This window comes from Bifidobacterium mizhiense, assembly GCF_020884755.1.
Classification (GTDB): Bacteria; Actinomycetota; Actinomycetes; order Actinomycetales; family Bifidobacteriaceae; genus Bombiscardovia; species Bombiscardovia mizhiensis.
Map to the genome: position 1 here is coordinate 57,672 of NZ_BPWE01000002.1, position 115,343 is coordinate 173,014.

A 115,343-nucleotide genomic window follows, 5' to 3' on the forward strand; every position below is an offset into this window, starting at 1 on the left:
AACCAAGGGTTCCTAATCGTGGATTCAAACGGGCAGACCCGCTACCTGGCCGATGGCAAGACCGGCATGACCATGGTCAGTCTGCCAGACGGCGGGAATGCCAACCGGATCACCGCCAACAAGGACCAAGCCATCATCACCGACACGGACGGCCATGTATGGTCCTGGGAGCCTGGCAATAGGCCCGTGCGCGCAGACAACGGGAACCAGCCCTACACGCAGGCCACCGAAACCGGCAACAGAATCACCGCCATAGACAAGCAGGGCAGCATATTCACGTGGAGCCTGAACGCTCAAGGCAATCCCAGCAAGCCAGCCAGACTCAACACCACCTCCACCCCCATACTTGAATCATCCAGCATGGACGGCCAGCCGCTCAAAATCAGCAAGAAAGACGATTCCTGGCAGACGGAGGCTCCCGCCCACAAGCCGGGACAAGCCACCATCACTATCATCGGCAAACAGGACGGCCAGCCCTTCAACAGAAGCCTCAGCTACACAGTCGACCAGAAGCTGACCAGAGACACACAGACAGGCACCACATACACGGTCAGCTTCGACACAACAGGAGAAAGCCAGGCGCCGGACCAGCAACAGGTCCCCTACCCGTACGGTAGAGTGCAAAGACCTTCGCCCGACCCGACGCGCAAAGACTACCGGTTCGACGGATGGTTCATCGACGAAGTCGCCTACGACTTCAGCAAACCCGTCACAGAAAACCTCACCCTCACCGCCAAATGGACACGCCAAGACCCCGACAACACGTGGAGAATCAACCCCGACAAGGGCAGCCAGCTAGGCAAGGAAACCACCACCATCACCCCACCGAGCGGCACCAGCGGTGCCAAATTCAACCAAGTCAGCGGCTCAGGCACCAATTATTTTTCCTTGGCTGTGGGCAGTGATGGGAACGCCTACGCCTGGGGATACAACAAAGATGGCGAGCTCGGCGACGGGACACGCACCAATCGGAATACGCCGGTCATGGTAATGAAGCCTGATTCCAAGACGTACCCGGACGTGCCTGCTGATTTCACCTACGTGCAGGTCAGCGCCGGGACAGATCATTCGCTGGCCTTGGGCAGCGACGGATACGTGTACGCCTGGGGAGACGACACCGATGGTGAGCTCGGCAACAAAGCCAGAGGCAGCTTTTCGTCTGTTCCTGTGCGCGTGCGCGACCCTGCCAGCCCCAACGACACGAGCAAAGGGCTGAAAGCCATACAGGTGAGCGCTGGAAGGGATCATTCGCTGGCCGTCGACAAGGACGGAAACGCCTGGGCATGGGGCAGCAACGGCTATGGCCGGCTCGGCAACAACAGAAGCAATAGCTATTCGACTCTCCCCGTGCGCGTGCGCGACCCTGGTGATCCCTCCAATTCGAACAAAGGGCTGAACGTCATGCAGGTCAGCGCTGGAGACTGGCATTCGCTGGCCGTCGACAAGGACGGAAGCACCTGGGCATGGGGACGTAACGACTATGGTCAGCTCGGCAACGGGCAGATCAGTAGCAGCTGGGACGCGTACCCTGTACCGCAAAAGGTGCTGCTTGATCCCAATGATGCCAGCAAGGGGCTGAAAACTGTGCAGGTAAGTGCCGGAGGCTCTCTCTCGCTGGCAATCGACCAGGACGGAAGCACCTGGGCATGGGGACACAACAATTCCGGTCAGCTCGGCAATGGCACCAGCAACGGCAAAAACCAAAATCCTATTCCTAGCCCAGTGCTGCTTAATCCCAAGAATGCGAGCACCAGGCTGAAAGCTGTGCAAGTGAGTGCCGGATGGGGTCATTCGCTGGCAATCGACAAAGATGGAAACACCTGGGCATGGGGAGACAACAGCTCTGGTCAGCTCGGCAACAACGGCTCGAGCTATCAGTATTACTCTCCTGTAAAGGTGCTCGCCACCAAACAGTCTACGAATTCGGCTGGCCCCTGGCTGGACGCTACACAAATCAGCGCCGGTAGTTCTCATTCACTGGCAATCTGCAAAGACGGAAGCGCCAGAGCATGGGGAAATAACAGCTATACCCAGCTCGGCAATACCGACGCAGGAAGCCGGAGTTTGGCCCCGGTACCGGTGATGTTCAACCTGCAACCGGCGATAACTGGCGTCAAGTTCGACCAGACCACGGTATCGATCCTTACGCACAACAAAGACGACAATAGCGTCAGCGTGACCACGCCGGCGCATGAGCCTGGCCAGATCTTGGTCAGTGTCAACTACACGCTGGGCGGCATAGTCCAGAAGCCGGTCTCACTTACATACACGTACATACCCCTAGGCGTGCTTCCCCAGGCCGGAGGGGAAGGCATCCTACTTGCCTTAGCCACTGGAACCATGAGCATAGGCGGGGTACTGGCATCCCGCCGCCATCGAACGGAACGACTACAGCTGCTACACGCTTTGCACGAGTAAGACGGGCCGGGGTGGATCAATCCCCCCACCCCGGCCTCACCGGGGCGCATAGAGGCAAGTGTCACTTAAGGCTCAACCCCAAGTGAGCCGACACTCCTCCCGCGCCCCCACCACACATATACCAGTCGACCGCCCAAGCGCAACAGAGAAGGCAACTCCTCTTGCCGCGCTCGGACGGTCGACTGCAACTGTTCTACTGCTGGTCAGCAGTGGTGGCGTAGATGGTCTTCTTGCAGGCCAAATACACGACCAGGCCCAGCAGGGACACCGCAGCCCCGATCAGCAGCAGGTTGCTGTAGTTGGCGGCCGGACCGGTGGCGCCCATGATGCTGAAGCCCTCCAGGCTGGGCTTGCCCATCAGACCGCCGATGATGGCGATGCCAATGGAGCCGGTCACGTTCATGACCAGATCGTTCATGCCCACGCCGCGGCCCGACTGGTCCTGAGGCAGGGTGTCAAGCACGGTGGAGACGATGGGCGAATACATCAGGCCGACGCCGGCATAGTAGACGCAGGCAGTCAGCGTCAAGGCCAGCAGGCCGAAGTTGACCACCAGAGCCGTCCCTGCGAAGCCCAGGATCATCAGGCAGGCGGCGATGATGATGGCAGGCTTGCGGCCGATCCTGTCCACGATGGCGCCCGAGGTGGTGCCCAGCACGGCGGCCACCAGGAAGGCCCAGACCACATGCAGGGAGACCGTGGTGGTCGACACCTTGTAGACGTCACGCCCGATGGCGTTGAAGATGGGCGACATGCAGTAGTTCATGAAGTAGAAGATCAGGATCAGCCCGATGCCCATCAGCCAGCGCTTGTTGCGGAAGAAGTCCGGGGTGATGAAGGGGCTCTTGGCCCGGCTGATGTACACGGCGAAGATCAGGTAGCAGACAGCGGAGGCCGCCAGCAGCCACCAGGCCGTGTAAGAGAAGAAGAGGGTCAGCAGGGCCGTGGCCAGTCCGAAGATGACGAAGCCCAGCCAGTCCACCTTCTCGCCGTTGCCGCCGCCGGTGGGCAGGCTCTTGAGCAGGATGGGCAGGAAGACGATGGTGACCGCGGGAATCAGGAAGAGGTACTGCCAGGCTATGGAGCTGAGCAGGCCGGCGGCGAAGATGCCGATGGCTGCAGACACCTGGTATCCGGCCGTGAAGATGCCGAAGAAGATTACCTTCAGGGAGGGCTTGAGATACTTGGTGGCCACGACCAGGTAGGCCGAGCCAGCCACCTGCTCGCCGGCGGTCTGCAGCAGCCGGGCCGCGATCACATTCCAGATGTTGGGGGCCATGATCGTGTTGGCCACGTATCCGTACACGGACCCGACGAACAGTATGCACAGGCCGAAGGTGACCAGCTTGCGCAGGGATACGAAATCGCCCAGGGACCCGTAGATGAAGCAGACGATGCCCAGGACGATGCTGGGCAGGGCCGTGATCAGCGAGGCCTGGTCGGGGGCGCCGGCGTCCTTGCCGACCTGCTGGAAGACCAGGTTGAAGCCCTGCAGGCACAGGGTGCCCAGGACGAAGGTGATCAGCAGCAGGATCAGCGATCGTACTGCTGTCGAATCCTCGGTGGATTGCTTTTCGGACATGATGTCTTCAGTTCTCTTTCTCTTGCGTGAACTTGCCGGGGATGGCGGACCTCAGTCAGCCTGGGAGGCCAGCCGGGTGATGCGGGTCATGAACTCGTCCAGGAAGCGGGGCACGTCCACGCCGACGGCCACGCGCATGGTCTTGTTGGGGTCGTTGAGCCGCTGCTCGTCCCCGATGGTGCGCCCGCGAGTGGCGCCTTCGGTCTCCACCTTCATGTTCATGGGCAGGGTGGTGACCAGGGTCGGGTCCACGGCCACGGCCACGGCCAGCGGATCGTGCAGGCCGCAGCCACCCAGGTGGGGCGAGGTGGTCTCGTAGGCCTTGATGTAGAAGTCGGTCATGTCCGCCAGGAAGTTGCCTGCCGCGGTGCCCAGCTGCCGCCAGCGGGCGGTCTCCTTGTAGGTCAGCAGGGTCTGCAGGGTCACGTCCAGGCCGACCATGGTCACGGGCGCGCCGGAGCGGAAGAGCACGTCGGCCGCGTCCGGATCCTGGGAGATGTTGGCCTCCTGCCAGGCGTCCACATTGCCCGGCACGGTCAGGGCCCCGCCCATGAGCACGATGGAACCGATGCGTTGGGCAATGTCAGGCTCCTTGGCCAGGGCGGCGGCGATATTGGTCATGGGGCCGGTGGGCACGTAGACCAGATCCTTGCCATAGGTGTTGACCGCATCGATGATGAAGTCCACGGCCGACTCCGTCTCCGCCTTGCGATCCGAGTCGGGGATGGCCACGTCGCCGATGCCGTTCTCTCCGTGGATGAAGGCGGAGACAGGCAGCACCTGGAAAGAGTCCGCCTTGGAGGCGTGGGACAGACCCGGGTAGACCTTGACCTCGGGGTGGCCCAGCAGGTCGGTGATGGCCAGATCGTTGCGGATGCCCTGCTCCAGCAGCACGTTGCCATAGGTGCCGGTTATGCCAATCAGCTCAACTTCGGGGCTGCCCAAGGCATAGGAGATAGCCAGAGTGTCGTCGACACCAGTGTCCAGATCCAGAATCAGCTTGCGCATACAATGTTTCCTTTCATTGCCATGGCTGTATGGAACCATGGCCGTATGCATCCACGATGTCCTTGTGGTGAATGCTTGCTTATCATATGCGAAATTGAGCAGTTTCGCTGCCCATGACATGCGCAAGTCGTGGACAATATCCTCAAATGTTCATACAGCCGGCGACCAGTGCCCGGATGACGAATCCAGATAGCGAATCCAACAGCTGGTTTTCCGGCCGATTGCCCTGTCCACAATGGCGAGCCGGATCGACGGACCGCTCCCCCAGGAGCATATGATTGCTTTAATTATGCCCGGATGATCCGGCGAAAGGGGAGCCCATGGCTGCAATCCAAGGACGGCGGCGCAATCTGCAACTGATGACCGCCCTGGGCGTACTGGCAGGCGGCCTCTACGGCTATACATTGACCGTCATCTCCGGAGCGCTGGTCAATATGAACCTGGGCTCCGGCTCGGGCGGACACCTGACGGCCGGAGAACAGGGCATGGTCACCTCAGCCCTGCTGATAGGCGCCGCACTGGGATCCTACCTGGCAGGCAAGTTCAACGACCGTTTCGGCCCCAAGCACATTATCCTGACCGGCGCCTTGCTGGCCATCCCGGGAGCCCTGCTGAGCGCCCTGGCTCCCAGCCTGGCCCTGCTGGGACTGGGAAGACTGATCATCGGAGCCGGCATCGGCATGACCTCCACCATCGTGCCCATTTACCTGGCCGACATGGTCGGCACGGCGGAACGCGGACGGGTGGTTTCGGTCAACTCGGTCATGATCGTGGTCTGGCAGTTGCTGGCGGTCAGCGTCAATGCCATCCTGGACCGGATGGGTGCCGACTGGCGGACCATGCTCTGGGCCCTCGTGCCGCCGGCCATCCTGCTGGCCCTGCTGGCCTGCTTCCTGCATGACAGCCCGGCCCACCTGATCCGCCGAGGCCAGCCGGACCAGGCAGCAGCCTTCCTTCAGTCCACCCGCGACCAGGCAGAGGCCCGGGTGACCATGCAGGAGCTGTCGCAGCCAGCGAGCGCGAAGACCCCCAGCTTCAAGGCCCCCTGGCTGCGGCGGGTGCTGATCGTGGGCATCGGCGTGGCCATGATCAACCAGCTGACCGGACTGAACATCGTCAACTATTACGCGCCGACCATCTTCACCGACACCCTGGGCTTCGACCCCTCACTATCAATGATCGCCACCGTGCCCGTCATCCTGGTCTCCGCCGTAGCGGCCACCATCGGAGGGCTGGGACTGATCGACCGTTTCGACCGTCGCGCCATTCTGGCTGTAGGACTTGCAGGCACTATCGTCTTCCTGGCCGCTATCGGGGTCTGCTACCGATTCGTCGGCGCCCCGGGCTCCGGGTCACGGACGGCCGCCTGGATCATGATCGGCATGATGATGATCTATGTGGTCTTCGTCCAGGGCCTGGTGGCCCCGGTCACCTGGCTGCTCCTGTCCGAGATCTTCCCCCAGCAGATCAAGAGCCGCGGCATGGGCTACGCCAACGTGGCCATGAACCTGACCAACTTCGGGCTCTCCCTGGTCTTCCCCACCCTGCTGGCCCGTCTGGGCGGCACCGGCACCTACCTGCTCTTCGCCCTGATCAATGTGTGCGCCCTGGTGTTCGCCTGGATCATGGTGCCCGAGACCCGAGGCAAGAGCCTGGCCCAGATCGAGCAGGAGGCCCGGGACCAGGCATGAAATCGGGCATAAAAAGAGGGCGGAACCGAACACCAGCCCGCCCTTATGGAATCTGATACTTCAGATTCTGATGCCTCAGATGTTGAAGGCCTTCTTGGCCAGCTTGGCGATGGTGTCGCCGCCCAGCTGTGCGACATCATTCTTGCACTGGTTAATCCTGCCGAAGAGCTGGTCCGCGTCGTTGTACGACAGCGGCTGGCCGATCTCCTTGGACAGGTCAACCAGCTGGTCGATGGTCTCCAGGTTGCTCAGCTTCTCTACCAAGGTCTTCTCGTCCATGAATCACTCCTCTGTAAGCGGCGGTGCAGACACCGGGGGCCTTGCGCCATCGATGCCCACCTTTCTCCTCCCATCATAGCCAGCGACCGGATGAACCGGGCGCGCATAGAGGCTCAAATCAGGTCGTAGGAGAAATCGTGGATCTGATCCAGGGTCTGCCGACTCTCCTCCAGCCAGGTCATGGCCACCGGATAGACGTGTCCCAGGGTCTGCAGACGGTTGGGCCGCAGGTCATGCAACTCGAAGTCGCGGCCCTTCCTGCACAGAATCTCGGCCATCTTGAGCGCGTCGCCCTGCAGGAAGTCGTCGGCGCTGGTGTTCAGGAATACCGGCGGCATGTGGACCATGTCGACCATGGTCGTCAGGTCGGCCACCTGGTCGCCCCCAGCCTGCACGAAGCTCCTGAAGAAGGATGGAGCGACCCTTGTCAGGTCATCGGTGGGGGAACCGGTTGGATGGAAGTCTTCCAGATCCACCGATAAGTAAGGAGTTAGATCGAGCAGACCTGATACCAAGGCCGCGCCCCGAGGCTGCAGACCAGCAGGTTTCAGACCCAGCCGTTGCGCAAATTGGTCATCGGACTCGACAGCCAGCGTATAGAGTGCCAGGGTGCCTCCGGCCGAGTCTCCCGTCAAAAAGATTCTGTCGGGCGAAACCGGATACTCGTCCAAGTGGTTCTTGATCCAAGTGAGGGCCGTCAGCACGTCACTCAACTGGCCCATGAAATCGGTGCTGGGGATCAGCCGGTAGTTGACCGAGAAGACCGCAAAGCCTCGCTGGGCCAGATGGGTGCAGAAGTTTCGGTTGAGCTCCTTGTAGCCATACATGAACCCGCCGCCGTGGATGTCGATGTAGACAGGAGTCACCCTACCGTTGCGCAACAGGGCATCATGAGGCAGGTAAAGATCCAGCTTGTGGGCGCGCAGACCGTCGTCCACATAGGCGATGTCGTTGAGGCAGTCCACCCCCTCGGGCACCTGCCAGTGACGGGAGCGTGGAGCATCCATGCGCCCGAAGGTCAGCCGGGAGCCCAGAACGGTCTTGGCTATATCGGCCCTGCAATCACCTAGGTCCCTATCGACCTCAGTCCAACCCTCCAGGAGTTCACGTTCCTCGTCGGTTACGGTCATGTCTGTATCTTTGCTCATCATTCAGCCTTCATATCTTCCAGCTCTACGCCGTTGGTCTCTGGCAGAACCTTCAGAACAAACAGCAGGCTCAACGCCGCGAAGACGGTGTACAGCAAATATACGTTGCCAGTGCCGATCACATCCCTCAGCCAGGGGAAGGAGGTGGACACCAAAAAATTCCCGATCCAGTTGAAGGCGGTTGCTACGGCCACGCCCATGGCACGGATATTGTTGGGGAAAATTTCACCAATGACCACCCACATAGCCGGCCCCCAGGTGCCACAGAATGTGAAGTAGAAGAGGTAGACCGCTACCAGAGTGAGCGGCGCCCACACACCCTTCAAGGACAGGCCCGCAGCAGTGACCTGGGCATGGTAGAAACCGAAAGTAGCGATAAGGAGGAAAATGGCCATACCGGCGGAACCGAAGGCCAGAAGCTTTCTCCGGCCGATCCTGTCAATCAGGGCCATGGAAACGATCATGGGGATGAACGCGACAAACGCACGGATAACCGAGATGTTCAATGCCTGCTGCTCAGAGAAACCAAGGGATCGCCAAAGGCTGGAATCATAGTAAAGAATGATGTTGACCCCGTTGAACTGCTGGAACAGCGCCACAGCAATGGCTATCCAGACCACCTTTTTGAGGCCGCAGGTGCGTCCTCGCAGGTCGGACAGGCGGGGGGTGGTCTCGCTGCCGACCGAGAGCCTTATCTGAGCCACCTTTGCCTGCGGATCCCGGGTGCCGTTGAGTTGCCTGAGCAGGTCGGCAGCCTCCTGATCGCGTCCTTTCATGACCAGGTACCGGGGCGATTCGGGCAACTTGAAGCAGACAACCAACATGATCAGAGCAGGGACCAGCATCATCAGCAGCATCCACCGCCATGTGGGCACGGAAAACCACAGAGCCTGGTCAGCTCCGCCCGAACTCTTGGCCAGCACATTGTTGACTATGACGGAAGCAAACATACCGATTCCCACCGCGAACTGCTGGAAGCTGGTCAGGAATCCACGCATTTTGGTGGGAGAAACCTCGGCGATATAGGCTGGGCCGACCACCGAAGCAAAGCCCACACCAATGCCGCCGATGATTCGGAAGAGCAAGAAACTCCATATCTCCGGAGCGAATGCCGACCCTATTGAACTGACCACGAAGAGCAAAGCAGCCGAAAGCATGATCTTTACTCGACCAAATCGGTCAGCCAATTTGCCGGCGAACCAGGCACCGATTACGCAGCCCAAGAGGGCAGCCGATACGGACATACCGCTCATGAAGCTGTTCAGGCCAAAACCTGATTTTGTGCCGGCGATGGAATCCACGGCCCCGTTGATCACTGCGGTGTCGTAACCGAACAGCAATCCCCCTGTTGCCCCTGCCAGACAGACCAAGATGATGCGGCGTCGCACAGACGGATCAAGCACTTCCGTCATATCACCAGACGATGATGATTGATTGTTATTTTGTGACACGGTCACTCCTTTGTAGCATGACACATCGTTACCACAAAGATATACGTATCTTAGGGTCTGAGAGCGTCAATCGGTGACCCGAATAAGACATTTTGTGACCTATCTGCCAGGTGAAATGAAATAATGTACAGACTGCTTTCCACGGAAAGGAGATGTACTATGCCACAGCGTCCACAAAGCGCCCATCAGTACAACACGGTGATCAGCCCTGACTTCTTGGAAGAGGACATTTATCCAGAGGGCTATCCGGGACTGGTCATCGTTCATCACGACAACGACGAATTGGTCAGCGCCCATTGGCATCAGGGTCTGGAAGCAATCCATATCATCCGTGGGGGCGGCACCTTCCAGGTCGAAGACCAGCACTACATGCTCAGCGACAATGACAGCCTGCTGATCAGCCCCTATCAGATGCATCAGGGTCGCACGGTGGATCATAGCCAAGGTATGGTCAAAATCATCTCAGTCACCTTCAACAATGAAGTCGTCGGACGGATGTACCCCTTTGCCGATAGGTTTCTTTTCTCGCTCTCCGCTCCCCACGCCAACGCAGAAGACCGGAAGAATCTGGACCAGCTGATGCTCGAGATCGGCAGCCTGTATGAGCAGCAGGACACGGCTTCGGCCTTTCTGCTGAATGCCACACTTTTTCAGTTGCTGCACCTGCTGTACACCAGGTTCACCATCGGTGTGCGACCGCCGGAATCAATCAGGTCAGGGCGCAATGTCACCAGACAGATCCTTGGCTATCTAGCCAACCACCACACGGAGAATCTGACGGAGCGGACCGTGGCAGCCTACTTCGGCTACAGCAGGGAGCACTTCAGCCGTCTATTCCGAAAGACCACTGGCTCCACCTTCAAGTCCTATCTGACCAAATTGAGACTGGACGACGCCAAAGCCAACATGGATCGATCCAATGGCCCCATAACAGACATCGCCGCGGATGCCGGATTCCCCAGTCTGACCAGTTTCACTCGAGCCTTCACTCGTGAGTACGGGATTACACCCCGACAATATCGAAGGGAGCATCTCCATATCGATCAAACAGCATTACCGACGAACGGCGACAATCTACGGGACAAGCAACAATCCTCATAAAATATTTGCTCGATGGGTAATAAGCCAAACTCCGGCAAACGGACACTCTTGCCCTTGATCGCGCTCCCGCCGGTAGAATGACGGAAACAGCGACAGAAAGGCCAAGGATGACAATCGCAAGCTACGAAGGTGTGTCCGCGCTCTCCCTGGGCCTGCCGCCCACCACCGCCATTCCGGCAGCCAAAGGGGAACTGCCCATAAGAGCTTTCACCACGCGACCGCCCGTCTCTTCACGGCTGCGTCAGCACTTCTCCACCAGCGTTGACAGGATCGTCATGCTGGCCCTGCTGCGGCCCGGTACCGTCCCTGTAACGGATGGCGCGCACTGCCATGAGGTGCTGGTCATGGCCATCGGGTTGAAGACCCCCGATGTGCCGGAGGATGTGCTGGAACATATCGCTGCCATGCGCTCCTCAGGCATGGTCTTCATCACCATTCACCAGGGCGAAGAGGGTCTCGTCTGCACGCCGGCCGTCCGCCGAGCCCTGCCCACTAAAGCCGGTCATGAGACCAGGCACACACTCCACCTGGGCAGACCCCGCCCTGCCAATGAGACCAATCTGACCCTAGCCGGCGACGATATGGACCAGCTCTGGGACAGCTTGTGCGCCCAAGTGACCCTGGATCAGACCGACGGTACGGATCTTGACAACCGACTCGCCGTCCGCGAGCGCATCGAACTGCTCAAGGCCCAGGAGGCCAAGCTGTCAGGAGACCATAGCCGGGCCAAAACCACCCAGGACCGCAACACAGCCTTCGCCAAACTCCAAAAGGTCCGTGCCGAGCTGAAGCAGCTTTCCGCCGATGACCAGGCGGCGGAGGTTTAGGCGGCAGAGTACAGGATCGCAGAGACGAGCCAGGCCTAGTCTGACCTGGTCAAACTTGCCCAGGCGGATCGTAAACCTCATCCACGCCATGGCCGTGCCCGAACCCATGCTGTCACCCACCGTCGGCATCCTGAACAGCAGCTCTTTCACCAAGTCCATCAACATGACCCTGGTGGCCATGCTGGTCTATCTGGTCTTCTGAAACGACGGGTCAGGAAAGGTCACAACCATGAAAATCATCATTGCACCCGACTCCTTCAAAGGCAGCCTGACCGCCAAGGAGGCTGCAGAGGCCATCGAACGCGGATTGCGACGCAGCCCCCTCAAGGCCGAAACGGTCCTGGTGCCCATGGCCGACGGCGGCGAGGGCACGGTCCAGTCCCTAGTCGATGCCACAGGAGGCCATATGATCCAGACCCAGGTCACCGGACCTCTGGGCCAGACTGTCACTGCCAGATACGGCATCCTGGGCGACGGACGGACAGCCGTCATCGAGATGGCCGCAGCCAGCGGCATCCAGTTCGTCAACGAACAAACCCGCGATCCGCTGGTCACCACCACCTACGGCACTGGCGAGCTGATCAGCAAAGCCCTGGACCAGGGCGCGCAGGAGATCATCGTCGGCCTGGGCGGCTCGGCCACCAACGACGGCGGCGCCGGTATGGCCCAGGCCCTGGGAGCCCGGCTCCTGGACGCTGAAGGACATGAGCTGACCCAGGGAGGAGCAGCACTGGCCCGGCTGGACCGGATTGATATCTCCGGGCTGGATCCCCGTTTGGCCCGCACCCGCATTCGTCTGGCCTCGGACGTAACCAACCCCCTGACCGGCCCCGAAGGTGCCTCGGCCGTCTTCGGCCCGCAAAAGGGGGCGGACCCATCCATGGTGGCCACCCTGGATGCGGCCCTGGCCCACTATGCAGCCGTCATTCGCAAAGATCTGCACCGGGAGGTGGAGACCAGACCGGGCGCAGGAGCCGCCGGAGGTCTGGGCGCAGGCTTCCTGGCCTTCACTCCGGCCGTCATGGCCTCGGGCGTCAATATTGTCGTAGAGACCACCCATCTCAAGGAGCTGGCCCGCGACGCCGACCTCTGCTTCACCGGCGAGGGCGGCATCGACTTCCAGACCGGTTTCGGTAAGACTCCCATGGGCACAGCCCAGGCCGTCAAGGAGTCCTCCCTCGGCTGCAAGGTCATCGCCCTGGCAGGCAACGTGGGCGCAGGAACCGAAGAGCTCTACAAGGTGGGCATTGACGCCATCTTCAGCATCAGCCCCGGGGCTGTCAGCCTTGAGGATGCCATGGCCAAGGCCGCCGACAACCTCGCCGCAGTGGCTGAGAACATCGGCAGGCTCCTGTCCTGATCCGGCTCTTGGATTAACAGAACAACTAAAGGGGCTCCGGATGCCTTGCGCACCCGGAGCCCCCTGTAATCTGTTCGGCATAACCTTCAGCAGCCATGCCGAACAGTTGGAAGTGATCAGTCGAATTCGGTGATAACCGAACGAATGACCTCGCCGTTGACCAGCTGCTTGTAGGCCTCGTCGATCTGGCTCAGCTTGATGTGCTGGCTGACAATGTCATGCATGTTCAGCCGTCCGTCCACAGCAAAGTCGGCATACATGGGGATGTCGTGCTTGATGTTGGTGGAGCCCATCCACACGCCCTTGAAGCCGCGCTGGTGGACCAGCAGGTCAGCCGGGTTGATCTCCAGCGAGACCGTGGCATCCGGCTTGGTCAGGCCGATCGGGTAGGCGGTGCCGCCCACGCCCAGCATGTCCCAGGCCTGCTTCATGGTGACGGGCAGACCGATGGCCTCGAAGGCCTGATCTACGCCTCCGTCAGTCAGCTCGCGCACCTTGGCCACAGGGTCCTCGTTCTTGGAGTTGATCACGTCGGTGGCGCCGAACTTGCGGGCGAACTCTAGCTTGTTGTCCAGCAGGTCGATGGCAATGATCCGCTTGGCGCCGCAAATCCGGGCTCCTGAAATGATGTTCAGGCCGATGCCGCCGGTACCGATAACGGCCACGGTGTCGCCGGGGCGCACATGGGCGGTGTTGATGGCCGCTCCTGCTCCGGTGATGGTGGCGCAGCCGATGCAGGCGGCTTCATCCCACTTGACCTCGTTGTTGACCACGGCCAGCTGGTTCTCGTGAATCAGGGCCTTCTCGGCGAAACCGCCGGTGCCGAAGGCCTGAGTGATGGGTCGACCGTCAGGGAAGGACAGGCGGGGCTTCTCGCCCGCGCCGCGCACGCACTCCTGCTGCTGAGTGCAGGACTGGGGCTGGCCCTTGAGGCAGTTGGCGCAGTGTCCGCAGACCTGCTCCAGGGAGGCCACCACGTGGTCGCCCACCTTGATGCCGGACACCTCGGGGCCCACGGCCTCGACGATGCCCGAGATCTCATGGCCGATCACGGCCGGGAAGGGGAAGAATTTGTCGTCATCTTCGACCAGATGCAGATCCGAATGGCACAGACCCGAGGCCTGCACATCCACCAGGACCTCCGCGCCAATAGGGTCGTCAATGATGATTTCCTCGGGCTGGGCAAAGCCCTTGCCGATGCCATAGGCAATCGACGCCTTGATCTTCTGAGGCATAAAGCATCTCCTAATCACCATGCCGCTACCGGCCTCATGCCAGGCAGGGCAAAACAATGTTGAACACTGCGCTGTGGCCACGGTCATCCTCAATGTATGCACCGCTGCCGCAGACCACTTTCATGCTAGCAGGAAAGAGGGGTCAATCAGCATTTAGACTGGCCCGGTAAGAGGCCTCCGGCGTTTCCTCGACGGGGGCTCCAAGCATCCATAGAATGGGCTTCATGTGTGGACGATTCGCGGCTGACCTGGACTACTCCAGTCTGGCCCAAGACTATGGTGCCCGGCAGGCTCCGGGACTGCCCAAGCCCTCATGGAACATCAGCCCCGGGTCGGTCATCGCCCTGGTGGCCCAGGACCGACATGGGCAACGGCACCTGCATACGGCCCGCTGGAACCTGGTCCCCTCCTGGTCGGACACCGATCAGATGTCTTATCCCACCCACAATGCCCGGGTGGAGAGCGCCCTGACCAAGCGGACCTACGCGGACTCGGCCAAAAGTCAAAGGGCCATCATTCCGGCCAGCGGCTACTACGAGTGGACACCAGACCACCAGCCCTACTACTTCCAGACTCCCGACGGCCACACCCTGAGCATCGCAGGCCTCTACTCCTGGTGGCGTGCCAGACCTGGCCAGCCCTGGCTGCTGACGGCCACCATCCTGACGACACAAGCCACGCCAGATGCCGCCCGGGTACACGATCGGATGCCCCTGCTGATCACTGAGGAAAATCTGGATTCCTGGCTGGATCCGAGCATAGAAGGCAAGGAGATCCTGCCCAAGGCCGTGGAGCCTGGCCGCCATGCCTCTGAGACACTGACCATGCACCCGGTGGCACCCCTGAAGGGTGACGGACCGGAACTGACTGAGGATATAGCCCTGGATCAGAGGGTCAAGAAAATTTAAAGGATTCGCAGAATTCAGAGGGTGAAGCCCAGCTCCCGCGCCGCCTCGGTGGGTACCGGGTCGTAGGCCCAGTACTCGCTCAGGTTATCGTCGGAGGACAGGCTGCGGATCTCGGCCTTGTCAATGTAAACCTCGCCTGACAGATGGTCGGTCTCATGCTGGAAGATGCGGGCCGGCCAGCCGTGCATGTGTTGGCGGTGCTTGCGCCCGGAACGATCCTCCCAGCTGGCAGTAATGTCCAACCAGCGCCGCCGGACCGCTTGGAATCCTTCCAGTGACAGGCATCCCTCGTAGAAGGCCGCGGTCTCCTGCCCTATAGGCTCATAGGAGGGGTTGATGATGACCCTGAAGGGCAGCTCGTCGATCTGACGCGGATCATCCTCGTCGTCGCGGACATGGTCCTCGATGACCGCGATGGCCAGACCCAGGCCCACCTGGGGTGCTGCCAGCCCTACGCCTGGCGCCTCAAGCATGGTGGCGCGCATAGCCTTAAGCAGCCTGTTCAGAGTCTTGGCTGCCAGCTGACCCTGGTAGGGCTGAGCCTGCTGGCGCAAGACGGGCTCGCCCATCTGCACAATAGGCAAGAGCTCTTCTTTGCCGGCCTCGGCCAGCATTGATTCCACCCGGTGGTTGAGATCGGCGTCGAAGGCCGCCTTTCTGCCGAACATGGATGATTCCGCCTTTCCTGGGTCGTCGGTTCAGATGGCCAGCTCGTCGGCCACGACTGAGGCCAGCCGCTGGCAGACCTGGTCGGCCTGCTCCTGGGTGGCCGCCTCGACCATGACCCTGACCAGGGGCTCAGTGCCCGAGGGTCGCAACAGGACCCGGCCGGTACTGCCCAGCATCCGCTCCTCAGCCTCGACCGCATCCTGAACCTTGGCGTTGGTACGGGCCGCGTTCTTGTCCACACCGGGCACGTTGATCAGCTGCTGGGGCAGCTGGGGGAAGTCGGCGGCCAGTTCCTTGAGGCTCTTGCCCGAGCGCACGACCTCCTTGGCCAGGGTCAGGGCCGTCAGGGTCCCGTCACCTGTGGTTGCGAACTCCCGGTTGATGACGTGCCCGGACTGCTCGCCGCCCAGGGTGTAGCCTCCGCGCAGCATCTCCTCCAGGACGTAGCGGTCGCCCACAGCCGTCTGCACGGTGACGATTCCCATCTCTTTCAGGGCCAGCTTGAGCCCCAGGTTGCTCATGACCGTGACCACCAGGGTGTCGTTGGCCAGCTTGCCCTCGCGCTGCTTGGCGCGGGCCAGGATGCCCATGATCTGATCGCCGTTGACCATGTGACCCTCTTCGTCCACGGCCAGACAGCGGTCGGCATCCCCGTCGAAGGCCACGCCCATGACCGCATCCGAGGCCTGGACCATGGCCTGCAACTGCTCGGGGTGGGTGGATCCGGCGTGCTTGTTGATGTTGTAGCCATCGGGAGAGGCGTTGATGACCACCACGTCCGCACCGGCCCGGCGCAGGGCCTCGGGGGCTACCACCGAGGTGGCCCCGTTGGCGCAGTCGGCCACGATCCGCAGACCGTCCAAGGGCTTGGGCTGGGTTTTGTCGGGGGCGACAGGGGCAACTGCTTCAACAAGGTGGTCAATGTACATGTTGGTGGCGGTCACCGTGTCATGGGAGACGCGGCCCACGCCCTCGCCCACCGGGCGCTCCCAGTCCTGGCCCAGGACCGATTCGATGTCGTCCTCCTTGGAATCCTGGAGTTTGAACCCGCCCCGGGCGAAGAACTTGATGCCGTTGTCGGGCATGGGGTTGTGTGAGGCGGAGATGACCGCCCCCATCTCCACGTTTAGCACGCTGGTCAGATAGGCGATGCCGGGAGTAGGGATGATGCCCACATCGATCACGTCAAAGCCGCCCGATGACATACCGGCAGCCAGGGCCGAGGCCAGAAAGTCCCCGGAGACCCGGGTGTCGCGACCGATCAGGGCCCGTCGGCGACCTGCGGACCGATCCGCGCCACGGCCCAGGACCCGGACTGCTGCATCGCCCAGATCCAAGGCCAGCTGTGCAGTCAGGTCTCTATTGGCTAAACCGCGTACACCATCGGTACCGAATAATCTGGGCATTTGCTCTCCTCCGAACGTACCATCCTGCATGCAGGCAACAGATTCATTATGGCCCCGCCCCTGACCCGTCGCCACCCGGGCCAGGGCGGGCAGAATACTCAGCGCAAGCGCTCGTTGTATTCGCGGACCTTGAGGATGCGCCTGGAGGACTCCGTGTTCTGGATGATCATCCCTCGCAGGGCCTTGGGGGCCTCGGCGTGGTCGGCCAGCCAGGCGTCACCCGCCTTGACCAGGGCGGCCGGGTCGGCCTTGGTCGGGTAGAGCCCGCCTGCCGACAGGGGGTTGAGCAGGGTCTCTGCGATGTGGAAGGTCTTCTGTGCCCAGACCTCGTCCACGGCTGCAAAGAAGCGGTCCACGTAGGGCTCGAAGAGCTCCTGGTCACCCGAGCCGGAGAAGCCGTCGGCCAGGGCCTCGATCTGCGAGTTGGTCAGATCCTCGTTGTGCAGGGCCTGATCCCAGGCCCAGGCCTTGGCCTCAGCCGTCGGACGGGCAGCCCGGGCGCCCATGGCGAACTCGCGGTTCTCCGTGGTGTCTTTCGCGGCCAGCTCGCGGTCGATCTCACCGTCAGCCAGCAGGTCGTGGGCAGACAGGGCGTGGATGATCAGCCAACGGGTGTTGTTGTCGATGGTCAGTCCCTCCAGCTTCAGGTCGCCGCTCAGCAGGCCGCGGGCGTGATCCTCGAAGTCGGCGTCGTCCCCGTAGCCCAAGTAGGCACGGACCAGCTGGAACTGCTCATCGGAGCCGGGCTGGGCCTTCATAGCCAGATCCCAGAGCGTGCTGGCCACCAGTTGCAGTATGGGCTGGCGGCGACGGGAGGCGGTGAAGTGGTGGGCGGCCGTGGAAATCTGAGACAAGGCATAGCGGAAGGTGGTGGACTGGTGCTCGGTGGCCAGGGCCTTCAGGCTCAAGCTGATGAAGCGCTCAGCCGGGAACTGCACATCCCGGGTCATGTCCCAAAGGCTGAGCCAGACCACGGCCCGGGCCAGGCGGTCCTCAATCCGGTAGAGGTTCTGCGTGGCATACTCCAGGGAATCCTGGTCCAGACGCAGCTTGGCATAGGTCAGGTCGTCGTCGTTGATCAGGATCAGGGCCGGACGCTTCTTGCCAACGACTTGTGGCACCTCGGCTCCCTGGCCGTCCAGATCCAGTTCGAAGCGGTCTGTACGCACCACCTTGCCGGACTGGTCCTCGTCATAGAAGCCCACAGCCAGGCGATGCGGACGTAGGACCGGATGCTCCTCGGGGGCGGTCTGGTCGATCCGCATGGCGGTGATGGTCCCCTGCTCGTCGGTCTGCACCTGGCTGGTCAGCGTGGTGATGCCGGCCTCCTCAAGCCAGAGCCGGGACCAGTTGCCCAGGTCGCGGCCGCTGGTCTTCTCCAGCTCGGTCAGCAGGTCCTTCAGGGTGGCGTTGCCGTGGGCATGAGCCGTCAGATAGTTGTGGATGCCCTGGAAGAAGCGCTCACGGCCCACGTAGGCGACCAGCTGCTTCAAGACAGAGCCGCCCTTGGCGTAGGTGATGCCGTCGAAGTTGACCTCGGTATCATGCAGGTCGCGGATGGGGGCCACCACCGGGTGAGTGGTAGGCAGCTGATCCTCGGTCAGGGCCCAGCTCTTCTCGCCGGAGCAGAAGGTGGCCCAGTCGTCGGTCCACTCGGTGGCCTCGGCGGTGGCCAGGGTCGACATGAACTCGGCGAAGGACTCGTTCAGCCACAGGTCGTTCCACCACTTCATGGTCACCAGGTCGCCGAACCACATGTGGGCCAGCTCGTGCAGGACGGTCTCCACACGGCGGTTGATCTGGGCCCCGGTGGCCTTGGACTCGAAAACGTAGGAGTCGCGGAAGGTGACCAGGCCGATGTTCTCCATGGCGCCCGCGTTGTATTCGGGCACGAAGATCTGGTCATACTTGGCCCAGGGGAAGGGCAGGTCCCAGGTCTTGGCGTAGAAGGCGAAGCCCTTCTTGGTCACGTCGAAGAGGTATTCGGCGTCCCCGTCCAGGGAGTCCTTGAGCGCCTGCCGGCAGTACAGGCCCATGGGGATGGTCCGTCCGTCCTCGTTCTGGTACTCGCTGGTCCACTGTGCGTAGGGTCCGGCGGCGAAGGCGGTCAAGTAGGAGCTCATGACCGGGGTGGTCTGGAAGACCCAGCGGGTCACACCCTCAGTGCGTCCACCCTCCAGGGTTCCCTCGGCGGTGCGGCTGTCCAGGTCCTGATGGGAGGCGGGAGGCATGTTGGACAGAACCGTCCAGGATGCCGGGGCATCCACGGTGAAGTCGAAGACGGCCTTGATGTCCGGCTGGTCGAAGACCGCGTAGACCCTGCGAGCGTCGGGCACCTCGAACTGGGAGTAGAGGTAGACGTTGCCATCCGAGGGGTCCACACTGCGATGCAGACCCTCGCCTGTGCGCGAATAACGGCAGAGGGCCTCCACCCGCAGCTGGTTGTGCTCGCGCAGGTCCTTAAGCTCAATCCGGTCATCCCGGAAGGCCAGGGCCGGGTCCAGACGCTGGCCGTTGAGCTCGATCAGGCTGACCTGGTCGGCGATTAGATCCACAAAGGTGGACTCCCCCGGTCGGGCATCAAAGTCGATCAGGGCTGTGGAGGGGAAGGTTACAGGCCCCTTGGTCAGGTCCAGGTTGACCTTGTAGCTGACATTGGATACGACGACGGCTCGCTCTTCGGCTTCCACACGAGTCAGATTGGCTCCGGGCATGAATTTCCTTTCGCGCATGGATGTCGGTGCCCCCACCGGCATCGGCATAGGTTCTGTATGGATATGGCAAGTCAAGTCTAATGCGGTCACCAGCCGACGGGCCAGCGGGACGGTTTCCCTCTTTTCTGACGGCGCAGTCTGGACGGGAATAGTCGGGCCTTCAGGCGGTTGGTCATGGTCGATGCCTCACGAATCTGGCAGAAAGGGAACGCCATGCAGGTCCGGACCGGGTTTACCACACAGCAGCTCAACATGCTCTGCCAGTATTCCTACGGGATCGGTCGAGGAGATGTCAAGACCCGGCCGGGCCTGCACTGGTTCGAGGATCCGGCTCTAGGCAGCTACTGGGTGCTTCGCTCTCGCTACTGCCCTGAAAACGGCTTCGAGGGGATGATCGCCGCCCAAGGCCTGGCGGATGGTCCGGACTATGCCCATTTGGTTGTGGTCTATGCAGGCACCAACCTGCGCGACGACCCCCGCCACGACATCCATGCCGCGCTGACCTGCTTCCTGCCGCCGCTGAACGGGGAACCGGGGCAGACGCAGCAGGCAGGCATCCTGGCCAGGCAGGCACTTGACCTGGCACGACGCAAGGCGGGAACCGAACGCGGGGTGCTCTTTACCGGGCATAGTCTGGGCGGAGGCCTGGCCCTGATCCAGGCAGCAGAGCATGACCTGCCTGCCAGAGTCTTCTGCGCTGTCGACCCCTGGCGGGTGCTTGACCAGGAGCAGCGTCAGCGGATGGCCCGCCACTACGGGGACGGCAAGTTCCTGGACTATCGTCTTGGCAACGACCGGGTGACCGGAACCGCCAACCGTCTGCTGAGCGGACAGGCTGACCGCAGTGCCTGTGTGGTCTGGTGCGGCAAGGGACCCAGCAGGTTCGGACACTGGCTGGGCGACTTTGACTTCGACCAGGGTGGCGAGGTCCTGGCCAAAACTCCTGTTACCGTGACCGCATATCCGCGGTAATATGGGAATTAGGCGGTCTCCAATGAGGGAGCGTCACCCGCCCGCAGGGATGTCATGTTGGGAATTCAACTTCGTCCGTGCAGGATCTACACGCATATCAGAGAGGATATACGATATGAAAGCATTGATGTACTACGGCAAGGAAGATGTACGTCTGGAGGATGTGCCCGAGCCTGAGCTCAAACCGGGAACCATCAAGATCCACCCCGCCTTTACCGGCATCTGCGGTTCCGACCTTCACCTTTACTATGACGGCGAGCAAAACGGCGGCAACTCCAAAGATACCCCGCACCCTCTTTCCGGGGAGACCCTGCCGGTAGTCTTCGGCCATGAGATCTCGGGCACCATCGAGGCCATTGCCGATGATGTGCACACCGACATGAAGGTGGGCGATTCCGTGGTAGTCGAGGCCGAGATGGCCTGCGGAGAATGCCCAGCCTGCAAGGCCGGCAACTACAACGACTGCTCCAAGCTGGGCTTCATCGGCATCAACGGCTGGGGCGGCGGCATGAGCGAGCACATGGTGGTGGCCGCCGAGCGCGTCTTCCCTGTGGGCGACCTGCCCCTGGATCAGGCAGCCCTGATCGAACCCTTCTCAGTGGCCTACCACGCCGTTCGTCTGATCCACACCGAGCCCGGGCAGACCGCCCTGGTCGGCGGAGCAGGACCTGTCGGCCTGCTGCTGGGAACCGTGCTCAAGGCCAAGGGGCTCAAGGTCATCATGTCCGAGCTCTCCCAGGCCCGCAAGGACAAGGCCCTGCAGTCCGGTGCCGCTGACCTGGTCATCGACCCCAGCAAGGAGGATCTGCTGGAGCGGGTCAAGACCGAGACTGATGGCCGTGGCGCCGATGTGGCTTTCGACGCGGCTGGCGCCGGACCAGTGGTCCACCAGCTTCTGTCGGCACTCAAGGCCCAGGGCAGCCTGGTCGTCGTGGCCATCCACGTCAAGCCCATCAGCCTAGACCTGACCATGGAGATGGGCTTCGGCGAGAAGCTGATGTCGGGGTCCATGGGATACGCCAACGATCATGCCGATGCCATCAAGCTCATCCATGACCGGAACATCGACCTGTCCACCTTCATCACCGATAGGATCAAGATCGAGGACATCGTGGACAAGGGCTTCCGGCCGCTGCGTGAGGATGCGGAAAACCACGTCAAGATCATCGTGAGCATGTAAGCGCTCCCTTTTACTGATAACACTGAAGGCTCCGGCCGTCCATCTGGGCGACCGGAGCCTTCCGTATCAGTATGCAGGCAGTGGCGTCAGTCCTGCTGCTGCACGTCGGTGGCGATGTCGGCCACCACGGGCACGATCATGGGCCTGCGGTGCAGCTTGCGGGAGATCCAGCCGCCCAGGGTGCGGCGCATCATCTGCTGGAGCTGGTAGGTGCCGGTGGTGCCCTTGGCCATGGCATCCTCAAGCTGATCGACTATCTGGGCGTTGATGGACTTGAACTCGCTCTCGTCCTCGGCCACGGCATTCAGGTAGAGCTTGGGGCCGGAGACAACCTTGCTGGTCTCGGTGTCGACCACGGCGAAGGCGGAAACGAAGCCTTCGGTGCCCAGAATCCGGCGCTGCTCCAGCTCGTCGTCGGTCAGCTGACCCACGGAGTCGCCGTCCACATAGACGTACCCACAGGGCACTGATCCGACCACGGCAGCCTGGCCATGGTAGAGGTCCACCACGTCGCCGTCCTCGGCCAGAACCACGTTCTGTGGATCCACGCCGGTCTTGACGGCAATCAGACCGTTGGCCACCAGGTGCCGGTTCTCACCGTGGATGGGCATGGCGCACTTGGGCTGCACGATGTTGTAGAAGTGCAGCAGCTCGCCCTCGTCGGAGTGGCCGGAGACATGGATGGCCGCGTTGTCGCGGTTGACCACCTTGGCGCCTAGGCGCACCAGCTTGTTGATGACCTTATAGACCTCATGCTCGTTGCCGGGAATGAGCGAGCTGGCCAGAATGACCGTGTCGAACTCGTTGATGGTGATGTCACGGTGGGTCCCGTCGGCGATGCGGCCCAAAGCCGCCATGGGCTCGCCCTGGGATCCGGTGCACATGTAGACGATCTTCTCGTCCGGGATGCTGTGGGCATCCTTAAGGTCGACCACAGTGTCCTCGGGCAGGTGCAGGTAGCCCAGGTCGGAGGCGATGGACATGTTGCGGACCATGGACCGGCCGGCGAAGACCACCTTGCGACCGAACTTGTGGGCGGCATCGACCACCTGCTGCACCCGGTGGACGTGGCTGGAGAAGGAGGCCACGATGATCTTGCGCTGGGCCTCGGCAAAAGCCTTGTCCAAGGCAGGAGCGATGGAGATCTCGGGCTTGACGAAGCCGGGGACCTCGGCGTTGGTGGAATCGACCATGAGCAGATCCACACCGGACTCGCCCAGCTTGGCGAACTCCCGCAGGTCGGTCAGCCTGTGATCCAAAGGCAGCGGGTCGATCTTCATATCGCCGGTGTCGATGATATGACCCGCAGGAGTGCGCACCGAGACAGCCAGGGCGTCAGGAATGGAGTGGGTGACAGCCACAAACTCCAGGTTGAAGGGGCCCACCTTAAGCTTGTCGCGGCCCTTGACCTCAACCTCGGTGGGCTTGAGATGATGCTCCTCACACTTGGCGTCAACGAACCCTAGGGTCAGCTTGGAGCCGATCAGAGGGATATCCGGACGCAGCTTGAGCAGGTAAGGCACGCCGCCGATATGATCCTCATGCCCATGGGTCAGCACCAGAGCATCCACCTGATCCAGCTTGTCCTTGATATAGCTGAAGTCAGGCAGGATCAGGTCCACGCCCGGCTGCTCCTCCTCCGGGAAGAGCACGCCACAGTCAATCAGCAGAATGTGACCGTTATACTCGATCACATTCATGTTCCGACCGATCTCACCCAGACCACCCAGGGGGACGATGCGCATGGAACCCTTACGGTACTTGGGGGGCGTCACCAGACGCTGCTCGGCCTGAGTACCCTTGCCGCGGGCGATGGCGCCGTTGCGGCGGTTGCGGGACTCGCCCCGGGACCTGCCTGACCCCTGCTTGCCGTTCTTGGAGGAGGACCGACGATTTCTACTCTTGCCGGTCGTATTTGATTCTTCTTGTTTTCTTGCCATTCTCACTTGTGTTTCTATTATCTGTACCCCCGTCTGATACAGGGGCGACGCTTGGTTGCTTGTCAGGAACGCATCAGCCCTGCGGCCTTCATGCCTTTCTCGGCTTGGATCAGCTGGTCCTTGCCAGGCCCAAGATTAGGGAGCCTCATCGTCGTGCTGTCCAAGACGCCGGCCACTTTCAAAGCAGCCTTGGCCATTACCGCCTGCTGCCCTTGGCCGTTCAGAGCCTGGACCAGCGGCGCCAAGGCAATCGACAACCTCTGTGCCCCTTTCAGGTCGCCTTGATCGAACCGAGTCGCCAGGTCCTGCATAGGACCACTGGCCACATGGGCCATGACCGATATGATGCCGACGGCACCCAAGGCCAGGAAGGGCAGGTACAGCCCGTCATCGCCGGAATACCAGATCAGCCCCGTCTCCTTGCGCTTGATGGGAACGGCGGCCAGATCACCAGTGGCATCCTTGACCGCCTCGACATGCGGCAATTCGGCAAGACGACGGTAGGTATCCACAGTCACGTGCAACCCGGTGCGGCCAGGTACATCGTAGAGCACAATGGGACGATCCACAGACTGGCAGACGGACCTGAAATGCGCTACAACCCCATCCTGGGAAGGTCTGGAGTAGTAAGGCATGACCACCAGGAGCGCATCCGCCCCGGCTTCCTGGGTCATCTCGGCCATGCGGACCGTATGAGCCGTATCATTGGAGCCTGCACCAGAGATGACCGGCACGTCCACCGAATCCTTTACGGCTCGCACCAAATCGACTTTTTCTTCCATGTGGGTGGCCGGAGATTCGCCAGTGGTGCCGTTGACCAGCAACCCATCCGCCCCATCAGCGACAAGCCTGCGGGCCAGTTTGCCAGCGGCCTCAAAATCCACGGACCCGTCATGGTTCATAGGGGTGACCATGGCCGGCACGACCCGCCCAAACGGGGCCTTGTCCAACAGATGGGTTTGAAGCTCAGACATACTTCAACGCTACTTGCAGATGGGGACTCATCACCCTCACGACACCCCTCCCCCTCACACTGTCAGTCACGGTCCCTGCCCAAATCAACAGGAGGGGAAAGAGGCGGTTCCCAGTAGCATAAGCCAGAAGGCGGGCAAGCCAGGCCACCCTGCCGCCTCCCACGTTGTGCGTTCGATCCGCGTCTATCCATCACCTGGCACTACTCAGCCGGGCAGAGAGCAGCATCCCCCCGGGGCAAGCTCATTGCTGATCCTGTCCGGCGGTGCTGCCGCGTGCCAGAGCGGCCACCAGGGTCATCAGGTCGAAGATGAGCGCCCAGGCCGCCAGCCACTCGAAGGAGGCGTCACGATTGTCGCCCGCGCAATAGTCGATCGCCCACAGGTCCTGCAGAAACCACAAGGCTCCCGTTGCGCCCACCGCCACGCACCAAGGCAGGCACGACAGGGGGGAACCCCCGAACAACAGACACAGCATCCACGACGGCACCACGCACGACACAGCCGAAGCCGCCCAGGCCGCCACACGGCTATGCACCCGATCCGACACGAACCGCAGCCAGGTCACCCCGGCCACCACCAGCACAGCCACCGACACCAGCACCCAGCGCATCACCCCCGGATTCTCGCCGGTCATCGCGCCGAACACCAGCCCCCAGCAGGGCATCATCGGCATCGTCAGCGCCAGGCACCAGAACCCCGGACGCCCCCCACGGCTCTCGAACCGGCCCAAAAACCATATCATCGCAAAACCCGAAAACAGGCCCACCAGAAGAAACTGTATAAAACGGTCGCGCATCCACTGCTCATCCCCGTACAGGAAGGCCCAGCCCGGCACAAACCCCGCCAGAAAGGCCGCCCCGTACACCGCCAGCTTGCGCACCACGCCGGCACGGGAAAAGGCACGCTCCCCGGCAGGCGCATGACGCGCGCACCCCGCCACGCGCGACATGATCGAAGACGTGCTCCGTAGCCAGGAGCCCCCCGCAGGAAGCCGCAAGGAGCCGGAAACACCACCAGCCATCACACACCATCCTCCCGCTGAAAGCATCGAATCCGCCACTTGGCCCACCCGGTCAAGAACCGGCGCAACCGGGGCAAGCTCATTGCCCTTGTGCGGCGGTGCCGCCGCGTGCCAAGGCGGCCACCAAGGTTATTAGGTCGAAAATCAGCGCCCAGGCCGCCAGCCACTCGAAGGAGGCGTCACGGTCGTCGCCAGCGCAATAATCGATAGCCCACAGGTCCTGAAGAAACCACAAGGCGCCCGTTGCGCCCACCGCCACGCACCAGGGCAGGCACGACAGGGGGGAACCCCCGAACAACAGACACACCAACCACGACGGCACCACACACGAAGCAGCCGAAGCAGCCCAGGCCGCCACACGGACACGCACCAGATCCGACACAAACCGCAACCAGGTCACCGCAGCTGACACCAGCACAGCCACCGACACCAGCACCCAGCGCATCACCCCCGGATTCGCGCCGGTCATCGCGCCGAACGCCACACCCCAGCAGGGCATCGTCGGCATCGTCAGCGCCAGGCACCAGAACCCAGGACGCCCCCCATGGCTCTCGAACCGGCTCAAAAACCACCACATCACAAAAATGGAGAACAGGCCCACCAGAAGAAACTGGATGCAACGGCCGCGCACCCACTGCTCCTCCTGGTCGTACAGGAACGCCCAGCCCGGCACAAACCCCGCCAGGAAGGTCGCCCCGTACACCGCCAGCTTGCGCACCACGCCGGCACGGGAAAAGGCACGCTCCCCCGCGGGCGCATGACGCGCGCACCCCGCCACCCGCGACATGACCGAAGACGCGCTCTGCAGCCAGGATCTCCCCGTAGGAAGCCGCAAGGAACCAGAAACACCATCAGCCATCACACACCACCCTTCTGCTCAAAGCATCGAATCCGCCACTCGACCCGCCAGAGCGTCGATACCGGTCCTGCATCAGTGCCGTTCATGCAGGCCTCTTCCCATCCCGCATCGCCGGAGTTCGCCCCACACCTGCACCTGCGCAAGCACGGACCCCATAGTCATCAGACAATGATATCTTCGGCATACCTTCCCGGAAGCACGATCACGTCTGACCCTGCACTTCGTCCCAAGCCATCCTTATCCTCGACAGCTGCTCCCGGGCAAAGCCAAGGAAACCTTCCGAACCCGCCATGGCATACTTCATCAGGCGATCGAACTGGTCATCATCCATACCGCCCTGGCAGTTCACCACGAATAACGTGTGGAAGACCAGGCCTTTCTCGGAACTCTGCAAATAGGCACCCGGTCCCTCATAGTACCGGTTCCAGGCATTGCAGACATCCTCAAGCAAATCATGCTGGCCATTCGGATGACTGCCCTGCTCAGTCCCATGAACCACCAGATACTTATCATGCTCGCCACGTACACTGAAATCGAGCGCGATATTCCCCCATAAACCAATCCAGGCCTGCTCATGATATTCGACACGGTATCCTTGGGCATCCAGCCACTGCTGTATTCTCTTCCCGTCAACCACGGATTTTATCGGCTGTTCCATTTGTTCATGCCCCTCTTCCGTATGGCGCATTCGGTATGCGTATGGGATCCGGGCATTGCTCATTCACCCAAGCATAAAGATTCTGTATCAGATAGATGGAATCATCGAGACGCTGTCCCAGTACCTCATCCCGCTCGTCATACATAATCTGCCCGACTCCCGCTATCCTGACGGCCTGGTTCTGCTCTAAGGAAGGTTCGGTGGCATAGGCCTTGAGATATCCAACTGATCGGTTCCATTCAGTACAGACATTCACCGCATCCCGATACCTGGCGGAGCTGAATCCCCGGCTCCACAGACTTTTGAAACCAATGGAATCCAGACTTTTGCTCATTACAAAAGTAATGCCGCAATCGACCAGCGGCACCAGTACAGGACCACCGCTGACATTGACGTACGAGGGTATCCCCCGCTGAGCGAGCAGTCGTATTATGCGGGCAATGGGAATTGGAAGGCCTTGCAATAATTGCTCATCCACACTCGTCCCAGCGGTTCCTTGACCTCCCACATCCGCAGCAGTATTAGTCATCCCAGTCTCCTTATATAAATCCACCCGTGCAAGCTAGTCAGTCAAGGTCGGGTCGTACCCGACTGGTTCACTCCCGCCCCTATTGTCCCGTTGTCGATTACTCCGTTGTCGATTACTCCGTTGTCAAAGGACAGACGGCGATGACGGGAAGGCGTGCACATGATGACCAGCTGAATCACTATCGCCGCGAGCAGCGGGATGACAGCCAAGAGCAAAGGACCGCCACCTATGGTCAACATTCGAGATTTCACCAGACCAATCGTGGCTATAACCATAAGACCGTACGGAATCAAAGTCAGCCATCCCGACAGCAATAAATCATGCAGACGCCGAACCTCCAGAGCATACTCTGGCACCACCATGATCAGGTCGAAGACCAGGGGGATGAGAGCCCAGGATCCCCCGCCGCATACCTTACTCAGGCCCTGCTCTACAATTGATAGAACGATGAAGAACACCCATATCTCCTTGCGGCACGATCTCCCCCGCCCCCGGGCAAACAGGTAGAACGGCCGCTGCAGACATTCTCGAAATGTAGCGTCATACATGGGTTCGAAACCCTTCATCTCTGCCACACGAGGCGGTCTATTTTCAAACAAGGCAACAGCCATGGTCCCTTTCCTTCCATGCAACTCGAGCGGCCAGCCAGAACAGATTCCGCCGCGACCAACTTCATTGTCGACAACCAGCGTAGATTGCATTACGGCTGTAGATATCGTTCACGTAAGGCCTGAGGCCCAGTAAAAACCTGGACGATTCCTTATACTACAGCACTACAGGACTCCACTTGCCGCCGCGCAGTAGCAAACAAAACAGTCTGCATCCAACCCGACTGCGGCCAAGCAGACCACATGCGTGACAGGTACGTCAACCTTCCTTCCCTTACCAGCAACCCCCTCATTGATCCTGTGTGGCGGTGCTGCCGCGTGCCAGGGCCGCCACCAGGGTCATCAGGTCGATGATCAGCGCCCAGGCCGCCAGCCACTCGAAGGAGGCATCGCGATCGTCGCCCGCGCAATAATCGATCGCCCACAGGTCCTGCAGAAACCACAAGGCTCCCGTTGCGCCCACCGCCACGCACCAAGGCAGGCACGACCATGGGGAACCCCCGAACAGCAGGCACAGCATCCACGATGGCACCACGCATGACACGGCCGAAGCCGCCCACGCCGCCACACGGCCACGCACCAGATCCGACACAAACCGCAACCAGGTCACCGCAGCTGACACCAGCACAGCCACCGACACCAGCACCCAGCGCATCACCCCCGGATACGCGCCGGTCATCGCGCCGAACATCACCCCCCAGCAGGGCATCAGCGGCATCGTCAGCGCCAGGCACCAGAACCCAGGACGTCCCCCATGGCTCTCGAACCGACTCAAAAACCACGCCATCGCAAAACCCGAAAACAAGCCCGCCAGGCCGAACTGTATACAACGGTCGCGCACCCACTGCTCCTCCTGGTCGTACAAGAAGGCCCAGCCCGGCACAAACCCCGCCAGAAAGGCCGTCCCGTACACCGCCAGCTTGCGCACCACGCCGGCACGCGAAAAGACACGCTCCCCCGCGGGCGCATGACGCGCGCACCCCGCCACCCGCGACATGATCGAAGACGCGCTCTGCAGCCAGGACTTCCCTGCAGGAAGCCGCAAGGAACCGGAAACACCATCAGCCATCACACACCATCCTCCTGCTCAAGGCCTCGAATCCGCCACTTCGCCCACCCGGCCAAGAACCGGCACAGCCGGAGCAAGCTCATTGCTGATCCTGCACGGCGGTGCTGCCGCGTGCCAGAGCGGCCACCAGGGTCATCAGGTCGAAGATCAGCGCCCAGGCCGCCAGCCACTCGAAGGAGGCGTCGCGATCGTCGCCCGCGCAATAGTCAATCGCCCACAGATCCTGCAGAAACCACAAGGCTCCCGCCGCGCCCACCGCCACGCACCAAGGCAGGCACGACAAGGGGGAGCCCCCGAACAACAGGCACAGCATCCACGACGGCACCACGCACGACGCCGCCGAAGCAGCCCAGGCCGCCACACGGCTGCGCACCCAATCCGACACAAACCGCAGCCAGGTCACCCCAGCAACCACCAGCACAGCCACCGACACGAACACCCAACGCATCACCCCCGGACGCTCGCCGGTCATCGCGCCGAACATCACCCCCCAGCAGGGCATCATCGGCATCGTCAGCGCCAGGCACCAGAACCCCGGACGCCCCCCACGGCTCTCGAACCGGCCCAAAAACCACCACATCGCAAAAACCGAGAACAGGCCCACCAGTCCGAACTGTATAAAACGGTCGCGCATCCACTGCTCATCCCCGTACAGGAACGCCCAGCCCGGCACAAACCCCGCCAGGAAAGCCGCCCCGTACACCGCCAGCTTGCGCACCACGCCAGCACGCGAAAAGACACGCTCACCCGCAGGCGCATGACGCGCACACCCCGCCACCCGCGACATGACCGAAGACGCGCTCCGCAGCCAGGATCTCCCCGTAGGAAGCCGCAAGGAACCAGAAACACCACCAGCCATCACACACCACCCTCCTGTTCAAAGCATCGAATCCGCCACTCGGCCCGCCAAGCCGTCGATACCGGTCCTGCATCAGTGCCGTTCATGCAGGTCTCTTTCCATCCCGCATCGCCGGGGTTCACCCTTCCCTGTTACAGGATAGGGGTCACTGTCCGTTCGGGTCCCCTGGATACTGTGCCGTGCCAGTCTGACTCGCACCGAGGCTTCCGTTATCGACAACTGGATGACGGCGACGCGAGGGAACGCACATGATGACCAGCCGGACTACCACAGCCAGAAGGAGAATGATGACCCCCACGGGCGAAGGGGCGGACGGGTCCAGCCCTTTCAAGGTATCCGACACCATTGGACCGACAATCAGACCCACGCCCACCACCTCCAGCACATAGGGGACGAGCGCCAACCACCCCGACAAGGCCAGATCATGCAGACGCCGCACCATCAGGGCATACATAGGCACCAGCACTGACAGGGAGAACAGCCCCGGTATAACGGCCAAGAGACCTGAAGAGAACAAGCGGGTCAGGAAGGTGTCCAAGACCCAGATGAACGCGGCGAAAACCCATATCTCCTTGCGGCAGGAACGCCCCTTCCCCCTTGCATACAGGTAGAAAGGCCGTTGCATGCACTCCTGCATGGTCGCATCGTACATGGGCTCGTACCCCTTCATCACATCCACACGAGGCGGCCTCTTCGATAACAAGGAACTGGCCATAATCCTCACCTTCACTTTCTTCATAAACCCGTCCCGACGGATTTTCGGAACAGAACATCCAATATCGACATCAACGCAAGCACACCCATGGCGCAGCCCACCGTCCGGCATCATCGGCCGGCATCGTCGTTATCATTGGAGGCTCCCAGAAGGGAGGCGATCAGCAGGATCAGATCGCATACCAGCGCCCAGGCCGCCAGCCACTCGAAGGCCGCGTCACGATGCGTGCTCGCGCACTTCCCGATCGCCCACATGTCCAGCACGAACCACAAGGCGCCGACGACACCCACCACGCAGCACCAGAACAAGGACGCGCCAGCCGACCCTGTCACCCTGGCCAGCATCCAGGACGGCACCACACACAACACCACCATCGCCGCCCACGACAAGAACCCGTTGCGCACCAGCCGCATCACCACCGGAAACACCAACACCCCAACAACCACCAACACAGCCACCGACACCAGAACCCACCGGAACACGCCACCCGAATTGCGACCGGCAGCCCCGGATACGACACCAAACCCCGGAGCAAACGGAAGAGACAACACCACAAACCAAGGCCCCTGACGCCCCTTCCCATCCTCATACCGCCCCAACAGGATCAGAACAGCAAACCCGGAAAACAAACCAAGCAAACCAGAGTAAGCTATCAAGGCGCGCACCCGATCCTGACTGTCGTCGGTTAGGACGAGCCAGCCGCAGGCGACCCCGGCCACATAGGCCATCCCGTACAGCACCGTCTTCCACAGCACCCCGCCCAAGGAGAACTCACGGGCGCCAGGCCGCGCATGCGGGATACTCCCGACCACACGCGACATGATCGACGACAGGACAAACGCATCAACCCGATCCTCAGCGCCATCCGACACCCCGCTGGACACAGACATCACCACCACTCACCCTTCGCCCTGCATCTGCGCAAGCACGGAACCCAAGAACCTTGCTAACAGCAAGAAAGGCTTCAATTAACCAAGGGCCTCAGACAACAACGTCTTCCACCCGACACCACCTTTATTCTGATTATAGACCTAACGCTTCAAGGCATCGACCTCGGCTTTGACCACAGATCGGATTCTGCGGGAAACGAATTTCAACCTCTTCGAAACCGGCAGAATGCCGTTCTATTTACCCAGCATCATCGAAAAGTGGGAACCATATAACCACCTTGTTACATAAGGTCACCCAAAAGCCTCAGCTTTGGAATAATTCAAGCCCTATTGAAAGACTCTTACCCACAACCTTCAAGCCAAACACTGCTGAACCTCCCCCGGCACAGACCCCCCCCCTTGTCTTAACAGCCGGCGGGAGCGGCCAACAACCAGCAACGGTTTGCTCCCACCTGCTGTACCCGGTGGACGTGGCTGGAGAAGGAGACCACGATGATCTGTCCCAAAGCAGGGCAATAGCGCTATTGCTTTTAGGAGTAATTCAGATCAGTCCAGCAGCCTTCATGCCCTTACGGGCAAGAGCCACCTGATCCTCATCGGGACCCAGATTGGGCAGCCTCATGGCGGTCTGATCCAGTCTCCCGGCCGCCTTCAGGGCAGCCTTGGCCATGACGGCCTGCTGACCCTGGCCATTCAGAGCCTGGACCAGCGGGTCCAGACGTGCGGCCAAATCCCTTGCCCCATCCAGGTCACCGGCATCGAATTCATCGGCCAGGCACTTCATAGCTCCGGAGGCCACATGGGCGATCACCGAAATGACACCTACCGCGCCCAAGGCCAGGAAGGGCAGATAGAGGCCATCGTCACCTGAATACCAGGTCAGGCCGGTCTCCTGGCGCTTGCGGGGCATGGAGGCCAGGTCACCCGTGGCATCCTTGACGGCCGTAATCCCGTCCAGCTCGGCCAGCCGCCGGTAGGTGTCAAGCTCGACGTGCAGTCCGGTCCGTCCAGGCACATCGTAGAGAATAATCGGCCGCTGAGCCGACTGGCAGACCGAACGGAAGTGCGCCACCACCCCATCCTGGGAGGGCCGCGAGTAGTAGGGCATGACCACCAGCAGGGCATCGGCCCCAGCCTCCTGGGTCATCTCTACCATCCGTACCGTGTGCGCCGTGTCGTTGGATCCCGCTCCGGAGATGACAGGCACATCGACGGCATCCTTGACGGCCCTGACCAGGTTGACCTTCTCCTCCATATGGGTGACGGGAGACTCACCTGTTGTGCCGTTGACTAGGATGCCGTCGGCCCCATCGGCCACCAGGGTCCGGGCCAGATTGGCGGCAGCCTCGTAATCAACGGATCCGTCTTTATTCATAGGCGTGATCATGGCGGGGATCACCCGGCCAAATGGGGCAGGAGGAAGCAGATGGGCACCAGTCTCAGTCATATCTTCACGCTACTTGCAGAAGGGGACGCTCTTGCGGATATCAGAACAGATAGTGGTCCAGGCCCACGGTCAGCCCGGGAATGCTCCCGGCACGGCGCACGGCCAGGAGGACTCCGGGCATGAAGGAGACACGCTCGAAGCTGTCCGCGCGGATGGTCAGCTGCTCGCCGGGGTTGCCCATGAGGATCTCCTCGTGGGCGTTCAGGCCCCGCAGCCGGACGGCATGGACATGGACACCGTCAACCACCCGGCCTCTAGAAGCATCAGCCTGCTGGGTCGCGTCGGGCATGGGACCCATGCCAGCCTGGCGGCGGGCTTCGGCGATGGCGGCAGCGGTCCCCAGAGCCGTGCCGGAGGGGGCGTCGACCTTGTCAGGATGGTGCATCTCGACCACCTCGGCCGACTCGAAGTAACGGGCAGCCATGGCTGCGAACCGGTCGGCCAGCACTGCGGAGATGGCGAAGTTGGGAGCGATGAAGACACTGAGCCCGGGATGCCCGTCCAGGGCCTGCTTGACCTGGTCCAGACGCTCCTTGGTCCACCCGGTGGTGCCGATGACCGAGTGGACCCCCTGCTCTATCAGAGTCAGGGTATTGCCCAGGACGGCATCGGGGCTGGTGAAGTCGACCGCCACATCCGTGTTGCTCGGATTAATGGCAGCCGGATCATCATCCGGACCCAACAGCAGGGCCGTCTGCATATCCTGCGCGTCATTCAGAGCACGCACCACCTCGGTTCCCATGCGTCCGCCCGCACCCAGCACCGATACGCGGATCATCGGCTGCCTCCTTCTCGATTGTTTATTTCATTTCACTGTGTATTTTCGGTCTTTTTCTCGACCATACCCCTCCTGCGGCTCCTGGCCCAGCCCAGCAGGGCCAGAGGGACAGCGCAGCAGGTGACCACCGCCGGTATGGTCATACCGCCGTGGGGCCCGAACTGATCCAGGGCGACCCCAGCCAGGGTGGATCCCAGAGAGGTGCCGATGGATCCGCCGGTGGACAGCCAGGAGAGCCCCTCGGTCAGGGCCCGGGCATCCACGTTCTCGCGCACAATCAGGTTGCCGGTGGCGAAGATGGGCGAGACGCACAGGCCGGTCAACACCTCGGCCAGACCCAGCAGGACCAGGTTGTCCATGACCAGGCGGAAGACCACGTAGCCCACGGTCAGCAGCACCAGGAAGGTCGTCAGATAGCGCCAGCGGGATCCTTTGAGCCTGACCGAGCCGAAGATCAGCGCCCCACACAGGGACCCTAGGGCGAACAGGGCCAGCTGCAGACCCACAGCACCCTCGCGACCCATGGACTTGGTCAGGGCGGTCACCGATACGTCCACCGCAGAAAAACTCATGTTGAAGACGACGAAGATCACGACCAACAGGAGGATGCCCGGGTAGACCAGGGCCGAGCGCGATCCCTGGTGGCCGTCAGTATCACTCGGCAGAACGGTTCCGTGGGCATCCACCGGGGAGTGATCCGCTGCCGACTGATCGACGGCTTCCATGCGAACGACGGCCGGTGGCTCGGTGGAACGCATGGCGAAGAAGGTCAGTCCGCCGACCAACAAGGCCAGGGCAGGCAGGTAGAGCTGGGAGACCGGGCTGACCGAGGTGGCCAGGTAGGCGGAGAGGATGGGTCCCAGGATGAAGACGCACTCGTCCAGTCCCGACTCCAGGGCGTAGGCAGTGTTGAGCAGATTGGTCTTGTCCTCGCGCAGCACCCAGGCCCAGCGGGTACGCACCAGGGCTCCGAAGGCGAACTGGGTCAGGCCCATCAGGGCCGCCAGCACGAAGAGCACTCCCAGGGGAACCCGGCGCATGGCCCCCACAGCGAATCCCAAGATGGCCAGAGCCTGTACGATCAAGGCGGTCACCCCGACCCGACGCTGGCCGAACCGGTCGAACAAGCGGGCGTAGAAGGGGGTGACCAGGGCCGCGCAGAGCGTGTAGACGGCGCTCATCAGACCGGCCGAGGTCCAGTTGTCATAGATATTGTTCAGGGCCAGCACGATGCCCAGACCCATCATGCCCAGGGGCAGACGGGCCAGAACGGCCGACAGACAGAAGCCGGCGGCGCCTGGGTAGGTGAACAGGCGCAGGAAGGGTGATTTAGCGGCCGCCACGGTCACCGTCCTTGCCCAGCTGGTCGCTCACACGGCCGCCGTAGATGAAGATGTCGTCGATCCCCTCGAAGAACTGCGGGTCGTCGGAGGGGTCACGCCCGGCAAAGGCCGCATGGTCCCGCCCCTTGAGCTCAGCCAGCCGCTCCATGCCCTTGTGGTCGTAGAAGCCCACGTCGCAGGAGGAGTCCGTGTGTAGGTAGAAACGCTCGATGCCCGCCTGGTCTAAATGTTCCAAGGTGTCACGCCACAGGGCGCCGCCCACGCCGCGTCCCCGGGCACGGCTGGAGACCAGGAAGAGCCTCAGCTCAGCCTGGGGCGGGACCGCCAAACCGCACTTCTCCTCCAGCTTGACCTCGGTCAGCTGCCACTGGCGGGCCCGATCCAGGGTTTGGGCACCCAAGGTTGTTGCAGACAGCTGCTGGTCCACTCGCTCCAGCTCCTCTTGGGCCTGGGGGAAGCACAGTTCGCCAACCCCCTCGGCCAGTAGGGTCACCCCCAGAAAATCCTGCCCATCGACAGCTATCCGGGCCCTGGTGGTACCCACCAGGTAGTGCAGGATGAAGTGGGCGGCGCTCAGCCGGGACACGGTGCCCTCGGGATCCTCCTGCACCTTCCAAGTAGCGTCGAAAGTCCCCACCAGGTCGGGCATATCCGCCCAGACCATGGGTCGTATTTCCACGCTCCCCCTCCGCCGGGAGGCCTGGTCGTGAATACTGGACGTTGTCATCTGTCTCATTGCTCCATTCGGGCGTGCCCGGCCCAACGACGGCACTTGGCCGTCTGCCGATCGCCTGCTGTTCATGATTGCTGATGCGCGGCACCCATCGCCTTATCCGGCGGGGTCTGTCGCAGACTCAGTCCTCGTCCGACTGCTCGGGTATGCCCTCGGCCAGGGATGCGAGAATTTCTTCTTCGGTCCTGGCACGGGCCCTGATGAGTCGATCCTGGGGCCGGTCTTCGCTTACATAATAAAGGCAGGCGTCGATGGTCGACAGGCCGATACCCTGCAAGCATGACAGGAGCAGCCGGTAAAAGTCCAGCTGGACCAGACGGCGGTTGGTCGACTCCTCTCCGTGCGGTCGGGCACCGGTCTTCCAGTCCACGATGGTGTAGCGCAGATCCGGGCGATCAGGGTCCAGTCCACCTGCGAAGACGGCATCCAGCTTGCCCTTGACGATCTGGCCTGCCAGCACCGCCACGATGGGCCGTTCCACCCAGACGGGGGTGCGCTGGGCCCAGTCAGACTCAGCCAGCCGCTGCTCCCAGGTCAGCAGACGGGCCTGCACGGGATCAGCCTGGGGATCCAGGGACTCCCGCTCCTGGTCAAGCCCGGCCAGCATGCGGGCTCGCTCGGCCATGGCCCCGGGACCCAGCGGACCATCGAGCAGATTCGGTGATTCCGCCTGATCGGGCAGGTCCACCAGTCCTTGAGGGTCGGAAATGTCGGGCAGGATGAAGCGCCTGGCCCAGTCATGGAAGCGGGTGCCTGCCTCAGCCTGCGGGGAGGCCACCTGAGGTATGGGTCTGACCAGCCCCTGCCAGTAATCCCTCTCCATCTTGGGGTCGCCCCCTGCCGAACCAGCCTGGATTGCGGTGACGCTGCTAGCCCCGTGCCCCAGGATCCGTCGGCCGGTGCGCCGCAGCAGATCCAAGTCCGTGAGCAGCTGGTCGTCAGCGACACCCAGACGACCCGTGCTGACCTGCAGGACGCGGACCGCATTGGCGTAGAGCCCGTCATCGCCCTCCTCATCAACTGCGGGGTCGCCCGGTTCCCCGGCGCGCACCCAGGCGGCCGAGCGATCCAGGGCTTGGCGTGTGCGCGCACTCAGCACCAGAGGCCAGAGCGCTTGATCCCGTTCGCCGTCGCGGGCGGCGACCTGATCCACTTCTTCCAGGGCGCGGTCGACAATGGACTGGCGGTAGGACTGGGCGTTCTCACCGACAAAGAGCCCCAAGGGCGGCGTCGGTTCGCCCTCCTGCACATCCTCTGCCTGCTCCAGCTTGACCGCATCGGGCTCTTTCTGGAAGAGCTCCACCAGCTCGGTCCAGAAGTTGGAGGCCTTATCCGGGTCCGGAGCCGGTGTGTTCAGGGCCGCAGACTCCGCCTGGGAATCCTGGCTGAAGGTCAGCAGCAGGTCATGCCGGGCCCTGGTCGCCGCCACATAGATCAGCCGCCGCTCGTCGTCCAGCAGCCGACGGCCGTACTGTTCGCGCTGAGAGGGGGCTATGGCATCGGCCCGAACCGGGCGCGCCTGGTCGTCCAGCCCGCTCTCCCGAGACAGGCCCATGGCCTCCTCCTCCAGGCCCGCAAGGTCAAGCCGACCCAGCAGGTCTTCAGGGTCAGCTCCCAGTTGGGCATCGTGAGGAAAGTGGGGCAGAATCATGGCATCAGCCCGCACTGGTACCGGCACGGACTCGGGATCGACCAGCCAGGTACGGGCCGTGCAGTTGTACTGGTAGACCGGGCCATCCGGGGATTGGACCACCGGCTGATCCGAGGCGGGCTTGACCGTAAGCCGGTCGCCCTGACTGCTGGGGAAGGCTCCACGCTTGAGCCCGACAACCGCCACAGCATCCCACTCCAGACCCTTGGCCTGGTGGACGGTCATCAGGGCCACGTCGGCCTGCCGGTCGTCCCCGTCAGTGGGCATTTCGGGACTCTGGTCAAGGGAGGACAGCCAGGAAACGAACCCGCGCAGGCTGGGCCCCAGACCCTGGGGCAGTTCGGACAGGTAGACATCCACCTGATCCAGCAGAGCCTGGATGCCCACCTTGGCCTGGCTGGGCTCCAGAGGACGCTGGGGATTGGCCAGGGAACGAGACAAGACCAGGTCCACGTCCAGATCCAAGGCACGGATGGCGGCGATGACCACCTGGCGCAGGGGGGCCGAGGACTCGGCCTGGACCTGGCAGATGACCTGGGCGGCCTCGGCGGCCAGAACCCGTCCCCTGGCGGAGAGTCCGGAGCCCTTCAAGAGGTCTGGCAGGTCGTCGCGCAGGAGCAGGTCCACCAGGAAGACGTCGTTGGGAACCTGGTCACGGTAACGGTGCAGATCCTCACGACGGCGGCGCGGATCGGGGTCGGACTCGACCAGGCCGGCACGAACCAGGGCCCGGTACTGGCTGTCCTCGTTGACCTTGGCGGCCAGGGAGGCCAGAGCGCTCAGGTCGGCCGCATCCATGCCGAACCGGGCCGAAGCCAGCAGACGCATCAGGGAATCACTGTCGGTGTGGTCGCAGATCAGAGAGAGCAGAGCCCGCAGATCCATAACCTCGGGTCGATCAAAGAGGGAGGAGTACCCGACGACCTGGCAGCTCAGCCCTGCAGCCTCCATGGCCTCGCGGTACCTGGGCAGGGCAGCCTTGGAACGGAAGAGAACAGCCACGTGCGGCGCGTCGCCCTGATTGCCATAGAGTTCGCGTGCCCTGAGGGCGAACCTGACCACCCCATCGATCTCCTGGCCTCCGGTGCTGTAGCCCAGGAGGCCCACGGTACCCGGGTCGGCATCCTCACGGGGGCGGAGCCTGGCCACATCCACCTCGCGCAGTTCTGCTTCGGACCGGCTCTCCTGGCTCCGATGGCGCAGGGGGACGGTCAGCTGGTTGGCGGCCTTGAGCACCCAACTGGAGTTACGGAAGGTGCGCGACAGGGTCAGCGGATCCTGGTCCTGCGAGCGCCCAAAGGCCGTCACGCCAGACAAGGGACCATTGCCGGAGGCGGGTCGGTCGGCCAACATGCCGAACTGGGCCTGGAAGGTGCGGAAGGCCCCGGGACTGGCCCCACGCCAGGCATAGATGGACTGGAAGGGATCACCCACGGCGGTCACGGCGGATCTGCCGGGAGCCTGTTCCGCACTCCCCTGATCCTCCTGTCGATTTTGCGGATGGAAGATGGCCGCTAGAAGTAGGGCCTGGGTGGTGGAGGTGTCCTGGTATTCGTCCAGAAAAACGTGGCTGTAGCGGCGACGCAGCTGGGCGCTGATGGAGGGGAAACGCTCGACCAGCTGGAAGGCGGCCAGGGTGAAGTCACCAAACTCGGCCATGTTGGCCTGACGCTTGGCCCGCTGGTAGTCCTGGACCAGAGTCAGCAGCTTCTCTCGTGTCAGAACCGCCCGGCGCATGGCATCCACCCGGTAGAGGCGAATGCTTTGCCTGGTGTCTCGAAAAGCCTCGATTTTGCCTTGATAGTGCTCGTCGGTCTCCTTCTTGCTTCGTTTGGGTGGCGTCTTGCCGGCTCTGGGCTCGGTGTCCGGCACGGGCTGGTCGCCGATCAGCTGGTCCGCACGATCCACAAAGGCGCGGTCCCAGGCACGGATCCGCTCCACAGCCTGGTCGAAATCAGGGCAGTCGCTGCTGATCATGGAGGTGGTCACTGCCCCGGTCAGCCCCAGGACCCGGTTGACGGTCGTCGAGAAGGTCGCAGAGCCCAGGTCGTCGGGTTCACCATCCTGCGCCGAGGAGCCGGCGGGAAAGATCAGATCCAGATGGTCGGCAACCACCTGGGAGGCCAGCTGGTGGGCCCCTGCAGAACTCAGGGGACGGGTGTCCTGGTCCATGCCCACCAGCAGGCCGTACTGGCGCACGATGGACTGGAAGAAGGCGTCATAGGTGGACACGGTCGGTTTGAGAAAGTTGCGTTCAGGGTCCACAGCCGAGGTGCCTCTGCCCTGGTCGCGTCGGATGACCGCCGCCCCCACCCTGGACTGGAGTTCGGATGCGGCCTTGCGGGTGAAGGTCAACCCCAGAATCTGCTCGGAGGGCACTCCCCGGCGGATCAGGGCGATGATCCGGCTGGTCATGGTCATGGTCTTGCCCGATCCGGCGCCGGCCACCACCAGAAGATCCTCATTGACATCCGCATCGACGATGGCGGACTGTTCGGCAGTCTGCTTCATTCCTGATCCTCCAGTAGATTGGGCGCCACCAGTTGCCATGCCTGACATTCCTGGCCATTGCCGGCCCGATGGCAACGGGCAGGGTCGAAGACCGCGTCATCCCGGCCAGCCGTCAGCTTGACCCCGGCAGCGAAGAAGACCCTGGCTATCATGGTCAGCCCCCATACAGCCTGGGAGGAGACTCGGGCGGCTCGGACCATGCCCCACAGGTCCGCATCCACCCCAGGCGGCACCTGATCAGGCAGATCCGCAGGCTCGGCCTTGGACTTGAGCGGAGACGGCATGCCGGTTCTGGGCTGAGCGACAGTGACCAGCCTGTCATGCTCGAACAGTGGCGGTTGGTAGGCCATCTCCTCCCTGCGCAGCCCTGTTTGTGCATCCTTGGGCGGGGCTTGCAGCTGCAGGAGCAGGGACTGGCTCAGCTTCATCCCCTCGGTCCTCTCCAAGTCGGGGGCCTGGGGCGAGCTCCAGCCCGCCCCCACCTCCGGACTGCTACCGGGCGTGGGCGGGAAGGCCAGTCCCAGCTGATAGCAGACCAGCTGCAGGTCGTTGAAGAGCTGCCCCTGGGTATGGGGGACTCTGCCGGTCTTGTAGTCCACCAGCCGCAGACGGATGCCCTCGGGCAGGGACCTGACCTCCAGACGGTCGATGCGGCCGGTCAGCCTGACCGTCGTCCTGGCATCCAGGGCTGCCGGGAAGCCGTCGACCAGGCCGGACATCAGGGCGAAGAGCCCATCGGCATCCAAAGGTCTGTCGGGGAAGGTGGCTTTCCAAACAGGGACCAGGCCCTCCACAGACAGGCTGACGTCGAAGGAGCGCTCGCTCTGCACACCCAGCAGTTCGCCGACCGGAACCGGGCTCTTGCCCGCCAGACCGTATTCGGAATCCGATGAGCGGACGAAATAAGAGGCCAGGTTATCCAGGATGGGCTCCACCCGGCTCCTGCGACCGCGCTGGTCATAGAGCTCGTCGGGGTCCCGCAGGCGCTGTTCCTGAGGGGCCAGTTCCTGGTAGATGTCCAGGAGCGCATCCCGCACCTGCTGCTGGCGGGCGTCCGGATCACCCTGGCCGGGACGGTCCAATCCCTGGGCTGTGCCCTCGCTGGCCACCTTGTGAATCAGGGAACCGAACTCCGTGGGCACCCTGGACGGTGAGGGACCGGAGAACTGGTCACCCAGGGCCCACTCCAGGGGGCAGTTCCAGATGGCATCGACCGCTGAGGGCGAAAGGAGGACCACCTGACGGTCGGACCGGTGTTCATGGCGGTGTTCACGACCCTGGTCACGGTTTTGTGCTCGATCTGCCTGCACGGCTTGATTGACGGAAGCATGTGCAGAACGAGGGGCATGGTCCCTTTCAGTAACCGAGGCGACACCTGTAGCGGTGGCCACGGCCCTTGACTTGGCGGCCTGTGCAGTATGAACTTCTTCCGCCGAGGCCGGTTCAGCAGCGCCCTCCTGGTCATGGTCATAGAGGAAGGGCCAATGCCCGGGATCAGCTGAATCCTGGCCTTGGTCGGCCAGCAGCCGCAGGGCTTGCACGGCATCGTCCACTCGCTCACGGTCGACTTGATCTTCCGGGAGCAGCGCCTGGACAGCCAGGATGGACCGGGCGGCCGCCGTCAGCCCCCTGGCAGACACCTCAAGCCCTCCATAGCGCTCACTGCCGCCGGAGCCAGCGCCGACCATGCTGAACTCGGCCTGGCTCATATCGGCGGTGCGTGGATAGCGTTCGGGCAGGTAGCCGTAGAGGAAGTCCGATGGAACCAGGTCTTCGTTCCAGACCGCGCTGATGCGCACCTGGGTCCGGGCCCGGGTCAGCGCCTCCAGAAAACCCTTCTTCTCGGCGTAGAGGATGGAGCGCAGGGCAGGATCGTGGCTGAGCGTGTCCGCCAGGGGGTCGCCGATGCGGTCGTGCAGGACCAGGTCAGCCAGCTCCTCGGCTCCGAACATGGTGTCGCGGGGGATCAGATTGGGCCAGACCCCGTCCTGGACGGCGGGCAGCCAGACCAGGGGCCAGTCGGTGGCCAGGGCGGCAGCGCCGGCGGGTGTGGTCAGGGTGACGGCGTGCTCGATGGGCCCGATCCGCGCCAGGGAGTCGGCCTCGATCTGCATGGTGCGCACCTGGTCCATGAAGGCTTCGACCGTGGGGAAACGACGGGAGCCGGCCGCGTACTGGAAGAGCCGCATGAGCGCGTCCAGACGGTCGTTGGCCTCCTCCCCCTCCTGGGTGGCCATCAGGGCTCGCCGTTGCCAGTCATCAGCCAGGCCCAGGCTCCGCCAGGCCTCCCAGAGGACGTATTGGGGCTGACGGTCCTCCAGGGCGCTGATGCGAGTGGCGGTCAGATGCAGAACCTGCAGGGCCTTGTCCAGGACCTGAACGTCAGGATCCTCCCGGCGACCTCCGGCGATGGCGGTCATGGCCTCCAGAATGATTCCCGAGGATCGGTCATCCGGATCCAGCACCAGCAGGGTTTCCAGGGCCTGAACCGACAGAATGGCTGGCTGTTGAGCACCCCGGTCTCCCAGATCCACCGGCTGATCCGGGGCCGAGGCGGCGGAGAAGTGACCAGACCCGTCCCCTGGCTCGGCGGAATCGTGCCTTTTCAACAGGGAGTCATCGACGCTGATGCCGGATGAACGGTCCCTTTGAGCCTGCCGCTCGGCCAGGTCCTCGACCCAGGTCTGCCAGGCCTGTCCCAGGAGCGGCAGGTCCTCCAAGGAGCCCGATGAGTCCGGGTCACTCCCCTGTTGGCCGGACAGGGGGGCCAATGCGGCCATGGTCTCCATGATGGACTCCAGGCGTTCCATCCTGACGGGACGCTCTGCGCGAGCCGCGGTGGTGGGAACCCGAAAGAGTGGCCCGGCCATCAGGGTGCGCAGGCGCGAACGGATCCAGGCGGCCACCTGGGCAGGATCGTCCGGGTCGCTTCCAGCGGTGCCAGGGTCCAGCACCGATTGGGCCAGCTCGACCAGGGCGAAGAGACCCTGGATGGCGGGCTCCTGGCTGAGCGGACGGGTCACCGAGGAGAAGCGCACCGGCACACCCTGAACGCGTAGCTTGCGGCCCAGGGTACGCAGGGTCATGTTGTCGTGGGCGATGACGGCCATGTCGTTCCAGTCACGCTGATTGGCCAGAAACTCATGCTTGATCTGCCAAACCAGGTCATCGTCCTCCTGGTCGGGGGTGTGGAAGAGCCTGGTCTGTACGCTGCCATCACGGATAAGACTGTCGCCATCGGTCAAGGGTGCCACAGGTCCGGCACCGGGCCAGGCGGGCAGCTTGCCGGGTCTGTCAGGCAGGGGAGTGTCGTTCTCCTCGACCCCGGCGATACCCAGGCTGACCCTGGCAGCCACCAGATCGGCATAGGAACCTGAAACCGCCGGGACGGAACCCCGGCCGCTTTCGGTATGCTCTGCCACTGCTTCCGGAACCACCATTCTCCGGGGTTTCAGGGTCACGGTGGCGGCGCCCAGGCAGGCGAAATCCTGGGCCAGCAGGGGAGCGGCGGCGCCTGGCATGGGCTTGGACAAGGCCGTCAGGCGAGTGGCCAGAAATTCCGGGTAGGAGCCGCGGAAGGACTGGACAGACTGGTCGGGGTTGCCCACCAGAAGGAGTCGGCAGCCAGCCTGGTTCAAGCCCTGCAGCAGCCCCATCCCGGCCAGGGTGATGTCCTGCCAGTCGTCCACGACCAGCAGGTCTGGCAGGTCGTCATCGGCCAGACCGTCCAGACTGCGGGAGGCTTCGACCATGAGCATGGAGGGGTCCAGACGGAATTCGTCCGGGTAGCTCTCGGTGATGCTCTGGCGGTACTCATCCTCCAAGGCGAAGGCCAGACGCCACTGCAGACCCAACCGGTCGCGGCGGTCGGGATCCATGGGTTGGACGGCCAGGGCATCCAGAAGCTGGTCACGGTCATCCCTGTCCAAGCCCAATTCCGTCATGCGGGCGAACATGTCCCGCAGCTGGGCGATGAACCTGTCGGCGACCCCTACGACCCGTCCCTGGTCATCGCCAACCAGGACGGACGACCAGCCCGCCCCGTTGCGGAAGTAGCGTTCCAGGAGTCGGCAGACCGCACAGTCGTCCCCGGCCTGTACATGCTCCAGATGGACGGTCATGACCTGCCTGAGCAGGGCATCCTCCTCGGCGCCGTTGAGCAGTCTGGGCAGGAGCGGATCGTGGCCCCCCTGGGCCAGCCGGGACCGTGTCAGCAGGCGGAAGGCCAGGGCTTGCAGGGTGCCCACAGGCCGGGTGCGGTCGGATCTGCCCCGCTCCAGAATGACCTGGCGGCTGACCTGATCGGCCGCGGTCCGACCAGACACAGCCATGCTGGCACCGTCGCCAAACTGCTCCATACCGGCCAGCAGAGCCCGAGTAGCCAGCCTGGTCTTGCCGCTGCGGGGAGGACCAGCCACCACCAGGGCCCGGGTGGGCCGACCCTCCTCGTTCTGGAGCCGATCGCCGATAAGGGCGCGGACCGGTTCCATGGCCTCTTGCGGATCCACCGGTGGCTGCTTGCTCATAGCTACAAGAATAGGGTCCGGCATGGTCCATCTACAGGCCCCGGATCCTGCTGGTCCGGAACCGCCCGCAGGAGGCCCAATCGATGCCTGATCGGGAACGATGTGCTGTTATCGTGGATAGCAGTTTCCAGGCAGTCCTTAGGAGGTGATGTCCCTTGCAGCAGAATGGTTCCCAGCCCCAGCGCCCAGGTGCGGTTCCAGCCATGGACGATGCGCCAGCGCTGCCCGGGCTGCAGCTTATTCGTCCCTTGGACCTGGGAGGCACCGCCGCCGTCTACCTGTACGAGCAGGAGGAGCTCAACCGACCTGTGGCGGTCAAGGTGGCCCTCCAAGGCAGCATGGACCGGCAGACCCATCAGCTCTTTCTTCGCGAGGCCAAGACCTTGGCCAAGCTCTCTACCCACCCCTGCATCCTGAGCATCCACCAGGCCCTGGTCAGCGATGACGGACGGGATTGTCTGGTGCTCGAATACGCTCCAGGCGGCAGCTGCAAGGCCATCATGCTCAATGGGGGCATGGATCAGGAAGGCGCGCTGGACCTGGGAGTGCGCATGGCCTCGGCCCTCTACTGCGCCCATGAACGCGGAATCCTGCACCGGGACGTCAAACCCAGCAACTTTCTGATCACCGACCAGGGTCTGCCCGTCCTGGCCGACTTCGGCATCTCCTCGGGCATCTATGGAGGCGAACGGGCCGGCGGCCTTTCCATACCCTGGGCGGCTCCAGAGGTCCTGGCCAACCGCTCGGGAGGGTCCGAGGCCAGCGACATCTACTCCCTGGGTGCCTCGCTCTTCGGCATGCTGGCCGGCCGCTCCCCCTACGAGTACGCCTACCGGGCCAGGGATGAGGATCACCTGGCACAGCTGATTCTGAAAGCTGAGACCCCGGTTCTGCACATGGGTGAGGCCTCTCCTATGCTGGCTGCGGTTCTGGAGAAGGCCATGGCCCATGACCGAGACGACCGCTACTACTCGGCCCTGGAGTTCGGCCGCGCCCTTCAGGAGGTCCAGCAGCAGCTCTACGGCCATGCGACGCCTTTCATCGGCGAGGGAGTTGACCCCTATCCCAAGGGGGATGCACGCCCGCACGCCCATACCGGAGCCATTGCAGGCCGAACAGGAAACAAGGAATCCGGTCACTCCTGGACCGGGACAGGGACCAGTTCCGAATCGCGTCTGCAACCAGACAGGGAGGCGGTCGCTGACCATGAAGGCAACCAAGCCAGGCGGTTTCCTGGCGGCCGTCACCGCGTGATCCTTCTGGCACTGATCCTCGCTGCCGTCCTGGCCGTTGCCTTGGTCTGGATCTTGGTTGTCGGCCTGCCAAATGGATCCGAGCGAGGTTCACAGCCGACTACAGGAGCCTCCCAGATCCAAACCCAGCAGGCGCAGTCCCCAGACCCGACGGATTCGAGCGGCCCCCAGGATCTGCAGGAGGGCACAGTTCCCTCGCCCACCCAGGGTCAGGGCCGCTACCAGGGCACCGCGGCAGTTTTCACCTGGGCCAATCCCGACCCAAAACCGGGAGACAGCTACGTTTGGCATCCCCTGGCCCAAGGTGGCAGCGACGACCGTGGCCGCAGCGTGCAGACCCGACAGCCGACCGCCCGCATCGACGATCCGCAGGGGGGCCAGACCTGCATCAGCGTCACCCTGGTGCGGGCCGACCGGAGCATGTCCCAGGAACCGACCATCATCTGCGCCGTTCAGTAAACCCTCGGTGGATGAATTTTCACATTCGACCACCCCGACTTTCACAGACTGCCAAGGCCCTGCAAACCAGCTAAAATCAGTCGTCAGAGAGAGCATTGACGGCGGTCCGGGACGAGTTAAGAAGTTAAGCCTGTGTGGCAAGACAGGAAAGGAACCCAGGGGATTATGGACTTGCAGGGAGGATTCCTGCGGATGCGCCGGGCCGGGCTGCGCCTGCGGCATGCTCTGGCCGTCCGCGCCAAGAACCCTGCCGCCATCCTGGCCGTCACGCTGACGGCGCTGGTCCTGCTCATCCTGGGCGTCTTATTCGTGCATGGGGTGGACCGCCGTGCCGTTCAGGTGGATGACGGCAGCATCTGGATCACCTCCCAGAACGAGCGCAAGGTCGCCCGGTTCAAGCCCGACATCGGAGAGGCGGACGTGGCCCTGTCGACAGGCACCGACCACTTCGACCTGGCCCAGAGCGGATACGCGGTCATCCTGGGCCGGGAGGAAGGCATGGCACCCATAGCGGCCTCCACCGCCACCCTGGGGGACACCACCCGTTCGGATGCCAGGGCCCAGCGGATGGTCAACGGACCCACACTGGTTCTCTTCCAGGCGCGGACCGGCAAAATCTGGGTGGGCCGGGCCGCTTCGCCGGGAGATCTGGACCCGCAGCGCCGGGACCCTGTGCTGACCCTGGGCTCCGGGGCCTCCGTCACCGTGGATGCCTCCGGAGCCGTCTACGCCTACCGGCCCTCGGACGGGGTTGTGTTGAGGATCGACGGACCAGACTCCCGGGCCCACCGTGAACTGGACTCCCTGACAAACCACACCCCCGTCCGGGCCACTGCCTTCAGCGTCATCGACGGAAGGCCCGTCCTCTTGGCTGGCGATCGGCTTTACTGGCCCCAGGGATCCATCCGGATACCGCACCGGGGAGACCTGCAACTCCAATCCACTCCAGTGGATATGGACCGCCAGGGGCCCTGGGTGGGACTGACCGATCAGGAAAGCGTCCACCTGGTTGATCTGGATCACCCCGGAAATAAGGTTGAGACTGTAGGCACCGGCGGCAGCGGTCAACCTGCCCAACCGGTCTCCTCTGGTGGATGCCTGTGGACGGCCTGGGCCTCCTCTGGAAACAATTTCCTGCGACTGTGCGCAACAGGGACAGCCATGCCGCAGGTTCGGTCACCGCAGCCGCGCACCTCCACCCTTGAGGCCATCGGCCCCACCTCGGATCTGGTCTTCCGAGCCAACCACCGGAGGGTCATCCTCAACGACGTACTGACCGGCGATGTCTGGAATCCCCGAACCTCCACCAAGGTGATTCGGCCGCAGTGGCAGACCATGGAGGTCAAGCACACGGACAGGACCGATCAGCGTCAGGACTCTGCCGACAATCGTCAGCGGTTCGCGGCCACCTGTCGATCAGGATCCCAACCCATCCAGGCCGAGGACGACAGTCTGGGCATTCGAGCCGGATCCAGAGCCCTGCTGGATCCCCTGCGCAACGATCACCAGACCGACTGCTCGGTTCTGCGAATCGAGGATGCGCGCAGCTCGCAGGGCAACCTGCGCCTGACCCCGGTCATGAACGGCCGCTACCTGCAGGTGGATGCCAGCGACGCACCTGCCGGCCGGGCCCGGATCAACTACTCCATCACCGACGGACGCGGCCAGGTCTCCTCGGCTGGCATCGACCTCAACATCGCCCCGGCCAAGATGGACCGAGGCGATCAGGCACCGGTCCAGAACGATACCCCTCCCGAGTACGAGGTGGAGCAGGGAGCCACAACCACCGTCAACGCCCTGGCCGGCTTCGAGGATCCCGACGGGGACCCCCTGATCCTGGCCGGTGCCGAGTCCGTCAATTCGGATCGGATATCCCTGTCCACCAGGGCTGACGGACAGCTGACCATGAGTGCCGGATCGGCCACCTCTGGTCGGCTGGCAGTCAAAGTCACTGTTTCAGACGGAGTCATGAGCGGTCAGGGACTCATCTATTTCACCATTAGACCCGTCAACACCTTGGCCCCACTGGTCGATCCGGTCATTCGCCAGGCCACTGTCGGCCGAGAGGCCACCGTGGACCTGAGCAGGAGCGTACACGCCAATGCCGCTCAGCCCCTCCGCCTGATCCGGGTCGACAAGCCCGACGGAATCCAGGTAAAGGTCAACGCCGAGAGCCTTTCCTTCACTGCCACCGCCGCCAACCCGGGCACCTATTACCTGCCCTACCGGGTGGCCCAGGGTGACCGGGAGACCCAAGGGCTGGTCAGGCTGGAGGTAGAACACGACCATGGCGGATCCGCGCTGCCGGTTCCTGTCAACGATGTAGCCCTACTGGGGACCGACCAGACCGCCATCGTCGATCCGCTCGACAACGACCTGGATCCCATGGGCGGAGTGTTGGCCCTGACCGACGTGCGGGTGGATCCGGACTCCGGCATCAAGGCCGGCATCGTGGATCACCGCCGGGTCTACCTGTCTGCCAGAAAAATCCCCACACGGCCGCTGAGCATTGCCTACACAGTTGCCAACGCCAGCGGCAGCGCCCAGGGGACCATCGTCCTGCAGCCTCCCTCCCTGAGCAGGGCAGCCTCAGCGCCCAAGGCCCCGAATCTGACGGTAGGGGTCCGCTCATCGGGCCTGGTCACGGTTCCGGTCATGGACAAGGTCACCCACGCTGACGGGACCAGCGTCACCCTGGACCAGCAGCTGACTACGGATCAGCAGGTCTTCGCGGGCCTGGCCTTCGTATCCGGGGATACGGTCAGATATCAGGCCAGCGGGCGCACCGGAGACTTCCCGGCCACCTATACGGTCAGGGACGATCTGGGCAACGCGGCCTCAGGCACCATCACCTTCCGGGTGCATGCCTCCGACCCGGCCAGCAAGCCCGCGCCTACACCCAAGGATCTGCGGGCCCAGGTGGCTGCAGGAACCAAGGTACGCATCCCCGTCCCCCTGACCGGCATCGACCCGGACGGAGACTGCGACACCCTGTCCGGCTTGGGCAATCAGGCACCCAGGCTGGGCAGGATCGTCAAAGCCGGTGCCGACTACCTGATCTATGAGGCCTATCCCGACTCGCATGGCACTGACGAGTTCACCTACGCCGTGGAGGACTGGATGGGGCAGCGTGCCCAGGCACACGTGCGCATCGGCGTCTTCCCCGACTCCTCGGTAACCGGGGTCTTCGCCCGGGACGACAAGGTCAGACTACGGCCCGGGACCGTGGCCGACGTGCCGGTTCTGCTCAACGACATCTCTGGGAATGATGACTCCTTGAGTCTGGACCCCCACCTGGAGCGCCAGAGCCTGGACCAAGCCAGCGTAAAGGACGACATGATCCGGCTGACCGCACCCTCACAGCCAGGCACCTCCTATCTGGTCTACCGGGCTCACAACCGGGCAGGGCTGAGCGACCAGGCCACCCTGACCGTGGTCTCGGATCCCCAGGCCCCCATCCAGCCGCCCATAGCCCAGGATTACCAGGTGGCTCCCGAGGATACGGTGGACAAGCGCAGCGTGGAAGTCAATCTGGCCGACTCCATCAGCAATCCATCCGGCACCCTCGATGACCTGCGCTTGGGGATTCATCCTGGGGCCAAGGCCCACGCCAGGACCGTAGGTGAAGCCGGCTCCACCAAGCTGGTCATCGACCTGACCGACCAGGCCAGGGCCGTGCCCTACACCGTCACCAACACCCGGTACAAGATCACTTCAATGGCCTTTGTGAAGGTCCCCGCCTATGGTGTATTCCCTCCGGTCCTAAGACCCCGCGCTCCGGCCCTCAAAGTGCGGGCTGGTCAGAGCATCACCATCGACATCGCCGATCAGGTCAGGGTGGGCGCAGGCAAGACCGCACGGATCTCCTCCCGCCAGTCCGTTTCCGCCACCAAGTCCGACGGGTCCGACCCCTATGTGGACGAGCACACCCTGAGGTTCACCGCCGCCAAGGACTATGCCGGTCCAGCCTCATTGACCTTTGCCGTCCGTGACGGGGATCCAGGCGGCCAGGCCATCGTCAACGAGTCGGTGCTGACCCTGCCCATCACCGTAACAGGCGGCAGAGCATCCCCGCCTGTCCTCTCGGCACCGGTCATCGATCTGGTGGCCGGTGAGCCGGCACAGACCATCTCCCTGCCTGCCATGACCCGTTGGCCTCAGGGAAGCGACCCGGCAGACAGCACATTCTCTTCCGGGGACCCCCAGGGGCCGATCCATGCCAAGCTGAGTCCTCGGGGCCAGCTGAACGTGTCCGCTGACAAGACTGCAACGCCTGGCACCAAGGCCACCCTGCCGGTAACCATTACCAGTTCATCCGGCCAGGTGCATACGGTCCTGACCTTCCGCATCATCGCCACCACCCGGCCTCTGGCTTCGGTCCCCTCACGCCAGGTGGGGCTCAAGGCCGGGCAGAGTCTGGAATTGAACCTATTCGACGATGCACTCAACCCCTTCCCCGACACCCCGCTGCGCGTGGTCGGCCTGGTCAGCGACGACACCTCACGTCTGACAGCCAGCAACCTGGGCGACGGGAGGATCGCCATCAAAGCCGATCGTGACATCGGCGCCTCCACCAATACCATTCTGGCCACGGTCGAGGATGGCAGCCGGGATCCGGGCCGCCGGGTGAGCGCCACCATCACCGTGGGCATCATCGACCGCCCTCAGGCCCCCAGAATGCTGGCGGGCGCGGCCCAGGCAGGCGATGGAACGGTTCTCCTGGCCTGGGAGCCGGGTGCAGCCAACGGTAGTCCGGTGGACGAGTATCGAGTCTCCTACACCTCATCGGCAGGCTCGGGACAACGCTCCTGCGGCGATGCCGTCACCTGCCGGGTCGACGGGCTGGCCAACGGCCATGACTACTCCTTCACTGTCCAAGCCCATAACCAGGTGGGCTGGTCCCCCGCCTCCTCGCCGGCGGCAGCAAGGCCAGACGCACTTCCCGGAGGCGTGCAGGCACTGACTGTGGACGGCGGCAGCAAGGAAACCCTGACGGTCACCTGGCGTCCGCCAGAGAATCATGGCTCACCCATCCAGGGCTATACGGTCCACGGGGAGGGTTCCGGCTGCGGTTCGCCACGATGGCGGTCGGCCACCTCCACCAAGGCGGTCTTTGATGTGGGTCATGACGAGGCAGGAGGCACCTGCACAGTGAGCGTGACCCCAGCCAATATGGCCGGATCAGGACCTGTGGCCTCAGCCTCTGGAGCCACCTGGTCGCATCCGGATCCGCCTGCATTCCAGACGCTGGAGTACCAAGGCAAGGATCAGGTCAAGCTGGTCCTGAACCCTGGTGCCGAACACGGCCGACCCTGCGCAGACATCCAGGTGAGCATCGATGGCCTCGACCCCGGCAAGGCTTCCTGGACCCTGCCATGCGGTCAGCCGGAGGTCAGTGATGTCATCACCCTGCCCGCCGGATCAGTCAAACCTGGTGCCAGGCTGAACTTCCGGGCGGTAGCTCGCATCCGTGGGGTGGGGTCCGAAGGCCATTCGCCCGCCTCCACCAAGGAGCTGACCCTGCCCGAGGATGCCGACAAACCAAGCGACAAGACCCTTACCCGTCAGGGGTCCCTCAGCAGACAAGGATGAATGACCATGGATGATCGAAGCGCACAGGAACCCATCCAGCAGGACGGCACCATCCCGGATGACGCGACCAGGAGGAGTACCCCCAAGGCCGCCCGCGAGGCAAGCAGCGAAGGCCGACGGATCCACGCCGACCGACTGGATGTACTCAAGCGACAGCGCCAGGCCCTCATGGCCGGTCTGGGGCAGCAAGAATCTGACTCGGCGGCGAACGACGACCGGACCAGGCCCGGCCGCATCCCCGTGTCTGCCGGACAAGGAATAAATCAGAAATCCGGGACGGAATCTGCCCCATCGGACCGCACCATGGTGGAAGACGGGACTATCCCCGGTCATCAGCCAGTCCGTGACCTGTTCTCCCGGTCCTCCTCAGCTCCTGCAGGGCCTGACCTCGTCGACGCCACCGATCAATCCCGTCACCCTCAGCTGGAACGCACCTCAGTTCCCAGATACGAAGTCAAGACCGGGCAGAACCAACGGCCTCCCACCGAAGCAGGAGGTCAGGCATCAGAGACCAGGCAGCAGCGACGTTCAGACCATGCCACAGGCAACAGCCAGGCCCCCGTGGATGTGTCGACCTTCGCCCACCTCTTCCGCTCCATCGTGGACAACGTCGGCCAGGCGGTGCTGGGCAAGGAGGAAACTGTCGCCTTATGCGTCACTGCCCTGATCGCGGGAGGCCATGTGCTCCTGGAAGACAATCCGGGCACTGGCAAGACCCAGCTGTCACGCGCCCTGGCTGCCTCCATCGCCGTGGACTGCAAGCGGATCCAGTTCACCCCGGACCTGCTGCCCTCCGACCTGTTGGGTGTGACCTTCTATGACCAGGCTCAAGGGCAATTCTCCTTCCGGCCCGGCCCGGTCTTTGCTTCTCTGGTTCTGGCCGACGAGATCAACCGAGCCTCCCCCAAGACCCAGTCGGCCCTGCTGGAGGTCATGGAGGAGGGCCAGGTGACCGTGGATGGCCGCACCTACCGCCTCCCTCGGCCCTTCATGGTGATGGCTACTCAGAATCCCATCGAACAGCTGGGCACCTATGCCCTGCCCGAGGCTCAGATGGACCGCTTCCTGATCCGCACCTCGCTTGGGGCGCCTGGACACGATGCCAGCATGCGCATTCTTGAAGAGGCCGACATCCGCGACCGGGCAGGCCTGGTGGAACCGGTGGTCGATGCCGCCCAGGTGGAGGCCATGGCTGCCTGCGCCTCCAAGGTTTTCTGTGATTCCTCCATCATGGAATACGTCATCCACATCATCGAAGCCACACGGCACAGTCCCGCCATCCGGGTCGGCTCCTCCATCAGAGGCGGGCTGGCTCTGGTCCGCTGTGCCAAGATCCGGGCCTGCGCCCAGGGCCGCGACTACGTGATCCCCGATGATGTCAAGAAACTGGTCGACCCCATCCTGGCCCACCGGCTGATCCTGACCTCCCAGAGCAGGCTGGCGGACATGGATGAACACCAGGCGCTGGCCGAAGCCCTGGCCAAGGTCCCCGTCCCCACAGGAGAGCAGTGAGCCATGACCGCCTTCGCCAGCCGAACTGCCCCGAAAGCTAGACCGACATCCTCGACAGGAACCGAACAGAGCCTGCGATCCCGGGCCGCCGGCCTATGGCAGTCGATCACTGCCCTGGGCCGGGCTATGGCTCTGGCCACGCTTCTGTGCGCTCTGGCCTTCGCCCCTACAGGCTGGCGTGAACTGCTGGCGGGCGCTCTGCTGGGCGTGGGCATGCTCCTACTGGGGTTGTTGATGAGCCTGGGCAACCTTTCCTGTAGCGCTGAAACGAGCCTGGACCAAGGCCATTTGGAGGTGGGTGGCCAGGCCGAGCTGATCCTGGTGCTGACCAACCCAGGCAGCCGCTCCACCCGCCGCGGCCGAATCGGCCTGGCCCTAGGCCAAGGAACCGTCATGGCACCACTGCCAGCTCTGGCACCCGGTCAGAGTCACCAGATCCGCTTGAAACTGGAGGCCAGATCCCGTGGCGTGATTGACCTAGGCCCGGTGACCATGGAGGCTGGGGATCCGCTGGGGCTCATCCGCCGCCGCCGAATTCTGACCGGCGCCCGAAGGCTCTATATCCATCCCCACACGGTGGCACTGCCGCCCCTCGAAGCCGGGCTGGAGCGCGACCTGGAGGGGGACCCTGGCCCCGGCATCGTCGACGACGATCTGGAATTCCATGCTCTGCGCCCCTACGTTCCGGGCGACGACATAAAACGGGTTCACTGGTTATCCACCGCCCGGGCCGGCACCCTGATGATCCGCCAATACGAGCCCACCCTGCGCACCAGAATCAAACTGATCCTGGACGGCCAGGCCACCTCCTACAGGAGCGCGGATGAGTTCGAGCTGGCAGTCGAAATCTATGCCTCTCTGGGCTGCCGATGCCTGCTTGACGGCCGTCGGCTGCAAGCGCTGGCCCCAGAACCGGACGATCCCGATGCCCATGGGACCACCACCCTGCCTACGGAAGACCCCCGAAGCTTTCTGGATGCCTGCAGCGCCATCCGCCCCCGCCGGGACAGCTACGACAAGCCCGATCTGACTGATACTCCCGAGCAAACCAGTCTGACCATCCTGGTGACCGGTTCGCTGGGTGACCGCCAACCCTCAATCCTAGCGGACGGATCGGCCCAGAACGCATCCCCGGTCATGCTGCTAGCTGCTGACTTGGATGCCCATCCAAGCCTGCAGACGCAACCGGGGTTGGTCAACGCTGTTTTGGGCAACAGGAAGGACCTTCCCATCCTCTTGGAGAACCAGCCATGAGCACATCCGCATCATGGATGGACCAAGCCCAGAGGGAGCCTATCCGCCTGATCGACCAATCTGGTCTGCAATCCACCGTCGACCCAACCAGGCGCCGCTCCCCCGCTATTCTGGTCGCCGCATTGGCCCCACTCGATCTGCTGGCCGGACTCCAGCTGCTGCCGGTCTATGGCAGCCTGCCCTTCTGGCTGACAGTGGGAGCCGCCGCCTGTCTGACCGGACTGCTGATCGCCACGTTCCCCCGCCGTGGGATCGCCACAGCCTTCCTGCAGCCTCTGCTGCTGATTGCCGCCCAGTTCCTGCTGGGGCCTGTATTCGCTCTGAACGGGACCACCCTGGCCCATGTCCTGCCCACCTGGGCAACCCTGGCACAAGGGTGGTCCGCCACCTTCGGCGCCTTCAAGACCCTGGCAGCCATCGATCCGCCCCTTGGACAGGAGGCAGGCGGACTGATGGCCCTATGGACGCTGATGCTCTGGACCTGTTACCTGGCCGTGCTGCTGGCCCGTCATGGTCTGGGCCGCAACCTGGGACGGCCGGCGCACCCCGTGGCCGTCCTGACAGCCACCCTGCCCATACTGGCCACCATGGCTCTGTCAGCAGCCCTGGGCACCAGCAGAGGCCTCTATCCGGCATTGACAGGCGGCATCCTCTGGCTGCTCCTGCTGATCTGGTGCGCCAGTGGGCTGGGACTGCTGCGTCTGCAGGGGCCCGCATCCGCCCTCCTGACCCTAGCCCTGGCGGCCGGACTGATGTTCTCCGCTGGGCTCCTGCCCGCCCCGACCCGACTGGTCATTCGCGACCACTACCAACCGCCCATAGACCCCTACCAGTTCACCAGCCCCTTGAGCGATTACCGCGCCTACATCAAACGCCACCGCGACGATACCCTGGTCACGGTCCGCAACCTGCCCGCTGGCACCCCAGTTCGTATGGCCGTCATGGACCGTTATGACGGCAAGGTCTGGAATCTGTCCGACTCCTCAGGTGCAGGAGCCGCCGACTACCGGCGCATCGGCGCCCAGATCCGCGCAGAAACACACCAAGAGAAGGCCAAAGACACCAAATCGACCGGACGACCTTTTACAGCGACCTTCCAGATTCGAGAGGGATTCAACCACGCCTGGTTGCCTTCCGCCGGACAGGTCAACGGCATTGATACGGCTAAGGGCCTGCAACGGGAGGACCTCTACTTCAACAAGGCCACAGACACCGCCCTGACCGATCAGGCCCTGCAGAAGGGGACCAGCTATACAGTGCATGGCCTGGCCGAAGATAGACCCGCAACCCGTCGCATCGCCGACAGCGATCCGGGCGATGTGCAGGTGCCTCCCCTGGCGGATGCTCCTGAGAGCCTGCCCAAGGCGGCTGCCTCCATAACCTCCATGCAGGTGCGCGGCGGTGCCAGAGCTCTGGCCATCGAGGAACGGCTGCACCGGGAGGGGTGGTTCTCCCACGGTCTGGCCGGCGACTACCCCTCGGCCTCCGGCCACGGCGACTATCGAATCAATCAACTCCTGCAGGGCCAGGCCATGGTGGGCGACAGCGAGCAATACGCCTCAGCCATGGCCCTCCTGGCCCGGCAGATGGGTCTGCCATCCCGGGTGGTCTTGGGATTCCTGCCCAAGAACCGTGACGGCTCCATCAGCAGGGAACGGACCAGGACCCAGGCGGACGGGAGCACGCGAATCGACTTCACAGGACGCGATGCCCAGGCCTGGGTGGAGGTCAACCTAGAGGGTCTGGGATGGGTCCCCTTCTACCCCACGCCACCGGAGACCAAGACCCCGGACAGGTCCCTGGACTCTACGCCACCCAACCCGCGTACCCTGGTTCGCCAGCCACCGCCCCCGCTGGTCGATCCTCCCCGCGACGACCGGACCACCCAGGGTCGAACTACCGTCGGCGGGCAGGAAGCATCCCGGCAGTCTTCACCCTCCTTCTGGAAGCGGTACGGCCCTTTGATAGCCAAAGTGGCGCTCTGGACCATGCCGGTCTGGCTGCCCGCTCTCCTGGCTCTGCTCCTGCTGGCCGTCAAGGCTTGGTTGCGCCGACGGGCCCGGTCGACCGGCGATCCGAAGACACGCATCCGCGCCGGCTGGCGACAGATCGGCAACCTGGGCAGACAGACCGGCCTGTCCCTGGAGGGCACCCGTAGCGAGCAGGCAGCCCAGATCGCCCAGACCCTGCTGACCGACCCCCCAGGGTCCTCGTCGGCTGGGCTGCGTCGGGATCTGGATCGACTGCGCAGCATGGCCGATCAGGCCTCGTTCGACCGTCACCCTTCAGATGAGCAGGAGGTCGAAGACTGCTGGCAGCTGGTCGACAAGCTTCGATCCGCCATCCTGGCATCCCTGCCGCGAACCCGACGCTGGCGCACCCTGCTTTCCCCTAGGCACCTGCGCTGACCTGTCTGCAACCTGGACCGCGAGAAAACAAGATGAGGGCCCGTGCAATCGCTACGATTGCACGGGCCCTCATCATTTGTCACATATCGGGCAGCCGAATCCGCCAGGCCGGGTCATCCAGCCCAAGCGGATCGGCGGCTACCGGTTGTTCAGACGCTCACTGGTTGGAGTGCTGATCCTCCGAAGAGGAGAAGGTGGCCGAACCGGACTGCTGGGACGGATTCTGGGCGGAGTCACTGCCATCGGCGGCATCCGAGGATCCCGTGTTCGTGGTGGCAGCCGTCTGATCGCCGGCCTCAGCTGACGGATCCTGCACGTTGGGGGTGTCCAGATGGCTCTGGCCGCCCTGGTCGTTGAGGAAGTCGTCCGGGTTGAAGTCGTCGCCCAGCTTCAGATCCCCGAAGTCGATGTTGGAGAAGTCCACATCGTTCAGGTCGGCGTCGCTCAGATCCACGTCGCCGCCACCCAGACCGAAGTTGGGGTAGATGGTGTCGCGGATGGCCTTGTCGGGCTCCACGGTGGCGTTGCGGTACCTGGCCAGGCCGGTGCCGGCAGGAATCAGCTTGCCGATGATCACGTTCTCCTTAAGGCCCTTCAGGTCGTCGACCTTCTGGTTCAGGGCGGCCTCGGTGAGCACGCGGGTCGTCTCCTGGAAGGAGGCGGCCGACAGCCAGGAGTCGGTGGCCAGGGAGGCCTTGGTGATGCCCATGAGCTCGGGGCGTCCCGCGGCCGGCTTGCCCCCGGCCTTGACGGCCTTCATGTTGGCAGCCTTGAACTTGGCCTGGTCAACCAGCTCGCCGGGCAGCAGATCGGTGTCACCCGAGTCGATGACCGTGACGCGGCGGAGCATCTGATGAACGATGACCTCGATGTGCTTGTCGTGGATGTCCACGCCCTGGGAGCGGTAGACCGTGTGCACCTCGTTGACGATGTTCACCTGGGCGGCGCGTGGGCCGAGGATGCGCAGGATCTTCTTGGGATCCACAGAACCCTCGATCAGCTGGGTGCCGGCCTCGACATGCTGTCCATCCTTGACCATCATGGGCGCACGGCGGGTGACCGGGTAGGTCAGCGCCTCCACAGAGGTGTCGTCGGGGGTCAGGGTGACCTGACGGCCACGATCGGTGTCCTCCACCTTGACGGTGCCGGGGAACTCCGCGATGGGAGCCTCGCCCTTAGGGGTACGGGCCTCGAAGAGCTCGGTGACACGGGGAAGACCCTGGGTGATATCGGAGGCCGAAGCCACACCGCCGGAGTGGAAGGAACGCAGCGTCAGCTGGGTACCGGGCTCGCCGATGGACTGGGCGGCCACAATGCCCACGGCCTCGCCGACGTCCACCAGCTTGTTGGTGGCCAGGGACCAGCCGTAGCACTTGGCGCACACCCCGCGGGTGGACTCGCAGGTCAGGACCGAACGGGCCTTGACCTCCTCCACGCCGTGGGCGACCATGTCACGCAGCACATCCATGGACAGGGCATCGCCGCGCTTGTAGAGCACGGTCTTGCCGTCCTTGGGGTCGATCACGTCGGCGGCCAGGAGCCTGGAGTAGGGTCCGCCGTCGGCGGCCTTGACCAGGACCAGGTTGCCCTGTTCGTCGCGCTCGGCCACCTTCATGGTCAGACCGCGCATGGTGCCGCAGTCCTCCTCGCGCACGATCACGTCCTGGGAGACGTCGACCAGACGACGGGTCAGGTAGCCCGACTCGGCGGTGCGCAGTGCGGTGTCGGCCAGACCCTTGCGGGCGCCGTGCTGGGAAATGAAGTACTCCAGCACCGACAGGCCGTCGTGGTAGTTGGACTTGACCGGTCGAGGGATGATCTCGCCCTTGGGGTTAGCCACCAGGCCTCGCATACCGGCGATCTGGCGGATCTGCATCCAGTTGCCTCGTGCCCCGGACTGGACCATGATGTTCACGTTGTTGTCCGGAGTGAAGTGCTCCTGCATGGCGTCGGCAACCTTATCGGTGCACTCGGTCCACAGGTTGATCAGCTCCTGACGGCGCTCCTCGTCGGTCAGCAGACCCATGTCGTACTGGGAGTTGACCTTGGCGGCCTGCCCCTGGTACTCGTTGACGATCTTTTCGCGCTCGGGCGGCACCACGATGTCGGAGAAGGCCATGGTCACGCCGGACCACTGGGCCCGGGTGAAGCCCAGATCCTTCAGGGCATCCAGGGTGGCCGCGACCTGGGCGGTCGAGTACCGGGTGGCGATGTCGTCCACGATGCCGGACAGCTTGCCCTTGGGCACCTGCTCGTTGATGAAGGGGTAGTCCACAGGCAGCGTCCGGTTGAACAGGACCCTCCCGTAGTTGGTGGCGAAGAGCCTGGAGCCGTCCTTGAAGACCTCCTCCTTGACCACGTCGGGGCTGCCGGGCTCGGGGTCGACGACCTTGAGGTCGCCGGGCTTCCAATCCCTGGGCATGACGAAGTCAGCGGGGACCCGCAGCAGGATCTTGGCCTGCATGTCGATCTCGCCCAGGTCCAAGGCCATCCGGGCCTCGGCCAGGCTGGAGAAGATCCGGCCCTGCCCCTTGGCGCCGTCAACCACGGTGGTCAGGTAGTACAGACCCAGAATCATGTCCTGGGAGGGCATGGTGACCGTGTGGCCGTCGGCGGGCTTGAGGATGTTGTCGGAGGCCAGCATGAGCGAACGTGCCTCAGCCTGGGCCTCGGCCGACAGGGGCAGGTGAACTGCCATCTGGTCGCCGTCGAAGTCGGCGTTGAAGGCCGCGCAGGCCAGCGGGGGCAGGTGGATGGCCTTACCCTCGACCAGGATGGGTTCGAAGGCCTGGATGCCCAGACGGTGCAGCGTAGGCGCACGGTTGAGCAGGACGGGGTGCTCGGAGATGACCTCCTCCAGCACGCCCCAGACCTCGGGATCGCCGCGGTCGACCAGGCGCTTGGCGCTCTTCATGTTTTGCGCGTAGTTGAGATCCACCAGCCGCTTGATGACGAAGGGCTTGAAGAGCTCCAGGGCCATGGGCTTGGGAAGGCCGCACTGGTGCATGCGCAGGGAGGGTCCGACCACGATCACGGAACGGCCGGAGTAATCCACACGCTTGCCCAGCAGGTTCTGACGGAAGCGGCCCTGCTTGCCCTTGAGCATGTCTGCCAGGGACTTCAGGGGGCGGTTGGAGGCTCCGGTGACGGGACGGCCGCGGCGGCCGTTGTCGAAGAGGGAGTCCACAGCCTCCTGGAGCATGCGCTTCTCGTTGTTGAGCATGATCTCGGGGGCGCCCAGCTCGATCAGGCGCTTGAGCCTGTTGTTGCGGTTGATGACGCGCCGGTAGAGGTCGTTCAGGTCGGAGGTGGCGAAGCGACCGCCGTCCAGCTGCACCATGGGGCGCAGGTCGGGCGGAATGACCGGAACCACGTCCAGGACCATGGCCTCGGGCTTGTTACCGGTGTTCAGGAAGGCGGAGACCACCTTGAGCCGCTTCAAGGCACGGGCCTTGCGCTGGCCGGAGCCGGTGTCGATCTCGTGGCGGAGCTCCTTGGCGGCACCCTCCAGGTCGAAGTCCTGCAGGCGCTTCTTGATGGCCTCGGCACCCATGCAGCCCTCGAAGTAGTCACCGTAGCGGTCCTGCATCTCCCGCCACAGATCCACGTCGCCCTCCATGTCGCCGGGCTTCAGGGTCTTGAAACGGTCGAAGACGGCGGTGATCCTCTGGATCTGGTCGTCGTAGCGCTTGCGGATGGCGGTCATGTCCCGCTCGGCCCCGTTGCGCAGACGAGCCTTCATGGAACCCTTGACCTCGTCGGTCTTCTCCAGCTCGGCCAGGTCCTCTTCCAGCTTCTTGGCGCGCTTGTCGATCTCCAGGTCGCGCTTCTTCTCCAGCTGGTTGATCTCGTTGTCGAACTCGTCCTGCAGGTCGGGCAGATCCTTGTGGCGCTGCTCCTCGTCCACCTTGGTGACCATGTAGGCCGCGAAGTAGATGACCTTCTCCAGGTCCTTGGGCGCGATGTCCAGCAGGTATCCCAGCCGGGAGGGCACACCCTTGAAGAACCAGATGTGGGTGACGGGGGCGGCCAGCTCGATGTGGCCCATACGCTCGCGGCGGACGCGGGAGCGGGTGACCTCCACGCCGCAACGCTCGCAGACGATCCCCTTGAACCGCACGCGCTTGTACTTGCCGCAGGCGCACTCCCAGTCGCGTGTGGGTCCGAAGATCTGCTCGCCGAACAGGCCGTCCTTCTCGGGCTTCAAGGTACGGTAGTTGATGGTCTCGGGCTTCTTGACCTCGCCATAGCTCCAGCCGCGGATGTCGTCGGCCGTGGCCAGTCCGATTCTCAGTTTGTCAAATGCATTGACGTCCAGCACTCTATGTCCTGTCTCTGATCTTGTAACTGCTCTGAAGTTTGCCTTTTAGCGGGGTACCCGTCTGGCGGGCACCCCTGTGACTGGTGGTTCAGCGGTACTCCGGCTCGGGAGCTGACTGGTCGGCCTTGGCGGCGGCGTCCGGGCGGGCGCCGATGTTGAAGCCCAGGTCGTCGGAGGCGGCGTTGGGGTCGTCGTCCTCGTCCTTCATCTCGATGACGTTGCCTTCGGCGTTGAGCACCTCCACGTTCAGGGAGAGCGACTGCATCTCCTTGAGGAGCACCTTGAAGGACTCCGGGATGCCTGCCGCCGGGAGGTTCTCGCCACGCACGATGGCACCATAGGCCCGCACGCGACCATCCACGTCGTCGGACTTGGTGGTCATCATCTCGTGCAGGGTATAGGCGGCACCGTAGGCCTCCAGGGCCCAGACCTCCATCTCGCCGAAGCGCTGGCCGCCGAACTGGGCCTTACCGCCCAGGGGCTGCTGGGTGATCATGGAGTAGGGGCCGGTGGACCGGGCGTGGATCTTGTCGTCCACCAGGTGGTGGAGCTTGAGCATGTACATGTAGCCCACGGAAATCGGCTTGGTGAAGGGCTCACCGGTGCGGCCGTCGTAGAGCACGGCCTTGCCATCGTCGCCGACCAGGCGCTCACCGTCACGGTTGGGCAGGGTGGTCTTGAGCAGACCGTTCAGGGCATCCTGACGCACACCGTCGAAGACCGGGGTGGCCACGGCGGTGCCGGGCTCGGCCTTCTCGGCTCCTGCCGGGATGTGCTTCTTCCACTCGGCCTCCAGGTTGGGATCCAGGCTGATGTCCCAGCCGGAGTGGGCGATCCACCCCAGGTGGAGCTCCAGGACCTGGCCCAGGTTCATACGTGAGGGCACGCCCAGAGGATTGAGCATGATGTCGATGGGTGTGCCATCGGCCATGAAGGGCATATCCTCCTCGGGCAGGATCCTCGAGATGACACCCTTGTTGCCGTGGCGGCCGGAGAGCTTGTCGCCCTGGGTGATCTTGCGGTGCTGGGCGATGTAGACCCGGATCATCCGGTTGACGCCGTTGGGCAGCTCGTCGCCGTCCTCCTCGGCATCCTCGCGGGTGACCTCCTTGACCTCGATGACCGTGCCGGTCTCGCCGTGGGGAACCCTGAGGCTGGTGTCGCGCACCTCGCGGCTCTTCTCGCCGAAGATGGCCCGCAGGAGCCGCTCCTCGGGGGTCAGCTCGGTCTCGCCCTTGGGGGTGACCTTGCCGACCAGGATGTCGCCGGCCTCTACCTCGGCACCGATGCGGATGATGCCGCGCTCGTCCAGGTTGGCCACTGCATCCTCGCCCACGTTGGGCAGGTCGCGGGTGATCTCCTCGGCGCCCAGCTTGGTCTCGCGGGCGTCGGTCTCGTACTCCTCGATGTGGATGGAGCTCAGGGTGTCGTCCTGGACCAGACGCTGGGAGATGATGACGGCGTCCTCGTAGTTGTAGCCGTTCCAAGGCATGAAGGCCACCAGGAGGTTCTTGCCCAGGGCCATCTCGCCCTTCTGGGTGGCGGGGCCATCGGCCAGGACCGTGCCGGCCTCGACCCGCTCCCCATCCTTGATCAGGGGGACCTGGTTGTAGCAGGTGGTCTGGTTGGAACGCTGGAACTTGGCCAGCTTGTAGGAGGACTGGGTGCCGTCGTCATTCATGACACGGATGATGTCGGCGGAAACGTAGGTGACCACGCCCGGCTTCTCGGCCAGGATGACATCGCCCGAATCGATGGCGGAGCGCCACTCGGAACCGGTGCCCACCAGGGGACGCTCGGACTTGACCAGGGGGACGGCCTGACGCTGCATGTTGGTGCCCATCAGTGCTCGGTGGCCCTCGTCGTGCTCCAGGAAGGGGATCAGGGAGGCGCCCACCGAAACCATCTGCCGGGGGGAGACATCCATCAGATCCACCTGGGAGACGGGCACATCCTTGGCCTCGGCCTCGGCGTCACGGACCAGGGCCTCGTCCTCGACGAAGTGTCCGGTCTCGTCGATCTCCTGGTTGGCCTGGGCGATGGTGTGCTCGGACTCCTGGTCGGCGGTCATGTAGACCACGTCGTCGGTCACCTGGCCATCAATGACCTTGCGGTAGGGGGTCTCGATGAAGCCGAAGGGGTTGACCCGGGCGAAGGTGGCCAGGGAGCCAATCAGGCCGATGTTGGGGCCTTCAGGGGACTCGATGGGGCACATGCGTCCGTAGTGGGAGGGGTGCACATCACGCACCTCCATGGAGGCACGGTCGCGGGACAGGCCGCCGGGGCCCAGGGCCGAAAGACGACGCTTGTTGGTCACGCCGGCCAGCGGGTTGTTCTGATCCATGAACTGGCTCAGCTGGGAGGTTCCGAAGAACTCCTTGATGGTGGCGTTGACAGGGCGGATGTTGATCAGAGACTGCGGGGTGATGGCCTCGGCGTCCTGGGTGGTCATCCTCTCGCGGACCACACGCTCCATACGGCTCAGGCCGGTGCGCAGCTGGTTCTGGATCAGCTCGCCTACCTGGCGGATGCGGCGGTTGCCGAAGTGGTCGATGTCGTCCACGTCCACCCGCAGCTCGATGTCCTGGCCGTCGCGGCGGCCGGGGAAGGTCTGCCCGCCGGCATGCAGGGTCACCAGGTACTTCAGGGTGGCGATGATGTCCTCGGGATGCAGGCTGCGGTCGTTGAAATCGGCCTCAAGGCCCAGCTTGCGGTTGATCTTGTAACGACCGACCCGGGCCAGGTCGTAGCGCTTGGTGTTGAAGTAGAAGGAGTCCAGCAGGTTGCGGCCGGCCTCGGGTGAGGCGGTGTCCGCAGGCCGAATCTTACGGTAGAGGTCGGTCAGGGCCTCGTCCTGGGTCTCGATGGTCTCCTTCTCCAAGGCATCCAGCACCAGCGGGTAGCCCTTGAAGGCCTTGCGGATCTGCGGCTTGGTCATGCCGATGGCCATGAGGAAGACGATTGCGGACTGCTTGCGCTTGCGGTCCACGCGCACGCCCAGCACATCGCGCTTGTCGATCTCGAACTCCAGCCAGGCGCCCCGGCTGGGGATGATCTTGGCCCCGAAAATCTCCTTGTCGGAGTTGCGGTCCTGGGTGCGGTCGAAGTAGACACCCGGGGAGCGGACCAGCTGGGAGACGATGACGCGCTCCGAGCCCCCGATAATGAAGGTGCCGTGAGGGGTCTGCAGCGGGAAGTCGCCCATGAAGACGGTCTGCGACTTGATCTCGCCAGTGTCGCCGTTTTCGAACTCGGCGTTCACATACAGAGGAGCCGAATAGGTGTAGTCCTTCTCCTTGCACTCCTGAACCGTGTGCCGGGGCTCCTCGAAGTAGGGATCCGAGAAGGTCAGGCTCATGGTCTGGGCGAAGTTCTCAATGGGAGAGATCTCCTGGAAGACCTCATCCAGGCCGGAGACAGGGGCCACGGTATGAGTCCCGTTGACCTGATCCTCCTCGACCCGCTTCTTCCAGCGGTCGTTGCCGACCAGCCAGTCGAAGCTATCGGTCTGCACGCCCAGGAGGTAGGGCACCTCGATGGGTTCGCGGATGGATCCGAAGTTGACACGGTCGGTGGCCTTGTGCAGTTTGATGTCGTGTTCGTCAGCGCGTGCCTGCGTAGTGGTGGTACTTCTTACAGCTTTATTGGCAGCCAAAATGGACGTTCCTTATCGCTCGCCGTACTCGATCATTCCTGTTACCCCAGGGAGATGCCGAATGGCCGCCATATGCCTATTCGCGGGCACCTCCTCGATGATGTATGCCCGCTATATGACACACCTCATGCAAAGCATCAAGAGTACCAGCTAAGAGCCTCAGAAGCAATCGGCGTGTCGTTTTAGAGCAACTGCTATTGGACCATGACCGGCACAGGCTGGGAAACCACCCGGGGATTGGACTTGAGGACCAGCTTGGCCTGGTAGGAGCCGGCATTGACGCGGGGCAGCTGATCGTCGGGCAGGCAGCTGTCCTGGCTGCTGTCGGCATTCCAGGTGATGGTCTGCACGTCCTTGTCGCCGGTGGCCATGAGCAGGGTGCGAGCCCCAACCGGACAGGCGTCGGAACGCCAGATGGTCTCCTCGCCGCTGGTGATAATCAGCACCCGGCCGCCGTCGGAGCCGTCCACCAGACAGGAGCCCGTTCCCTTGTGACGAATGGTCGCCGTAAAGTCGATGGATCCGCCGACCCCGGTACTGGGATCGGGCGCAGCCAGTTCCAAGGCCAAGTCCTCCTTGCCGCAGTCAGGAGCTCCTGAGGAACGCTTCTTGCCGGAATCCTTCTTCTGCTTGTCTTTGTCCTTGGATTTGGTCTTTGAGCTCTGCTGGACACTGGTCGAGGTTCCCTGGGCCCCATTGCCTCCACGCAGTGCTCGGATGCCGGCCCCCACGCCCCATACCAGACCAGCGCAGACCAGCAGGAAGAGCACCGCCAGCAGGGCGGCAGCAATCCTCCGGCGACGGTACATCCGCCGCTTCTTCTCGCTCATGCGTCGCTTGGCCATACTTCTCCAGTCTAATCGTCAGGGCGGCCTTCACTGCGGCAGACTCAAGCGGCCGTCCTGGCCGATCTCCAGAAGGCCGTCCTCGTCCAGGGAGGCGATACACCGATCAAGTCGGATTTCGTCGTCGCACAGGGATTTCAGGTCCTTCCTGGAGACGGGCGCGCCAGAAGCCTGCCGCAGCGCCTGGAGGATGGATCCGCGAATCTGCCGATCGGTGCCTGCGAAGCGCTGCCGGGGCCTGGTTCTGCCTGCACCCAGACCGGGCAGACCAGCCTTGAGGAAACGGCAGTGGCCGGCCAGAGGACAGATGTCACAAGCCGGCTTGCGGGCCACACAGACCGTGGCGCCCAGCTCCATAACGGCCTGATTCCATCGGGCCGAGGGCGGCTCCCGCCAGGCTGCCGACCGGATCTGCGGGTCAGCCGTTCCCAAGCTGTCGTCACCGTTCACGTGATGATCAGAAACTTCTGAATCTTCGTCCTCAGGCAGGACCTGCCAGGCCAACTGGCGCTCCTCTCGGCTGGCAGCACCCCCTTTGGATTCACGTCCCAGAAAGACCCTGGAGAGCACCCTGCGAATGTTGGTATCGATGACGACGATCCTCTCGCCGTAGGCAAAGCTCATGACAGCGCTGGCCGTATAGTCGCCGATGCCAGGCAGGGCCACCAGCTGGTCGTAATCCCGGGGCAGCCGGTCTGCGTACTGACTGGCCACCTGCCGCGCACACTCCTGTAGGCGCAGGGCTCGGCGCGGGTAACCCAACCTGCCCCAGGCCGTAATGACTTCAGCCTTGGGGGCGGCGGCCAGTGAGGCCGCATCCGGCCAGACATTCATCCAGGCCGTCCAGTAGGGCACCACCCGACTCATCTGGGTCTGTTGGCTCATGACCTCGGAGACCAGGACCCCCCAGGGCGTGGTTCGCCCGAAGCGCCAGGGCAGGTCGCGGGCATATCGGCTCCACCAGTCGAACAGCCGCAAACGTATGGGCTCCGTCTCCGCCAAGGTCGTCTCCGCACGCTCCATGGGTCACACCGCCCTTCACCATCCGATTCCGCCTCATTCAACCGCCGTATTCTGCCTGACGGTGCCGACCGGCACTGCCTGGCCTGTCGTTTGGCGACGGTAGGTTGGCCTCATGAACAGGCAGGAACAGGAGCGGTCCGGCGACCCCTCGAAGGCCGTCGAGAGCATGTACGAGTACGGATACCGCAAATCGAATTATGGTCCCGACGAGCTGGTCACTGACGCCCACGGCAACCCGATCTCCGTGGTGGATGCCATGATGAAGGCCGATCAGGCCAGCCGGGTCAAGACCTCCACGCCCCACCTGTGCTACTACTCGCCGCGGATCCCCGGCAACACCGGCTCGGCCATCCGCCTATGCGCCGTGACCGGCACCATCCTGCACCTGATAGAGCCCCTGGGCTTCAACCTCAAAGACACCAAGCTGCGCCGGGCCGGCCTGGACTACCATGACATGGCCCATGTGGTCCTGCACCCGGACTTCGACGACCTGGTCCGCTCCATGCCCGACAGCCGAATCATCGCCTTCACCGCCCACGCCGACAAGCTCTACACCGAGGTCAGCTACCGGCCGGACGACATCCTCCTGTTCGGCCCCGAACCGGGCGACATCCCCGACCCCATGGAGATCATGGCCGGCCCTCACGTGGCCGAACAGGTCAGGCTGCCCATGCGGCCCAGCCTGCGCAGCCTGAACCTGACCAACTGCGCCTCCATCGCCATCTACGAGGCCTGGCGGCAACTGGGATTCCAAGGCGGTCGCTGAACCCTGCGAGCACACTCAGTTCTTGAAGCTGTGAATGGGTGCCGGGATGTGTCCGCCTCGATTGACGAAGTCCGCGCAGGAACGGGTATTGACCGGCACGACCGGCCCGCCGCCCATGAGTCCGCCGAACTCGGCCCACTCGCCCACCTGCTTACCGATGACAGGAATGACCCTGACTGCAGTGGTCTTCTGATTGATCATGCCGATGGCCGCCTCGTCGGCGATCAGGCCGGAGATGGACTCGGCAGAGGTGTCCCCGGGAATGGGGATCATGTCCAACCCCACCGAGCAGACGCAGGTCATGGCCTCAAGCTTCTCCAGGGTCAGGCTCCCCTCTTGTGCAGCCTGAATCATGGCGGCGTCTTCAGACACGGGAATAAAGGCCCCGGACAGCCCGCCGACCGAGCTGGAAGCCATGATGCCGCCCTTCTTGACCTGATCGTTAAGGATGGCCAGGGCCGCAGTGGTCCCGGGGGCGCCCACCTGCTCCAGGCCCATGGTCTGCAGGACCTCCCCCACTGAGTCTCCGACCGCCGGGGTGGGCGCCAGGGACAGGTCGATGATCCCGAAGGGCACATCCAGGCGGCGGCTGGCCTCCTGGGCCACCAGCTGCCCCACGCGGGTGATCTTGAAGGCCGTACGTTTGATGGTCTCACAGAGCTGCCCGAAGTCTGCTCCCTTGGCTGATTCAAGGGCAGTCTTGACCACGCCGGGCCCGGAGACCCCCACGTTGATGACGGCCGACCCCTGGCTGACCCCGTGGAAGCCACCGGCCATGAAGGGGTTGTCGTCCGGAGCGTTGCAGAAGACCACCAGTTTGGTGCAGCCGGAGCTGTCTGAGTCGGCGGTGCTCTCGGCAGTGGCCTTGACGACCCGCCCCATCAGGGCCACGGCATCCATATCGATGCCTGTTCTGGTGGAACCCACGTTGACACTGGCGCAGACCCGTTCCGTCTGGCTCAGCGCCCTGGGCAGGGACTTGATCAGCAGCCGCTCGGCCGGAGTCATGCCCTTGCCAACCAGGGCCGAATAGCCACCGATCAGGTTGACTCCGACCTCCTGGGCCGAACGATCCAGTGCCTTGGCCACGGCTACATAGTCTTCCACCGTGTGGCAGGCGCCGGCGGCCACCAGGGAGATAGGAGTGACGGTGATGCGCTTGTTGACGATGGGAATGCCGTACTCACGGGCGATGGCATCGCCTGTGGACACCAGGTCGCCGGCCAGGGAGACGATCTTGCGATGGATGTTCCGACAGAGCATGTCCACATCACCGCTCACACAATCCAGCAGGCTGATGCCCATGGTGATGGTGCGCACGTCCAGGCGCTCCCGGTCGATCATGTCGTTGGTCTCCAGGACCTCGTCACGTGTGATCATGGCCGCCTCCTCAGACCCGGTGCATCCTGGTGAAGATCTCCTCGCGCTGGCAGCGGATGGAGACCCCGATCTCTTCTCCCAGGGATTCCATCCGCTGGCTCAGCGCGTCAAAATCATCCTTACAGGCAGTGCAGTCCACGATCATCATCATGGTAAAGAAGCCATCCAGAATGGTCTGCGAAATATCCAGTACATTGACCCCCTGCTGGGAGAGGTCTGTACAGACCTTGCCGATGATGCCGATGGCATCCTTGCCCACCACCGTGATGATCGCCTTGTCCATGACCGTCCTCCTCATCCACCTCGCCCTTGACTGGACCCCTGAAAACCGGGACCCCGCTCCCCCAGCTTAGAGGAGCGCCGGGAGAAGCGGGGTCGTAGAGGTCTGCAGTCTGAATTCAGGATTCGCGCGCGGCCGCCGATGATGGCAGGGCGATCAGGGCTCTGGGGGCCTTGAATCCCTTGGAGGCGAATCGTTCGGCTATCTCACGGGCAAGATCGGAGCCCTTGCCGGCATCAGCCAGGGCGATGATGGATCCGCCGAACCCGCCGCCGGTCATGCGAGCCCCATAGGCCCCGCCCTGACGTGCCGCATCCACGGCCTCATCCAACTCCGGGCAGGTGACCTCGTAGTCGTCCCTCAGGGAGTCATGGGAGGCGTTGAACAGGCGGCCGGCTAGGACGTAATCGCCCCTGCCAAAGGCCTCGATAAAGCGGTCCACCCGTCCTATCTCGCTGACCACGTGGCGTACCCGCCTACGCATGGTCTCATCGGGCAGCTGCTCCATCAGGGCAGCCAGGGCGGATGGGGGATCAGCAGCGCCATTGACCTGGTCTGCCGCCTGGCGCAGGTTGGCCACTCCCAGCAGATGTGCAGCCTGTTCGCAGGTGGCCCGCCGCTGATCGTATTGGCCGTCGTTGAGCTGGTGCTGGGCCCTGGTGTCGACCACCAACAGCTCCAGGCCCGCAGCCCGTAAATCGAAAGGAACCTGACGCACGTTGCTCATGGCATCCAGTTCTGGCCGGCAGTCCAGACGCAGGGCGCAGCCGGATCGACAGCGCATGGAGGCGCTCTGATCCATGCCGCCTGTGGAGGCGCCTGCCATATCGTTCTCAGCAGTGATGGCGGCCTGGATCAGCCTGACCCGACCAGCCTCGTCGCCGCCCAGCCCCAGACCGAACAGGTCATCCAGGGCCAGTGCCACGGCACAGGTCATGGCCGCCGAGGAGCTCAATCCGGACCCCACGGGCACACAGGAAGCCAGGGCCAGGTCGAACCCTTGAACCTGAGGGAAGCCATCCCGCTGCAGGGCCCAGGCCACACCTACCGGATAAGCCGCCCATCCGCTCACTCCCCGGGCCTGAAGACCATCCAGATCAGCCTGGACCGGATGCTCCGGATCCATGGTGGAGACCAGACGAACCTGGCTGTCCGTCCTGGGGCTGACGGCCACATAGGTACGGTGAGGCAGGGCGATGGGCAGGCAGAGCCCGGCGTTGTAATCCGTGTGCTCACCGATCAGGTTGACCCGGCCCGGGGCGCTCCAGACGCCCTGGGGATCCCCGCCATAGACCTTTTGGAAGAGCTCCCGGGCCTTGGTGGCCCCCTGGCCGTCCGCACCCTGGGTCCAGGCCTGCATGAATTCCACTGTCGTCGTCATTGATTCTCTCCATTCTCCAGGTCCAGGGGCCCCAGCTGGCGGAAACGGTCGGCGATCCGCTCAGGGGTGGTGTCCGACACCCAGGCAGCCATGCCTGACTCGGATCCGGCAAGATACTTGATTTTGTCCACGGCCCGACGGAAGGAGAAGAACTGCAGGTTGAGCCGGTAGTCCTCCCGCCGCGGATCGTGCAGCGGTGCCTGGTGCCAGGCGGCGATGTAGGGCAGATCCATCCCCTTGCCGTCGCCCTTGTCGAAGAAGGCGTTGCCCCTCTTGAGCAGGGTGGAATACATGACGGCCAGGTCCCAGCGCTCCTGGTCGTTGAGCTGGTCCAGGCTCAGGATCCCGTCGCGGACGGGGGCCACGTGGACTTCCAGGGGCCAGCGGGCGGCCGCAGGCACATAGGCCACCCAGGTGGCGTTGCGGAAGACCACCCGCCGTCCGGAGTCCAGCTCGGCCTTGAGGATATCCGCCAGGAGGTTGCCGCCGGTGCGTTCCCGGTAGTCGGCGCACTGCCTCAACTCCTGCTCCAGCCGGGGGGCGATGAAGGGGTAGCAGTAAATCTGTCCATGGGGATGGGCCAGGGAGACGCCGATCTCCTGGCCGTGGTTCTCGAAGGGGAAGATCTGTTCGATGCCCTCCATGGTCGAGATCTCAGCAGTCCGGAAGGCCCAGGCCTCCACCACCGTCCGCAGACGGGAAACCGGCAGATCGGCAGGCAACGCGTGCTCATCAGGGTCGAAGCAGACCACCTCGCAGCGCCCGTTGGCCTCGCGCACCGGCCAGAGGGGGTTGCCGTCCACCAGGGAGGGCTGGTCGGCCGGCTGCGTATTGGGTACCTGCATCATGGAGGGGAAGCGATTCTCGAAGACCGCCACGTTGTAGTCCACATCGGGGATCTCCCCATCCTGATAGGGATCCCCGGGCTTTCTGGCTGCCAGGGGGTTGCCCTTGGCGGTGGCCTGCGGACCGGCGGTGATGGGCCGGTTCATCCGGGCCGTGGCCATGGGAATCCAGTCGCCGGTCAGAGGGTCCCGGCGCATCTGCGGCGGCTGGAAGGGCACCGTCCTGCCCTCCTGATCCTGATGGGGGGCGAACCGGTCGGTCAGCGGACGAGGATCGTCCAGACGCCTGGTCCTGCGGCCGGAGACATATTCAGGATCATCGTCCAGATAGAAGAACCGGCGCCCGTCGGCCAGCCTGGTGGGGGTGATGCGGATATGCTCCCTGGCATACTCGCCGGGAACATACCGCTGAGGGACATACTGCTCTGACTTCATGCTGCTCCTTCATCGTCCGTGATGATTGACAATCCATGGCAACCAGCTATGGCAACCCGCGCACCCCAGTGTGACCGGCCGTTCATTGAGTCTGATCCTCAGACCCATCGGTGGGTTGAGCCTGGCCTTCCTCGGGGTTGACCGGCACCAACACCAGCCGCTTGACCAGGGAGCGGGTGGCCTCGGCCGACTCCTGGTCCAGCTGGTCGTCGGTGATGACGGTGTCCACCTGGTCGAAGGAGGCGAACAGGGACAGGGAGGTGCAGCTCCACTTGGTATGGTCGGTCAGGATGATGGTCCGGTCGGCGATGTCCATCAGCGCCATATCGGTGGCCGCCTCCAGGGAGTTGGGCATCAGGAAGCCGCGTGGGATGGAGACCGAGTGGGTCCCCAGAAAGACCGTGTTGACCCGCAGGGAGGCGATGACCTTATCCGCAATGGGGCCTACCAGTGAGTTGGACCGGGTGATGACGCCGCCGGTGACGATGACCTCCACGTCCTTGCTCTCCATGGCCTGAACCAGCTCGGCCACGGGGATGGAATTGGTCAGCAGGGTCACGCCGGCACACTGACGGCTCTCCAGGAGGTGCTGGGCGAAGACATAGGCCGTGGTTCCGCCGCCGATGGCGATGACGTCGCCCGGGGAGACATAGTCGATGGCGTGACGGGCGATGGTGTCCTTGAGGCCCATGTCCATCTGCGACTTGACCGAGAAGAGCGGCTCAGCCAGCAGCGAGCTGGTGGTGACGGCCCCTCCGTGGACCCTCTTGAGCAGGCCCTTGTCCGCCAGGTCGGCAATGTCCCGACGGATGGTCATGGCGGAAACGCCCAGCTCCTTGGAGAGGGCGGTGATACGGACTGCGCCACGAGTACGCAACCGGTTCAATATCAGGTGTTGGCGTTGTGACGATATCATTCGAACATTATCGCACACATTCGCCCAAATTGGCAAGCCGACCATAGGACTGTGGTCGCGGTCCAAAAACAGGGGCGAACAATCGATGTTTCTTCGATACCCCGACCATTCTTCCATATGCCAGAGGCCTGCCGCAGCTATTGCAGCAACCTGTCAACCAAGGCACATTCTGTCTTCAAGTCGCCCACAAGGGCCTGCGGGGTCGCCTGAGAAAGCGAACACGATGGCGATGCAATGTCAGTTTCGATGGGTCAACCGTTCAAGTCCCCACAGGGTCACCTGTACCATGGCCTCCAGTACGATCCCGGCATCCATCTTCGAGCTGCCGCGAACCCGCTCCACGAAGACTATAGGCACTTCGACGACGCTCAGACCCATGGCCTGGACCCGACGCAGCATATCCACCTGGAAGACGTAGCCGCTGGAGCGGACCCTTCGCAGGTCGATCCGCCTGAGTACATCCGCTCGATAGACCCGTAGGCCGGCGGTCATGTCACGCACTGAGGATCCCAGGGCGGTGCGGGCATACCAGGATCCCATACGCGAGATCAGGTCCCGATACCAGGGCCAATGTTGGGTGCGGCCTCCGCGCACCCGGCGCGAGCCGATGACCAGATCCGGATGCGCCTCGCCTCGGGCCACCGCCAGCATCCTGGCCAGATCCTGGGGTCGATGGGAGCCATCCATGTCCATCTCGCAGATCAGGCCATAGCCATGCCCCAAAGCCCAGCGGAAACCCTGCACGTAGGCAGGGCCCAACCCGCGGCGGTCATGCCGATGGAGGACGTGCACGCGAGGGTCGCGCTTAGCCATGTCCTCGGCCTTGGCGCCGGTGCCGTCCGGCGAGTTGTCGTCGACGACCAGAACATCGACTTCCGGGCAGCAGGCCAGCAGCTGTGGAAGGGTCACTCCGATATTGTCAGCCTCTTGATACGTAGGCATGACCACAACGGTCCCTGCTCCACCACGAACAGCGTCCATGGCCGCTCTCAGCGTGCGATGCCGTAGGCCCCGCGCCGGTAAGGCTCAGGGTAGGGGGCCTGTTGAGCGGACAGCCCCAGTTTGTAGGCGGCCCTGAGCGGCCAGTAGGGGTCGCGCAGACTGGCTCGACCGATCTCGACCGCATCGGCCAGACCCTTGCGTACGATCCGGTCAGCCTGCCTGGGCTTGGTGATCAGCCCCACCGCTGTGGTGGGAATCAGCACCTGGCTGCGCACCTGGTAGGAGAAGGGCACCTGGTAGTTGGGAGCGGCTGGGATCTTCACGCCTGGCACCAGACCCCCGGTGGAAACGTCAATCAGATCCACCCCGTGCAGCTTGAGCACCTTGGCGGTGCGGATGGTCTCGTCCAGACCCCATCCGCCAGTGGCCCAGTCGGTGGCGGACATGCGCACCAGCAGGGGCATGCCCGAGGGAATGACCTCGCGCACGACATCGGTCACCTGGATCAGCAGGCGCATTCTGCCGGACAGGCCACCCCCGTACTCGTCGCTGCGTCGGTTGATCAGGGGATCCAGGAATTGGGAGAGCAGGTAGCCGTGGGCGGCGTGCAGCTCCACTCCCAGGAAGCCGGCTTGAACGGCTCGCACGGCAGCGGAACGGAAGTCAGCCACAATGGAGGCTATCTGCGCCCGCGAGAGCTGAACCGGGACCGCCATCCTCCCGAAGGCGATGGGGCTGGGGCCCACGGGCTGCCAGCCTCCTTCGGCCACGGGCACGGTGGCGTTGATATAGCCCATGGAGGAACACCCGGAGGAGCCCTTGCGCCCCGAATGATTGAGCTGGACGATGGGGACGGCTCCAGCGGCCTTGACATCCCGGACGATGCCCTGCCAGGCCCTGGTCTGCTCGTCATCCCATAGCCCCACATCGCAGGGAGAGATCCGCCCCTGGGGATTTACAGCCGTGGCCTCCCCGATGACGACCCCGAAGCCGCCTAGGGCCCTGGATACATAGTGCTGATAGTGGAAGTTGGTAGGAACCCCGTCATGCCGCAGGGACGAATAGGTGTCCATGGGAGGCATCCAGATCCTATTGCGGATGTGCTGGTCGCGCAGTTCCATGGGCTGGAAGAGCGCAGGCAGAGCCGTCTCCCGCCTTTTTCCTGATTTTGATTTCCTGGCCTTTTTGACTCTTTTGGCCTTCTTGTCCTTCTTGGACGATTTGATCCCCTTGGCAGCCTTGCCAGTCTTCTTCTTGCCGTCGGCGGCATCCGGCTCAAAGGGCCAGATCGGTTTGGAAACATCCAACCTGCCGGAGCCGCTCACCGGCCCCGGCATCACCTGATCCTCATGAACCCGGCCGTCGGCCCGAGGGGCCTTGTCATCCAGCTCTGAATATTCCTGGACCATCTGTTCCTGCCTCTCCCGGCGGACGGCCGTACCCCTCGTGGTCCCGCCCGTCGACGAATCCCTAATGGTCTCCATTGTAAGCACAGCCTCGCTCGGGTCACAGCCGGAACCCATCAAGCGGATCAGGCCAGGTACTAGTCAGCCGCTTGCACGCTCTGAGTCGCTTCCGAAGTGAGCTCCTCGCTCTCCGGCTCCTGCACGCCTACACCACGGGTCATCTGACGCTGCTGCATCGGAGCCGACTGCTGAGGCTGGACCCCGCCGGTAAAGCGAGCGTCGGGGTTGCCGTAGGAATTATCGGGCTGAATGTTGGCAGCGGCCAGGTAGGTGTTCATGAACTCCTTCCATGCCGGGGTGGCGATGTACATGCCGTACCAAGTGCCCATGGACCGTCCGTTGATGACCTTGCCATTGAAGGAGACCTGACCCTCGGCATTGCCCACAGTGACGAAGGAGGCCACCTGGGGCACGAACCCGCCGGTCAGCATGTACTTGTCCTCATGGGTGCCCGTCTTGGCGAAGGTCTTGCGGCCCCCGTCCAGCTGGGTCACGGCCGCCTCGCCTCCGGGCTGGACCACGCCCTGGTTGAGGGCATAGGCGGTGGTCTCGGCGATGCCCGGGTCGATGGCCTGATGGCAGTTGGCCTTGGGCACCTTGATGGACCGCTTGTTCTTATCGATCACCTTGGTCATGGCGATAGGGCTGCAGGCCACGCCCTTGGCGGCGATGGTGGCGTAGACGTTGGCCATGGTCAGCGGGGAGGCCTGGACCGATCCGATGGTCATGGGCGGCTGGAAGCTGTTGTCTGAGTGGATGTCCATCTGGTCCTTGGGCGAATTGTGGTAGCCCATGTCCTTGGCTGTATCCGCTATGCTGCACAGGCCAATCTGCTGGGCCATGGAGGCCTGGGTGGTGTTGTGCGAGCGGATCAGGCCCTGCAGGGGGCTCTCCGGCGAAGTGGTGCCGCCGCCCGAGTTCTCAACGTGCCAGCTGCCAGTGCCGAATCCATAGGAGGTACCGTCAGCCGTCTTGCAGGCGAAGGCGGTCTGCGGATAGCTGGTAGAGGTGCGCAGGGGCTGGTTGATGGACTTGCCGGCCTTCATCCAGGCCACCAGATTGATGGGTTTCCAGGTGGAGCCCACGGGGAAACCCCAGCCGCCGCCGTCCTGCTGGTCCACTGCATAGTTGATGGCCGTGCGGGTGCCACCGCCAGAGTTCTGGGTGGCGTCGTAAATGCGGTTGATACCGAAGCCCAAAACCTCGCCGGTACCCGGGCGAATGGCCGCCATCGTGACTTCGAAGCCGGTCGGATCATCCACGGGGATGGTGTCGCGGGCCGCCTTCATGGCTGCGGCGTTGGCATTGACGTCCATGGTGGTGTAGATGTCCAGGCCGCCCTCCTTGAGGAGTTTGTTGCGATCCTCCTGGCTCTTGCCGAACTCCTTGGAGTTGAGGATCTGCTTGGTCACGTAGTCACAGAAGAAGGCCGCGTCCCCGGCCGCCTGGCAGCCGGCGTCCGCAGACTGCACATGCAGCATCTGATCCAGCGGCTTGGCCTTGTTCTCCTCATACTGACGCTGGCTGATGTAGTTCTCCTGCCTCATCAGATCCAGGACGATGTTCCGCTGCTCCTGAGCGGCCTTGATATTGACGGTTGGGTCGAAGCGTGCGGGATTCTTGGTCACGGCGGCGATGGTGGCCGACTCGCCCGGATCCAGCTCCTTGGCCGACTTGCTGAAATAGCGCCTGGCCGCCGACTCAACCCCGTAGACGTTGGTTCCGAACTGGGCGATATTCAAGTATCCTTGAAGAATCTCGGCCTTGGAGTACTTCTTCTCCATCTGCACCGCTATCAGCATCTCCCGCATCTTGCGGGCTATGGTCTCCTCCTGGGCGTGATACTCAGCGATGGGGTCGTTGTTTTCCTCGGCCTGGTTCATGAGCACGTTCTTGACGTACTGCTGGGTCAGGGAGGAACCGCCCTGGGTGTCACCCTGCTTGATGTAGGTCTGGATGAAGGCCCTGAGCACGCCCTGGGTATCCACGCCCGCATGCTCGAAGAAACGACGGTCCTCACGGGCCACCACGGCCTTCTGCATGTAGTCGGAGACATCCTTGATGGGTACCACAATCCGGTTTTGCGCGTAGAAGGTGGCGATGACGGTATGCCCGTCGGAGGCGTAAAGGCGGGACTGCTGGGGCAGATCGTTGACGTTGAAGTCGATGTTCTCCGTCTTCAGAGCAGGCATCAGATTCTTGGAGACGGCGTTGATGCCGAAGACTGCGGGGAACAGAAAACCAGAGACGACCACGCCACCTGCGACGCAGAAGATGAGGTAAGCCAGCAGCAGCGTGAAAAAGCGCCTGACCGACATGGATTTCTTTTGTTCGGGCATGGTCTCCATCCTAGGCCGTTGGCTCTACCGGACAGCGGCGTTCACATGCGTGAGCGTCGAATCAGCGGTCCTGGCTGGAAAATGATGATGGTGCGGCCCTTGCGAGAGATCCATCCCCGGTTGGAGAAGTCCATCAGGGCCTTGTTGACGGTCTCCCGTGAGGCACCGACCAGCTGGGCCAGCTCCTCCTGGGTCAGATCGTAAGGGACCATCAGCCCTTGCTCGAAGGGTTCACCAAAGCGTGTGGCCAGATCCAGCAGGGTCTTGGCCAGACGGGCCGGCACGTCCAGGAAGACCAGGTCGGAGATGCGCTCGTTGTCGGTCCGCAGGCGGTGGGCCAACACCTGAAGCATGTCCACAGCCACCTTGGGATGCTGATTGAGCCAGTCAAAGAGGGCATCGTGATCCAGAGCAGCCACCTTGGTCTTATTGACCATGACCACAGCCGAGGCGGTACGCGGCCCGCCGGAGGGGTCAAAGACGGGAATCTCGCCCAGGATCTCCCCACGTCCATGGATACTGAGCAGCTGGATGCGGCGGTCGGGCGACTGGCGAACCAGCTTGACCCTGCCCTCCTCCAGCAGATACATCCGGTGGTCGGTGTCCCCCTGCCGGAAGACCGTGGACCCCTTGGCATAAGTGGACTCGTGCATGGTGTCCAAAAGCTGGTCGGCATCCTGCCTGGGCACCTGTTTGAATAGGGCGGTCTGCCTGAGGGCGTTCCCGTCATCGGGAATCTCGTTGGGCTTGTGAACCGCCATACTCCGCACTCCTTTTCGCCATGTCTGGCGGGTCTGCACCGACTCACGCATGGTTGATGACCTCACGCCGGGTTCGACGCGACTGAGCACGATTATACCCACACACATCAACCCCCTCGCCTGTCATGCAATCTGGGCGGTCCACTCCCCACGGCCGTAGCGCTGCTGGGCCAGGGTGCGGGCCCGTTGCTCAACCTCGGGCGCAGGACTTGATATGCGAAGATCCGACACCAGGGAGGGCAGGGTGTCCAGAAGGGCATCGATCAGAGATTGACGGGTCAGACTGGTCTGCCTGTCGATGGGATCCACCCGGCTTTTGACCGAGTTCACGGCCTTGTCGTGGAATTTCGCCGGGTCCACGTTGAGTACCTGGGCCATCAGATCGGCATCCACCGAGTAGGAAAGGGTGGTGTGGTGGAGCAGTCCGCCCGGTCCGCGGGAGCCTGCCGGCAGTCTGCGCTGGGCGGCGCCCCCCATCTTGCCCCGCGGGGAGGCGATGTCATTCATGCCCTGCCAGCCCGCCTGAATCCCTTGCATGCGCAGACCACGAATCAGCCAATAGTCGCAGATCCGGTAGGAGTCGATCAGGTCGGTCCCCTTGACGAAGTCCAGGGGCAGATAGAGGGAATAGGTGATGGCCCGGTCGGGCTGGATGACCATGGTGCCACCGCCGGTACAGCGGCGAACCAGGGTAAAGCCCAGACTGCGCGCCCGCTCCACGTGGACCTCCCGGCTCAGGGACTGGAAGCGTCCCAGGATCACCGCTGGCGCCGCCCAGTTCCAGATGCGCAGGGTGGGTGGCAGCTGGCCCTGGGCCACGGCATCATTGAGAGCCTGATCCATGGCCATCTGCATGGCCGGCTGACGTGGACGGTCCCTGATCAGGTCCAGCTTCAGGCCAGACCAACGGCGGCGGCATTCGACCTCGTCCGGCTGCGACTGTTGAAAAGACGCCTGGTCGGGCTCCTCGTGCCTGTGGATGACCAGCCCAGACGGCAGGGCGCGCTCCAGTGCAGTCACTAGGGTCCATGGGGACACGCCGACAACCCGTTGGCCATCCCCTTCTGCCATGATCCTGCCCAGCCGCTTCAGAGCCAGACCAGGATCCAAGGGCAGCGGGATACGGCAAATTGCGGATTCCAGCCGGGATACCGGCCCATGATCATCCTCGGATTCACGGGAGGAGGTCGGGGCCGGCTCCGTAAAGAAGTCGCCGTCAATCCTGCAGGAAGTGATGACTGGACGGGAGTCTGGCCCCTGGCCCAAGGCCAGGGTTACGGCCGCAAGTTTACCGCCCATCTGCTTGCCGACGCCGCGCAGAAGGGCCGGATTCAATCCGTCAACTCCCACCCGCGAGCGTCGCGATGCCAGAAGGAGCCGGTTGAGGATGACAGAATCAGGATACCTTCGATCAGCCCCCATATTATGGCGATGGTCGGCCCAATGAAGAAGAAGAGGAACCCGATCAGGGTGAGCATGAGCTGAGCCACACCCCGGCCGGTTCTGCCCAGGTAGAAGTTGCCCACGCCGAAGCAGCCCAGAAAGATGCTGAGCAGTCCGGCTGCCAGCTTGCTGTGCGGAGTGGGTGATATTGGATAGGGACTCCTGCCGCTGGGCATAGCCCCGGGATACCCGCCCTGGGGCATGCCCGGGTAGGGCCAAGGCATAGGAGCCTGCGGCGGATACTGCCCGCCAGGATACTGATTGCCTGGATACTGGCCAGTTGGGTATCGATTGCCCGGGTACCCACTCGGTGGGTACTGGCCAGACGGGTACTGGCCGGGATAGCCCGGTCCCGGTTGATAGGGACTTGGAGGATTCTGGCCCCCAGGATACTGGCCACCGGAATACTGCCCAGCAGGATACTGCTGACCGGTCGGATACTGCTGACCAGCTGGATACCCGGCCGTCGGATACTGACTGGGCCGATAGGGCCCTGCCTGATACGCCCCAGGATATTGTTCGCCCTCCTGAGAGGCAAACGGGTATCCGGCATTGCCCCTCTGCCCTGTCGGATACCCATCATGGGGATACTGACTGGCGGGAAACTGCCCGGTCTGATAGGGGCTCTGGTTCCCCCCGCCGACATCATGGCCAGCTGGATAGCCCGAATCCTGCTGCTGCCCGTCGACTGCATCTGGACCTGACTGGCCCGGCTGGGCTGCTCTGGCATCGGTGTCTCCCCCGGCAGGTTCCTGATGCTCGGGCGGAACCTGTGGGAACGGGGAGGGACCGAAGCCGGGATTCCCTGTCGGCATATCGCTGGACTGCCGGTCATCCGGCTGGGGGGCGTTATCCATAGTCATGCCCTCCAGTCTAGCCGCCATCCGGCCCGATCACAGACGGCTTAGGATATCCCTGCCGATCTGCTCCGTGCTCCGCTGGGTGGAGCCGGAGCGTTCGATGTCATCCTCCACGGCCCGTTCGATGCTGGCCGCCTCGTCCTCAAAGCCCAGATGATCCAGGAGCATCCCGGCCGAGAGAATGGCGGCCGTGGGGTTGGCGATCCCCTTGCCGGCGATGTCAGGGGCGGACCCGTGGATGGGCTCGAACATGGATGGGTAGGTGCCCGAGGCGTTGATGCAGCCGGAGGCCGAGTAGCCCACGCCTCCCACCACAGCCCCCGCCTCGTCCGTAAGGATGTCGCCGAAGAGGTTGTCGGTCACGATCACGTCGAAACGGCTGGGCTCGGTCACCAGGAATATGGTGGAGGCATCGATGTGCAGGTACTCGCGCTCCACATCGGGGTACTCCTGACCCACCTGGTCGACCAGCCGCTGCCACATGTCTCCCGCGTTGGTCAGCACGTTCTTCTTATGAACCAGAGTCAGGCGACGGCGACGCTTCATAGCCAGCTGGAAGGCGTAGCGGATGACCCGTTCCGCCCCGTATGCCGTGTTGATGGAGACTTCGGTGGCCACCTCCTGGGGAGTGCCCCGGCGAATGGAGCCGCCGGCCCCGGCGTAGAGCCCCTCGGTGCCCTCACGCACGACCACGAAGTCGATGTCACCCGGATTGGCCAGGGGCGACACCACGCCCTTGTAGAGCTTGGATGGACGGAGGTTGACATACTGATCCAGCTCGAAACGCATTTTCAGCAACAGTCCCCGCTCCAGGATGCCGGCCTTGATACGGGGGTCGCCGATGGCCCCAAGGAGGATGGCGTCCTGCTGCTTGAGCCGGTCCAGATCCTCGTCGGGCAGAACGGCTCCATCACGCAGGTAGCGCTCAGCGCCCAGGTCGAAGTCCTCATAGCGGATATCAGCCTTGCCTCGGGTCACCTTCTCCAGCACAGCCTGAGCCTGGGGAACGATCTCCTTGCCGATGCCGTCACCGGCAATGACCGCAATGTGATATGTTTTCTGCTTGCTATTTGTCATACCACGAGCATAACGAGCCTGCCAAGGCCCTTTCCCGACCCCGACCGAATCCCGGACAGGCCAGGTTCAGCAGCTTTGAGGGACCATGATGGACAGGCACCAGGCATTCTCGAAGGCCAGCTCCTCCCACTGCCGGTAACGTCCGCTGATGCCTCCGTGGCCTGCCTGGACCTCGATTCTGATCAGCGCATCGGCCCCCACCTGCGGCTCCTGCAGCCTGGCCACCCACTTGAGCGGCTCCACGTAGAGCACCCGGGTGTCGTTCATGGATGTGGTCACCAGGATGGCAGGGAAGTGGTCGCTGCCGAAGAGCCGGCGCCTGCTATCAGCGTCAGGCACGTTCTCGTAGGGCGAGTAGGAGCGCATATACCGGTAGACCTGCTGATCATGCAGGGGGTCTCCCCACTCGTCCCATTCGGTCACGGTCAGCGGCAGGTCCGGGTCCAGGATGCTGGTCAGCGCATCCACGAAGGGCACATCCGCCTCGATGCCGGCATAGAGCTGAGGGGCCATGTTGGCCACGGCCCCCATCAACAGCCCGCCGGCCGACCCGCCGTTGGCCACCGTATGACGCGGATCCGCCCAGCCCTGGGCCTGCAGGGCGGCAGTCACGTCGATGAAGTCCAGGAAGGTGTTGACCTTGTGCAGCCGGCGGCCCTGCTCGTACCAGGCGCGGCCCATCTCCCCGCCGCCGCGCACATGGGGAACAGCGTAGAGCACGCCTCGGTCCAGCAGGCTGAGCCTGCCGGTGGAGAAGCCCGGATCCTGGCTGATCTCGTAGGCTCCATACCCGGTGATGAACATGGGTGCAGAACTGTCCGGATCATGGTCTGGCCAGGGACGGCGCTCGGGATGGTCGGGGGCCTGGATGACCGTGTCATCAGCCCCGGTCCTCCCGCAGGCATCCAGCCCCGGATGCATCCCCCGCCGCCAGACCAGGGAGACCGGCACCAGAGCGCCATCCCTGACACGGACCAGAACCCGACGCTCGGCATAGCGCTCAGGCCGGAAATCACCCAGCACCCGGGCCCGCTTGAGCAATCGGTCCACACCCCGGACCGGATCCAGCTCCCGCAGCTCGGCCGGGGTCCCATAGCTGCCTCGGATGTAGCGCAGCCCTGGGGCCTGGTAGGAGGGGTTGTCTGTGGGGCCGATGCTGTAGAGACGGTCAATACCGTCCATGGCCTGATCGGGCAGGACCTCGCGGAAACGCCAGGGCCGACCCGCCCGCAGATCTTCAAGTGCTTGGTCCTTGGCAATAACAGCCATGTGAGGCAGGCTGTCAGCCCGGTAGGTCAGGACCACGAAGCTGCGGTGGATGCCCAGTCCCTCGATGCCCAGCCCGCGAGCGCCTTGAAGAATGTCGGGATTGCCCGGATCCCGAAAGGGCTTCTCGGGCGGCAGGGATGCCAGGTCTCCGGAGCGCTCGCAGCCGTAGGGGCTGCCCTGAGCCAGCCGCACCCCTTCTCCCAGACGGAAAGGCGGACGGTGGCTGCGCAGATCGATCAGATCCACCTCGAAGTTGGGGTTGTTGACATTGTGGTAGACCACAGCCACCGGCAGGTCCTCCCCTGCCGGACCGGCATCTTCGAATCTGGCCAGGCTGATGTCGTACTCGACCCCCTCCTTGCGGGGGATCAAGGGCACAAACTCGCCCTGCGGATCCTTCAGGTCCAGCATGAGCACCTCGCTGGTGGTCTTGGACCCGGTGGCAATCAGCATGGCGGATTCGTCGTAGCTGAGGCCCAGCCCCACCCAGAAACGCTCGTCGCCCTCCTGGTAGACCAGGACATCCTGGTCGGCCGAAGTGCCCACCTTATGCCGCCAGACCGTGTCCGGACGCCAGGCCTTGTCCAGGCCGGTGTAGAAGACCCATCGGCCGTCGGGGGTCAGCACTGCCCCGGAGGAGACCTGGTCGATCCGATCAGGCAGGTCTCGGCCTTGGGAAAGATCCCGGATGCGCAGGTCGTAACGCTCGTTGCCCCTGGTGTCCAGTCCGTAGAGCATCCATCGACCGTCGGCGCTCAGATCCAGGCAACCCAGGGAGAAAAAGTCGTGGCCTTCAGCCTCGGCGTTGGCGTCGAAGATGACCTCCTCGCCCGGCATGGACCCGGGCGCCGATGAAGTCTGAACCGTTGGAGGATCCCAGTCATCCTGGCCGCGCACCGGCAGACGGCACTGCACCCCGTACTCCTGGCCCTTGAGCGTCCGGGAGAAGTACCAGTAGCCGTGCATCCGTGTTGGCACCGACATGTCGGTCTGCTGCACCCGGTCGGTGAACTCCTTGAGCAGGGTGGCCCGCAGACCCTTCTGGCCGGCCAGCCGTTCCTGGCAGTAGCTGTTCTGGTCGCGCACATAGGCCTTGGTGGCAGGATCCTCCCGGTTGCGCATCCACTCGTAGGGATCTTCGAAGTGATCCCCATGGAAGCATCGATCAGCGGGACGGCGTTGTGCACGAGGAGGCGCGGGATTGACGGCCGAAAAACTCATGGGGCGATTATATTCTGGCGCGACGACGCAGATAGGGCAGCAGGGTTCGCATCAGGTTGGCGCCCGTGGTCCCGTAGAAGACCGGCACCTGCGTCACCGGCATCGGCTGGGTGGCCGTGCGCTTGAACAAGGATCCCAACCCGGTCTCCTGGGGGCTCAGCTGGCGGATGCCGATGGCCGAGACCCGGTCCGGATATTGGCGCACCACCTGGGCGAAGGTGGCGGGGTCGCTCTGCCCGTCATCGCCCATGAGCACGAAGCGCATCCGAGGGAAGTCGGCCATGAGCTGGTGGATGAACTCCATCTTGTGCTGCACGATGGAGGGCACGAAGGTCTTGGGCCTGGGATCCAGATCCCGCAGCAGCAGGGGGCCGGCCGGAAAGCCGTGGTCGCGAATGAAGCCGCGTATGGACCCTTCCACATTCCAGGGCGAGGCCGACAGGTAGAAAAAGGGCATCCGGGGATCCAGGTCGCGGATGCGGTTGTAGAGCACGGCCATGCCCGGCACCGAGGACCTGCGGTGCGGATTTGACAGGAGCAGGTTCCAAGCAGCCTTCCAATGATTGGGCACCTGGCTGATCATGATGGTGTCGTCCACGTCGGATATGACGCCAACCGGCGTTTGGCCTGGCACGATGTACAGCGGCGCGTCCACAGGCCTGCGGCCCCGCACCTGGTAGGAGACCCGGTGCACGCCTGGGGTCAGCCGATGCTCGGCCACCAGATCCAGGTAGCCCGATCGGTCGGAGAAGACCGCATCCGCGCTCAGGCTGCGGCTGGGATCGACGGCATCGTAGACCGAGGAATCGCCCACCTGAACCCTCCCGATGGCGGTGCTGTCGATGGCCAGCCTGACCCTGGTCCGGGGCGCGGGTACGGTCAGCAGACCGCGAATGCCTCGGATGGCCGGATCCTCGCGTCTGCGGCCGTCAGTCAGGATAGTGCGACAAATCAGCCGGGAGTATGACTCGGTACCATAACCCACATAGGGTTGGACGTCGGCCGACCAGCCCATGCGGCCGGTCATATTGATGGACAGCCCCACCCAGAGGTCGAAAGCGCCCGTTACCAGATGCCTCAGCAGACGCACCGGAGCAGGTCTGCTCTCGATGCCCTCCCCAGGCGCGGCTGAATCGAAGGTGGTGCTGACCGATCGGACCCGCAGGGGCCCTCCGTCACGGCCGGATCGCCTGGTCATGCCCAAACCGTCAGTTCAGGCTCTTCAGCAGCTGACCGTACTCCTCGGCGCTCATCAGATCGGGCTCGTCATCCTCCAGGTCGATCTTGGCTATCCAGCCCTCCCCATATGGGTCTGAATTGATGACCTCAGGATCGTCCGAGGCCGCCCTGTTGACGTAGGCGATGGTGCCCGCCACTGGGCAGACCACCGGCTCCACCGCCTTGGAGGACTCAAGCTCGATGACCTCGTCGCCGGCATCGACGTGGGTGCCGGTCTCAGGCAGATCCAAAAATACCAGGTCTCCCAACTGATCCGCCGCATACTCGGTCACGCCCATAGGCGCAGGAGACTGACTGGGGTCGATCCAGACGTGATCCTGGGAATACCGCAGGTGGTCGGGCACGTCCAAACGGGAGGTTCCATCACTGTGTTCATCGCTCATGGTTCCAGCCTACTCGACCGTCTGCCGCGACAGGTGCATCTACCGGGCCGGACCCGGCGGAACCTGCCCCTCCACCTTGACCATGGTCCCGGCCGGGGCGTTGTCGTAGATCCACTTGGCATCCTGCTCGTACATATTGATGCAGCCGTGGGATCCGTAGTGGGTGGGGTCGCCCTTGGCGATGCCCCCGTAGTTCCAGTCGGCCGTGTGGAAGCCCTCGCTGCCGTTGTAGTAGGAGACCCATCTGACATTGGGCGAGACGTAGCCGGGGCCGCGCATGGTCTGGACAGTGTAACGCACATTGATGAAGAAGGTGCCTGTATCTGACCAGTCGCCGTCGTAGGGGCTGCCCGAGCAGATGGGGAAGGTCTTGACCTCGGTGGTGCCATGGTAGGCGGTGGCGGTCTGATCGCTCAGGTTGACCCGGATCCAGATGTCGCCGTCAGGCACGTCATAGCGGGCCACACGCGTCTGCTCTTTATGCGGGGTGACCTCGGCACGCGCCTGGACAGGGTTCGTGTCACCCTGGACCAGGGCCTTGACGACCAGATCAGCTGTGGCGGGTACATCCGAAACCCGAACCCCGTCCACACCCTTGGTGGTCTCGGCTACCACTTCGCCCTTGGTGTTCTTGACGTTGACGGCGGTGACCATATCCCGATCCAGATGCCGGGCCAGCTCCTGGTCCAGATACTGCTGGATGGCCTGCCGATCGAAGCCCAGCTCCATGGTCCCCTTGCCGAGGTCTGTCACCGGCTTGACCCAGGTGGCCACGGTGGCGGCCGGAACAGTCATGACATCGTCATCGGTCCCCTTGATGACCAGATCCTTGGCCAGCCGTTGATTGGCTTGAGCAGCCACCTGATTGGCGGTATCCAGACTGATGGGCATGCCCACGTCCTTGTAGACCAGCCCAACGGCCAGCCGCCTGCCGGGCTTGTCTATCAGGGAGGAGACAGCATTTTGCACACGGCCCAGCTCGGGCCCCTTGCCGCCACGCCCCTCCTGGGCCCTGAAAGCGTGAGCGCCGGAATCAAAGACGATAGTGGAGGGAACGGAACGGTCCTGGCGGTCGATGAAGTGCTCGGTCAGATACTTATTCATGGCCAGTTGGTCCTGCTCGGCCACCAAGGGTACAGATTCGCTATGGAAAGGGTTGAGCCGGGAAATACCTGCGGAGCCCTTGGCAGTCATGACCCTTGTGACCGTGGCATCCTGATCCACGCTCACACCCAAATCCTTGAGCCCAGCCCGCGCGGAGGCCCCTTCGCCTTTAAGCTCCACCTGGGAGTCACGCACCTGCTGTTTGACGATCTGACGGACTTGGTCGCTGGTCCGGCCCATCATCATCTTTCCGCCCAAGGTGACGCCGGGAGCCACCCGATCACGGAAGAAGGCACGGGCGCCGAACCAGCACCCTACCAGAAGCAACACAGCCAGAAGTAGCAGGGCGAGGATGGTACGCCCCCGATGACGGCTCGACTGGGCTTCGTGGGCGGGACCTGCGCCCAGTGCCCGATTCGCTTGCTTATCAGCGGACAGGTCCACAGGGTCGGGCCCGTCGCCCGTCGTCGGCGGCATGGTCACAGTTTCGGCCTGGTCGACGTCCGAGATACGAGGCTCTTCTTGCCCCTCCATGGCCATAGCACACCTTTCGCTGCTTACAGTTCCCTGCAATATCTTACGACAGGACCAGGTCCGAAAGCACGGGACTTCCCAAATGGGTCAGAGCTCGCTGCCATACCACTGTGCAATCATGTGCCTAGCTACACTAGCCGCCTGTGGTATGCGCAACTGGCCCGAGGCCAGAGCAGCGCCGAATTCCTCCCGCGTGAACCAGTCGGCGGCATCGGTCTCCTGACCATCCACCCGGATGTCCGTATTCATGGATCTGGCTCTGAAGGCCACCATAAGGGAGGATGGGAAGGGCCAGGGCTGGGAGCCCAGGTACCGCATCTCACCCAGGTTCAGGCCCACCTCCTCCAGGGTCTCCCGCCGGACTGCATGCTCCAGATTCTCCCCGGCCTCGACGAATCCAGCAGTGACTGAACGAAAACCGGGAGCCCACTGCCGATTGTGCTGGAGCAGAAGCCGATCGTGGCTGTCCACCACGGCCATGATCACTGCGGGCTCGATGCGGGGAAAGAGCGTGTGCCTGTCTCCCGATGCACTCCCCTGGCAGATCTGAGCCCATCCAGCCTGGCTGGGATGGACCGGAGCACCGCAGCGGGGGCAGAAGGCCTGGCGTCCATGCCACACGGACAGGGCGACCGCGCAGGTTGCCAGGCCCACCTGCCGCGGACGGCCATGAGGAGCATACTCGCGCAGGGCCAGCCAATCGAAGCGCTGGTCAGCGGCCTGAGCCAGGTCACGAAGAGGACCTTGGACAGACTGACCGGTGCAGGCAAGATCCAGATCCAGGGCCAGCCAGGCCTGACGGTCGGCCTTCCCCAGATAGTAGCAGGGCGGCTCAAACTGGCCCGTCGAGCCTGCCAGAGGACCCCTCAAGTAGGCAGCGGGCAGGGTAGCCAGACGGATGCTGGCCCCGGTGCGACCAGCCAAGGCCCCCTTGCCCCTAGGCACGGCCACCTTCCCGCCCCGAACCAGGATGACACTGGTACCCTCCTGGTCCAGCAGACGGTCAAGCAACCCGGGCTGTTGCCGTGATGCCGTGTCATAGTCCACATCCCCCTGGGCCAAAGGCAAAAAGGGCAGGGGCCCGGTAAGGGCCAGCGGGGAAAAAACCGTTTCAGGATCGCTCATGCTTGCCTCCCTACGCGTTGAACCAGGTCCAGCAGGGCAGCGGCCACCTGGTCTGGATGCTCGACGGCGCTGAAGTGGCCACAGTCGTCGATGGCGGTAAAAGTGACATCGGTTCCGGCCTGACGCATGGCCTGAGCCAGAGGCTCCATGGTGCGTGGAGGGCTAGAGGGATCGCAGCGGCCGCTGACCAGGGCCGCAGGCACTCTGATGCGGCCGACCAGATCACTCTGATCCGGGCGGCCTGCGGCCATCCGTTCACGCCAGGCGATGCCCCGGGGGTCCTGGGACTGTATCCATTCGGTCATGGTCTGTACAAAAGCGGGCGAACGCTTGACTGTGGAATCGCCCTCCTGGGGCCTGGCGAAGTGCATGACCGGATCCAGTGTCCCCTCCACCTCGCAGGTTCTGGCGATCTGCAGCCGGTTGGCTCGGGAGGACGGGCGGTCAGCCTTCATGGTGGTATCGCACAGGGCCAGCCCAGCCACCATCTGAGGGTAAAGCCTGGCTACGGCCTCGACCAGGTAGCCTCCCATGGAAAGTCCGACCCAGATGGCCTTCTGCGCCCCCGTGGCGGCGACCATGTCTACAAAGGCCTGAGCCATGGCATCCAGGGCACCAGGCAGGGCGCCATCAGAGTCAGCTGGACCACAGGACGCCGGCTCAGGCAGGGGACAATCGCCTGCCCCGGGCATATCCGGAGCATAGACAGGGAAGGGGGCCGTACCCGCACGATCCGCCTGGTCGATCAGCGAGGCCGCACACCGATCCCACATGCGATGGTCCACGGGGAAGGCATGGACCAGCACCAAGGGGAGCCCCTCCCCCTGTCGATATACGGTATTGGCAATGGTCATGCCCGCCTCCAAGGATTCACGGCTCACAGCGCACCGGCCCATGTCAGGGCGCTCATCAGCACCTTGCCGTGCCCACCAGGCATCTGGCTTATGAAGGACTCCAGCATGTCGCCCTTGGGCTCGATCCATTCCACATCCAGGGTCTCATCCTGGGGTTTGCAGTCCCCGGCCACCGGCACCAGATAGCACAGAGCAATGGCATGCTGGCGCGGATCGTAATACTCCGAGACCCCTGGCGTAGGGAAGAACTCAGCCACGGTGAAGGGCTGGGGGCTGGCAGGCAGCACAGGCAGGGCCAGCTGGCCCAGATCCTTGGCGATGTTCCTGGCCAGAGCCTCCCTGATGGTCTCGTGGTAAAGAATCCGCCCGGTGATCAGGGTGCGCTCGATGTTGCCCTGATCATCCACACGCAGAAGGGTACCCACCTGGGTGACGGCGCTCATCTCATCCACGCGAACCGGCACTACCTCCACATAGGGCATGGGCAGACAGCGCCGCGCACGGTCGATGGCGTCTCGATCCAGCCATCCAGGGGGATTCGAACCCGAAAAGCCTCGGTTGAAGTCCTCCGGGGTGATGTGTGAGAAGGCACCACGGTCGCGATCGGCATCGAAGTCGTCATCGTCAGGAATCTCGTCGTTCAGCACTGGCATGGTTCCATTATCCGTACCAGGCTTGACCGCCCACAGGACCCCGCCGGACATCTCCACCCAGAGCATATTCGGGCGCTTTCTCCAGCCTTGATGGAATGCTGAGGATTGAAAGCGGTTGCTAAGCACGGGAGCTTCCCGCGCGTCAGTCAAACTACTTCAAGGAGCGTTATCATGGCCACCACGACTATTACTTCGGATAACTTCGAGCAAACCATCAAGGACAACGACCTGGTGCTGATTGACTTCTGGGCCACCTGGTGCGGACCCTGCAAGGCCTTCGGCCCCATCTTCGAGAAGGCTTCGCAGGCCAACACCGACATCGTCTTCGGCAAGGTGGACATCGACCAGAATCAGGATCTGGCCGCAGCCGCCGACATCCAGGCGGTGCCTACGCTGATGATCACCAAGCAGGGGCAGATCATCTTCAAGCAGGCCGGCGCGCTCAGGTCTTCGGACCTGGACGACCTGATCGACCAGGCACGCAAGGCCGATGTGTCAACCCCGGCGCGGGTTTGAGTCAGTCGAGTTGGTTCCGGGACCACTTTGCACTAAAGTAATGATGTGTTTGTCCAGTGACCCTTTCGGCACTGCCGGAAGCGTGCGGTCGATAGGAACTGACCAGTCGACTGATCACTGAGGATCTGTCGGTCCAACAGAGGAGAGTAATGGCGAACCACCGTAGAGGGCGGATGAGTGCGGTCAAGGCTCTGACCAAGCGTCAGTGGCTGCGATTGGCTGCCGGTGTCACCGTCCTCGGCATGGTTATTGGCGCGGGCTTCGTCTCGCGCGACTTCTATACATCCACTGAGAGCTCGGCCAAGTCAGGCGTAACTTCCTACTCCGCTACCCAGAATCTGGGTACAGTGTCCCGTGGGAGCACCAGACAGGCTATCCGCAATGGTGCGGGCGGCGCCAACTCCGATACCTCCTACGTGAATGTGCAGATCAACGGAAAGAACAAGGTGGTGCTGGGCAACGGCTTCACCAATGTCAAATCGGTCCTGGAGGCCGGAGACATCACCCTGCAGCCGGGCGACCAGATTACCCCCTCACTGACCAGCCGGGTCAGTGAGAAGACCGTCATCCGCATCGACCGGGCCAACGCCCAGGTCAAGACGGACGAATCGCCCATCCCCTTCAACACCATCGAGGAGAAGACCGACTCCCTGCCGTCAGGCACCACCAAGGTCAAGACCGAGGGACAGAACGGTGTCATGGAGACCACCAGCCTGGTCACCGCAGCCGGCAACAAGCACCTGACCAGCAACATCTTCGCATCCTTCGTCAAGACCGTCCCCGTGGACAAGGTGATCCTGGTGGGCACCGGCGGTGGCACCCCTGCACAGTCCGGCTCGACCACCACCACGACCCCTGTAGGCGAAGCCCAGAGCATCGCCCATGATCTGGTCACCTCCCGAGGCTGGGGCGAAGACCAGTTCACCTGCCTGGTGCAGCTGTGGAACAAGGAGTCCGGCTGGCGGACCAACGCAGCCAACCCCTCAGGCGCCTATGGTATTCCCCAGGCATTGCCCGGCAGCAAGATGGCCTCGGCCGGCCCCAATTGGCAGACCGATGCCCACACCCAGATCGTCTGGGGACTGGGCTACATCCAGGGCCGTTACGGGAATCCCTGTGGCGCGTGGGCCCAATCCCAGTCGTCCAACTGGTACTGATCCCTTTCTCATAAAACTCAATCAAGAACTTCCGGCAGGCTGGTTCGGCTTGCCGGAAGTTTCTTTTTGTATATACCAAAACAACCAGTCCCGATTTCCTGCCGACTATCCGACCGTCAAGGCAGAAGGAAAGGCATCACCGAGGACTTGGTATTCCAGAGCCATATGATATAAGCTGACTTTGATTGAAACGTCATGCACGCTGGCCATGGGGATTGAGCTGGGGATGCAGATGCCACGTTGCATGCGCCGTTGCTTTCAAAGGGGACTGTATGCAATCGTCATATAGGAATCGTGCATGCTGCGTAGCTTCTCTTGCAGCCATTATCGCCTCAGTGTTGATATTGGGAAACCTCTCGGGGATTGACCTGGCGCAGGCGGATGCAACCGCATCCCCGACAGCATCGCAAAGCACGGAAAATGAAGCTGAGGGGGTGACCCCTACTATACCTAGCTCAACCCAAGCTCCCCCTAATGCTCCAACGCCAACAGTAACTCAAAAGCTGGATTCCCCTATCCAAACAACACCTTCTCCCGCCTTTCCATCCCCCACTTCACTAGGCTCAGCAAGCCCTGCTCCTTCCACCCGATCGACAAGCCCCTGCCTAAATAATCAATGTTCGGTCACTTTTGACACGGCACAAGCTGACACAACGACCCCTGACACTCAGACCGTCCCTTCGGAAGGCCAGGCGAAACGTCCGACCGATCCCACCAGGCACGGGTACCTCTTTGACGGCTGGTTTATTGGCCAGGTAGCCTACGACTTCAACCAGCCCGTCACCAGCAACCTGAAGCTGACCGCAAAATGGACAACCGGCGATGGCCATTGGTCCCTGGCACCTGCACATGGAGCTATATCGGGGGGCACCACCGTGACGGTAACTCCTCCGGCAACCCGGGGCATCAAATTCTCACAGATCACGTCAGGATCCACCCAGTCACTGGCCCTAGGCTCGGACGGCAACATCTATTCCTGGGGCAAAAACGCTTATGGTCAACAGGGCGACGGCACAAACATCGATCACCAAGCCCCAATAAAAGTAGCCAAACCAGCCAATGTACCAGCAGGATTCATTTTCACGAAGGTAGACGCTGGTGATCATTCAGCCCTTGCCATGGGTTCGGATGGCAACCTCTACACTTGGGGATTCAACGCTTCTGGACAGCTGGGCGATGGAACTACCGAAAACCGCAGCAGACCTGCTCCGGTGAAAAAGCCGGATGGGGCCGCGCCTGGATTTACCTGGAAGCAGGCAAACACCAGGTGGGACCACACTGTGGCCTTGGGATCAGACGGCAATCTCTATGCATGGGGACTGAACTCATATGGACAACTCGGCAATACCAGCGTTCCGAGAGGCCCTAACAATCCAGCTGCATATAGCACTAAACCCGTCCCCGTCAGTAAGCCGGCGGGAATCACCCTTACCCGGGCGACCACGGGACGATACAGCTGCTTGGCCATGGGATCCGACGGAAAACTGTATGCCTGGGGATGGAACAGTTATGGGCGCCTGGGAGACGGCACCACAACAGATCGTTTGACGCCAACCCAAGTCCTTCAGCCCAATGGGGTCACGTTCTCGCAATTCAGCGTAGGAGCCGACTACAGTTTCGCCATCACTACGAATGGGGATCTTTACGGTTGGGGATGGAATGACAGCGGGCGCCTGGGAGACGGCACCACAACAGACAGGCATGTACCTACGCTCATACCGCGCCCCGATGGGACACCTGCAGGATTCACCTGGAAGCAGGTCATGGGCAGGGACTACCACAGCATGGGCATCGGTTCAGATGGCAATCTTTATATTTGGGGCGTCAACCGGTACGGCGAGCTGGGCTTTCCGGACGTACCCACCGGTGAGACCAGCACCGTCATCAGACCGCGGCCTGTGCAAAAACCGAAACCCTCAGTGGCCGGACAGGAAACCAGCTGGGTTCAGCTCTACGCTGGATGGGAGCAATCCTTAGCCCTAGGGTCAGACGGAAACCTGTATACCTGGGGGTGGAACTGCGGGGGCCAACTAGGTGATCCGACCATTCCCACAGGTTACGACAACAGCAAAGCCAAGAGGCTGACACCAGGTCTGGCGGCCTTCCCGCTTACACCGGATCTTACTGCGGTCAAATTCGACCAAACACTGGGCAGCAATCTCAAAAAAGCAGGTACAAACTGGCAGGTGGTGACACCAGCTCATAGGAAGGGTCGAGTGGATACGGCCATCACCTGGAATCTCTATGGTCCGCAACCCGATGACATCCTGGATTACACCTATGACCCGCCCACCTATGTCATTACTTTCGATAAGGCCGACGGCAGCCAGCCCAGCAGTCAGTCAGTCATCGAAGACCAGACGGCTTCCAGACCGGATCAAGACCCGATCCGACCTGGCTTCCTATTTGATGGCTGGTTCAACGGCGATGCGGCCTACGACTTTTCTTCCCCCGTCAAGGGTCCCATGAAACTGACAGCCCACTGGACGGCAGGCACCGGGCAATGGACCACCTCTCCCAAGCAGGGTCCTGACAGCGGTCAGACCAAGGTGACCCTGGTACCACCTGCAGTGCGGGGCATCAGGTTCAGCCAGGTCAGCGCCGGCGATGATCATTCATTGGCTCTCGGATCGGATGGAAACGTCTATTCCTGGGGTGCCAATAAATACGGACAGCTTGGCGATGGGACCACAACGGACCGCTTAACCCCGGTTCAGATTCCCAAGCCGACAGGCGTGAACCGATTCACACAGGTCAGTGCAGGAAAAGCCTTCTCATTGGCCTTGGATGACCAGGGCCACGTCTGGGCATGGGGTCTTAACAGCTCCGGACAGCTGGGCAACAATACTGTTGCTACCAATGGCTCATCTGCATACAGCTCCAGCCCGATTCACGTGCAAGCCCCAAGCGGGATGACGGCGACAAACTTCACTCTCACTGGCATCAGTGCAGGAATCACTCATGTCCTCGCAGTAGACGGGCAGGGCAGAGCCTGGAGCTGGGGGTCCAATGAGTTCGGCAAACTGGGTGTCTCCCCTGACACTGTGGCGATGACAGGGATCACCACCAGACCCGTCCAGGTCACAACCCCGCAAGGCGAAACGACGGGATTCCGCTATGCACAGGTCAGTGCGGGAGGCTCACATTCTCTGGCAACTGACACCCAGGGCCGTGCCTGGGGCTGGGGATCAAACCAGAACGGTGACCTGGGCAATACGAGCGATGTGGCGCTTAATGGCTACACCTTCACACCTGTCCAGGCCAAGCCGGGCACCAACCCGACAGGCGGCTTCAAGCCTGTTCAGATCATTGCCGGCAACGGCCGCTCCTCCGCCCTTGATGATCTGGGACGTCTATGGACCTGGGGCGGGAACAGCAATGGAGAGCTCGGCCTGGGCGACACCACCACAAGGACTGCCCCATCTCTGGTAGCCATGCCTGCAAACGTCAACACGTTCACGCAGTTGACAGGCAGCAGAGTTAGCGGCAATTCGCTGGCTCTGGACCAGAATGGAAACATCTGGGGCTGGGGTCAAAACTCAACAGGTATGCTGGGCACTGGAAGCACGGGCAGCCTGAACAAGCCTACAAAGATGGGCAATCCATCAGGCATTGACCACTTCGTCAAGGTCAGCGCCGGCACTGGCCACACCCTGGCCATCGCCTCCAACGGCAGCACATTGGGGTGGGGAAACAACAGCCAAGGAAGGCTGGGAAACAACGCGACACAAACAACTTATTCTCCTGTCAACGTGCTCTTCCCCTTCAGACTCGGCACCCCGTCCGCAGTACAATTCGGAGGCACCTCAGGAACCAGCCTAAGCTCCACGGGGCAGAAGGACGGCGCCTGGACTGTGCTTACGCCGAACCACCAGGCCGGCGACACGACTGTCAGCATCGCTTGGACACTCAATGGGGCTCCACAACCCAACGATGAGACCAATGCCTTCCGTTTCATCCACTATGGCATCCTCCCCCTGACCGGAGAGGCAGGCATCCTAGTGACCATCCTAACCGGCTTGCTGGCCGCAGTCGCTGGCCTGGCCGCCAACCGGCAACGCCTTGAAGCACAAAGCACACAAGGCAGAAAAGCAGCCGCTCGGCACAAGCACTGACAGGCATAAACGAGCAGGGCCCCGCCACTAAAAGATGTCGGGGCCCTGCTGCGGTCTCTGTGCCTGATTCGCTCTATATATGCACCCTCAAACAGTCAGGTCAACCTGACAACAGCATGACGACGAACCGCACTGCTGAGCAACAGCTCTGAAGAATGATGCTTGTGGATGGCTCGTAATTCTAAAACCTGGCTTAGAGTACAGCCTGGAGCACGAAGTCCAGGATGAAGAGGGCAGAGACCGCCCAGATGATGGGGTGGACCTCCTTGCCCTTGCGCTTGCAGACCATGGTCAGGCAGTAGGTGATGAAGCCGGCGGCCACACCATAGGAGATGGAGTAGGCAAAGCCCATGAAGATGGCCGTGAAGAAGGCCGGAATGGCCTCAGACAGCTCGCCCCACTCAATCTCGGCGAAGGAACTCATCATCATGCAGCCCACAATGACCAGGACGGGCGCAGTGGCCGCCGAAGGCACGGCCGAGATCAAGGGAGCGAAGACGGCGCTGAGCGCGAAGCAGGCGGCGATGACCACCGAGGTCAGGCCGGTTCGGCCACCAGCTGCGATGCCCGCTGCGGACTCCACATAGGTGGTGGTGTTGGAGGTGCCGAAGAGGGCGCCGATGGAGGTCGCCGTGGCATCGGCGAACAGAGCCTTATCCATCTTGGAGCTGAAGCCTCGGCCGTTTTCCAGAGCCTGCTCGTCCTCGGCTGAGAAGATGCCTGAGCGCCGGCCGGTGCCCACAAAGGTGCCGATGGTGTCGAAAGTGTCCGACAGGGAGAAGGCGAAGATAGTCACCAGAACCACTGGCAGCTTGGCCGGGTCGGAGAAGAGCGCAGGGAATCCATCCTGACTGAAAATGGCCAGGAAGGTCTGCGGCAACTGTGACCAGGCCTGACCCAGATCGACCGACTTGGCCATGCTGGTGACCCCCATGGGAATGCCCAGGAGCGTGACCACGATGATGGCGATGACAAAGGCGCCCTTGTTGATGAAGGCCAGGTGACCCTTGAACTTGAAGATCAGCAGGAAGACGGTCAGCAGCAAGCCGATGACGAAGAGAATGACCCCAGGGGTGTTGAAGGTGGTCAGCCCAGGGTTGGCGCCGGCCGCCGAGGTCTTGTCAGGGGTGAACTTGATGATGCCCACATTGAGCAGACCCACATAGGCGATGAAGACGCCAATGCCGCCACCGATGGCGTGCTGAAGCAGAGGCGGAATGGCCTGGATGATCATCTTGCGGAGCTTGGTTGCCGTGACCAGGATGTTGATCAGGCCACACAGGAAGACCATGCACATGGTCTGTTGCCAGGTGAAGCCCAGCCCCTTGACCACGGTGAAGGTGAAGAAGGCATCCAATCCGACTCCTGGCGCCACGCCGTAGGGCACGTTGGCCACCAGCCCCATGATCAGGGTGCCGATGATGGCAGCGATCAAGGTGGCGAGAAAGACGGCGCCCCAAGGCATGCCCGCTGTAGAAAGCACCGAGGGATTCACCACGATGATGTAGGCCATAGCGAAGAAGGTGGTGATGCCCGCTACCACTTCTGTAGAGACTGTGGTATTATTATCCGAAAGCCGAAATAGCTTATGCATATTCGATTCCTTATTGTCTTATTTGGCGATGAGACAAGGAAAGAATATCACGAGCTCTCGGCTTTTTCTGTTACAAGTCCCCCCTATTGAGTTCCAATACCGCCGCAGAACTGTCCGCTCACCTATAATCGGCATACCGGCAGGGCCCTGAAGCCTTCCTTACCTGGGGATGAGTTGAAGGGCACTGCGCTTTCTAGGAGGGGCATATGGCCAGGAACAATCACTGGGACCAGGACGATCAGAAGCAGTATCAGCACGTGCATGACAGCGAAGTCGATCGTGGACAGGATGAACGCACTGCCGAGCGGATTGCAGCCGCCACAGTCAACAAACAACGCACCCGCGAGGGCCGCACCCTGCGCCAGGAGCAGGAGCGTCACGACCAGGGCAAAGACGACAAGAAAGACGACAAGAAAGACTGAATCCTCAGAGGGCGCCCATCAGCAAGTGCGCCAAAACCATGAGGACCGCACCGATTACCGCAGTCAGCGCCAGGGTGAATCCCGCCAGACGGGCGTTGCCAAGAACCTTGTCAGTGAACATGGTAGCGAAAACCGCCGTGGGAGCCAGACAACACAAGGCCACAGCCTGACGGATCAAGGGTTCGAAGGGTAGCAAATACCATGCGGCCGTCGCGAACAGGATGCCGAAGGGCAGTCGCCAGGCCAGAATCTGCAGTACGGACTTAATATCATCCCGTCCTCCTGGCAAGTCCATGAGCATGCCCACCATAAGCATGGAGCAGAAGGCGTTGGCCGCCGAGAATGGCCGGGTGATCTGAGCCGACCAGTCCGGCAGCGAGATTCCGGCCAGCGTGAAGCCCACCATGACCATATAGGTGTCGAAAGAGGGCGAGCTCAGGAAGCCCTTGGCTATGGAGACGGCTGCGGCCTTGCGATGGAGTTTGCGCGCATCAGGGTCATCCAGCTTGACCGGTTCCCCCGCATCGGGATCCAGGGACTGGCCGGGTCGAATATGCAGAAGCCCCTGGGTCATGACGTTGGTCCCCGCAGAGACCATGATCGAGTTGCCGATGTCGAACATGGCGGCGGGAACCAGAGCCGCTGTGCCGAGCAGCGACTGAAGCATGGGGAAACAGAAGCACCCGATGTTGAAACCCGATCCGTTGAGCATAAGAAAAGCCCGCTGAGCCGTAGGCCGATGCCTGCTGGTCAGGAAAATGGCCAGGGGCGGAATCAGCGAGGCCACGAAGGCAAAGGCCGAGACCAGAAGCAGGCTGGGATCGTGAGGATTGGTGGCGAAGGAGTAGATGATGGCCCCGGGCAGGACCAGGTCGAACACCACGGTCTGCAGCACCCGATAGTCCAGCGGACGAAAGAGTCCAAAACGCTTGAACAGGTAGCCCACCAGGATGATGCCCAAGAGGGTGGCCGGTTCCAGCAGTACTCCCATGCCCTCGCTCCTTCCGTGGATGCCGGAACCATGATACCTGACGGGCGGGGGCGCAGACCGGTTCTGTCTCAGCCGAAGCGACCGGAGATGTAGCGCTCGGTGTCCGGCTCGTGCGGGTTGGAAAAGATGGTAGTGGTGTCGTCCATCTCCACCAAGTGACCAGGCTGACCCACCGCCTTGAGATTGAAGAAGGCTGTATAGTCCGAGACCCTGGCGGCCTGCTGCATGTTATGGGTGACGATGACGATGGTGTAATCCCGCTTGAGCTCGTTGATCAGATCCTCCACAGCCAGGGTGGAGATAGGATCCAGGGCCGAGCAGGGTTCGTCCATGAGCAGGACCTGGGGGTGGACGGCCACGGCACGGGCAATGCAGAGTCGCTGCTGCTGACCGCCCGAAAGCCCAACCCCTGGCTTGTCCAGGCGATCCTTGACCTCGTTCCAAAGGTTGGCCCCGCGCAGGGCCCACTCCACCAGATCGTCGGCGTCAGACTTGGCGATGTGCTTCTTGTTGAGCCGTATGCCGGCCAGGACGTTCTCCCGGATGGACATGGTCGGGAAGGGGTTGGCCCTCTGGAAGACCATGCCCACGTCCCGCCGGACCTCGACCGGATCCACGTCCGGTCCGTAAAGGTCTCGACCCTCCAGTAGCACCTGCCCGCTGACATGCGCCCCCGGAGTGATCTCGTGCATGCGGTCCAAGGTGCGCAGGACCGTGGACTTGCCACAGCCGGAGGGACCGATGAAGGCGGTGACCTTGTTGGCCTGAATGCGCATGTTCACGTCTTGGACGGCCAGGAAGTCGCCGTAGTAGACGTTCAAATGGTTGATGTCTATGCGTTGGCCCATGTTCCGGCCTCCGTTCCTCTCATGGCGGCGCTCAACGGGCCCGCCCAACAGCAAAGATGCGTGAAACCAGCCGCCCCAGCAGGTTGAGCAGCAGGACAATAAGGATCAGCACCAGGGCCGCCGCCCAGGCCCGCTGCATGTGGACGTCGGTCAGGCATCCCGGGTCAGCGCCCGGTCCGCAGACGGCCAGCCCCTGGGAATACTCGTTGTAGACGAAGACCGGCAGAGTGGTCATCCTTCCGGAGAAGAGGTTGGGGTTAGTGGTGGCGATGAAGCCCGAGGCTATCAGCAGTGGCGCCGTTTCCCCGATGACCCGTGCCACGGCCAGAATAGTGCCCGAAACGATTCCGGGCAGGGCCGTGCGCAGAACAATGCTGGTGATGGTCCGCTGCTTGGTCACCCCCAGGGCATAGGCCGCCTCACGCAGGTCGTTGGGAACCACGGCCAGCATATCCTCGGAGGTCTTGACCACCGTGGGCAGCATGAGCAAGGAGAGGGCCACTGAACCGGCCAATCCGTTGACGGTACCCGGTCCGACCACCATGGCAAACATGGAGAAGGCAAAGAGGCCGGCCACGATGGAGGGAATCCCACTCATCACGTCCACCATGAGACTGATGGCCTTGGCCAGGCGACCTCCATGGGCGTACTCAACCAGGTAGACCGCGCACATGACACCCACCGGAATGGATATGACCATGGATCCAAGGGTGATCTCCAGGGTGCCGATTACCGCGTGCAGAATACCGCCATAGCCCCCGGTCGGCGTGGGGTTGCCCCCTACCACACCGCTCATGTTGTGAGTGAGGAAGTCCGGCGTCAGCCGTCGCACACCCTTGGACAGGCTGACCCAGAGCACCGAAACCAACGGAATCAGGGCGACCAGGAAGGAGAGCCCGATCAGGACGGTCATCAGCCGGTCCTTGCGCTTGCGGGCCCGTATGGAGGACCTGGTTGGCCTGAAACGATCAAAATCGATAACCGGCCCACGATCAGTGCGGTTTGCCATCATGCACCCGCCTTTGCTGTGATCCTACGCGCCAGATAATTGACGATAAAGGTGATAATGAAGAGGACCAGACCGGTGGCCACAAGGAGGGCCACACCCTGGGAGTCCGCCTCAGGGAACTGGGCAGCGATGTTGGCGGCGATGGTTTGGCTTTTTGAAGCCTGGAGCAGCCGCAAGGAGTAGCTGAAGCCGGGCGAGAGGATCATCAGCACCGCCATGGTCTCGCCCAGGGCGCGTCCCAGCCCCAGCATGGAGGCCGAAATGATGCCCGAGCGGCCGAAGGGCAGAACCGCAAGGCGGATCATCTCCCACTTGGTGGCGCCCAAGGCCAAGGCGGCCTCCTGCTGCAGTCGAGGGGCCTGGACCAGGATGTCGCGGGTGACCGAGGTGATGATGGGCAGAATCATGACCGCCAACACCAGGGCCACGGTGGCCACGGACCGGGCCGGTGCTGCAACGGGTCCGGAAAAGAGCGGAATCCAACCCAAATGAACGGACAACCAACGCCAGAAGCCGGTGATATTGGGAACCAGGACCAGAGCCCCCCAGAGCCCGTAGATCACCGAGGGCACGGCGGCCAACAGGTCAATCACCGTGCTGAGCAGCGTGGACAGGCGGGCGGGAGCGTAGTAGCCGATGAAGAGGGCGATGCCCAGGGAGACAGGAAAGGCCAAGAGCAGGGCCAGGCCGGCAATCAGAATGGTGCCGAAAACCAACGGGCCCACATAGCCCAGGAAACTGCTCGCCCTTCCACCGCTCAGGGAGAGGATGGCCTGGGTGCGGGAATCCGGGTCCCCAGTGAAGGCTGGAAAGGCCCGCAGGATCAGAAAGAGAGTGACCGCAGCCAGGGCCAACAGGATCAGGATGCCCGCCCCGGTGGCACAGACCTTGAAAATCCTATCCACCCGCTTGGCCTTGTTCAGGGTTGCGGTCCCGTCAGGTTGCTCGCTCATGCCTTCCCCCCGATGGTCTCCACCGAAGCCATGGCCTGACCGCGCAGCCCCTGCCCCAGCTCGGCGCTGCCCGCGTTGGCCGCAGCCATGCGCTGGCCCTGCTCGCTCAGCAGATAGGTCAGCCAAGCCTTGGCGAACCGAGCCTTGGATCCGTCTGAATCATCTCGATAGGCGGTGCAGACCACGTTGTAAGAGACCAGGACGATGGGATAGGTATGCTCCCGGCTGGTGCGATGGTCCACAGCCAGAACCACCCGTCCAGGCTGGCTGGCCTGGGGATCCCGCTGGGCCAGATCGAGCAGGTTGGCCGTGGTCTTGGCCGTAGGCGGCTGCCAGGTCTTCCCCACTTGGACGGCCACCGTACCCAGCCCGGTGGTCTGGGCTGCGTCCGCATAGCCAAAGGTGCCCTTCGCCTGGTTCATGGTCATGACCACTCCGGCAGTGCCCTTGGCGCCCTGCCCCAGGTCGTTGGGCCAATTCTCGCCCGCTGGGTAAGGCCAGGCGGACCCGGCCGTGTCGTGCAGGTAGTTCAGGAAGCTTTTTGTGGTGCCGGACTTGTCCGAACGATGAATCACGGTGATGTCCAGGTCAGGCAGATTGGCTCCCGGGTTGAGGGCCGCTATGCGCGGATCCCGCCAATTGGTGACCTTTCCGGAGAAGATCATGGCGATCAGAGCCGGATCCATCCGCAGATGGCCGCCTGAACCCTTCGGCCACAGATCAGGAAGATTGTAGGCCACGGCGATAGGAGTGGCGTAAACGGGCAGGTCAAAGGCCGTACCGGAACCGCAGACCTTACGCGAGCGCTCAAGCTGCTCTGTTGTCAGCGGCGCATCGGTTCCGGCCCAGATGGTCGAACCCGAAAGGAAGGCGTTGACACCAGCACCGGAACCTGCCGGATCATAGGAAATACGCGCCCCTGGATGCTGCTTGCGGAAGCCGGCTATCCAGGCCTCGTCGGCGCTCTGCTGGGAGGACGCGCCGGATCCGGCGAACTCGCCCTGGAACAGCGTCTGATTTGCGGTGTTGCCTGTTGTGCTGCTTGCAATGGGGACGTTGTCACCGCAGGCCGCTAGGGGAATAATCATTGCCAGGGACATGAGGAGGGCCGGAAATCTACCACGACCATGACCATGTGCGTGCATGCTACCTACCTTGACCGCCGTTTCATTTCAAACGTCCGTCCTTATCAGCCCGTGTTGGACTTTCCCGTATTCACATTAGCGAAGCCCGCCTCACACAGCATACTGGAAACGCTGGCCGTCGGACAAACTCGTCACATCCGCGTCAGCCATGTGGAAAAAACCAATCACAATCCACAGCCGGGTATATCATAAGGTCATTGTCAGACGCTTAGCTCTCTTGTTCTTTTTCATAGTGTCACCGGTATCGGTATGCCCTGATTTGCTTTCTAGGACGGCACCGCAGGGAGCGGTATGCGCAGTGAGGACTAACCCGAAGGAAGTGGTGGTGCATGAGGAAGCAGGAGCTCGCCAAGCAAGGGCGGACCCTCAGCAAGGATGGAGCCTTCGTCAACGGAAAGCTCACCCATGAAGCCTTCCTGTCGCTGGCCATCCTGACCGTCATCACCTTCCTGGGCAACTTCACCCAATTGCAGCTGGCTTCGGCCCTGCCCACCATTGTGGACGAGTTCCACATCACCCTGACCACCGGCCAGTGGCTGACCTCGGTATTCCAGCTGGTCATGGGCGTCATGGTGCCGTTGACCGGCTTTCTGACCAAACGCTTCTCCACCAGGCAGATCGTCATCACCTCCATGGCCGTCTTCACCCTGGGATCCCTGCTCAGCTGGCAGTCGCAGACCTTTGCCCTGGTCCTGCTGGGCCGCATCCTGGAGGCCGTAGGCACGGGAACCATGTGGCCCGTCCTGCAGATCACCGTCTTCTCCATCTATCCGTTGGCCAAGCGCGGTATGGCCATGGGCACTGTGGGCTTGGCCATGAGTGTGGCCCCGGCCATCGGCCCCACCCTGGGCGGCTGGCAGACCGACGCCAACGGCTGGCGCTCCATCTTCCTGACCCTGAGCATCTGCGGGGCCGTGGCGCTGCTCCTGTCCATCTTCGGCCTGCGCAACTTCGGCCAGCGCGATACCAGCGTCAAGGCGGACTTCTTCTCGGTGGCCCTGTCCATCTTCGGATTCGGCGGCCTCATGTTCGGCTTCACCAACATCGAGAACTTCCCCATCACCTCCTTCATGACCTGGCCTTTCATGTTGGTAGGCCTGATCGGGATCATCTGGTTCGTACTTCGCCAGCTCCACCACGACAAGCCCCTGCTGGACCTGCATGTGCTGCGGATCAAGAACTTCACCGTAGGCACCATCATCGCCTCCATGTCCTTCTTCGCCTTCAGCTCGGTCACCGTCATCCTGCCCATGTACATCCAGACTGACCGCGGCTTCTCGGCCACCATGAGCGGTCTGGTCATGCTGCCAGGAGCCATAGGCACCGCCATCGCCCAGTTCTTCGGCGGTCGGCTGCTGGATCGCTGGGGCGCACGGCCCGTGGCCATGACGGGCTGCTCGGTTCTGCTGCTGGGCACCATCGCCATGAGCATGATCGGCGCCAACACCTGGATCGGCCTGGTCTCCATCTGCCAGTTCATCCGCCAGATCGGCATGGGCTTCACCCTGATGCCCTTGACCACTTGGTCCCTGAACAACCTGGCTCCCAAGGATGTTTCAGCTGGTTCGGCCGTTACCAACACGGCCCGTCAGATTGCCGGCGCTGTCGGCGCACCCATCCTGGTCATTCTCATGGAGACCATCACCGCCCTGCGTCACAACGCCATGGGCGGTGGTCACTCCACCCAGATCGCAGCCAACATCTTCGGCGTACAGTGGGCCCTGCGCATCTCGGCATTGATCTGCCTGGGCATGGTTCTGCTGGTCTACTTCGGCGTTCGTGGAAACGGCGCCGGCTCCGGCCGTCAGATGACCCGCATGCTCCTGCGCCACATGCACATCATCCACACCGACACACCTGCCGTCACTGCCTCCCCCGCCGACTCCAAGGCCCAGGACTGATCACCGAGTGGTTTTGCGGGCTATGACCTGCGATCCTATGACAAGATCCTGGGGAGCCGTAGCTCTGCCTCCGATACGTCCCAGGACGCGGTCGACGCAGGTTCGCGAGATCCATCCCAAGCAGGAATCCATGGTAGTAAGCGGAGTCTGCAGATAAGCCGACTCTTCGATATTGTCAAACCCGATAATCTGGACCTGGTCGGGTACGGCTCTGCCGTAAGCAGTCAGAGCCGAGAGTGCGCCGATAGCCAGCTGATCATTGAGAGCAACCACCCCATCGAAGGGCACCCCCGTCTCTAATATCCTCTGCATGGTCAGGTACCCACTGCCCAAGGTCCAGTCATAACCGGTAACCCCCAGAAGCCGATCATCCAGCTGCAGTCCCCTGGCATGGACCGCCTTAAGCACACCTTTCATCCTTAATTCGGCATTGCCTTCGATTGCAGCCTCCAACTGATTCTGGTCGAGCGGCGCATGCAGACCAACAACCGCCAGCGAGCGCACCGATCGATCAAACAGGTACTCCGCGGCCATGCGAGCTGCTTCGGCATCATCGACCATGACATGATCCGCCACTCCATGGGTAGTGCGAGCTCCTACACAAACCAAGGGGTAGCGCACATCCAGGTCCTCCACGGCGAACCGCTCAAGCTCCGACATAGAAAGGATTATGCCGTCACTGATGGTGCTGTTAAAGGATGCCAAAATCTCATGCGCACCCTTGGCAGACCCCTCGGCATAGGTGCTGACATAGACTGCATAGTCCCGCAGGCGGGCGCTGTCGATGACCCTATTAGCCAATTCGGCCAAGTAGGGAGGTGTCAACGAAGGCACAGCCAGCGTAATGATACCGGTTTTGTTCCGGTGCAAATTACGGGCCGCGGCATTGACCTTGTATCCCGATTCGTCAATCACCTGCTGCACACGCGCACGGGTCGCCTTGGACATACGGCCATTGCCGTTGATCACATTGGACGCGGTCTTCAGCGAAACACCCGCCTTGCTGGCCACCTCGCGCAAGGTGATCCGCTTACCTGGACGTCCTTCATCCGTAGCCATAGGCACCCCCTAGAATGCAACAACCTCCAAGGCACTATGGCGATCAGATCTACTGACGGGTGACCACCACACCATGCACTCCTATAGTGTACCGATTACCGGATAAACCACCTCCACTGCACTGGGTCGCTCGTTGCACCACCAAGGCCTCGCCCATGGTAGACACATCTCTGACAACTGTCGATCCCCGATTGAAATAGAAATGATACCGACCCCGTGGCCCGGATCTGATCAGGTGCACCAACCTCGGGTCACCATCACCTCCGTTATGCAGCCCTACCCCTGTTGGGCCAGTGAGAAAATCAGGAGGAAAGATCCGATTGATCACCGAAACCAGCGATTCCTTGGCAAAGCCCGTCCCTAGATAGAGAACGCGGCCCTGACCATATCCATGAATAGTCACCGCAGGCTTTCCAACCATGTCGAGATCATAGGAACGACGCCCCTGATAACGAGCCAGCACCTTCACCGAATCCTCTATGTACAAGGGCTCGTTGACCCATATATTGCCCTCAATGCCCTCTGATACCAGGATGGATCCACCGCCTTGGTCACTGGTACCCAAGGCGATCATCTCCTGGGAAGCGATACCTGTCAAATCACGCAAAACCGCAGGATATCCGCCCAGGCCGACGTGCATATGGTCGTCCATAATGCCACTGGCGAAGTCCACCACCAGCCGGCCACCCCTGCTCACATAATCGCGCAAACGGCCGGCTTGCTCCTGATCCAGCAGAATCAGAGCCGGCAACACCACCACGTCATAGCGCTCCCATTGCCCTCTCAGTGGCATTACGTCCGCCCTGTATCCGGCATCAAGCAGAGCCTGATACCAGGTATAAACCTGCTGCCAATGATCTACAGAACAATCGGGCAGAGTCGAATCAGCCATAGACCACTGGCAGTCGGCATCAAAAAGCAGGGCAATGGACGAGGGTTCCAATTGGGTCCCGGCCAGTCCGCTCCGGGAAAGTCCGCGCAAAATGCCTCCCAAATCGGCAACCTGTGCATAAATCGCCGAATCCGGCCCTGCGTGGGGGATCATGGCCGAGTGGAAGGCCTCTGCACCGAAGGCGGACTGCCGCCATTGGAAGAAGTTGATCGCATCCGCCCCCATAGCTACGTGGGCCAGAGCGTCCCGGATCAGTTCGCCTTGACGCTTGGAGGCGTTGAAATTGCGCCAGTTGACGGCTGATGTGGAATGCTCCATCAGACACCAAGGATGACCTTGGGCATAGGCATCCACCAGTGAATCCGAGCAGAGCAGCTCATCCAAGTGTCCGGGTCCATGGGCGAAATAGTGGTCATTGGCCACGAAATCGACCTGATGGGACCAACGCTCATAATCAAGGACGCATTGGTCTGTCGAGACCATGAAGTTGGTAGTCAGCGGTTTATCAGGGGTGAGCTCCTGCAGCTGATCACGTTCGGCACAGAAAAAATCCATCAGCGCATCTGAGCAGAATCTACGGAAATCCAGACGCAGCGACGGATTGATGAAGGCATCACGCACGCCAGCATGTTCAGGCAGGGGAACCTGATCGAAGTTCTGCAGACGCTGGGACCAGAAATCGTTGCCCCAGGCCCGGTTCAGCTCCTCGATGCTGCCATAGCGCCGGCGACACCAGCCTTGGAAGGCCTTCAAGGCATCCTGCGAGTAGTCGGCTGCGTTGTTCCATCCATATTCATTGCCTACATGCCAGGCAACCACAGTCGGATTGTCGCGGAAGTGCTCTCCCATGACCCTGCAAAGGCGAAGGGCATAGCGTCGAAAAACAGGCGAGGTAGGCCTCCAGGATTGTCGAGCCCCCGGATGGACCAGGGTTCCATCCGCCTCCACGGGCAACACCTCAGGATGTGCCTGGTAAAGCCAGTATGGGGCCGTGGCCGTAGCCGAAGCCATGTCTACGGCGATACCGGCTTCTCCTAGCAAGGTCACCACCCGATCCAGCCATCCGAAATCCCAGACTCCGTCACTGGGCTCCAGACGTGCCCACGAGAAAATGCCCAGTGTCACCATGGTGACGCCGGCCCGTTTCATCAGCGCAACATCTTCGGTCCATACCTGCTCTGGCCATTGGTCCGGGTTGTAATCCCCGCCGAACCAGATTCCTCCCGAATGACCGTTGGGCTCCTTCGGCCATCGGTAAGGTCTATGTGGTTGGGGCTGCCGACGGTCATGATGGTCCGTTTTGCTCATGCCTAATCCCGTCTGCGTGTTTCTGCTATTCCTTGACAGCACCAGCAGCCAAGCCGGATTGCCAGTATTTCTGCAGCAGCAGGAAGGCAACGATGATGGGAATGATGGTGACCAGGCTGCCCGTCACCACCAGGTTCTGAATGGCATGGGCACCAGCTGTCGATGCCTGATCCTTCCAATTGTTGAGCCCGATTGTCAGCGGATACCAATTGGAATCCTTGAGCATGATCAAGGGCAGGAAGTAGTTGTTCCAAGTGGCCACAATAGTGAAAAGCGCCGTGGTTACGATGCCGGGGGCCAGCAGAGGCAGACTGACCTGCCAGAAAGTACGGAACTCCCCGGCCCCGTCGACTCGGGCAGCCTCCAGCAGCTCAGTAGGCACCGCCTGGTCGGAAAAGATCCACATCAGGTACAGGCCGAAGGGCGAGATCAGACTGGGGATGATCATAGCCCAAGGCGTATCGGTCAGTCCGATCTTGGCGAAGAGCAGGAACTGAGGCACAGCCAGAGCAATACCCGGCACGCTGATGGCTCCGATGACTACTGCGAAGACCAGGCGACGGCCAGGAAAGCGGAACTTGGCCAGGGCATATCCACCCAGTACTGCCAGCAAGGTGGCGCCACCGGCTCCCACAACCACGTAAAGCAGGGTGTTGAGCAGCCAGCGCCCGAAGATCCCGCCCTCATAGGTGAACACTTCGCGCAGGTTGTCCCAGAGGGCGAACTTGTGCCCAAAGGCCAAGCCGAAGGTGCCAATGAAGTCCGACTGGGTCTTTGTGGCATTGATGACCAGCCAGATCAGGGGAAACAGGCAATAGAGCGCGAAGATTCCCGCAACCAGGGTCAACAGCCAGCTGCGCCGCGGATTGTCCGGATTGGAGAATCCCGTTCGAGCTGCCCTTCGACGTTCCGCGCGCTCATCACGTGCGACGCGCCGAGCACGCATACGCTCAGCCTTGGCCCCGTCGGTAGTCCTCGAATCAACCGTGCTCATTGCATCTGCTCCTTCATTCCCCTGAGCTGGACGGCGTAGGCAGCGACCATGGTAATGATGGCCATGACGATGGCCAAGGCCGCCGCGTAATTGCTCTGACCGCCCATGAAGCTCAGGTTGTAGGCATACATATTGGGGGTGTAATAGGTGGTGATCGCATTGCCTGGAACCATGGTCTGCAGGACCGAGGGCTCATTGAAGAGCTGGAAACTGCCGATGATGCTGAAGATGACCGTGATGACCAGGGAGCTCTTGAGTTCAGGAACCTTGATGCTGCGCACGATCTGCCACTCCGAGGCCCCGTCGATGGCCGCTGCCTCATAGAGCGAGTGCGGCACAGTCGACAGCGAGGAATAGAAAATCAGCATGTTGTAGCCCGTGAACTCCCAGGTATTGATGTTGCCGATGGCGGCCAGAAGCACGCTGGGCTGCAGAACATCGATATGCGTGCCCAGCCATTGATTCAAGGAACCCACCATTCCGTACTTGGTGCCGTAGATGAACCCCCACATCAGAGCCGCCACCACAGCAGGCACCGCATAGGGCAAGAAGGTGGTGATTCTGAAGAAGCGCGTGCCGTGCAGCTTGAGCGAGTCCAGGGCCAGCGCCATCAATGCCGCCAGAAGGAGCATGATGGGCACCTGAACCACAGTGAAGAGCGCCACACGGCCAACTGATGACCAGAACTGCCCGTCCTTGATCAGCCTGGCGTAATTGGCCAGACCCACAAAGACGTTCCCTCCGATCATGCGCTTCTCATACAGACTCAGGTAGATGGCATAGAGCACCGGCAGGACGAAAACGAATACGAAGACCAGGACAAAGGGTCCCATGAACTTCCATCCACGCCAGTCGGGCCTGTGAGGCCGCTCCCCAGTGCGACTCTCGCTGGTTCCGCCAGGGCCTTGAGCCCGCGCGGGGGCCGGAACCCGCACAGTCGAACTTTCGACTTCACTCATGATGCCTCTCCTTCTTTCCTGTCGCTGCCCGGAGACGGCCATGGTCAGCCGCCTCCATAATCACTCACTTATTGACCTGATACCCCTGCTGGTTGCCGTGATCCACTAGCTTCTGCTGATAGTCCTCAAAAGCCTTCTCCAGTGTGGTCTGCTTCATGTAGGCCTTGCCGATGGAATCTCCATAGGTCGACTGGGCGAAGGGGTTGTAGGGCAGGTACTGGAATTTGGAGACTTTGAGGTTGGCTGCCTCGGTCAGCACCTTGTTGACTTCCTGACCTCCGAAGTACTCGTTCTTCTTGCTGGTGAATTCAGTCGAGCTCAGGATGCGTTTCAGCGAGGGGAAGCTGCCCTGGTCGGCCATGACCTGAGCTCCCTTGCCGTGCGTCAGGTATTCTGCGAACTTCCAGGCGGCCGCCTTGTTCTTGGCTTTCTTGGGCACGACAAGAGCCGAACCGCCGTCTTCTGCGGACACGCTGTCTCCCTCTTTCCACTGAGGCAGAGGCGCGACCCTCCAGTTGCCCTTCTGGTCGGGTGCACCGGACTCCAAATTGGTGGGCATCCAGGCACCGATGGTCAGCGAGGCCACCGATCCATCGTTAAGCGCCCTGTTCCAGTCATCGGACCAGTTGGCGGTCTTGGTATCGAGCAGGTCTTCATCGATCAGCTTCTGCTGAAAGTCGATATACCGCTTCATGCCGGCATCCTTGGTCATGTTGATGGTGATCTTGTCACCATCGACCTTCCATGGGTGGGCCCCAGCCTGCCAAGCCTGTGCGGTGAATGGCTGATAGGCGTTCTTGTCGCCGGCGTTGTTGGTGATGTAAGAGCCCACAGCTCGGATCTTCTTGGCGTCCTGGTAGTACTCATCCCAGGTCTTTGGGGGCTCGGGAATACCAGCCTTGTCGAAGACCGCCTTGTTGTAGAAGAAAACCTCGGGACCGGCATCAATGGGCAGAGCATAGGGCTTGCCGTCATACTGGACTTTGTTCCAGGGTCCCGGAGCGAAGTCATCAGCAAACTTATCCGCCCCATACCCTGACAGGTCTTCCAAGTTGTCTTCAATCGCGAACTGCTGGACGGTAGGATCCTCCAGCATGGTGACATCGGGGATGCCCTTGCCTGCAGCGACTGCGTTGGACAAGGCCACCTGAGTGTCACCAGCAGTGCCGGTGTTGTTGTACTTCACAGTGATGCCGGGGTTGGCCTTTTCAAAAGCAGCAATGGTCTCCTTGATACCATTGCCCCAGCCCCAAAAGATTATGCGCCCAGAGGCCTTGCTGGTGTCCGCTGGCTTCGATGTTGATCCAGACCCGCTGCTTCCACAGGCAGCGAACGAGGCCAAGGCGACCACGGTGACGCCCATGGTCAGGATTTTCCTTGCAGAATTCATGATGAACCTTTCGATGTTTGTAAAAACCACGTCCTTGATAAGGTTTTGACGCCCTGCTCCTTCCGACTGTTGATACAACTGTGTACCAACGTGTTATTCAGTATAAGCCGTAGCTTTGAATTGTCAATTCTGTTCAATGAGACGCCGCCGACCGTAGACGGCCACGACCATGAACAGAATGCCCGCCGCCAGGCAGCTCGCTACGAGAGTTGGAGCACGGCCGATAGCGCTGCCTGTTGCAGCCAGAGTGGAGGATAGACCGCCGCTGCCAGCGACAGGACGGACAGGCAGGGATTTGTCTGGCTCCACAGAACCGGACGCGGACCCTCCAGGGCCTGCCGGCGTACCATTTCCGTCGTGATCGACCAGGTCATTGGTCTCATCGCCCTTTTCAGGCACACCTGTCAGGGACACGTCATCCACATGCAGGGTCTGGCCCAAACTGCCGGAGGCTTCAATAGTGATTTTGGTATGCCCGCCTAGCAGATCGACCGGCAAGGAGGCCTGCTTCCAGTCTGTGCCGGTAGAGGCAGCCAGGTCAATCTCCGAGGTCTTCCCGCCGGATTCAATCGCGATCCTGGCATGATCCATGCCTTTAGGGTTCGCATAGGAGAGTTTCAGAAGGAAACGGCCGGCGTGCAGGGGAACGTGCCCTGGTTCATCAAAATCCTGGATAATGGAGGCAGTGCGGGATCGTCCGGGCGCGAATTGCAGATCATAGTCGCCCACTCGCCCATAGGCATCGGCTACGTTGTTCACGGCATCTGGATTGACCCGCCGCCATCCGGCGATATCGGCAATCACGTTACCGTCCTTATCCCGATACCCCTGTTCACCCACCGAAACCCTGTCCGCTTCGAAGGAACCGTTGAGCACATAGTCATTGGCATCGTCAACCGACCAAAGGCCGGTGCCAGCATCCAGCTTCCACCGACTCATGGAATTGAAGCGAGGCGTACCGGAATCATCAAAACTCAGCGGATTCCACTGGTTGTATCCAAGCCCATTACCCGCAAAGTCAGCCCATCGATCGCCGCAGTGAATGACGGTCTCTGCTCGGCTGCCGTGCAAGGTGTAGTAAAAACCGGTCTGAGTGATGTGTCCGAAATCCGCTCGGCTGCCATCCATGATCACCGTCTGATTGACGGGCTGATATGGGCCAAACAGATGATCTGCTACCTGAAAATGAATTCGGGATGCATCCCACCCGAATAGATCGGAACCAGCCAAATAATACCGGCCAGCGTGCTTGAAGAGCGCATTGCCTTCACGTCCGAAGCCCTGGTAGAGCTTGGTAGGTTCAAGCAAATCCACCTGACCCCCTCTGGCGCCTATTCTGGCTGCCCAGACACTGCCCCGGCCACGGCCATAGGAGTAAATCAGATAACCTGTGCCATCCTCATCCTGGAAGACGCTCTGGTCACCGGTATTGCTGGTGCCCAGCCCGTAATCGCGCATGTCGATACGCCTCTGGGCTTTGAACGGTCCAGCAGGCGAATTGGCCGTAGCGATCATCACCTTTTTGTCGAAATTGCGACCCGTTGCATCAGTAGGCATTTCATGCTGGATAAGCATGGCATAAGTGTGCAACTCAGGGACATAAGCAACTCCCATTCTGCATACCCAACCCGCACTACGGCCACCAAAGTCACTGGAGAATGCATCAGCCTGCGCCCTGTCCAACGCCACGCCTTGATACTGCCAATCGGTCAGATTCGCGGATTTATAGGCATCCACCGAAATGAAATCATTGCCAGTGAGCGCATGGGTTGGGTCCTGTCGATAAGCTTCAGCCTGGGAAAAGTGAACACCGTACCAAAAATGAGAGACCTTCCCCGTCGCGGGATCCGGGAAATCGAAAATTCCTCCGCCCTGCATATACATTGGATTACCGTCAGCGTCATCCCAAAAACGGTCATTGACGATCAGCCCGCTTCCGCCTGCAGAATCGGACTTTTGCCCTGCTCCTTGAGCAGCAGCCGCCTTTGGCGCTCCAAAGGACAAGCCCAGAATCATCGCTAGAACGATAAGAAGAACGGCCAATCTGTGCCTTGCCAGCGTATGATCCCGAATACGGTTTCCGTTTCCGGGTATATCCGAGCCGATATTCTCATTCATAGTCAACCTCTCTGTTGCTGATGGTTGCGGTCATAGACCCTGATCAAATCGAAATCTATGCAGTTGATACAACTGTGTATCAAACTGCAATAATACTAACACAACCTAAACGATCCAACTCAATGCAGAAGTCGGACTATAGAGCTCCTATGCGAATAAACACTTACCTAGCGTTCAATTCTGCCTATCCTCCAAAAGCCGGCGATCAGCGATCCTGCGGAAGAGGTTGACCTGGGCAGGTATGCAGAACAGCCAGCATGGCCTGTTTTTCCGAGCTGGTGACACTCAGGGAGTATTTGTCCTTGACTCCTATCTGACGGGCCACATACGAGCACTGATAGTCCTTGTTCTCGGGCAGCCAGTAGTCGGCCGAGGCGCTCCCCTTGGCCTGGTTGGCCGGGCCGTCCACAGCAAGCAGATTGTAGGGGTCGTTGCCAAAACGATAGCGGCGGGCCGTGTCCCACTTGCTGGCTCCTGACCGCCAGGCATTCTCCAGAGCGACCACGTGGTCGATCTGCACGGCCGAGCTGGTTTTCGGCCCTCTGACGAATTCGATGGTTCGCCCGGTATAGGGATCCTGCAGACGACCGCTGGCCACCTTGCACCCGCCGGGAGTAGTGGTACGCAGGTCAGTCAGGTCGCGGGTCAACACATCCTCGCGCACATTGCAGCCGTTGCCATCCTCATCGGTCTCCTTGAAGCCGAAGGACTCACGCCGGTACTGGCGACCAGGGCGGGAATGATCGTCCACTGTCAGACTCTGCAGGGTCTGGGCCGCATCGCCGGTTGCCGTATATCGGCCGGTCAGCCGTCCGACTCCACCGTTGACCCTTGGCAATATCAGGCCGATGGTGATGCCTAGGACCACAGCCACCACCAGAAGAATCAGCACCCGTTCCGTGAGCGATTCACGACGGAAGCGGGCCGGTGCGGGATTGCGCCAGACAGAACCATACCGGCTGCGGCCTCGATACCGATATCTTCTGCGTCTCGGACCGGTCATCTACCGCCGATACCTCCTATGTCGACTGCTTGCATGAATCATCCATCATAGCGGTCAGGCATAGGCGTAGGTCATCGGGTCGTGTCCTGCACGCACCGAGGAGTCCATGGCATCGATGGCGGCATGCTCCTCAGGTGTCAGGCTGAAGCCGAACAGATCCAGGTTCTCCGCCTGCCTTTCCCGGTGAACAGACTTGGGGATGATGATGGTCCCGTTCTCGATGTGCCAGCGCAGCACCACCTGGGCCGGCGTGACCCCGTGGGCCTGGGCGATTTGCTCCAGCCTTCCGCCGCCGGCTGTAAGGTCTGCGCCAC

Annotated in this window: 82 protein-coding genes and 2 pseudogenes (2 of these 84 cut by a window edge); 21 read left to right on the forward strand and 63 right to left on the reverse strand. The window is 62.4% G+C overall.

Annotation, left to right across the window (positions count from 1 at the left end; translation table 11 throughout):
* Positions 1–2,418, forward strand: a pseudogene (locus LPC22_RS03810) (RCC1 domain-containing protein) (it extends 1,171 nt beyond the left edge of the window).
* Between the two features lie 193 nt (positions 2,419–2,611).
* Here the strand turns inward: LPC22_RS03810 and LPC22_RS03815 are convergent.
* Entirely contained in the window at positions 2,612–4,000 is a 1,389-nt protein-coding gene (locus LPC22_RS03815) for an MFS transporter (RefSeq protein ID WP_229132424.1), read from the reverse strand.
* A gap of 51 nt (positions 4,001–4,051) precedes the next feature.
* Entirely contained in the window at positions 4,052–5,008 is a 957-nt protein-coding gene (locus LPC22_RS03820) for a nucleoside hydrolase (protein ID WP_229132426.1), read from the reverse strand.
* Positions 5,009–5,328: 320 nt separating this feature from the next.
* Here LPC22_RS03820 and LPC22_RS03825 point away from each other — a divergent pair, with 320 nt between their 5' ends.
* Positions 5,329–6,699, forward strand: a complete 1,371-nt coding sequence (locus tag LPC22_RS03825; protein WP_229132428.1) for a sugar porter family MFS transporter — start codon at positions 5,329–5,331, stop codon at positions 6,697–6,699.
* Between the two features lie 75 nt (positions 6,700–6,774).
* On the opposite strand, the gene LPC22_RS03830 is transcribed toward LPC22_RS03825, so the two are convergent.
* The 3 genes from LPC22_RS03830 to LPC22_RS03840 all read right to left on the reverse strand — a co-directional run bounded on the left by LPC22_RS03830 (position 6,775) and on the right by LPC22_RS03840 (position 9,538).
* Complete coding sequence (locus LPC22_RS03830) at positions 6,775–6,978, reverse strand: hypothetical protein (RefSeq protein ID WP_229132431.1); 204 nt, start codon at positions 6,976–6,978, stop codon at positions 6,775–6,777.
* 113 nt (positions 6,979–7,091) lie between these two features.
* Positions 7,092–8,126: an alpha/beta hydrolase gene (locus LPC22_RS03835; RefSeq protein WP_229132446.1), complete on the reverse strand. Its 1,035-nt coding sequence runs from the start codon at positions 8,124–8,126 to the stop codon at positions 7,092–7,094.
* Positions 8,126–9,538 (reverse strand): sugar porter family MFS transporter, encoded by a 1,413-nt coding sequence (locus LPC22_RS03840; protein WP_229132448.1) that lies wholly within the window; start codon positions 9,536–9,538, stop codon positions 8,126–8,128. Before LPC22_RS03840 ends, LPC22_RS03835 begins: the two co-directional genes overlap by 1 nt.
* 198 nt (positions 9,539–9,736) lie before the next feature.
* On the opposite strand from LPC22_RS03840, the gene LPC22_RS03845 reads away from it, so the two are divergent.
* The 4 genes from LPC22_RS03845 to LPC22_RS03860 all read left to right on the forward strand — a co-directional run bounded on the left by LPC22_RS03845 (position 9,737) and on the right by LPC22_RS03860 (position 12,865).
* Positions 9,737–10,678, forward strand: coding sequence for an AraC family transcriptional regulator (locus LPC22_RS03845; protein WP_229132449.1), 942 nt, complete (start codon positions 9,737–9,739; stop codon positions 10,676–10,678).
* Positions 10,679–10,785: 107 nt separating this feature from the next.
* Positions 10,786–11,505 (forward strand): DUF4391 domain-containing protein, encoded by a 720-nt coding sequence (locus tag LPC22_RS03850; protein ID WP_229132450.1) that lies wholly within the window; start codon positions 10,786–10,788, stop codon positions 11,503–11,505.
* 55 nt (positions 11,506–11,560) lie between these two features.
* Positions 11,561–11,707 (forward strand): hypothetical protein, encoded by a 147-nt coding sequence (locus LPC22_RS03855; protein ID WP_229132452.1) that lies wholly within the window; start codon positions 11,561–11,563, stop codon positions 11,705–11,707.
* Positions 11,708–11,734: 27 nt separating this feature from the next.
* Positions 11,735–12,865, forward strand: a complete 1,131-nt coding sequence (locus LPC22_RS03860) for a glycerate kinase (RefSeq protein WP_229132454.1) — start codon at positions 11,735–11,737, stop codon at positions 12,863–12,865.
* 116 nt (positions 12,866–12,981) lie between these two features.
* On the opposite strand, the gene LPC22_RS03865 is transcribed toward LPC22_RS03860, so the two are convergent.
* Entirely contained in the window at positions 12,982–14,100 is a 1,119-nt protein-coding gene (locus LPC22_RS03865) for a zinc-binding dehydrogenase (protein ID WP_229132456.1), read from the reverse strand.
* A 224-nt stretch (positions 14,101–14,324) separates the two neighbouring features.
* Here LPC22_RS03865 and LPC22_RS03870 point away from each other — a divergent pair, with 224 nt between their 5' ends.
* Positions 14,325–15,008, forward strand: a complete 684-nt coding sequence (locus LPC22_RS03870; protein WP_229132458.1) for an SOS response-associated peptidase — start codon at positions 14,325–14,327, stop codon at positions 15,006–15,008.
* 14 nt (positions 15,009–15,022) lie between these two features.
* Here the strand turns inward: LPC22_RS03870 and LPC22_RS03875 are convergent, their stop codons facing one another.
* The 3 genes from LPC22_RS03875 to pepN form a co-directional block, all read right to left on the reverse strand.
* The gene (locus LPC22_RS03875; protein ID WP_229132460.1) at positions 15,023–15,676 is read right to left on the reverse strand and encodes a peptide deformylase; all 654 of its coding nucleotides are present in this window, start codon (positions 15,674–15,676) and stop codon (positions 15,023–15,025) included.
* Positions 15,677–15,706: 30 nt separating this feature from the next.
* Positions 15,707–17,083, reverse strand: a complete 1,377-nt coding sequence (gene glmM, locus LPC22_RS03880; protein ID WP_121914464.1) for a phosphoglucosamine mutase — start codon at positions 17,081–17,083, stop codon at positions 15,707–15,709.
* 98 nt (positions 17,084–17,181) lie between these two features.
* On the reverse strand, positions 17,182–19,797 hold the full coding sequence (pepN, locus tag LPC22_RS03885; RefSeq protein ID WP_229132462.1) for an aminopeptidase N: 2,616 nt from the start codon (positions 19,795–19,797) through the stop codon (positions 17,182–17,184).
* A gap of 174 nt (positions 19,798–19,971) precedes the next feature.
* Between pepN and LPC22_RS03890 the strand changes: the two genes are divergently transcribed.
* Both LPC22_RS03890 and LPC22_RS03895 read left to right on the forward strand, forming a co-directional pair.
* On the forward strand, positions 19,972–20,769 hold the full coding sequence (locus LPC22_RS03890) for a Tle-like phospholipase domain-containing protein (protein ID WP_229132464.1): 798 nt from the start codon (positions 19,972–19,974) through the stop codon (positions 20,767–20,769).
* A 115-nt stretch (positions 20,770–20,884) separates the two neighbouring features.
* Positions 20,885–21,949 carry a 2,3-butanediol dehydrogenase gene (locus LPC22_RS03895; RefSeq protein WP_229132466.1) on the forward strand — a complete coding sequence of 355 codons (1,065 nt, stop codon included), beginning with the start codon at positions 20,885–20,887 and terminating at the stop codon, positions 21,947–21,949.
* Between the two features lie 86 nt (positions 21,950–22,035).
* On the opposite strand, the gene LPC22_RS03900 is transcribed toward LPC22_RS03895, so the two are convergent.
* The 17 genes from LPC22_RS03900 to LPC22_RS03980 form a co-directional block, all read right to left on the reverse strand.
* The gene (locus tag LPC22_RS03900; protein WP_229132467.1) at positions 22,036–23,889 is read right to left on the reverse strand and encodes a ribonuclease J; all 1,854 of its coding nucleotides are present in this window, start codon (positions 23,887–23,889) and stop codon (positions 22,036–22,038) included.
* 62 nt (positions 23,890–23,951) lie between these two features.
* Positions 23,952–24,863 carry a 4-hydroxy-tetrahydrodipicolinate synthase gene (gene dapA / locus LPC22_RS03905; protein WP_229132469.1) on the reverse strand — a complete coding sequence of 304 codons (912 nt, stop codon included), beginning with the start codon at positions 24,861–24,863 and terminating at the stop codon, positions 23,952–23,954.
* 241 nt (positions 24,864–25,104) lie between these two features.
* On the reverse strand, positions 25,105–25,812 hold the full coding sequence (locus tag LPC22_RS03910) for a hypothetical protein (RefSeq protein ID WP_229132477.1): 708 nt from the start codon (positions 25,810–25,812) through the stop codon (positions 25,105–25,107).
* Between the two features lie 151 nt (positions 25,813–25,963).
* On the reverse strand, positions 25,964–26,743 hold the full coding sequence (locus LPC22_RS03915) for a hypothetical protein (RefSeq protein WP_229132479.1): 780 nt from the start codon (positions 26,741–26,743) through the stop codon (positions 25,964–25,966).
* 202 nt (positions 26,744–26,945) lie between these two features.
* The gene (locus tag LPC22_RS03920) at positions 26,946–27,431 is read right to left on the reverse strand and encodes a type III secretion system chaperone family protein (protein WP_229132480.1); all 486 of its coding nucleotides are present in this window, start codon (positions 27,429–27,431) and stop codon (positions 26,946–26,948) included.
* Positions 27,406–27,930 carry a hypothetical protein gene (locus LPC22_RS03925; protein ID WP_229132482.1) on the reverse strand — a complete coding sequence of 175 codons (525 nt, stop codon included), beginning with the start codon at positions 27,928–27,930 and terminating at the stop codon, positions 27,406–27,408. Before LPC22_RS03925 ends, LPC22_RS03920 begins: the two co-directional genes overlap by 26 nt.
* A gap of 41 nt (positions 27,931–27,971) precedes the next feature.
* Positions 27,972–28,541: a DUF805 domain-containing protein gene (locus LPC22_RS03930; protein WP_229132484.1), complete on the reverse strand. Its 570-nt coding sequence runs from the start codon at positions 28,539–28,541 to the stop codon at positions 27,972–27,974.
* 286 nt (positions 28,542–28,827) lie between these two features.
* Entirely contained in the window at positions 28,828–29,607 is a 780-nt protein-coding gene (locus LPC22_RS03935; protein ID WP_229132486.1) for a hypothetical protein, read from the reverse strand.
* A 79-nt stretch (positions 29,608–29,686) separates the two neighbouring features.
* The gene (locus LPC22_RS03940; protein WP_229132488.1) at positions 29,687–30,328 is read right to left on the reverse strand and encodes a hypothetical protein; all 642 of its coding nucleotides are present in this window, start codon (positions 30,326–30,328) and stop codon (positions 29,687–29,689) included.
* A gap of 283 nt (positions 30,329–30,611) precedes the next feature.
* Complete coding sequence (locus LPC22_RS03945; RefSeq protein WP_229132490.1) at positions 30,612–31,181, reverse strand: DUF805 domain-containing protein; 570 nt, start codon at positions 31,179–31,181, stop codon at positions 30,612–30,614.
* Positions 31,182–31,291: 110 nt separating this feature from the next.
* The gene (locus LPC22_RS03950; protein ID WP_229132492.1) at positions 31,292–32,065 is read right to left on the reverse strand and encodes a hypothetical protein; all 774 of its coding nucleotides are present in this window, start codon (positions 32,063–32,065) and stop codon (positions 31,292–31,294) included.
* 547 nt (positions 32,066–32,612) lie between these two features.
* The gene (dapA, locus tag LPC22_RS03955) at positions 32,613–33,518 is read right to left on the reverse strand and encodes a 4-hydroxy-tetrahydrodipicolinate synthase (RefSeq protein WP_229132494.1); all 906 of its coding nucleotides are present in this window, start codon (positions 33,516–33,518) and stop codon (positions 32,613–32,615) included.
* 40 nt (positions 33,519–33,558) lie between these two features.
* Positions 33,559–34,296: a 4-hydroxy-tetrahydrodipicolinate reductase gene (dapB, locus tag LPC22_RS03960; protein ID WP_229132496.1), complete on the reverse strand. Its 738-nt coding sequence runs from the start codon at positions 34,294–34,296 to the stop codon at positions 33,559–33,561.
* A 32-nt stretch (positions 34,297–34,328) separates the two neighbouring features.
* On the reverse strand, positions 34,329–35,639 hold the full coding sequence (locus LPC22_RS03965; protein ID WP_229132498.1) for an MFS transporter: 1,311 nt from the start codon (positions 35,637–35,639) through the stop codon (positions 34,329–34,331).
* Entirely contained in the window at positions 35,626–36,366 is a 741-nt protein-coding gene (locus LPC22_RS03970) for a GNAT family N-acetyltransferase (RefSeq protein ID WP_229132500.1), read from the reverse strand. The genes LPC22_RS03965 and LPC22_RS03970 overlap by 14 nt, the downstream gene beginning before the upstream one ends.
* A gap of 127 nt (positions 36,367–36,493) precedes the next feature.
* Positions 36,494–40,534, reverse strand: a complete 4,041-nt coding sequence (locus LPC22_RS03975) for an ATP-dependent DNA helicase (RefSeq protein ID WP_229132502.1) — start codon at positions 40,532–40,534, stop codon at positions 36,494–36,496.
* The gene (locus tag LPC22_RS03980) at positions 40,531–45,060 is read right to left on the reverse strand and encodes a PD-(D/E)XK nuclease family protein (RefSeq protein WP_229132504.1); all 4,530 of its coding nucleotides are present in this window, start codon (positions 45,058–45,060) and stop codon (positions 40,531–40,533) included. Before LPC22_RS03980 ends, LPC22_RS03975 begins: the two co-directional genes overlap by 4 nt.
* 155 nt (positions 45,061–45,215) lie before the next feature.
* On the opposite strand from LPC22_RS03980, the gene LPC22_RS03985 reads away from it, so the two are divergent.
* The 5 genes from LPC22_RS03985 to LPC22_RS04005 all read left to right on the forward strand — a co-directional run bounded on the left by LPC22_RS03985 (position 45,216) and on the right by LPC22_RS04005 (position 57,538).
* Positions 45,216–46,772 (forward strand): serine/threonine-protein kinase, encoded by a 1,557-nt coding sequence (locus LPC22_RS03985; RefSeq protein ID WP_229132506.1) that lies wholly within the window; start codon positions 45,216–45,218, stop codon positions 46,770–46,772.
* A 165-nt stretch (positions 46,773–46,937) separates the two neighbouring features.
* The gene (locus LPC22_RS03990) at positions 46,938–52,364 is read left to right on the forward strand and encodes an Ig-like domain-containing protein (RefSeq protein ID WP_229132519.1); all 5,427 of its coding nucleotides are present in this window, start codon (positions 46,938–46,940) and stop codon (positions 52,362–52,364) included.
* Between the two features lie 6 nt (positions 52,365–52,370).
* Positions 52,371–53,876, forward strand: a complete 1,506-nt coding sequence (locus LPC22_RS03995) for an AAA family ATPase (RefSeq protein WP_229132521.1) — start codon at positions 52,371–52,373, stop codon at positions 53,874–53,876.
* 3 nt (positions 53,877–53,879) lie between these two features.
* On the forward strand, positions 53,880–55,130 hold the full coding sequence (locus tag LPC22_RS04000) for a DUF58 domain-containing protein (protein ID WP_229132523.1): 1,251 nt from the start codon (positions 53,880–53,882) through the stop codon (positions 55,128–55,130).
* Positions 55,127–57,538, forward strand: a complete 2,412-nt coding sequence (locus tag LPC22_RS04005; protein WP_229132525.1) for a transglutaminase-like domain-containing protein — start codon at positions 55,127–55,129, stop codon at positions 57,536–57,538. The genes LPC22_RS04000 and LPC22_RS04005 overlap by 4 nt, the downstream gene beginning before the upstream one ends.
* A gap of 157 nt (positions 57,539–57,695) precedes the next feature.
* Here the strand turns inward: LPC22_RS04005 and LPC22_RS04010 are convergent, their stop codons facing one another.
* The 4 genes from LPC22_RS04010 to LPC22_RS04025 form a co-directional block, all read right to left on the reverse strand.
* On the reverse strand, positions 57,696–61,859 hold the full coding sequence (locus LPC22_RS04010) for a DNA-directed RNA polymerase subunit beta' (protein WP_229132527.1): 4,164 nt from the start codon (positions 61,857–61,859) through the stop codon (positions 57,696–57,698).
* An 88-nt stretch (positions 61,860–61,947) separates the two neighbouring features.
* Entirely contained in the window at positions 61,948–65,514 is a 3,567-nt protein-coding gene (gene rpoB / locus LPC22_RS04015; protein WP_024627468.1) for a DNA-directed RNA polymerase subunit beta, read from the reverse strand.
* Between the two features lie 194 nt (positions 65,515–65,708).
* Complete coding sequence (locus tag LPC22_RS04020; RefSeq protein WP_229132529.1) at positions 65,709–66,359, reverse strand: hypothetical protein; 651 nt, start codon at positions 66,357–66,359, stop codon at positions 65,709–65,711.
* Positions 66,360–66,389: 30 nt separating this feature from the next.
* Positions 66,390–67,382: an iron-sulfur binding domain-containing protein gene (locus LPC22_RS04025; protein WP_229132530.1), complete on the reverse strand. Its 993-nt coding sequence runs from the start codon at positions 67,380–67,382 to the stop codon at positions 66,390–66,392.
* 112 nt (positions 67,383–67,494) lie between these two features.
* Here LPC22_RS04025 and LPC22_RS04030 point away from each other — a divergent pair, with 112 nt between their 5' ends.
* Positions 67,495–68,148, forward strand: a complete 654-nt coding sequence (locus tag LPC22_RS04030; RefSeq protein WP_081709278.1) for a tRNA (cytidine(34)-2'-O)-methyltransferase — start codon at positions 67,495–67,497, stop codon at positions 68,146–68,148.
* A gap of 15 nt (positions 68,149–68,163) precedes the next feature.
* Here the strand turns inward: LPC22_RS04030 and LPC22_RS04035 are convergent, their stop codons facing one another.
* From LPC22_RS04035 to LPC22_RS04125, 19 genes are all read right to left on the reverse strand, one after another.
* Complete coding sequence (locus tag LPC22_RS04035; RefSeq protein ID WP_229132532.1) at positions 68,164–69,528, reverse strand: PFL family protein; 1,365 nt, start codon at positions 69,526–69,528, stop codon at positions 68,164–68,166.
* Positions 69,529–69,538: 10 nt separating this feature from the next.
* Positions 69,539–69,811 (reverse strand): ACT domain-containing protein, encoded by a 273-nt coding sequence (locus tag LPC22_RS04040; protein ID WP_024627463.1) that lies wholly within the window; start codon positions 69,809–69,811, stop codon positions 69,539–69,541.
* Positions 69,812–69,926: 115 nt separating this feature from the next.
* Positions 69,927–71,189: a galactokinase gene (gene galK / locus LPC22_RS04045; protein ID WP_373312888.1), complete on the reverse strand. Its 1,263-nt coding sequence runs from the start codon at positions 71,187–71,189 to the stop codon at positions 69,927–69,929.
* Complete coding sequence (gene galT, locus LPC22_RS04050) at positions 71,186–72,469, reverse strand: galactose-1-phosphate uridylyltransferase (RefSeq protein WP_229132534.1); 1,284 nt, start codon at positions 72,467–72,469, stop codon at positions 71,186–71,188. Before galT ends, galK begins: the two co-directional genes overlap by 4 nt.
* An 82-nt stretch (positions 72,470–72,551) precedes the next feature.
* On the reverse strand, positions 72,552–73,403 hold the full coding sequence (locus tag LPC22_RS04055; RefSeq protein ID WP_082067561.1) for a DeoR/GlpR family DNA-binding transcription regulator: 852 nt from the start codon (positions 73,401–73,403) through the stop codon (positions 72,552–72,554).
* A 219-nt stretch (positions 73,404–73,622) separates the two neighbouring features.
* On the reverse strand, positions 73,623–74,327 hold the full coding sequence (locus tag LPC22_RS04060; protein WP_229132536.1) for a polyprenol monophosphomannose synthase: 705 nt from the start codon (positions 74,325–74,327) through the stop codon (positions 73,623–73,625).
* Between the two features lie 47 nt (positions 74,328–74,374).
* Positions 74,375–75,736 carry an NADH:flavin oxidoreductase/NADH oxidase gene (locus LPC22_RS04065; protein ID WP_229132538.1) on the reverse strand — a complete coding sequence of 454 codons (1,362 nt, stop codon included), beginning with the start codon at positions 75,734–75,736 and terminating at the stop codon, positions 74,375–74,377.
* A 134-nt stretch (positions 75,737–75,870) separates the two neighbouring features.
* Positions 75,871–78,132, reverse strand: coding sequence for a transglycosylase domain-containing protein (locus LPC22_RS04070; RefSeq protein WP_229132540.1), 2,262 nt, complete (start codon positions 78,130–78,132; stop codon positions 75,871–75,873).
* Between the two features lie 41 nt (positions 78,133–78,173).
* Positions 78,174–78,893 (reverse strand): Crp/Fnr family transcriptional regulator, encoded by a 720-nt coding sequence (locus tag LPC22_RS04075; RefSeq protein ID WP_024627458.1) that lies wholly within the window; start codon positions 78,891–78,893, stop codon positions 78,174–78,176.
* A gap of 123 nt (positions 78,894–79,016) precedes the next feature.
* Complete coding sequence (locus LPC22_RS04080) at positions 79,017–80,315, reverse strand: lipoate--protein ligase family protein (protein ID WP_229132542.1); 1,299 nt, start codon at positions 80,313–80,315, stop codon at positions 79,017–79,019.
* The gene (locus LPC22_RS08470) at positions 80,225–81,199 is read right to left on the reverse strand and encodes an NINE protein (RefSeq protein WP_373312889.1); all 975 of its coding nucleotides are present in this window, start codon (positions 81,197–81,199) and stop codon (positions 80,225–80,227) included. Before LPC22_RS08470 ends, LPC22_RS04080 begins: the two co-directional genes overlap by 91 nt.
* A 30-nt stretch (positions 81,200–81,229) precedes the next feature.
* On the reverse strand, positions 81,230–82,273 hold the full coding sequence (locus tag LPC22_RS04090; RefSeq protein WP_045923997.1) for a 3-isopropylmalate dehydrogenase: 1,044 nt from the start codon (positions 82,271–82,273) through the stop codon (positions 81,230–81,232).
* A 66-nt stretch (positions 82,274–82,339) separates the two neighbouring features.
* Positions 82,340–84,763 carry a S9 family peptidase gene (locus tag LPC22_RS04095; RefSeq protein ID WP_229132544.1) on the reverse strand — a complete coding sequence of 808 codons (2,424 nt, stop codon included), beginning with the start codon at positions 84,761–84,763 and terminating at the stop codon, positions 82,340–82,342.
* Positions 84,764–84,770: 7 nt separating this feature from the next.
* Positions 84,771–85,961, reverse strand: coding sequence for an App1 family protein phosphatidate phosphatase (locus LPC22_RS04100; protein ID WP_229132546.1), 1,191 nt, complete (start codon positions 85,959–85,961; stop codon positions 84,771–84,773).
* 10 nt (positions 85,962–85,971) lie between these two features.
* On the reverse strand, positions 85,972–86,385 hold the full coding sequence (gene gcvH / locus LPC22_RS04105; protein ID WP_024627451.1) for a glycine cleavage system protein GcvH: 414 nt from the start codon (positions 86,383–86,385) through the stop codon (positions 85,972–85,974).
* 39 nt (positions 86,386–86,424) lie between these two features.
* Positions 86,425–88,029 (reverse strand): L,D-transpeptidase family protein, encoded by a 1,605-nt coding sequence (locus tag LPC22_RS04110; protein ID WP_229132548.1) that lies wholly within the window; start codon positions 88,027–88,029, stop codon positions 86,425–86,427.
* Between the two features lie 81 nt (positions 88,030–88,110).
* Complete coding sequence (gene nudC, locus LPC22_RS04115) at positions 88,111–89,148, reverse strand: NAD(+) diphosphatase (protein ID WP_229132550.1); 1,038 nt, start codon at positions 89,146–89,148, stop codon at positions 88,111–88,113.
* Positions 89,145–90,002: an alpha/beta fold hydrolase gene (locus LPC22_RS04120; protein ID WP_229132552.1), complete on the reverse strand. Its 858-nt coding sequence runs from the start codon at positions 90,000–90,002 to the stop codon at positions 89,145–89,147. The genes nudC and LPC22_RS04120 overlap by 4 nt, the downstream gene beginning before the upstream one ends.
* A 23-nt stretch (positions 90,003–90,025) precedes the next feature.
* On the reverse strand, positions 90,026–90,655 hold the full coding sequence (locus tag LPC22_RS04125) for an NUDIX hydrolase family protein (RefSeq protein WP_229132828.1): 630 nt from the start codon (positions 90,653–90,655) through the stop codon (positions 90,026–90,028).
* Positions 90,656–90,826: 171 nt separating this feature from the next.
* Here LPC22_RS04125 and trxA point away from each other — a divergent pair, with 171 nt between their 5' ends.
* The 4 genes and pseudogenes from trxA (at position 90,827) to LPC22_RS04140 (ending at position 96,443) form a co-directional block, all read left to right on the forward strand.
* Positions 90,827–91,171, forward strand: coding sequence for a thioredoxin (gene trxA / locus LPC22_RS04130; protein WP_121914428.1), 345 nt, complete (start codon positions 90,827–90,829; stop codon positions 91,169–91,171).
* 149 nt (positions 91,172–91,320) lie between these two features.
* Positions 91,321–92,328 (forward strand): resuscitation-promoting factor, encoded by a 1,008-nt coding sequence (locus LPC22_RS04135; protein ID WP_121914427.1) that lies wholly within the window; start codon positions 91,321–91,323, stop codon positions 92,326–92,328.
* A gap of 272 nt (positions 92,329–92,600) precedes the next feature.
* A pseudogene (locus LPC22_RS08475) lies at positions 92,601–93,131 on the forward strand (InlB B-repeat-containing protein); the annotation flags it as partial.
* Positions 93,132–93,203: 72 nt separating this feature from the next.
* Positions 93,204–96,443: an RCC1 domain-containing protein gene (locus LPC22_RS04140; RefSeq protein ID WP_229132561.1), complete on the forward strand. Its 3,240-nt coding sequence runs from the start codon at positions 93,204–93,206 to the stop codon at positions 96,441–96,443.
* Between the two features lie 193 nt (positions 96,444–96,636).
* On the opposite strand, the gene LPC22_RS04145 is transcribed toward LPC22_RS04140, so the two are convergent.
* Positions 96,637–98,037 (reverse strand): NCS2 family permease, encoded by a 1,401-nt coding sequence (locus LPC22_RS04145; protein WP_024627443.1) that lies wholly within the window; start codon positions 98,035–98,037, stop codon positions 96,637–96,639.
* A gap of 206 nt (positions 98,038–98,243) precedes the next feature.
* Here LPC22_RS04145 and LPC22_RS04150 point away from each other — a divergent pair, with 206 nt between their 5' ends.
* Complete coding sequence (locus LPC22_RS04150) at positions 98,244–98,459, forward strand: hypothetical protein (RefSeq protein ID WP_229132564.1); 216 nt, start codon at positions 98,244–98,246, stop codon at positions 98,457–98,459.
* A 4-nt stretch (positions 98,460–98,463) separates the two neighbouring features.
* Here the strand turns inward: LPC22_RS04150 and LPC22_RS04155 are convergent, their stop codons facing one another.
* From LPC22_RS04155 to LPC22_RS04175, 5 genes are all read right to left on the reverse strand, one after another.
* The gene (locus LPC22_RS04155) at positions 98,464–99,450 is read right to left on the reverse strand and encodes an AEC family transporter (RefSeq protein WP_229132566.1); all 987 of its coding nucleotides are present in this window, start codon (positions 99,448–99,450) and stop codon (positions 98,464–98,466) included.
* Between the two features lie 68 nt (positions 99,451–99,518).
* Positions 99,519–100,298 carry a phosphate ABC transporter ATP-binding protein PstB gene (pstB, locus tag LPC22_RS04160; protein ID WP_229132568.1) on the reverse strand — a complete coding sequence of 260 codons (780 nt, stop codon included), beginning with the start codon at positions 100,296–100,298 and terminating at the stop codon, positions 99,519–99,521.
* A 31-nt stretch (positions 100,299–100,329) separates the two neighbouring features.
* Positions 100,330–101,310: a phosphate ABC transporter permease PstA gene (gene pstA, locus LPC22_RS04165; protein ID WP_229132570.1), complete on the reverse strand. Its 981-nt coding sequence runs from the start codon at positions 101,308–101,310 to the stop codon at positions 100,330–100,332.
* On the reverse strand, positions 101,307–102,260 hold the full coding sequence (pstC, locus tag LPC22_RS04170; protein ID WP_229132572.1) for a phosphate ABC transporter permease subunit PstC: 954 nt from the start codon (positions 102,258–102,260) through the stop codon (positions 101,307–101,309). The genes pstA and pstC overlap by 4 nt, the downstream gene beginning before the upstream one ends.
* Positions 102,257–103,360: a phosphate ABC transporter substrate-binding protein PstS gene (locus LPC22_RS04175; RefSeq protein ID WP_229132574.1), complete on the reverse strand. Its 1,104-nt coding sequence runs from the start codon at positions 103,358–103,360 to the stop codon at positions 102,257–102,259. The genes pstC and LPC22_RS04175 overlap by 4 nt, the downstream gene beginning before the upstream one ends.
* Positions 103,361–103,734: 374 nt before the next feature.
* Here LPC22_RS04175 and LPC22_RS04180 point away from each other — a divergent pair, with 374 nt between their 5' ends.
* On the forward strand, positions 103,735–105,306 hold the full coding sequence (locus tag LPC22_RS04180; protein WP_229132576.1) for an MDR family MFS transporter: 1,572 nt from the start codon (positions 103,735–103,737) through the stop codon (positions 105,304–105,306).
* Here LPC22_RS04180 and LPC22_RS04185 read toward each other — a convergent pair whose 3' ends face one another.
* The 8 genes from LPC22_RS04185 to LPC22_RS04220 all read right to left on the reverse strand — a co-directional run.
* Positions 105,307–106,365 (reverse strand): LacI family DNA-binding transcriptional regulator, encoded by a 1,059-nt coding sequence (locus tag LPC22_RS04185; protein ID WP_024627435.1) that lies wholly within the window; start codon positions 106,363–106,365, stop codon positions 105,307–105,309.
* 49 nt (positions 106,366–106,414) lie between these two features.
* Positions 106,415–108,565, reverse strand: a complete 2,151-nt coding sequence (locus LPC22_RS04190; RefSeq protein ID WP_229132578.1) for a beta-galactosidase — start codon at positions 108,563–108,565, stop codon at positions 106,415–106,417.
* 25 nt (positions 108,566–108,590) lie between these two features.
* Positions 108,591–109,559 (reverse strand): carbohydrate ABC transporter permease, encoded by a 969-nt coding sequence (locus LPC22_RS04195; RefSeq protein ID WP_198189600.1) that lies wholly within the window; start codon positions 109,557–109,559, stop codon positions 108,591–108,593.
* Entirely contained in the window at positions 109,556–110,518 is a 963-nt protein-coding gene (locus LPC22_RS04200) for a carbohydrate ABC transporter permease (protein WP_229132580.1), read from the reverse strand. Before LPC22_RS04200 ends, LPC22_RS04195 begins: the two co-directional genes overlap by 4 nt.
* Positions 110,519–110,582: 64 nt before the next feature.
* Positions 110,583–111,908 (reverse strand): ABC transporter substrate-binding protein, encoded by a 1,326-nt coding sequence (locus LPC22_RS04205; RefSeq protein ID WP_229132582.1) that lies wholly within the window; start codon positions 111,906–111,908, stop codon positions 110,583–110,585.
* Positions 111,909–112,031: 123 nt separating this feature from the next.
* Complete coding sequence (locus LPC22_RS04210) at positions 112,032–114,026, reverse strand: family 43 glycosylhydrolase (protein ID WP_229132584.1); 1,995 nt, start codon at positions 114,024–114,026, stop codon at positions 112,032–112,034.
* 205 nt (positions 114,027–114,231) lie between these two features.
* Entirely contained in the window at positions 114,232–115,029 is a 798-nt protein-coding gene (locus tag LPC22_RS04215) for an HNH endonuclease family protein (protein WP_229132586.1), read from the reverse strand.
* 54 nt (positions 115,030–115,083) lie between these two features.
* On the reverse strand, positions 115,084–115,343 hold the final stretch of the coding sequence (locus tag LPC22_RS04220) for an aldo/keto reductase (RefSeq protein ID WP_229132588.1). The gene runs 589 nt beyond the window's last position; 260 of the gene's 849 nt are visible here — the last part of the coding sequence; the start codon falls outside the window, past its right edge; it ends in the stop codon at positions 115,084–115,086.

Bases quoted from the DNA above. Each gene is read 5' to 3' on its own strand.
- LPC22_RS03815 (WP_229132424.1), bottom strand. From the start codon at position 4,000: ATGTCCGAAAAGCAATCCACCGAGGATTCGACAGCAGTACGATCGCTG.
- LPC22_RS03820 (WP_229132426.1), bottom strand. From the start codon at position 5,008: ATGCGCAAGCTGATTCTGGATCTGGACACTGGTGTCGACGACACTCTG.
- LPC22_RS03825 (WP_229132428.1), top strand. From the start codon at position 5,329: ATGGCTGCAATCCAAGGACGGCGGCGCAATCTGCAACTGATGACCGCC.
- LPC22_RS03830 (WP_229132431.1), bottom strand. From the start codon at position 6,978: ATGGACGAGAAGACCTTGGTAGAGAAGCTGAGCAACCTGGAGACCATC.
- LPC22_RS03835 (WP_229132446.1), bottom strand. From the start codon at position 8,126: ATGAGCAAAGATACAGACATGACCGTAACCGACGAGGAACGTGAACTC.
- LPC22_RS03840 (WP_229132448.1), bottom strand. From the start codon at position 9,538: ATGACGGAAGTGCTTGATCCGTCTGTGCGACGCCGCATCATCTTGGTC.
- LPC22_RS03845 (WP_229132449.1), top strand. From the start codon at position 9,737: ATGCCACAGCGTCCACAAAGCGCCCATCAGTACAACACGGTGATCAGC.
- LPC22_RS03850 (WP_229132450.1), top strand. From the start codon at position 10,786: ATGACAATCGCAAGCTACGAAGGTGTGTCCGCGCTCTCCCTGGGCCTG.
- LPC22_RS03860 (WP_229132454.1), top strand. From the start codon at position 11,735: ATGAAAATCATCATTGCACCCGACTCCTTCAAAGGCAGCCTGACCGCC.
- LPC22_RS03865 (WP_229132456.1), bottom strand. From the start codon at position 14,100: ATGCCTCAGAAGATCAAGGCGTCGATTGCCTATGGCATCGGCAAGGGC.
- LPC22_RS03870 (WP_229132458.1), top strand. From the start codon at position 14,325: ATGTGTGGACGATTCGCGGCTGACCTGGACTACTCCAGTCTGGCCCAA.
- LPC22_RS03875 (WP_229132460.1), bottom strand. From the start codon at position 15,676: ATGTTCGGCAGAAAGGCGGCCTTCGACGCCGATCTCAACCACCGGGTG.
- glmM (WP_121914464.1), bottom strand. From the start codon at position 17,083: ATGCCCAGATTATTCGGTACCGATGGTGTACGCGGTTTAGCCAATAGA.
- pepN (WP_229132462.1), bottom strand. From the start codon at position 19,797: ATGCCCGGAGCCAATCTGACTCGTGTGGAAGCCGAAGAGCGAGCCGTC.
- LPC22_RS03890 (WP_229132464.1), top strand. From the start codon at position 19,972: ATGGTCGATGCCTCACGAATCTGGCAGAAAGGGAACGCCATGCAGGTC.
- LPC22_RS03895 (WP_229132466.1), top strand. From the start codon at position 20,885: ATGAAAGCATTGATGTACTACGGCAAGGAAGATGTACGTCTGGAGGAT.
- LPC22_RS03900 (WP_229132467.1), bottom strand. From the start codon at position 23,889: ATGGCAAGAAAACAAGAAGAATCAAATACGACCGGCAAGAGTAGAAAT.
- dapA (WP_229132469.1), bottom strand. From the start codon at position 24,863: ATGTCTGAGCTTCAAACCCATCTGTTGGACAAGGCCCCGTTTGGGCGG.
- LPC22_RS03910 (WP_229132477.1), bottom strand. From the start codon at position 25,812: ATGTCGCGCGTGGCGGGGTGCGCGCGTCATGCGCCTGCCGGGGAGCGT.
- LPC22_RS03915 (WP_229132479.1), bottom strand. From the start codon at position 26,743: ATGGCTGATGGTGTTTCTGGTTCCTTGCGGCTTCCTACGGGGAGATCC.
- LPC22_RS03920 (WP_229132480.1), bottom strand. From the start codon at position 27,431: ATGCGCCATACGGAAGAGGGGCATGAACAAATGGAACAGCCGATAAAA.
- LPC22_RS03925 (WP_229132482.1), bottom strand. From the start codon at position 27,930: ATGACTAATACTGCTGCGGATGTGGGAGGTCAAGGAACCGCTGGGACG.
- LPC22_RS03930 (WP_229132484.1), bottom strand. From the start codon at position 28,541: ATGGCTGTTGCCTTGTTTGAAAATAGACCGCCTCGTGTGGCAGAGATG.
- LPC22_RS03935 (WP_229132486.1), bottom strand. From the start codon at position 29,607: ATGGCTGATGGTGTTTCCGGTTCCTTGCGGCTTCCTGCAGGGAAGTCC.
- LPC22_RS03945 (WP_229132490.1), bottom strand. From the start codon at position 31,181: ATGGCCAGTTCCTTGTTATCGAAGAGGCCGCCTCGTGTGGATGTGATG.
- dapA (WP_229132494.1), bottom strand. From the start codon at position 33,518: ATGACTGAGACTGGTGCCCATCTGCTTCCTCCTGCCCCATTTGGCCGG.
- dapB (WP_229132496.1), bottom strand. From the start codon at position 34,296: ATGATCCGCGTATCGGTGCTGGGTGCGGGCGGACGCATGGGAACCGAG.
- LPC22_RS03970 (WP_229132500.1), bottom strand. From the start codon at position 36,366: ATGACAACGTCCAGTATTCACGACCAGGCCTCCCGGCGGAGGGGGAGC.
- LPC22_RS03975 (WP_229132502.1), bottom strand. From the start codon at position 40,534: ATGAAGCAGACTGCCGAACAGTCCGCCATCGTCGATGCGGATGTCAAT.
- LPC22_RS03980 (WP_229132504.1), bottom strand. From the start codon at position 45,060: ATGAGCAAGCAGCCACCGGTGGATCCGCAAGAGGCCATGGAACCGGTC.
- LPC22_RS03990 (WP_229132519.1), top strand. From the start codon at position 46,938: ATGGACTTGCAGGGAGGATTCCTGCGGATGCGCCGGGCCGGGCTGCGC.
- LPC22_RS03995 (WP_229132521.1), top strand. From the start codon at position 52,371: ATGGATGATCGAAGCGCACAGGAACCCATCCAGCAGGACGGCACCATC.
- LPC22_RS04000 (WP_229132523.1), top strand. From the start codon at position 53,880: ATGACCGCCTTCGCCAGCCGAACTGCCCCGAAAGCTAGACCGACATCC.
- LPC22_RS04005 (WP_229132525.1), top strand. From the start codon at position 55,127: ATGAGCACATCCGCATCATGGATGGACCAAGCCCAGAGGGAGCCTATC.
- LPC22_RS04020 (WP_229132529.1), bottom strand. From the start codon at position 66,359: ATGGCCAAGCGACGCATGAGCGAGAAGAAGCGGCGGATGTACCGTCGC.
- LPC22_RS04025 (WP_229132530.1), bottom strand. From the start codon at position 67,382: ATGGAGCGTGCGGAGACGACCTTGGCGGAGACGGAGCCCATACGTTTG.
- LPC22_RS04030 (WP_081709278.1), top strand. From the start codon at position 67,495: ATGAACAGGCAGGAACAGGAGCGGTCCGGCGACCCCTCGAAGGCCGTC.
- LPC22_RS04035 (WP_229132532.1), bottom strand. From the start codon at position 69,528: ATGATCACACGTGACGAGGTCCTGGAGACCAACGACATGATCGACCGG.
- LPC22_RS04040 (WP_024627463.1), bottom strand. From the start codon at position 69,811: ATGGACAAGGCGATCATCACGGTGGTGGGCAAGGATGCCATCGGCATC.
- galK (WP_373312888.1), bottom strand. From the start codon at position 71,189: ATGACGACGACAGTGGAATTCATGCAGGCCTGGACCCAGGGTGCGGAC.
- galT (WP_229132534.1), bottom strand. From the start codon at position 72,469: ATGAAGTCAGAGCAGTATGTCCCTCAGCGGTATGTTCCCGGCGAGTAT.
- LPC22_RS04060 (WP_229132536.1), bottom strand. From the start codon at position 74,327: ATGCCTACGTATCAAGAGGCTGACAATATCGGAGTGACCCTTCCACAG.
- LPC22_RS04065 (WP_229132538.1), bottom strand. From the start codon at position 75,736: ATGGTCCAGGAATATTCAGAGCTGGATGACAAGGCCCCTCGGGCCGAC.
- LPC22_RS04070 (WP_229132540.1), bottom strand. From the start codon at position 78,132: ATGCCCGAACAAAAGAAATCCATGTCGGTCAGGCGCTTTTTCACGCTG.
- LPC22_RS04075 (WP_024627458.1), bottom strand. From the start codon at position 78,893: ATGGCGGTTCACAAGCCCAACGAGATTCCCGATGACGGGAACGCCCTC.
- LPC22_RS04080 (WP_229132542.1), bottom strand. From the start codon at position 80,315: ATGGGGGCTGATCGAAGGTATCCTGATTCTGTCATCCTCAACCGGCTC.
- LPC22_RS08470 (WP_373312889.1), bottom strand. From the start codon at position 81,199: ATGACTATGGATAACGCCCCCCAGCCGGATGACCGGCAGTCCAGCGAT.
- LPC22_RS04090 (WP_045923997.1), bottom strand. From the start codon at position 82,273: ATGACAAATAGCAAGCAGAAAACATATCACATTGCGGTCATTGCCGGT.
- LPC22_RS04095 (WP_229132544.1), bottom strand. From the start codon at position 84,763: ATGAGTTTTTCGGCCGTCAATCCCGCGCCTCCTCGTGCACAACGCCGT.
- LPC22_RS04100 (WP_229132546.1), bottom strand. From the start codon at position 85,961: ATGACCAGGCGATCCGGCCGTGACGGAGGGCCCCTGCGGGTCCGATCG.
- gcvH (WP_024627451.1), bottom strand. From the start codon at position 86,385: ATGAGCGATGAACACAGTGATGGAACCTCCCGTTTGGACGTGCCCGAC.
- LPC22_RS04110 (WP_229132548.1), bottom strand. From the start codon at position 88,029: ATGGCCATGGAGGGGCAAGAAGAGCCTCGTATCTCGGACGTCGACCAG.
- nudC (WP_229132550.1), bottom strand. From the start codon at position 89,148: ATGAGCGATCCTGAAACGGTTTTTTCCCCGCTGGCCCTTACCGGGCCC.
- LPC22_RS04120 (WP_229132552.1), bottom strand. From the start codon at position 90,002: ATGACCATTGCCAATACCGTATATCGACAGGGGGAGGGGCTCCCCTTG.
- LPC22_RS04125 (WP_229132828.1), bottom strand. From the start codon at position 90,655: ATGCCAGTGCTGAACGACGAGATTCCTGACGATGACGACTTCGATGCC.
- trxA (WP_121914428.1), top strand. From the start codon at position 90,827: ATGGCCACCACGACTATTACTTCGGATAACTTCGAGCAAACCATCAAG.
- LPC22_RS04135 (WP_121914427.1), top strand. From the start codon at position 91,321: ATGGCGAACCACCGTAGAGGGCGGATGAGTGCGGTCAAGGCTCTGACC.
- LPC22_RS04145 (WP_024627443.1), bottom strand. From the start codon at position 98,037: ATGCATAAGCTATTTCGGCTTTCGGATAATAATACCACAGTCTCTACA.
- LPC22_RS04150 (WP_229132564.1), top strand. From the start codon at position 98,244: ATGGCCAGGAACAATCACTGGGACCAGGACGATCAGAAGCAGTATCAG.
- LPC22_RS04155 (WP_229132566.1), bottom strand. From the start codon at position 99,450: ATGGGAGTACTGCTGGAACCGGCCACCCTCTTGGGCATCATCCTGGTG.
- pstB (WP_229132568.1), bottom strand. From the start codon at position 100,298: ATGGGCCAACGCATAGACATCAACCATTTGAACGTCTACTACGGCGAC.
- pstA (WP_229132570.1), bottom strand. From the start codon at position 101,310: ATGATGGCAAACCGCACTGATCGTGGGCCGGTTATCGATTTTGATCGT.
- pstC (WP_229132572.1), bottom strand. From the start codon at position 102,260: ATGAGCGAGCAACCTGACGGGACCGCAACCCTGAACAAGGCCAAGCGG.
- LPC22_RS04175 (WP_229132574.1), bottom strand. From the start codon at position 103,360: ATGTCCCTGGCAATGATTATTCCCCTAGCGGCCTGCGGTGACAACGTC.
- LPC22_RS04180 (WP_229132576.1), top strand. From the start codon at position 103,735: ATGAGGAAGCAGGAGCTCGCCAAGCAAGGGCGGACCCTCAGCAAGGAT.
- LPC22_RS04185 (WP_024627435.1), bottom strand. From the start codon at position 106,365: ATGGCTACGGATGAAGGACGTCCAGGTAAGCGGATCACCTTGCGCGAG.
- LPC22_RS04190 (WP_229132578.1), bottom strand. From the start codon at position 108,565: ATGAGCAAAACGGACCATCATGACCGTCGGCAGCCCCAACCACATAGA.
- LPC22_RS04195 (WP_198189600.1), bottom strand. From the start codon at position 109,559: ATGAGCACGGTTGATTCGAGGACTACCGACGGGGCCAAGGCTGAGCGT.
- LPC22_RS04200 (WP_229132580.1), bottom strand. From the start codon at position 110,518: ATGAGTGAAGTCGAAAGTTCGACTGTGCGGGTTCCGGCCCCCGCGCGG.
- LPC22_RS04205 (WP_229132582.1), bottom strand. From the start codon at position 111,908: ATGAATTCTGCAAGGAAAATCCTGACCATGGGCGTCACCGTGGTCGCC.
- LPC22_RS04210 (WP_229132584.1), bottom strand. From the start codon at position 114,026: ATGAATGAGAATATCGGCTCGGATATACCCGGAAACGGAAACCGTATT.
- LPC22_RS04215 (WP_229132586.1), bottom strand. From the start codon at position 115,029: ATGACCGGTCCGAGACGCAGAAGATATCGGTATCGAGGCCGCAGCCGG.